Annotated in this window: 112 protein-coding genes and 1 riboswitch (2 of these 113 only partly in view); of the genes, 51 read left to right on the top strand and 61 right to left on the bottom strand. The window is 69.1% G+C overall.

The features are described from left to right. On the bottom strand, positions 1 to 611 hold the 5' portion of the coding sequence (locus Q0747_RS05090; RefSeq protein ID WP_298252223.1) for an IclR family transcriptional regulator. The gene continues 124 nt to the left of window position 1, outside the view; the window shows 611 of its 735 coding nt (coding positions 1-611); its start codon is at positions 609 to 611; its stop codon lies off the left edge, out of view. Then, complete coding sequence (locus tag Q0747_RS05085; protein ID WP_298252221.1) at positions 611 to 2,506, bottom strand: FAD-binding monooxygenase; 1,896 nt, start codon at positions 2,504 to 2,506, stop codon at positions 611 to 613. The genes Q0747_RS05090 and Q0747_RS05085 overlap by 1 nt, the downstream gene beginning before the upstream one ends. 279 nt (positions 2,507 to 2,785) lie before the next feature. On the opposite strand from Q0747_RS05085, the gene Q0747_RS05080 reads away from it, so the two are divergent. The 6 genes from Q0747_RS05080 to Q0747_RS05055 are packed head-to-tail and all read left to right on the top strand — an operon-like array spanning position 2,786 to position 9,296. Then, positions 2,786 to 4,276: a fumarylacetoacetate hydrolase family protein gene (locus Q0747_RS05080; RefSeq protein WP_298252219.1), complete on the top strand. Its 1,491-nt coding sequence runs from the start codon at positions 2,786 to 2,788 to the stop codon at positions 4,274 to 4,276. After that, positions 4,233 to 4,976, top strand: a complete 744-nt coding sequence (locus tag Q0747_RS05075) for a GntR family transcriptional regulator (protein ID WP_298252217.1) — start codon at positions 4,233 to 4,235, stop codon at positions 4,974 to 4,976. The genes Q0747_RS05080 and Q0747_RS05075 overlap by 44 nt, the downstream gene beginning before the upstream one ends. After that, a complete protein-coding gene (gene hpaE, locus Q0747_RS05070) occupies positions 4,973 to 6,505 on the top strand; it encodes a 5-carboxymethyl-2-hydroxymuconate semialdehyde dehydrogenase (protein WP_298252215.1) in 1,533 nt (510 codons plus the stop codon). Before Q0747_RS05075 ends, hpaE begins: the two co-directional genes overlap by 4 nt. 59 nt (positions 6,506 to 6,564) lie before the next feature. Next, entirely contained in the window at positions 6,565 to 7,644 is a 1,080-nt protein-coding gene (gene hpaD / locus Q0747_RS05065; RefSeq protein WP_298252213.1) for a 3,4-dihydroxyphenylacetate 2,3-dioxygenase, read from the top strand. Positions 7,645 to 7,677: 33 nt separating this feature from the next. Next, positions 7,678 to 8,463, top strand: coding sequence for a 2-oxo-hept-4-ene-1,7-dioate hydratase (hpaH, locus tag Q0747_RS05060; protein ID WP_298252211.1), 786 nt, complete (start codon positions 7,678 to 7,680; stop codon positions 8,461 to 8,463). Next, entirely contained in the window at positions 8,448 to 9,296 is an 849-nt protein-coding gene (locus tag Q0747_RS05055) for an HpcH/HpaI aldolase/citrate lyase family protein (RefSeq protein ID WP_298252209.1), read from the top strand. The genes hpaH and Q0747_RS05055 overlap by 16 nt, the downstream gene beginning before the upstream one ends. 27 nt (positions 9,297 to 9,323) lie before the next feature. Here Q0747_RS05055 and fmdA read toward each other — a convergent pair whose 3' ends face one another. Together fmdA and Q0747_RS05045 are read right to left on the bottom strand one after the other, a co-directional pair. Continuing rightward, on the bottom strand, positions 9,324 to 10,580 hold the full coding sequence (fmdA, locus tag Q0747_RS05050; protein WP_298252207.1) for a formamidase: 1,257 nt from the start codon (positions 10,578 to 10,580) through the stop codon (positions 9,324 to 9,326). Between the two features lie 48 nt (positions 10,581 to 10,628). Then, a complete protein-coding gene (locus Q0747_RS05045; RefSeq protein ID WP_298252205.1) occupies positions 10,629 to 10,913 on the bottom strand; it encodes a zinc ribbon domain-containing protein in 285 nt (94 codons plus the stop codon). Between the two features lie 123 nt (positions 10,914 to 11,036). On the opposite strand from Q0747_RS05045, the gene Q0747_RS05040 reads away from it, so the two are divergent. The 4 genes from Q0747_RS05040 to Q0747_RS05025 all read left to right on the top strand — a co-directional run bounded on the left by Q0747_RS05040 (position 11,037) and on the right by Q0747_RS05025 (position 13,451). Beyond that, positions 11,037 to 11,687, top strand: coding sequence for a uracil-DNA glycosylase family protein (locus Q0747_RS05040; RefSeq protein ID WP_298252204.1), 651 nt, complete (start codon positions 11,037 to 11,039; stop codon positions 11,685 to 11,687). Positions 11,688 to 11,889: 202 nt separating this feature from the next. Further along, positions 11,890 to 12,387, top strand: a complete 498-nt coding sequence (locus tag Q0747_RS05035) for a hypothetical protein (protein ID WP_298252202.1) — start codon at positions 11,890 to 11,892, stop codon at positions 12,385 to 12,387. A 68-nt stretch (positions 12,388 to 12,455) separates the two neighbouring features. Next, positions 12,456 to 12,830 carry a helix-turn-helix domain-containing protein gene (locus Q0747_RS05030; protein WP_298252200.1) on the top strand — a complete coding sequence of 125 codons (375 nt, stop codon included), beginning with the start codon at positions 12,456 to 12,458 and terminating at the stop codon, positions 12,828 to 12,830. Positions 12,831 to 12,899: 69 nt separating this feature from the next. Beyond that, complete coding sequence (locus tag Q0747_RS05025) at positions 12,900 to 13,451, top strand: DUF488 family protein (protein ID WP_298252198.1); 552 nt, start codon at positions 12,900 to 12,902, stop codon at positions 13,449 to 13,451. Here the strand turns inward: Q0747_RS05025 and Q0747_RS05020 are convergent. Continuing rightward, positions 13,440 to 13,823, bottom strand: a complete 384-nt coding sequence (locus Q0747_RS05020; protein WP_298252196.1) for a DUF2256 and DUF3253 domain-containing protein — start codon at positions 13,821 to 13,823, stop codon at positions 13,440 to 13,442. The genes Q0747_RS05025 and Q0747_RS05020 overlap by 12 nt on opposite strands. Positions 13,824 to 13,949: 126 nt before the next feature. Between Q0747_RS05020 and Q0747_RS05015 the strand changes: the two genes are divergently transcribed. Continuing rightward, positions 13,950 to 15,707: an HNH endonuclease signature motif containing protein gene (locus Q0747_RS05015; protein ID WP_298252194.1), complete on the top strand. Its 1,758-nt coding sequence runs from the start codon at positions 13,950 to 13,952 to the stop codon at positions 15,705 to 15,707. Here Q0747_RS05015 and Q0747_RS05010 read toward each other — a convergent pair. Then, positions 15,658 to 16,896: a CdaR family transcriptional regulator gene (locus Q0747_RS05010; protein ID WP_298252192.1), complete on the bottom strand. Its 1,239-nt coding sequence runs from the start codon at positions 16,894 to 16,896 to the stop codon at positions 15,658 to 15,660. The genes Q0747_RS05015 and Q0747_RS05010 overlap by 50 nt on opposite strands. Positions 16,897 to 17,160: 264 nt before the next feature. On the opposite strand from Q0747_RS05010, the gene ald reads away from it, so the two are divergent. Both ald and Q0747_RS05000 read left to right on the top strand, forming a co-directional pair. Further along, entirely contained in the window at positions 17,161 to 18,273 is a 1,113-nt protein-coding gene (gene ald / locus Q0747_RS05005) for an alanine dehydrogenase (RefSeq protein ID WP_298252190.1), read from the top strand. 117 nt (positions 18,274 to 18,390) lie between these two features. After that, positions 18,391 to 18,933 (top strand): hypothetical protein, encoded by a 543-nt coding sequence (locus Q0747_RS05000; protein ID WP_367277665.1) that lies wholly within the window; start codon positions 18,391 to 18,393, stop codon positions 18,931 to 18,933. A gap of 58 nt (positions 18,934 to 18,991) precedes the next feature. Here the strand turns inward: Q0747_RS05000 and Q0747_RS04995 are convergent, their stop codons facing one another. From Q0747_RS04995 to Q0747_RS04985, 3 genes are all read right to left on the bottom strand, one after another. Then, entirely contained in the window at positions 18,992 to 19,183 is a 192-nt protein-coding gene (locus tag Q0747_RS04995) for a hypothetical protein (RefSeq protein WP_298252188.1), read from the bottom strand. After that, on the bottom strand, positions 19,183 to 20,190 hold the full coding sequence (locus Q0747_RS04990; protein ID WP_298252186.1) for a lantibiotic dehydratase C-terminal domain-containing protein: 1,008 nt from the start codon (positions 20,188 to 20,190) through the stop codon (positions 19,183 to 19,185). The genes Q0747_RS04995 and Q0747_RS04990 overlap by 1 nt, the downstream gene beginning before the upstream one ends. Positions 20,191 to 20,272: 82 nt before the next feature. Then, positions 20,273 to 20,446: a hypothetical protein gene (locus tag Q0747_RS04985; RefSeq protein ID WP_298252184.1), complete on the bottom strand. Its 174-nt coding sequence runs from the start codon at positions 20,444 to 20,446 to the stop codon at positions 20,273 to 20,275. Positions 20,447 to 20,815: 369 nt separating this feature from the next. On the opposite strand from Q0747_RS04985, the gene Q0747_RS04980 reads away from it, so the two are divergent. Both Q0747_RS04980 and Q0747_RS04975 read left to right on the top strand, forming a co-directional pair. Then, the gene (locus Q0747_RS04980; protein ID WP_298252182.1) at positions 20,816 to 21,784 is read left to right on the top strand and encodes a LuxR C-terminal-related transcriptional regulator; all 969 of its coding nucleotides are present in this window, start codon (positions 20,816 to 20,818) and stop codon (positions 21,782 to 21,784) included. A gap of 64 nt (positions 21,785 to 21,848) precedes the next feature. Continuing rightward, positions 21,849 to 23,144 (top strand): PLP-dependent aminotransferase family protein, encoded by a 1,296-nt coding sequence (locus Q0747_RS04975; protein WP_298252180.1) that lies wholly within the window; start codon positions 21,849 to 21,851, stop codon positions 23,142 to 23,144. A 269-nt stretch (positions 23,145 to 23,413) separates the two neighbouring features. Here the strand turns inward: Q0747_RS04975 and Q0747_RS04970 are convergent, their stop codons facing one another. From Q0747_RS04970 to Q0747_RS04940, 7 genes are all read right to left on the bottom strand, one after another. Next, a complete protein-coding gene (locus tag Q0747_RS04970; RefSeq protein ID WP_298252178.1) occupies positions 23,414 to 23,635 on the bottom strand; it encodes a hypothetical protein in 222 nt (73 codons plus the stop codon). 9 nt (positions 23,636 to 23,644) lie between these two features. Continuing rightward, positions 23,645 to 25,243 (bottom strand): 2-oxo acid dehydrogenase subunit E2, encoded by a 1,599-nt coding sequence (locus Q0747_RS04965; RefSeq protein WP_298252176.1) that lies wholly within the window; start codon positions 25,241 to 25,243, stop codon positions 23,645 to 23,647. A 9-nt stretch (positions 25,244 to 25,252) separates the two neighbouring features. Further along, the gene (locus tag Q0747_RS04960) at positions 25,253 to 26,227 is read right to left on the bottom strand and encodes an alpha-ketoacid dehydrogenase subunit beta (RefSeq protein ID WP_298252174.1); all 975 of its coding nucleotides are present in this window, start codon (positions 26,225 to 26,227) and stop codon (positions 25,253 to 25,255) included. Continuing rightward, entirely contained in the window at positions 26,227 to 27,447 is a 1,221-nt protein-coding gene (pdhA, locus tag Q0747_RS04955) for a pyruvate dehydrogenase (acetyl-transferring) E1 component subunit alpha (RefSeq protein ID WP_298252172.1), read from the bottom strand. The genes Q0747_RS04960 and pdhA overlap by 1 nt, the downstream gene beginning before the upstream one ends. A 142-nt stretch (positions 27,448 to 27,589) precedes the next feature. Next, the gene (locus tag Q0747_RS04950; protein WP_298252170.1) at positions 27,590 to 28,741 is read right to left on the bottom strand and encodes a histidinol-phosphate transaminase; all 1,152 of its coding nucleotides are present in this window, start codon (positions 28,739 to 28,741) and stop codon (positions 27,590 to 27,592) included. A 26-nt stretch (positions 28,742 to 28,767) separates the two neighbouring features. Further along, positions 28,768 to 30,027 carry a hypothetical protein gene (locus Q0747_RS04945; RefSeq protein WP_298252168.1) on the bottom strand — a complete coding sequence of 420 codons (1,260 nt, stop codon included), beginning with the start codon at positions 30,025 to 30,027 and terminating at the stop codon, positions 28,768 to 28,770. Beyond that, complete coding sequence (locus tag Q0747_RS04940) at positions 30,024 to 30,332, bottom strand: hypothetical protein (protein WP_298252166.1); 309 nt, start codon at positions 30,330 to 30,332, stop codon at positions 30,024 to 30,026. The genes Q0747_RS04945 and Q0747_RS04940 overlap by 4 nt, the downstream gene beginning before the upstream one ends. 117 nt (positions 30,333 to 30,449) lie before the next feature. On the opposite strand from Q0747_RS04940, the gene purB reads away from it, so the two are divergent. Continuing rightward, entirely contained in the window at positions 30,450 to 31,880 is a 1,431-nt protein-coding gene (gene purB / locus Q0747_RS04935) for an adenylosuccinate lyase (protein WP_298252165.1), read from the top strand. A 20-nt stretch (positions 31,881 to 31,900) separates the two neighbouring features. Continuing rightward, entirely contained in the window at positions 31,901 to 32,809 is a 909-nt protein-coding gene (locus Q0747_RS04930; protein ID WP_298252163.1) for an endonuclease/exonuclease/phosphatase family protein, read from the top strand. Here Q0747_RS04930 and Q0747_RS04925 read toward each other — a convergent pair. The 6 genes from Q0747_RS04925 to Q0747_RS04900 form a co-directional block, all read right to left on the bottom strand. Next, positions 32,806 to 33,339 carry a 2'-5' RNA ligase family protein gene (locus Q0747_RS04925; protein ID WP_298252161.1) on the bottom strand — a complete coding sequence of 178 codons (534 nt, stop codon included), beginning with the start codon at positions 33,337 to 33,339 and terminating at the stop codon, positions 32,806 to 32,808. The two genes, Q0747_RS04930 and Q0747_RS04925, sit on opposite strands and share 4 nt — an antisense overlap. A 39-nt stretch (positions 33,340 to 33,378) precedes the next feature. Beyond that, positions 33,379 to 34,296 (bottom strand): FHA domain-containing protein, encoded by a 918-nt coding sequence (locus tag Q0747_RS04920; protein WP_298252159.1) that lies wholly within the window; start codon positions 34,294 to 34,296, stop codon positions 33,379 to 33,381. Positions 34,297 to 34,311: 15 nt separating this feature from the next. Continuing rightward, positions 34,312 to 34,566 (bottom strand): hypothetical protein, encoded by a 255-nt coding sequence (locus Q0747_RS04915; RefSeq protein ID WP_187393237.1) that lies wholly within the window; start codon positions 34,564 to 34,566, stop codon positions 34,312 to 34,314. A 118-nt stretch (positions 34,567 to 34,684) separates the two neighbouring features. Continuing rightward, positions 34,685 to 36,148, bottom strand: coding sequence for a cryptochrome/photolyase family protein (locus Q0747_RS04910; RefSeq protein WP_298252155.1), 1,464 nt, complete (start codon positions 36,146 to 36,148; stop codon positions 34,685 to 34,687). Between the two features lie 107 nt (positions 36,149 to 36,255). Next, the gene (gene mscL, locus Q0747_RS04905) at positions 36,256 to 36,672 is read right to left on the bottom strand and encodes a large conductance mechanosensitive channel protein MscL (RefSeq protein WP_298252153.1); all 417 of its coding nucleotides are present in this window, start codon (positions 36,670 to 36,672) and stop codon (positions 36,256 to 36,258) included. A gap of 100 nt (positions 36,673 to 36,772) precedes the next feature. Next, entirely contained in the window at positions 36,773 to 37,312 is a 540-nt protein-coding gene (locus Q0747_RS04900) for a TetR family transcriptional regulator (RefSeq protein ID WP_298252151.1), read from the bottom strand. Positions 37,313 to 37,382: 70 nt separating this feature from the next. On the opposite strand from Q0747_RS04900, the gene Q0747_RS04895 reads away from it, so the two are divergent. The 3 genes from Q0747_RS04895 to Q0747_RS04885 all read left to right on the top strand — a co-directional run bounded on the left by Q0747_RS04895 (position 37,383) and on the right by Q0747_RS04885 (position 41,693). Continuing rightward, positions 37,383 to 38,957 carry an MFS transporter gene (locus tag Q0747_RS04895; protein ID WP_298252295.1) on the top strand — a complete coding sequence of 525 codons (1,575 nt, stop codon included), beginning with the start codon at positions 37,383 to 37,385 and terminating at the stop codon, positions 38,955 to 38,957. A 107-nt stretch (positions 38,958 to 39,064) separates the two neighbouring features. Continuing rightward, positions 39,065 to 40,330, top strand: coding sequence for an AI-2E family transporter (locus Q0747_RS04890; RefSeq protein ID WP_298252149.1), 1,266 nt, complete (start codon positions 39,065 to 39,067; stop codon positions 40,328 to 40,330). A 316-nt stretch (positions 40,331 to 40,646) separates the two neighbouring features. After that, positions 40,647 to 41,693 carry an acyl-CoA desaturase gene (locus Q0747_RS04885; protein WP_298252147.1) on the top strand — a complete coding sequence of 349 codons (1,047 nt, stop codon included), beginning with the start codon at positions 40,647 to 40,649 and terminating at the stop codon, positions 41,691 to 41,693. 55 nt (positions 41,694 to 41,748) lie between these two features. On the opposite strand, the gene Q0747_RS04880 is transcribed toward Q0747_RS04885, so the two are convergent. Both Q0747_RS04880 and Q0747_RS04875 read right to left on the bottom strand, forming a co-directional pair. Further along, a complete protein-coding gene (locus tag Q0747_RS04880; protein ID WP_298252145.1) occupies positions 41,749 to 42,462 on the bottom strand; it encodes a GAF and ANTAR domain-containing protein in 714 nt (237 codons plus the stop codon). A 63-nt stretch (positions 42,463 to 42,525) separates the two neighbouring features. Next, positions 42,526 to 43,197 (bottom strand): GAF domain-containing protein, encoded by a 672-nt coding sequence (locus Q0747_RS04875; RefSeq protein WP_298252143.1) that lies wholly within the window; start codon positions 43,195 to 43,197, stop codon positions 42,526 to 42,528. Between the two features lie 313 nt (positions 43,198 to 43,510). Here Q0747_RS04875 and Q0747_RS04870 point away from each other — a divergent pair, with 313 nt between their 5' ends. Beyond that, positions 43,511 to 44,227, top strand: coding sequence for an ANTAR domain-containing protein (locus Q0747_RS04870; RefSeq protein ID WP_298252141.1), 717 nt, complete (start codon positions 43,511 to 43,513; stop codon positions 44,225 to 44,227). Between the two features lie 37 nt (positions 44,228 to 44,264). Further along, entirely contained in the window at positions 44,265 to 45,878 is a 1,614-nt protein-coding gene (locus Q0747_RS04865; RefSeq protein WP_298252139.1) for a peptide chain release factor 3, read from the top strand. A gap of 82 nt (positions 45,879 to 45,960) precedes the next feature. Here Q0747_RS04865 and Q0747_RS04860 read toward each other — a convergent pair whose 3' ends face one another. From Q0747_RS04860 to Q0747_RS04850, 3 genes are all read right to left on the bottom strand, one after another. After that, positions 45,961 to 47,091, bottom strand: a complete 1,131-nt coding sequence (locus Q0747_RS04860; RefSeq protein WP_298252137.1) for an alanine racemase — start codon at positions 47,089 to 47,091, stop codon at positions 45,961 to 45,963. 3 nt (positions 47,092 to 47,094) lie between these two features. Next, positions 47,095 to 47,751, bottom strand: a complete 657-nt coding sequence (locus Q0747_RS04855; protein ID WP_298252135.1) for a DUF3105 domain-containing protein — start codon at positions 47,749 to 47,751, stop codon at positions 47,095 to 47,097. A gap of 135 nt (positions 47,752 to 47,886) precedes the next feature. Continuing rightward, entirely contained in the window at positions 47,887 to 48,543 is a 657-nt protein-coding gene (locus Q0747_RS04850) for a DUF305 domain-containing protein (protein WP_298252133.1), read from the bottom strand. 152 nt (positions 48,544 to 48,695) lie between these two features. Here Q0747_RS04850 and Q0747_RS04845 point away from each other — a divergent pair, with 152 nt between their 5' ends. The 4 genes from Q0747_RS04845 to Q0747_RS04830 all read left to right on the top strand — a co-directional run bounded on the left by Q0747_RS04845 (position 48,696) and on the right by Q0747_RS04830 (position 52,395). Continuing rightward, positions 48,696 to 49,016, top strand: coding sequence for a metal-sensitive transcriptional regulator (locus Q0747_RS04845; protein WP_298252131.1), 321 nt, complete (start codon positions 48,696 to 48,698; stop codon positions 49,014 to 49,016). 43 nt (positions 49,017 to 49,059) lie between these two features. Then, positions 49,060 to 49,284 (top strand): heavy-metal-associated domain-containing protein, encoded by a 225-nt coding sequence (locus tag Q0747_RS04840; protein ID WP_298252130.1) that lies wholly within the window; start codon positions 49,060 to 49,062, stop codon positions 49,282 to 49,284. 1 nt (position 49,285) lies between these two features. Further along, a complete protein-coding gene (locus Q0747_RS04835) occupies positions 49,286 to 51,526 on the top strand; it encodes a cation-translocating P-type ATPase (protein WP_298252128.1) in 2,241 nt (746 codons plus the stop codon). 113 nt (positions 51,527 to 51,639) lie between these two features. Beyond that, positions 51,640 to 52,395 (top strand): GAF and ANTAR domain-containing protein, encoded by a 756-nt coding sequence (locus Q0747_RS04830; protein WP_298252126.1) that lies wholly within the window; start codon positions 51,640 to 51,642, stop codon positions 52,393 to 52,395. On the opposite strand, the gene Q0747_RS04825 is transcribed toward Q0747_RS04830, so the two are convergent. Genes Q0747_RS04825 through Q0747_RS04815 form a run of 3 tightly spaced genes read right to left on the bottom strand, consistent with a single transcriptional unit; the run spans position 52,385 to position 54,106 of the window. Next, positions 52,385 to 52,825, bottom strand: a complete 441-nt coding sequence (locus Q0747_RS04825; RefSeq protein WP_298252123.1) for a hypothetical protein — start codon at positions 52,823 to 52,825, stop codon at positions 52,385 to 52,387. The genes Q0747_RS04830 and Q0747_RS04825 overlap by 11 nt on opposite strands. Then, entirely contained in the window at positions 52,818 to 53,426 is a 609-nt protein-coding gene (locus Q0747_RS04820) for an Asp23/Gls24 family envelope stress response protein (RefSeq protein WP_298252121.1), read from the bottom strand. Before Q0747_RS04820 ends, Q0747_RS04825 begins: the two co-directional genes overlap by 8 nt. Continuing rightward, positions 53,417 to 54,106 (bottom strand): RNA polymerase sigma factor, encoded by a 690-nt coding sequence (locus tag Q0747_RS04815; protein ID WP_298252119.1) that lies wholly within the window; start codon positions 54,104 to 54,106, stop codon positions 53,417 to 53,419. The genes Q0747_RS04820 and Q0747_RS04815 overlap by 10 nt, the downstream gene beginning before the upstream one ends. A gap of 234 nt (positions 54,107 to 54,340) precedes the next feature. Between Q0747_RS04815 and Q0747_RS04810 the strand changes: the two genes are divergently transcribed. The 6 genes from Q0747_RS04810 to Q0747_RS04785 all read left to right on the top strand — a co-directional run bounded on the left by Q0747_RS04810 (position 54,341) and on the right by Q0747_RS04785 (position 57,654). Further along, positions 54,341 to 54,862, top strand: a complete 522-nt coding sequence (locus Q0747_RS04810) for an Asp23/Gls24 family envelope stress response protein (RefSeq protein WP_298252117.1) — start codon at positions 54,341 to 54,343, stop codon at positions 54,860 to 54,862. Between the two features lie 142 nt (positions 54,863 to 55,004). Continuing rightward, positions 55,005 to 55,187, top strand: a complete 183-nt coding sequence (locus Q0747_RS04805) for a hypothetical protein (RefSeq protein WP_298252115.1) — start codon at positions 55,005 to 55,007, stop codon at positions 55,185 to 55,187. Then, the gene (locus Q0747_RS04800) at positions 55,184 to 55,570 is read left to right on the top strand and encodes an Asp23/Gls24 family envelope stress response protein (RefSeq protein WP_298252113.1); all 387 of its coding nucleotides are present in this window, start codon (positions 55,184 to 55,186) and stop codon (positions 55,568 to 55,570) included. The genes Q0747_RS04805 and Q0747_RS04800 overlap by 4 nt, the downstream gene beginning before the upstream one ends. Next, complete coding sequence (locus Q0747_RS04795) at positions 55,567 to 56,133, top strand: DUF6286 domain-containing protein (RefSeq protein ID WP_298252111.1); 567 nt, start codon at positions 55,567 to 55,569, stop codon at positions 56,131 to 56,133. Before Q0747_RS04800 ends, Q0747_RS04795 begins: the two co-directional genes overlap by 4 nt. 55 nt (positions 56,134 to 56,188) lie before the next feature. Beyond that, positions 56,189 to 56,809 (top strand): hypothetical protein, encoded by a 621-nt coding sequence (locus Q0747_RS04790; RefSeq protein WP_298252109.1) that lies wholly within the window; start codon positions 56,189 to 56,191, stop codon positions 56,807 to 56,809. A gap of 212 nt (positions 56,810 to 57,021) precedes the next feature. Then, a complete protein-coding gene (locus Q0747_RS04785) occupies positions 57,022 to 57,654 on the top strand; it encodes a hypothetical protein (RefSeq protein WP_298252107.1) in 633 nt (210 codons plus the stop codon). Between the two features lie 56 nt (positions 57,655 to 57,710). Here the strand turns inward: Q0747_RS04785 and Q0747_RS04780 are convergent, their stop codons facing one another. Continuing rightward, positions 57,711 to 58,688, bottom strand: a complete 978-nt coding sequence (locus Q0747_RS04780) for a DMT family transporter (RefSeq protein ID WP_298252105.1) — start codon at positions 58,686 to 58,688, stop codon at positions 57,711 to 57,713. A 105-nt stretch (positions 58,689 to 58,793) separates the two neighbouring features. Here Q0747_RS04780 and Q0747_RS04775 point away from each other — a divergent pair, with 105 nt between their 5' ends. Beyond that, the gene (locus tag Q0747_RS04775) at positions 58,794 to 59,339 is read left to right on the top strand and encodes a CGNR zinc finger domain-containing protein (protein WP_298252103.1); all 546 of its coding nucleotides are present in this window, start codon (positions 58,794 to 58,796) and stop codon (positions 59,337 to 59,339) included. Positions 59,340 to 59,511: 172 nt separating this feature from the next. Here the strand turns inward: Q0747_RS04775 and Q0747_RS04770 are convergent, their stop codons facing one another. The 4 genes from Q0747_RS04770 to Q0747_RS04755 all read right to left on the bottom strand — a co-directional run bounded on the left by Q0747_RS04770 (position 59,512) and on the right by Q0747_RS04755 (position 63,845). After that, positions 59,512 to 61,098, bottom strand: coding sequence for an AAA family ATPase (locus Q0747_RS04770; RefSeq protein WP_298252101.1), 1,587 nt, complete (start codon positions 61,096 to 61,098; stop codon positions 59,512 to 59,514). Between the two features lie 253 nt (positions 61,099 to 61,351). Continuing rightward, a complete protein-coding gene (locus Q0747_RS04765) occupies positions 61,352 to 61,735 on the bottom strand; it encodes a hypothetical protein (RefSeq protein ID WP_298252099.1) in 384 nt (127 codons plus the stop codon). Positions 61,736 to 61,779: 44 nt separating this feature from the next. Continuing rightward, on the bottom strand, positions 61,780 to 62,385 hold the full coding sequence (locus Q0747_RS04760) for a DUF308 domain-containing protein (RefSeq protein ID WP_298252097.1): 606 nt from the start codon (positions 62,383 to 62,385) through the stop codon (positions 61,780 to 61,782). A 95-nt stretch (positions 62,386 to 62,480) separates the two neighbouring features. Then, positions 62,481 to 63,845, bottom strand: a complete 1,365-nt coding sequence (locus Q0747_RS04755; protein WP_298252095.1) for an MATE family efflux transporter — start codon at positions 63,843 to 63,845, stop codon at positions 62,481 to 62,483. A 76-nt stretch (positions 63,846 to 63,921) separates the two neighbouring features. Here Q0747_RS04755 and Q0747_RS04750 point away from each other — a divergent pair, with 76 nt between their 5' ends. After that, a complete protein-coding gene (locus Q0747_RS04750; protein ID WP_298252093.1) occupies positions 63,922 to 64,272 on the top strand; it encodes a hypothetical protein in 351 nt (116 codons plus the stop codon). A 146-nt stretch (positions 64,273 to 64,418) separates the two neighbouring features. Here Q0747_RS04750 and Q0747_RS04745 read toward each other — a convergent pair whose 3' ends face one another. From Q0747_RS04745 to Q0747_RS04735, 3 genes are all read right to left on the bottom strand, one after another. After that, positions 64,419 to 65,162, bottom strand: coding sequence for a GAF and ANTAR domain-containing protein (locus Q0747_RS04745; RefSeq protein WP_298252091.1), 744 nt, complete (start codon positions 65,160 to 65,162; stop codon positions 64,419 to 64,421). A gap of 157 nt (positions 65,163 to 65,319) precedes the next feature. Continuing rightward, the gene (locus Q0747_RS04740; protein WP_298252089.1) at positions 65,320 to 66,138 is read right to left on the bottom strand and encodes a metallophosphoesterase; all 819 of its coding nucleotides are present in this window, start codon (positions 66,136 to 66,138) and stop codon (positions 65,320 to 65,322) included. Positions 66,139 to 66,206: 68 nt separating this feature from the next. Then, complete coding sequence (locus tag Q0747_RS04735) at positions 66,207 to 67,103, bottom strand: DUF4031 domain-containing protein (protein ID WP_298252087.1); 897 nt, start codon at positions 67,101 to 67,103, stop codon at positions 66,207 to 66,209. Positions 67,104 to 67,224: 121 nt separating this feature from the next. Here Q0747_RS04735 and Q0747_RS04730 point away from each other — a divergent pair, with 121 nt between their 5' ends. Then, entirely contained in the window at positions 67,225 to 68,316 is a 1,092-nt protein-coding gene (locus Q0747_RS04730; RefSeq protein ID WP_298252086.1) for an exo-alpha-sialidase, read from the top strand. A gap of 13 nt (positions 68,317 to 68,329) precedes the next feature. Then, positions 68,330 to 68,617 carry a MoaD/ThiS family protein gene (locus tag Q0747_RS04725; RefSeq protein WP_298252085.1) on the top strand — a complete coding sequence of 96 codons (288 nt, stop codon included), beginning with the start codon at positions 68,330 to 68,332 and terminating at the stop codon, positions 68,615 to 68,617. Between the two features lie 18 nt (positions 68,618 to 68,635). Here the strand turns inward: Q0747_RS04725 and Q0747_RS04720 are convergent, their stop codons facing one another. After that, on the bottom strand, positions 68,636 to 70,444 hold the full coding sequence (locus Q0747_RS04720; RefSeq protein ID WP_298252084.1) for a hypothetical protein: 1,809 nt from the start codon (positions 70,442 to 70,444) through the stop codon (positions 68,636 to 68,638). 270 nt (positions 70,445 to 70,714) lie between these two features. Between Q0747_RS04720 and Q0747_RS04715 the strand changes: the two genes are divergently transcribed. From Q0747_RS04715 to Q0747_RS04695, 5 genes are all read left to right on the top strand, one after another. Further along, positions 70,715 to 71,569: a hypothetical protein gene (locus Q0747_RS04715; protein ID WP_298252083.1), complete on the top strand. Its 855-nt coding sequence runs from the start codon at positions 70,715 to 70,717 to the stop codon at positions 71,567 to 71,569. After that, the gene (locus Q0747_RS04710; protein ID WP_298252082.1) at positions 71,569 to 72,018 is read left to right on the top strand and encodes a phage holin family protein; all 450 of its coding nucleotides are present in this window, start codon (positions 71,569 to 71,571) and stop codon (positions 72,016 to 72,018) included. The genes Q0747_RS04715 and Q0747_RS04710 overlap by 1 nt, the downstream gene beginning before the upstream one ends. Next, on the top strand, positions 72,015 to 72,647 hold the full coding sequence (locus Q0747_RS04705; RefSeq protein ID WP_298252081.1) for a DUF3618 domain-containing protein: 633 nt from the start codon (positions 72,015 to 72,017) through the stop codon (positions 72,645 to 72,647). Before Q0747_RS04710 ends, Q0747_RS04705 begins: the two co-directional genes overlap by 4 nt. Before the next feature lie 163 nt (positions 72,648 to 72,810). Next, positions 72,811 to 73,704 carry a PRC and DUF2382 domain-containing protein gene (locus Q0747_RS04700; RefSeq protein WP_298252080.1) on the top strand — a complete coding sequence of 298 codons (894 nt, stop codon included), beginning with the start codon at positions 72,811 to 72,813 and terminating at the stop codon, positions 73,702 to 73,704. Positions 73,705 to 73,789: 85 nt separating this feature from the next. Continuing rightward, the gene (locus Q0747_RS04695; RefSeq protein WP_298252079.1) at positions 73,790 to 74,212 is read left to right on the top strand and encodes a MarR family winged helix-turn-helix transcriptional regulator; all 423 of its coding nucleotides are present in this window, start codon (positions 73,790 to 73,792) and stop codon (positions 74,210 to 74,212) included. Here Q0747_RS04695 and dnaB read toward each other — a convergent pair. From dnaB to Q0747_RS04665, 6 genes are all read right to left on the bottom strand, one after another. Next, positions 74,209 to 75,585 (bottom strand): replicative DNA helicase, encoded by a 1,377-nt coding sequence (dnaB, locus tag Q0747_RS04690; protein ID WP_148599798.1) that lies wholly within the window; start codon positions 75,583 to 75,585, stop codon positions 74,209 to 74,211. The two genes, Q0747_RS04695 and dnaB, sit on opposite strands and share 4 nt — an antisense overlap. 500 nt (positions 75,586 to 76,085) lie before the next feature. Beyond that, positions 76,086 to 76,535, bottom strand: coding sequence for a 50S ribosomal protein L9 (rplI, locus tag Q0747_RS04685; RefSeq protein ID WP_298252078.1), 450 nt, complete (start codon positions 76,533 to 76,535; stop codon positions 76,086 to 76,088). A gap of 15 nt (positions 76,536 to 76,550) precedes the next feature. Then, positions 76,551 to 76,790 carry a 30S ribosomal protein S18 gene (rpsR, locus tag Q0747_RS04680; protein ID WP_005273147.1) on the bottom strand — a complete coding sequence of 80 codons (240 nt, stop codon included), beginning with the start codon at positions 76,788 to 76,790 and terminating at the stop codon, positions 76,551 to 76,553. A gap of 105 nt (positions 76,791 to 76,895) precedes the next feature. Next, positions 76,896 to 77,462 carry a single-stranded DNA-binding protein gene (locus Q0747_RS04675; RefSeq protein ID WP_298252077.1) on the bottom strand — a complete coding sequence of 189 codons (567 nt, stop codon included), beginning with the start codon at positions 77,460 to 77,462 and terminating at the stop codon, positions 76,896 to 76,898. A 60-nt stretch (positions 77,463 to 77,522) separates the two neighbouring features. Then, on the bottom strand, positions 77,523 to 77,828 hold the full coding sequence (rpsF, locus tag Q0747_RS04670; RefSeq protein ID WP_148599801.1) for a 30S ribosomal protein S6: 306 nt from the start codon (positions 77,826 to 77,828) through the stop codon (positions 77,523 to 77,525). 161 nt (positions 77,829 to 77,989) lie between these two features. Then, complete coding sequence (locus Q0747_RS04665; RefSeq protein WP_298252076.1) at positions 77,990 to 79,273, bottom strand: M18 family aminopeptidase; 1,284 nt, start codon at positions 79,271 to 79,273, stop codon at positions 77,990 to 77,992. 232 nt (positions 79,274 to 79,505) lie between these two features. Here Q0747_RS04665 and Q0747_RS04660 point away from each other — a divergent pair, with 232 nt between their 5' ends. Beyond that, entirely contained in the window at positions 79,506 to 80,141 is a 636-nt protein-coding gene (locus tag Q0747_RS04660; protein WP_298252075.1) for a TasA family protein, read from the top strand. A gap of 78 nt (positions 80,142 to 80,219) precedes the next feature. Further along, positions 80,220 to 80,663 (top strand): hypothetical protein, encoded by a 444-nt coding sequence (locus Q0747_RS04655; RefSeq protein ID WP_298252074.1) that lies wholly within the window; start codon positions 80,220 to 80,222, stop codon positions 80,661 to 80,663. Between the two features lie 52 nt (positions 80,664 to 80,715). Here Q0747_RS04655 and Q0747_RS04650 read toward each other — a convergent pair whose 3' ends face one another. The 8 genes from Q0747_RS04650 to Q0747_RS04615 all read right to left on the bottom strand — a co-directional run bounded on the left by Q0747_RS04650 (position 80,716) and on the right by Q0747_RS04615 (position 89,671). After that, entirely contained in the window at positions 80,716 to 81,423 is a 708-nt protein-coding gene (locus Q0747_RS04650; protein WP_298252073.1) for a response regulator transcription factor, read from the bottom strand. After that, the gene (locus Q0747_RS04645; protein WP_298252072.1) at positions 81,362 to 82,681 is read right to left on the bottom strand and encodes a sensor histidine kinase; all 1,320 of its coding nucleotides are present in this window, start codon (positions 82,679 to 82,681) and stop codon (positions 81,362 to 81,364) included. The genes Q0747_RS04650 and Q0747_RS04645 overlap by 62 nt, the downstream gene beginning before the upstream one ends. 23 nt (positions 82,682 to 82,704) lie before the next feature. After that, entirely contained in the window at positions 82,705 to 83,592 is an 888-nt protein-coding gene (locus tag Q0747_RS04640; RefSeq protein WP_298252071.1) for an ABC transporter permease subunit, read from the bottom strand. A gap of 2 nt (positions 83,593 to 83,594) precedes the next feature. Beyond that, a complete protein-coding gene (locus Q0747_RS04635) occupies positions 83,595 to 84,569 on the bottom strand; it encodes an ABC transporter ATP-binding protein (protein ID WP_298252070.1) in 975 nt (324 codons plus the stop codon). A gap of 146 nt (positions 84,570 to 84,715) precedes the next feature. Next, positions 84,716 to 85,588, bottom strand: coding sequence for an ABC transporter permease (locus Q0747_RS04630; RefSeq protein ID WP_298252069.1), 873 nt, complete (start codon positions 85,586 to 85,588; stop codon positions 84,716 to 84,718). Next, complete coding sequence (locus Q0747_RS04625; RefSeq protein ID WP_298252068.1) at positions 85,585 to 86,628, bottom strand: ATP-binding cassette domain-containing protein; 1,044 nt, start codon at positions 86,626 to 86,628, stop codon at positions 85,585 to 85,587. The genes Q0747_RS04630 and Q0747_RS04625 overlap by 4 nt, the downstream gene beginning before the upstream one ends. A 33-nt stretch (positions 86,629 to 86,661) precedes the next feature. Next, positions 86,662 to 87,882, bottom strand: a complete 1,221-nt coding sequence (locus Q0747_RS04620) for an MFS transporter (protein ID WP_298252067.1) — start codon at positions 87,880 to 87,882, stop codon at positions 86,662 to 86,664. A 106-nt stretch (positions 87,883 to 87,988) separates the two neighbouring features. After that, positions 87,989 to 89,671, bottom strand: a complete 1,683-nt coding sequence (locus Q0747_RS04615; protein WP_298252066.1) for an ABC-F family ATP-binding cassette domain-containing protein — start codon at positions 89,669 to 89,671, stop codon at positions 87,989 to 87,991. Positions 89,672 to 89,888: 217 nt separating this feature from the next. On the opposite strand from Q0747_RS04615, the gene Q0747_RS04610 reads away from it, so the two are divergent. After that, positions 89,889 to 90,335 (top strand): MarR family winged helix-turn-helix transcriptional regulator, encoded by a 447-nt coding sequence (locus Q0747_RS04610; RefSeq protein WP_298252065.1) that lies wholly within the window; start codon positions 89,889 to 89,891, stop codon positions 90,333 to 90,335. Between the two features lie 77 nt (positions 90,336 to 90,412). On the opposite strand, the gene Q0747_RS04605 is transcribed toward Q0747_RS04610, so the two are convergent. Genes Q0747_RS04605 through gcvP form a run of 4 tightly spaced genes read right to left on the bottom strand, consistent with a single transcriptional unit; the run spans position 90,413 to position 96,650 of the window. Beyond that, positions 90,413 to 91,219 (bottom strand): methylenetetrahydrofolate reductase, encoded by an 807-nt coding sequence (locus Q0747_RS04605; protein ID WP_298252064.1) that lies wholly within the window; start codon positions 91,217 to 91,219, stop codon positions 90,413 to 90,415. Positions 91,220 to 91,226: 7 nt separating this feature from the next. Continuing rightward, positions 91,227 to 92,600 (bottom strand): L-serine ammonia-lyase, encoded by a 1,374-nt coding sequence (locus Q0747_RS04600; RefSeq protein ID WP_298252063.1) that lies wholly within the window; start codon positions 92,598 to 92,600, stop codon positions 91,227 to 91,229. Then, positions 92,597 to 93,727 (bottom strand): glycine cleavage system aminomethyltransferase GcvT, encoded by a 1,131-nt coding sequence (gene gcvT, locus Q0747_RS04595; protein ID WP_298252062.1) that lies wholly within the window; start codon positions 93,725 to 93,727, stop codon positions 92,597 to 92,599. Before gcvT ends, Q0747_RS04600 begins: the two co-directional genes overlap by 4 nt. 7 nt (positions 93,728 to 93,734) lie before the next feature. After that, positions 93,735 to 96,650, bottom strand: coding sequence for an aminomethyl-transferring glycine dehydrogenase (gene gcvP / locus Q0747_RS04590; RefSeq protein ID WP_298252061.1), 2,916 nt, complete (start codon positions 96,648 to 96,650; stop codon positions 93,735 to 93,737). A 151-nt stretch (positions 96,651 to 96,801) separates the two neighbouring features. Then, positions 96,802 to 96,903: riboswitch (glycine riboswitch) on the bottom strand. Positions 96,904 to 97,036: 133 nt separating this feature from the next. On the opposite strand from gcvP, the gene Q0747_RS04585 reads away from it, so the two are divergent. The 6 genes from Q0747_RS04585 (at position 97,037) to Q0747_RS04560 (ending at position 105,389) form a co-directional block, all read left to right on the top strand. Beyond that, entirely contained in the window at positions 97,037 to 98,077 is a 1,041-nt protein-coding gene (locus Q0747_RS04585) for an SGNH/GDSL hydrolase family protein (protein WP_298252060.1), read from the top strand. Between the two features lie 451 nt (positions 98,078 to 98,528). Next, positions 98,529 to 99,560, top strand: coding sequence for an LLM class flavin-dependent oxidoreductase (locus Q0747_RS04580; protein ID WP_298252059.1), 1,032 nt, complete (start codon positions 98,529 to 98,531; stop codon positions 99,558 to 99,560). A gap of 540 nt (positions 99,561 to 100,100) precedes the next feature. Then, positions 100,101 to 102,599 (top strand): molybdopterin oxidoreductase family protein, encoded by a 2,499-nt coding sequence (locus tag Q0747_RS04575; protein WP_298252058.1) that lies wholly within the window; start codon positions 100,101 to 100,103, stop codon positions 102,597 to 102,599. Further along, entirely contained in the window at positions 102,596 to 103,057 is a 462-nt protein-coding gene (locus Q0747_RS04570) for a hypothetical protein (protein WP_298252057.1), read from the top strand. The genes Q0747_RS04575 and Q0747_RS04570 overlap by 4 nt, the downstream gene beginning before the upstream one ends. After that, positions 103,054 to 103,590: an HPP family protein gene (locus tag Q0747_RS04565; RefSeq protein ID WP_298252056.1), complete on the top strand. Its 537-nt coding sequence runs from the start codon at positions 103,054 to 103,056 to the stop codon at positions 103,588 to 103,590. The genes Q0747_RS04570 and Q0747_RS04565 overlap by 4 nt, the downstream gene beginning before the upstream one ends. A gap of 776 nt (positions 103,591 to 104,366) precedes the next feature. After that, positions 104,367 to 105,389, top strand: a complete 1,023-nt coding sequence (locus Q0747_RS04560; RefSeq protein ID WP_298252055.1) for a signal peptidase I — start codon at positions 104,367 to 104,369, stop codon at positions 105,387 to 105,389. On the opposite strand, the gene Q0747_RS04555 is transcribed toward Q0747_RS04560, so the two are convergent. The 4 genes from Q0747_RS04555 to Q0747_RS04540 form a co-directional block, all read right to left on the bottom strand. Continuing rightward, positions 105,359 to 106,165 (bottom strand): response regulator transcription factor, encoded by an 807-nt coding sequence (locus tag Q0747_RS04555; protein ID WP_298252054.1) that lies wholly within the window; start codon positions 106,163 to 106,165, stop codon positions 105,359 to 105,361. The two genes, Q0747_RS04560 and Q0747_RS04555, sit on opposite strands and share 31 nt — an antisense overlap. A 121-nt stretch (positions 106,166 to 106,286) precedes the next feature. Next, positions 106,287 to 107,726 carry an NAD(P)/FAD-dependent oxidoreductase gene (locus Q0747_RS04550; protein WP_298252053.1) on the bottom strand — a complete coding sequence of 480 codons (1,440 nt, stop codon included), beginning with the start codon at positions 107,724 to 107,726 and terminating at the stop codon, positions 106,287 to 106,289. Then, complete coding sequence (locus tag Q0747_RS04545; protein ID WP_298252052.1) at positions 107,723 to 108,820, bottom strand: peptidoglycan bridge formation glycyltransferase FemA/FemB family protein; 1,098 nt, start codon at positions 108,818 to 108,820, stop codon at positions 107,723 to 107,725. The genes Q0747_RS04550 and Q0747_RS04545 overlap by 4 nt, the downstream gene beginning before the upstream one ends. 171 nt (positions 108,821 to 108,991) lie before the next feature. After that, positions 108,992 to 110,566: a glycosyltransferase family 87 protein gene (locus tag Q0747_RS04540; RefSeq protein ID WP_298252051.1), complete on the bottom strand. Its 1,575-nt coding sequence runs from the start codon at positions 110,564 to 110,566 to the stop codon at positions 108,992 to 108,994. Between the two features lie 191 nt (positions 110,567 to 110,757). Here Q0747_RS04540 and Q0747_RS04535 point away from each other — a divergent pair, with 191 nt between their 5' ends. Then, positions 110,758 to 111,462 carry the 5' portion of an inositol-3-phosphate synthase gene (locus Q0747_RS04535; protein WP_298252050.1) on the top strand. The gene runs 381 nt beyond the window's last position, so the window shows 705 of its 1,086 coding nt (coding positions 1-705); its start codon is at positions 110,758 to 110,760; its stop codon lies off the right edge, out of view.

Below are 111,462 nucleotides of genomic sequence, written 5' to 3'. Positions count from 1 at the left end.
GGCGCGGCGACCGAGCTGACGCCGGGTATCACCTCGTCGTGGCTCACCGCGTAGCCCGTCGCCGCGGCCGCACGCGCTTCCTCGCGGAACAGCTCACCGGGCGCGAGCTGCCCCCACTGCGCTTCCCCGAGCGCCGCCTGGATGGCGATGCCGGGGGCGCCGGCGTCGAACCTGTGCCGCGATCCGGGCCGCTGCACGATCGTCCCCTCACCGTGCGGCGGTTCTACGGCGACGAGCGTGATGCAGTGCCGGCGGTCCCAGACAGCGATGAAGGCCGTCATCCGCAGCTCCGCGGCGAGTGCCGTGAGCTCCGGCAGGGCGGCCGACTGCAGATCGCGGGAGACCCCTCGCGCCAGCGTCGCCATGCCCGGACCGATCCGGAATCCACCGGCCGAGTCCTTCAGCACCAGGCCGTGATCCTCGAGCGTACGGATGATGCGGTAGGCGATGGAACGGTGCACCCCGAGCGCCCCGGCGAGCTCCGCGATCGTCATGGCGCCGGCGGTGTCCGCCAGGATCTCCAGGACGCGGATGCCCCGCGACAACGTCTGGCTCGGCGGTGCCCCGCCCGTCGTCCGGGGAACCGTCTCCGTGCCGGTCGACCGCTCCATCAGCGGGCCGGGACCGGCGCAAGGACACCGGCGAAGAACTGCCCGAGCTCCGCCGTCGCGCGCAGTGGCAGGACCGCGGCCACGTACTGGTCGGGACGCACGACGACGACGACGCCCGTGCGGTCGATGCCGCGCAGCTCGAAGATGTCGGCTTCCGGATCCGCGGCGTACACCTTCTCGTAGTCCGTGAGACCGAACGGGCCGACGGCCGGCTTGAACTCCCCCGGCACCTGACCGATGTCCACACCGACATGGTCCTGCTGGTAGATCACCTTCACGTCGAACCAGGCATCGCGGTCCAGGCCCTCCGGTGTCGCTGCCAGGGGCGACTCGGCGGCGGAGCCGATCCACTGCGCGAAGTCGGTCACCCCGGATGCCGCTCCGGGCCCGGCCTCGTCGGCGAAGACGTAGATGCGCCACCGCCCGTCCGCCGTCGCGTGGTGCCCGAGGTGGAGGGGAACGCCGTCGCACACGCGCACCACGGGCGCCGACTTGAAGCGCTTGCCGAGCGGGAAGCCCGTCGCGAGACCCTGGTGGGCGTCATCGGCGACGAGCATGGACGGCTCGTACTGCGTCATGAAGCCGGCGGGGAACTCGGCTGTGCGCACGTAGAAGTCCTCGAGCTCGGATGGGTCCTCGAACTCCTCCGGGCGCTTGGCCATGAGCGTGGACCACTGCCTGTCGAAGTCGATGAGATTTTTCGCGACCACCTGGCGTTCCTGCGAGTAGGTCGCCAGGAGCGCCTCGGGGCTGCGCCCCTCGAGCACGTGGCCCAGTTTCCAGCCGATGTTGAAACCGTCCTGCATCGACACGTTCATGCCCTGGCCGGCCTTGGCGCTGTGCGTGTGGCAGGCGTCGCCGGTGATGAAGACGCGCGGGGTGCGCCTGCCGACGTCCTCGGGGCGGACGTCGTCGAACCTGTTCGTCAGCCGGTGCCCCACCTCGTAGACGCTGTGCCAGGCGACGTCGCGCACATCGAGTGTGTACGGGCTCAGGATGGAGTTCGCCTTCGCGATGATCTGGTCGATGCTGGTGGACCTTACCGCTCCACGGTCATCGGCCGGGGTCTCGCCGAGATCCACGTACATGCGGAACAGGTGGCCGCCCTCCCTCGGGATAAGGAGGATGCTGCCGCCGTTGCCGGACTGGATGGCACATTTGCGCCGGATGTCGGGGAAGTCGGTCACGGCCACGATGTCCATCACGCCCCAGGCATGATTGGCGTGGTCGCCCTCCATGGTGCAGCCGATGGCCTGGCGTACGCCGCTCCGCGCGCCGTCGGCGCCCACCACGTACTTGGCACGCACCACACGCTGCTGCCCCTCGCGCTCGCCCCCGGTCGCGGTGAGGGTGACGGACACCGGGTACTCGGTGTCGTCGTCGACCTCCAGACCGGCGAACTCGAAGCCGTAGTCGGGCTCCATGCGGGTGGGCGCGTTCCTCATGTACTCCGCGAAGTAGTCGAGCACGCGGGCCTGGTTGACGATCAGGTGGGGGAACTCGCTGATGCCGGCCGGGTCGTCGACCGGGCGGGCGGTACGGATGATGCGGGAGGAGTCGTCGGGATCGGGCTTCCAGAAGGCCATCTCGACGATGCGGTACGCCTCGTCGGTGATGCGCTGCGCGAAGCCGAAGGCCTGGAAGGTCTCGACGCTGCGGGCCTGGATGCCGTCCGCCTGACCGATGGCCAGGCGCCCCGGCCTGCGCTCGACGATCCGGGTGGTGATGCCGGGGAACTGTGAGAGCTGCGCCGCGGCGATCATGCCGGCCGGGCCGGTCCCGATGATCAGGACGTCGACGACGTCGGGAAGTTCCTGCGGCCGGTCGACGCCGACGCCCGCCACCGGCTGGATCCGGGGATCACCGGAAACATATCCGTGATGGTGGAATTGCATGCGCTGTCCTCACGTCGTCGTGGTCAAGGCTCGGCCTGAATCGTGCGGCCTGAATGGTGCGGATTGGATGGTGCCGCTCGAGCGGTGCGGCCCGCATCGAGTGGCTCGCAGTTCGATAATCGAACGGAGCGTTCTACTATCGCTCCGCAAGCGTAGGTGATCGGGGACACACGGGCAAGGGTGCCTGATGCGGATATGAAGGCAACGCCTGGACCCTTGACGGGATGCGGAATGCTTCCTACACTTCATATACGATTTTGTACTCGATGAGGAGCATGCGTGGAACAGCTGGATCATGCAACCCTGCAGGCGACCCGCAAGGTCATCGCCGTGCACATCAACTACCCGAGCCGCGCCGCCCAGCGCGGCCGCACACCGGCCCAGCCCTCCTACTTCCTCAAGCCACCCTCCTCGCTCGCCCTCTCGGGGGCGACCGTCGAGCGCCCAGTGGGGTGCGAGCTGCTCGGCTTCGAGGGTGAGATCGCCCTGGTGATCGGGACACCGGGCCGGCGGATGGATCCTGCGGACGCCTGGCGGCACGTCGCGTGGGTCACCGCGAGCAACGATCTCGGCGTCTACGACCTCCGGTACGCGGACAAGGGCTCGAACCTGCGCTCGAAGGGCGGCGACGGCTTCACCCCGGTGGGCCCCGGTCTCATCCCCGCGGACTCCGTGGATCCCGCCCGACTCCGCATCCGCACCTGGCACAACGGCGAGGTGGTCCAGGACGACACGACCGAGGATCTGCTCTTCCCCTTCTCCCGGCTGCTCGCGGACCTGTCCCAGCTGCTGACGCTCGAGCAGGGCGACATCATCCTCACCGGGACACCGGCCGGCGCGTCGGTCGCCCGCCCCGGCGACACGATCGAGATCGAGGTCACCGATACCGGCGGTACGGTCTCGACCGGCCGCCTGTCCACCCGCGTGGTCGAGGGCCGGACGCCGCTCGCGGAGTTCGGTGCGCAGCCGAAGGCCGACGACGCCCAGCGCGAGGAAGCCTACGGGTCCCGCGAGGCCGCCGGCCTGCCGGCGTCCACCCGCGGGCTCGGCGCCGAGCTGAAGGCGAAGCTCGAGCAGGTCGCCACCGCCACCCTGTCCTCCCAGCTGCGCAAGCGCGGCCTGAACAACGTCAGCATCGACGGGCTGCAGGCCACCCGGCCCGAGCACCGCGTCGTCGGGATCGCCAGGACCCTCCGCTACGTCCCCAACCGGGAGGACCTGTTCAAGACCCACGGCGGCGGTTTCAACGCGCAGAAGCGCGCCATCGACACCGTGGGCGAGGGCGAGATCCTCGTCATGGAGGCCCGCGGGGAGAAGGGTACCGGGACCATCGGGGACATCCTGGCCCTGCGGGCGCAGGTCCGCGGAGCTGCCGCGATCATCACCGACGGCGGGGTCCGGGACTACGCCGCAGTGGCGGCCATGGAGATCCCCACCTGGTTCGCGAACCCGCACCCGGCCGTCCTCGGCAGGAAGCACGTGCCCTGGGACACCGATCTCACCATCGCGTGCGGCGGGACCACCGTGCAGCCCGGGGACATCATCGTGGCCGACGCCGACGGCATCCTCGTGATCCCCCCGGCACTCGCGGAGAGTGTGGCCGACGACGCCCTCGCCCAGGAACGCGAGGAGGTGTTCATCGCGCAGATGGTCTCCGAGGGGCACGGCGTGGACGGCCTCTACCCGATGAACGCACAGTGGCGGGCCCGGTACGAGGAACGCCAGCATGAGGAACAGCAGAGGCACGACGCCGGGAGGACGGGTGGGTAGCACCGCGACGGGAACCGGCAGCAAATCGGAGCAGGCCTACGCCGCTGTGAAGGCGAGGATCGTCGACGGCAGCTACTCCCCCGGGTACCGCCTGGTCCTCGGGAGGATCGCCGACGACCTGGGGGTGAGCGTGGTCCCCGTCCGCGAGGCCATCAGGCGCCTCGAGGCCGAGGGTCTGGTGAGCTTCGAGCGCAACGTCGGCGCCACGGTCGCCGGCATCGATCCCACCGAGTACCTCTACACGATGCAGACGCTCAGCATCCTCGAGGGCGCGGCGACAGCGCTCTCCTCCCCCCTGATCGGCGCTGCGGACATCGCCCGGGCCCGCGCCGTGAACGAACAGATGCGTGCCTGCCTCGAGGACTTCGACCCGGTGCGGTTCACACGGCTCAACCGGGACTTCCACGGGATCCTGTTCGAGAACTGCCCGAACCCGCACATCCTGGATCTCGTCCACCGGGGCTGGGACCGCCTCGCCTCCCTGCGCGCCTCGACCTTCCGCTTCGTCCCGGGACGGGCCCGAGAGTCCGTCCGGGAACACGACGCGCTGCTCGAACTCATCGCCTCGGGAGCCGCGGCCGACGACGTCGAGCGTGCCGCCCGCCTCCACCGCAGCACCACCCTCGACGCCTATCTCGCCCTCACCGGCACAGATCCCACTGCTGACCACAGTGCAGACCCCAGCAAGGAGACACCATGACCACCTCGCCCGACACCCGCACGCACTACGTCCCCGAGGACCTGCCCACGCATCTCCAGCACTACATCGACGGCGAGTTCGTCGACTCGGTCGGCGGTGCCACGTTCGAGGTCCTCGACCCGGTGTCCAACACCACCTACGCCACCGCGGCCGCGGGCCGGCAGGAGGACATCGACGCCGCCGTCGCCGCAGCGCGCGAGGCGTTCACCAACGGACCCTGGCCCCGCATGAAACCACGTGAGCGGGCGCGCGTGCTGAACCGGATCGCCGACGCCGTCGAGGCCCAGGAGTCCCGCCTCGCCGAACTCGAGACCTTCGACACCGGGCTGCCGATCACCCAGTCCCGCGGCCAGGCGCTCCGCGCGGCCGAGAACTTCCGCTTCTTCGCCGATCTCATCGTGGCCCAGTTCGACGACGCCATGAAGGTTCCCGGAGCACAGATCAACTACGTGAACCGCAAGCCGATCGGCGTGGCCGGGCTCATCACGCCGTGGAACACGCCGTTCATGCTCGAGTCGTGGAAGCTCGCACCGGCGCTCGCCACGGGCAACACCGTGGTCCTCAAGCCCGCCGAGTTCACCCCGCTCTCGGCGTCGCTATGGGCGAGGATCTTCAGGGACGCCGGGCTGCCCCACGGCGTGTTCAACCTGGTCAACGGGCTCGGCGAGGAGGCCGGGGACGCCCTCGTGAAGCACCCGGACGTGCCATTGATCTCCTTCACCGGTGAGACGACCACGGGCCAGACCATCTTCCGGAACGCCGCGGAGAGCCTGAAGGGCCTGTCGATGGAGCTCGGCGGCAAGTCGCCCTGCGTGGTCTTCGCGGACGCCGACCTCGACGCCGCGATCGACTCCGCGCTCTTCGGCGTCTTCTCCCTCAACGGCGAGCGCTGCACGGCAGGCTCCCGCATCCTCGTGGAACGCTCCGTCTACGCCGAGTTCTGCGAGAAGTTCGCGGCGCGGGCCAAGACGATCGTCGTCGGCGACCCGCACGATCCGCTCACCGAGGTGGGCGCCCTGGTCCACCCCGAACACTTCGAGAAGGTGGCCTCCTACGTGGAGATCGGGAAGACCGAGGGGACGCTGCTGGCCGGCGGCGGACGCCCGGACCACCTGCCGCACGGCAACTACATCGCACCCACGGTCTTCGCCGACGTGTCCCCCGACGCACGCATCTTCCAGGAGGAGATCTTCGGCCCCGTCGTCGCCCTCACCCCGTTCGACACCGACGCCGAAGCCCTGGAGCTGGCCAACAACACGAAGTACGGGCTCGCCGCGTACATCTGGACGAACGACCTGACCCGCGCCCACACCTTCGCGCAGAGCGTGGAGGCCGGGATGGTGTGGCTCAACAGCCACAACGTCCGCGATCTGCGCACCCCGTTCGGCGGGGTGAAGGCCTCGGGACTCGGCCACGAGGGCGGCTACCGGTCCATCGACTTCTACACCGACCAGCAGGCCGTGCACATCACGCTCGGTACCGTCCACACCCCGAAGTTCGGTGCCACGGACCCCGCCGCCACCGCCTGACCCATCCGTCCGCTGAACCCGTTCACCTGATCCCGTTCGCTCGACGAGGAGAGAATCCCATGGCCCACCGCATCCCCACGCCCTCCGTCCCCGCACCGGATATCGTCCGCTGCGCCTACATGGAGATCGTGGTCACCGATCTGGCCCGCTCCCGGGCCTTCTACGTGGACGTGCTCGGCCTGCACGTGACGGAGGAGGACGACGAGGCGATCCACCTGCGCTCCCTCGAGGAGTTCATCCACCACAACCTGGTGCTGCGCAAGGGTCCGGTGGCCGCCGTCGCCGCATTCGCCTACCGTGTGCGGTCCCCCGAGGAGGTGGACGCCGCGGAGGCGTACTACCGGGAACTGGGCTGCAGGACCGAGCGCCGGGCGGAGGGCTTCACGAAGGGTGTGGGCGACTCGGTCCGCGTGGAGGACCCGCTGGGCTTCCCGTACGAGTTCTTCTACGACGTGGAGCACGTGGAACGCCTCACCCAGCGCTACGATCTCTACTCCGCCGGGGAACTGGTGCGCCTCGACCACTTCAACCAGGTCACGCCCGACGTACCGCGGGGCCGGGCGTATCTGGAGGACCTGGGTTTCCGCGTGTCGGAGGACATCCAGGACTCCGACGGTGTCACGTACGCGGTCTGGATGCACCGCAAGCAGACGGTCCACGACACCGCCCTGACCGGCGGCGACGGCCCGCGCATGCACCACGTCGCGTTCGCCACCCACGAGAAGCACAACATCATCCAGATCTGCGACAAGATGGGCGCGCTGCGGATCAGCGACCGCATCGAACGTGGGCCGGGGCGCCATGGCGTCTCGAACGCGTTCTACCTGTACATCCTGGATCCGGACGATCACCGCATCGAGATCTACTGCCAGGACTACTACACGGGCGACCCCGACAACCCGACCATCACGTGGGACGTGCACGACAACCAGCGCCGCGACTGGTGGGGCAACCCGGTCGTACCGTCCTGGTACACCGAGGCCTCGCTCGTGCTCGATCTCGACGGCAACCCGCAATCCGTCACCGAACGCGACGAGCGCAGCGAGATGGCGGTCACCGTGGGAGCCGACGGCTTCTCCTACACGAGGAACGACGACGACGGCTCGCCCGAGGGCTTCAAGCTCGGCACCCAGCTCTGACACTCCCCGCCCCGACCGGTCAAGGACACCCCCATGCTCGATCAGCACACCATCAGCCGGATCGCCGACGAACTGCTCGACGCCGCCCGCACGCACACCCCCGTCCCCCTGCTCACCGCCCGCTACCCGGACATGACCGTGGAGGACTCCTACGCCGTCCAGCGCCTCTGGCGCACGCGGAACGAGGAGGCGGGCCGCACGCTCGTGGGTCGGAAGATCGGTCTGACCTCCCGGGCCATGCAGGAGGCCACGGGCATCACCGAGCCCGACTACGGTGCCATCTTCGACGACATGGTCCTCGAGACCGGGGCCTCGGTGGGCTGGCACCGCTACACCCGCCCGCGCGTCGAGGTGGAGCTCGCGTTCGTACTCAGCCGCGACCTCACCGGGCCGGGCTGCACGCTCGTGGACGTCCTCAACGCGACGGATTACGTGATGCCTGCGCTGGAGATCCTCGATTCACGGATCGAGATGGAGGGCCGCACCATCGTGGACACTATCGCCGACAACGCGGCCATGGGCGCGATGGTGCTGGGTGGGCGCCCGGTACGGCCCGACGCCGTCGATCTGCGCTGGATCTCCGCCATCCTGTACAAGAACCAGACGGTGGAGGAGACCGGTGTCGCTGCCGGTGTCCTGGACCACCCGGCGGCCGGCGTGCACTGGCTCGCCAACAAGATCGCCGCCCACGGGGACGGATTGAAAGCCGGCGACACCATCCTCGCCGGGTCCTTCACCCGGCCGCTGTGGGTGGGCCAGGGCGACACCATCCACGCCGACTACGGACCCCTCGGAGCCGTGACATGCCACTTCCACTAGAAGAGAGCTTCCGCGAGGCACTGGGCTCGGCGGACCGGCCGCTCGCCGGCATGTGGGTCTGCTCCGCCAGCCCCCTCGTGGCCGAGATCTGCGCCGGCGCCGGGCTCGACTGGCTGCTCGTCGACGCCGAGCACAGCCCCAACGGTCTCGAGTCGATCCTCGCCCAGCTCCAGGCGGTGCACGGCTACCCGGTGCAGGTCCTCGTGCGGCCGCCGGTCAACGACACGGTCCTCATCAAGCAGTACCTGGACCTGGGCGTGCAGAATCTGCTGGTGCCGATGGTCCACTCCGTGACCGACGCCGAGGCCGCCGTCGCCGCGACCCGCTATCCACCGGCCGGTGTCCGCGGGGTGGGCTCCGCACTGGCCCGGGCTGCCCGGTGGAACAGGGCGCCCGACTATCTCGCCGCCGCCGCCTCCACCATCAGCGTCACGGTGCAGATCGAGTCGACCGAGGCCGTCGCAGCGGTGGAGGACATCCTCGCGGTCGACGGCGTTGACGCGATCTTCGTGGGTCCCTCCGATCTCGCGGCGTCCATGGGCCTGCTGGGACAGCAGGAGCACGACGACGTACGGGCCGCCGTCGTGCACTGCCTCGCGGCCGCGGACCGTGCCGGGAAACCGGCGGGTGTCAATGCCTTCTCCCCTGCCACGGCGAACGGCTATCTCGACGCCGGCGCCCGGTTCATCCTCGTGGGTGCCGACGTCGCACTGCTGGCCCGCGGATCCGAGGCCCTGGCCGCAGCCTTCGTCCCGCCGCCGGGCGATGACCCGTCCGGCAGTGGAACGTCGGACGGCGGCAGGTCGGACAGCAGCACCACGGCGAGTTACTGACCGTCCGGGCATCGGCGCGCCCGTCCGTCAGCCGTTCGCGGCCCGCGGCGCTCCGATCCCCGGGTCGATCTGCACGGGTCCGGCGGCGGAGGGGCGGATGTCGAAGTCGAACATCGCCGTCGGCAGGTACACGGTGGAGCAGGAGTTCGGGATGTCCACCACGCCCGAGAGCCGGCCCTCGATGGGCGCCGCACCCAGCAGCAGATAGGCCTGCTCCGGGGCGTACCCGAACTTGGTGAGGTAGTCGATGGCGTGGAGGCAGGCCCGCTGGTAGGACAGGTGCGAGTCCAGGTAGCGCTGCTCGCCCTCGAGCGTCACGGACGTCCCGGAGAACGCGAGCCACTCGCTGAACTGCGGCTCCACCCGGCCGGGCATGAAGATGGCGTTCTCCGTGACCCCGTACGTCTCCATCCCGCCGGGGATCACGTCCACGGCCAGGTCGATGAATCCGCCCATCTCGATGCCGCCGCAGAAGGTGATCTCGCCGTCGCCCTGGGAGAAGTGCAGATCGCCGACGGAGAAGTTGGCGCCGTCCACGTAGACGGGGTAGAAGATGCGGGTGCCCTTGGACAGATTCTTGATGTCCTGATTCCCGCCGTTCTCGCGCGGTGGGGCGGTGCGGCCGGCCTCCGATCCGACACGCTCCCACTGGTCCCGCGGGAGGCCACCGAGAATGGCGTGCTCCGCCTCGGGAGGCAGGGCCAGCGGCGGTACACGGTGGGGGTCCGTGGCGATGAGGTCACCCTCGCGCTTGTTCCACTTGGCCAGGAGCTCCGCGGACGGAGCGGTCCCCATCAGGCCGGGATGGATGATCCCCTCGAACGCCACACCGGGCACGTGCCGGGAGGTGGCGACCTGCCCCTTGAAGTCCCAGACGGCCTTGTACGCATCGGGGAACTGATCGGTGAGGAAACTTCCGCCGTTGTTCTTCGAGAAGATGCCCGTGTAGCCCCAGCCCTGGCCGGCGAGCGGACCCGAATCCTCCTGCGGGATCGGTCCCACGTCCAGGATGTCGACCACGAGGAGGTCGCCGGGCTTGGCTCCCTCGACGGCGAACGGTCCGCTGAGGGTGTGCACCGTGAGGAGGGGCGCGTCGAGGATGTCCTGCGCGGAGTCGTCGTTGTGGATGGCGCCGTCGAACCACTCCCGGCAGTCCACGCGGAACGAGTCGCCGCGCTTAACCGTCGCGACGGGAGGGATCTCGGGGTGCCAGCGATTGTGGCCGAGCTTCTCCTGGTCCTTGAACGCCTTGGTGGAATCGAGTGAGAAGAGCTGTTCCGGCATGATGTCTCCTTGGCTGTCGACTGCGCGTACGGGTCTGCCCACCCGGCCCTACGGCCGGGGAAGTTTTCGGTGGAGGGGGTTCGACGTCGTGGGTGTGGGCGAGCGCGTACCGGGGTTGGTGGACGCCACCACCTCGGGTTCGTGGGCGCTGCGCTGCGTGGACTCGAGCAGTCCGAACGCCGAGCTGCCCGCGATGGACAGTCGCGGGGACGGTATCCGGCGGCGTGAGGTCTCCCCGCAGACCGGACACGCCACGTGGTCCGGTCGGTCGGCCATCGCGAAGGAGGCCTCGGTCCCGTGCCCCGCGGAGCACCGGAAGTCGTACAGCGGCATCGGTCTTCCTCCGTCGTCGGAGAAGTAGCTGCGGGCGCGTGCCCCGTCGGGAGCAACGTGCCTCAAACCTAGGGAGGCGTTCGGGGAAGGTCAAGGGATGGGCCGTAATCGTAGAATGGGCCGGTGGAATCCAGCAGCGTTCCGGCATCCTCATCAGGGCAGCGCGTAGCTCCGCTGGACACCTTCGACGCCGTCAGATACGCCCTGACCCATGACGAGGCCAATCGACCGATGCGCGAGAAGGGCTGGGAGCCGCTGTACACGGCGTCGGCCGACGCACGGATCGCGGTGATCGGCCAGGCACCCGGGATCAGGGCTCAGTCCAGCGGTATCCCGTGGGACGACGCCAGTGGCAGGACGCTCATCGAGTGGCTCGGCGTGACGGAGGAGCAGTTCCGCTCGCCGAATCTGTTCGCCTTCCTCGGCATGGACTTCTACTACCCGGGGAGGGGCCGGAGCGGTGATCTCCCGCCCCGGAAGGGCTTCGCGGCGACATGGCATCCGCCGCTGCTCGCGCTGATGCCCCGGATAGAGCTCGTCCTCCTGATCGGCCGCTACGCCCAGCTGCACTATCTGCCGGCCGGCCGCCATGGGACGCTGACCGACAATGTGCGAGACCACCGGAAGTTCGCTCCGCCCTGGTTCCCGCTGGTTCACCCGTCGCCGCTGAACTTCCGGTGGCAGACGAGGAATCCGTGGTTCGTGACCGAGGTCCTGCCCGAGCTGAAAGCCCGGGTCGGCACCGCCGTCGGGCACGCCGCCGCGGAGGAGTGAGCACCTCCGGACCGGGCGTTCCCCTCACCCATAGGTGGGGCAGGTAACGGTGTCATCTCGGTTCACCGGACACCATCGAGATCGCGCATGGGTGCTGATTGCTTCGTTGACCTCAGTGGCTTCCGGCAGAAGAACGACTCGTCCAGGGCATGCGCTGATCCAGCGCGGATGATCGACGACCAACGAGCTGAAGGGTGACGACATGCGGCTCGGGCAATCGGCGCTGATCGTGGGAGTAGCTGCAGTCCTGACCGGTGTCGCCGGTTGTAGCAGTGCGTCCGACGACGTCACGGGCCGGGCGCACACGGCTCCGGCACAGGAGCCACCATCCGGAAGCAGTATCGCCGCGTTGACCCGAGAGCCTACTGCGGAGGATCAGCTACCGGGATTCGTCACGGAAATCGCGGTGGGTAACGGCATCGGAGACCTCGACGCCGACTCGGTCCGGAAGGTCGAAGAGCACGACGGCGTGACGTACTACCTGGGAGTGTTGAACGACGGCCGATCGGCCTGTGTCTACTCGATCACGAGCGACAACTTCTTGGGAGGATGCAGCGCCGGCCCGGGCCGGGTGATCACGAACAAACCGGGTGCCGATTCGGGCCTGGTGTCGGTGACCCTGGTGACGGACGGATACTCCACCGACCTGCTGGAGCAGAAAGGCTGGACCAGGATTCATCGGAACATCCTGGTCCACTGAGCCCGAAACGGAAGCGCCCCCAAGTCCTGGGGCGGCGCCGGACCGCGTTCGGCTGGCACAATGTTGACATGACGGCCAGGCCACCTCGCACCGCCGCGGCGCTGCCGCCCGACCAGGCGTCCAGGCTGCGCTCAGCGCTCACCGAGAGCGCCGACGTCACCGTCTTCGTGAACGGCACCGCCCACCGCCTGCCCGACGAAACCCGGGACGCCGTCGTCGACCTCCTCGCACGCCTGGCCGACGGCGACACCGCCGAGGTGTCCTCCGTGGCCGAGCTGCTCACCACCTCCCAGGCCGCCGATCTCGCCGGCATCTCGAACAGTTATCTCCGCAAGCTCACCGACGCCGGCACCCTCGCCGTGGAGTACCGCGGATCCCACCGGCGCATCCGGAGGGTCGACGTCGAACACTGGATCAGCACGCAGATAAGCCGTCGGCAGTAGACCCGTCGACCGGGTCCGGAGGGTCCGCCACCGTCGGCTCCTCCGGATCACGGCGCATAGGGTGGAGCCGTGGAGGACACGGAACACACGCTGATGACGGTGGGGCACGGCACCGCCTCGCAGGAGGCTTTCGCCGACCTGCTGCAGGAGGCCGGGGTGCGGGCGCTGGTCGATGTACGCATCGGCCCCGGCAGCCGCAAATTCCCCCACTTCGGCAAGGACTCCCTGGACCAGTGGCTGCCGGCGGCCGGGATCGCCTACCGCTGGGAGAAGGACCTCGGCGGGTTCCGTAAGCTGCTGCCCGATTCCCCGGACGTGGTGCTGCGCAACGAGTCCTTCCGCGCCTACGCCGGGTACATGAGATCCGGGGAGTTCACAACGGCGTTGGCGGAGCTCCTGGTCCAGGCTAGGGAGACGCGGACGGTGATCATGTGCAGCGAGACCGTCTGGTGGCGCTGCCATCGCCGCCTCATCGCCGACAACGCCGCTCTGCTGCACGGCGTCGCCGTCGAGCACCTCATGCCGGGTGGGAAGCTCTCCCTCCACCCGCCGACGCAGGGCGTCAGGGTTGCCGGGGAGGAACTCGTGTACGACGTGCAGCCGCAGCCCTCAGCGGGGTAGGCGGAGGGACACCGGGCCCCTGGCCGTCGACGGATCGACGACGACTCCGCGCTGGACCATCTCCGCCAGTCCGCGGCTGACGAGCCGGCGCGCAGCATTCCGGGCCGGCTCACGCAGTGCTGACACATCCGCCCCCAGGGCCTGGGCAGCATCTGCCGGGTCCACCGTCCCACCTCGCGGGCTGCTGGTCAGCCGCGCGAGCAGCCACGCCTCCAGCTCGGCGTCGATGGACCGCACCTTCCGCGCGCGGCACGCATCGCTGCAGTAGGCGATCGAATCCCAGTTCCGCTCCCACTTCTTCCGCCACTCGATGCGGCGTCCGCAGGAGCGGCAGTCCTTCGTCCCGTGTGAACCGGAGTCGGTGGAGTGCATCGGTCGAGCATAGCTGCGGTCGGGGCAAGGGGGCTCGACAGAACTGTGGACAAGTTCCTCCCCACTTGTACTCCACAGAGCCCGCGCACAGTCGCCATTAGTACACGTGTTCGATAAAATTGCTTTATGACCATCGAGATGCTGGAGACCCGCACGGAGGACACCTTCCTTCTGCAGGGCCTGCACGCGGCCCTGCTCACCGCCGCACAGCAGTTCGAATCGAGGTACCTCCTGCTGGATCAGCAGGAGGCGGCAGCAACCCTGGTCATGGTCGAACGGTGTTCCCACCTGATCGACCACCTCCAGACGCTGGCTGCCCGCGCTGCCGAGCACCACCAGCTCGCGGCCATGGACGGCCAGGAACACCACGGCAGCACAGCGGAGTACCTGCGGGCGAGCATCGGCATCAGCCGCTCCGAGGCGAACCGTCGGTTGAGGCTGGGGCAGGATCTCCTGCCCGACGCCCCCGGTCCGGGCGCATCGGTTGAGCCCCGCCTGGCTACCCTTGCCGCCGCAGCGAGTACCGGCGAGATCAGCAGTCGGGCTGCCACCGTGATTCGGGATGCCGTGCACCGGGTCGCCACGGTCGCGACCCGCCCGCAGGTGCAGGCCATGGAGGAGCACCTGACACGCCAGGCGGTCGAGTCCGACGAGGACATTCTGCGGGTCCTTGCGCGACGGTGGGAGAGCGTCATCGATCAGGACGGCCGGGAACCGACGGAGAAGACGCTGAGAGCCCGGCAGGGACTCTTCCTCCGCGGGAAGCGACACGGCCTTCACCTCATGGAGATCGGCGCCACCGACGAACAGTTCGAGCACCTTGTCACCGTCATGAATACCGCGACCAACCCCCGTGCCGGCGGCACGACTCCGGCCGTTGCCCGGACGGAGTGCGAAGAGCGATCGAGGGAATCTGCGGACCGGCGTGGGCACGAACCGACGGGCGCCGGGAACGCGCCCCCACCCGAGCGTCCCACCCGTGCTCAGGAACTTCTCGACGGGTTGGTCTCGGCCTGCCGGATCGCGCTCGCCGGCGACGGACTTCCTACGACCGGAGGCCACAGACCCCAGGTGATGGTGACCATCAACTATCGCGACCTCCTCAGCGAGCTGGGCCATGACGGCCACTCCGTCTTCGCGCAGCAAGTGAGCGCCCGAAGCATCCGGCGGATCGCCTGCGACGCCGACATCCTGCCCCTCGTGCTCGGCGGCCAGGGCCGGATCCTCGATGTCGGGCGAGCCCAGCGCCTCTTTCCACCTCACCTGCGGCGGGCGCTCGTCGCACGTGACAGGGGCTGCGCCTTCCCCGACTGCACCATGCCTGCTACCTGGTGCGAAGCCCACCATATCGTTCCCTGGGCGGCAGGCGGGGTCACCAGCATCGACGACGGCGTACTGCTCTGCTCACGGCATCACCACCTGATCCATGACGGACAGTGGTCGGTCGAATCGCTCCGGGGTGTCCCGTGGTTCAGGCCACCGACGTACCTCGACCCTGGCCGGACCCCCAGACGCAACCTCTACTGGCAGGTGGAAGAGGCCGTCCACGAGCAACTCGCACGCTGTGACATCGGTGGTGCTGTGCCATGTGCTGTCGCTCCACCCGGTTCGCCGGCAGGTGCTGTCGGACGCGCTGACGCCCGCAGTAGTCAGGTGTTCATCGGTGGCCGTGTGCGCGCGGGGCGGGACTCAGGGCAGGGCCCGGGACGGGGCCCCGCACTGGAAGGCGCGGGTGCGACGGGACCGGTTGGGCGGGAACCGGACGGGCCATTGGAAGACGAGACACCGGAAGACAAGACGCCGGAAGACAAGACCGGGCCGGACCACACCACCGCTACCCGGGATGGTCCACGTGGGGCCGCGATCGCCATCGCCGGGCCTTGAGCGCCAGGTGCAGTTCGAGCCGGGTGGCACCGCCGAGTGGATCGACGCCGATGATCGCCCGGATCCGCGCCAGCCGGTTGTACACGGTGCTGCGGTGCAGATGCAGCTGCTCCGCGACATCCTGCACCGAGCCGTTCTTGTCGTAGAGCAGCTCGAGGACCGGCACGAGCTCGTCGAGCCGATCGACACGGCACAACTCGGTGAAGCGACCACTGGCCGGCATCGGTGGCGGACCCGTCAGCGCACCGAGGAACTGGTAGACGCCGATCCCCGCATAGGAGACGACACTGCCCAGGCCCGCGTCCACCGCGGCCGCCTGGACGGCGTGCAGTGCCTGCTCGAAGCCGCCGGACAGACCACGTGCAGCAGGGACGGGTTCGCTCAGGCCGAGAACCAGTCGTTCCGGAGGACGTCCGGCACGCTTCCCCACCTCCGAGCGGTAGCGCTCGAGGACCTGCGCCAGCACCCCGCGGGTGATGTCGCCGGCGCACAGCAGTACCGAACAGCTCGGAGCACCGGCGCTGAACAGGACATCGCGCACACCGACCGTCGCGTGCAGTGCGAGTGTGCGCTGCAGGAGAGCCGCCTCGCCCGGATCCTGGGTATCAGGGCGGTCGGGCGGTGTCGCCGGGGCCAGTTCCCTGATCACCGCCACACGCCAGGGCAGGCCGTCGTCGAACTCACGCCAGCCATGCAGGTCGTCGACGGCGGACGAGCGGCCACGGCACGCCCCGAGGAAGACCTCCTCACGCCGCACTCTGCGCTCCGACACCGCCGTGTCCGTCTCGAGGAGGAGTTCGGCGAGACGATCGGTCGTCCGCCTGATCCTCGGCAGTTCCGTGAGGATCCCCGCCGCGGGATCATCGTCCGACTGCTGCTGCACCCACAGGTAGCCGACCCTGAAACCCCGGACGAGCAGCGGCACACAGACACGCTCCCGCATACCGAGTGCCTCGTTGGAGGGGACGACGACGGGCCGGACCGCCTGTGCAATACCGTGCCGGAGCTGCCATTCGGCCACGTCCTCGGGCACCTTCTTGCTGAGCAGGAAGTTCACCCGTACGCGGTCCGCCGAGGACTGATGGCTGCTGTAGGCGAGCAGCACACCATCGGGATCCTCGAGGGACAGGCCCCTCCCGAGCTCCTGCGCGAGAGTCTCCACCACGTCCTCGACCGCCTGGTCCCTCATCCCCTCAGCGTAGATGGGAAGGACTTCGTGGACCACATCTGTTGCGTCTAGGTTCGACATCTGTCGAGGTAGTTCATCGCCGATGTCCGGTGGAGATGCAGCGCATGGCAGCCTGGAGCGCGTTGTGGCGCGGATTACATCCTGGCCTGCCGATCGGCGGAGGGAACAGCCCCGGGAACCCGGTGGATCGGCAGCGCCGTCGTGACCCCGCACTCCCTATCCTTGAGGCATCCCGTCCGCCCGATCACACCCAGGGAGAACCTCATGATCATCGGCGTCCCCAAAGAAGTGAAGAACAACGAGTTCCGTGTCGCGATCACCGCATCCGGCGTGCACGAGTTCAACGCACATGGCCACACCGTCCTGGTGGAACGCGGCGCGGGCGTGGGATCCACCATCTCCGACGCCGAGTACGAGGCCGCGGGAGCGGAACTCGTGGAGACGGCGGAGGAGGTCTGGGAGCGCGCCGACATGGTCATGAAGGTCAAGGAGCCCCTCGCCTCGGAGTACCACCTGTTCCGCGAGGGCCTGATCCTCTTCACGTATCTGCATCTTGCCGCCGAACCGGAGCTGACCCATGCGCTGCTCGAGGCGGGCGTCACGGCCATCGCCTACGAGACCGTGCAGGACGGTCGGGTCCTGCCGCTGCTGGCGCCCATGTCGGAGGTCGCCGGTCGTCTCTCGGTGCAGGTCGGCGCGAATGTCATGTCCGCTCCCGCAGGTGGGCCCGGCCTGCTCCTCGGGGGTGTCGCCGGGGTCCGTCCGGCGAAGGTCGTGGTCCTCGGAGCGGGTGTGGCCGGCACCAACGCGACGGCGATGGCCGTCGGCACCGGCGCCGATGTGACCATCCTCGACATCAACGTCGCACGCCTGCGCGAGCTCGATGCCCTCTACGCGGGGCGTGTGAAGACCGTGGCCTCGAACTCCCTCGAGGTCGAGAAGTCGGTGCTCGAGGCTGATCTCGTGATCGGCTCGGTCCTGATCCCCGGTGCACGCGCACCGAAGCTCGTGACCAATGACATGGTGTCCCGCATGAAGCCGGGCAGCGTGCTCGTGGATATCGCCGTGGACCAGGGCGGATGCTTCGAGGACTCCCATGTCACCACGCACGAGGATCCCACGTTCACCGTGCACCAGTCCCTGTTCTACTGCGTGGGGAACATGCCCGGCGCCGTACCCAACACCTCGACCTACGCGCTGACGAATGTCACCCTCCGCTACGCCGTCGCGCTCGCGGACAAGGGCGTGCACGGGGCCTTCGAGGCCGACGCCGCCCTGGCGCGTGGTCTGAATGTGGCGGCGGGCAAGGTGACGCATCACTCCGTCTCCACCGCGCACGACCTGGAACTGTCGGAGGATTGGACGGCACTCGTCTAGAAGAACGATTGCGCCGCTGCGTCGGGGCCTCCACCGGGTGATCCGCATGAGGCCCGCCCACATGCTGGTGCTACAGGGAGGCCGGACCCTTGCTCGTGGTCCCCGGAGGGAGTCGCCGTGAATCTGGTCCTCGCGATCATCATCGCCTGCGAGATCGGTTTCTGGGTTCTCATCGTCGCCGGACTGATCGTCCGGTACGTCCTCGGCAGACGACGCACAGGACTTGTCCTGCTGGCGCTGACGCCGCTCGTCGACCTCATCCTGCTGGTCGCCACGGTCCTGGATCTTCGCTCCGGGGCCACTGCAGGCACCGCCCACGGACTTGCAGCCGTCTATCTCGGCATCTCGATCGCCTACGGGCGCAAGATGATCGGCTGGGCGGACATCCGCTTCGCCCACCATTTCGCCGACGGCCCGCGGCCGACGCGGCTCTATGGCGTGTCCTACGCGAGGGAGTGCTGGAAGGACGTGGTGCGGACGGTGGCGGCGGCGCTGATCGCCGCAGGGTTCCTCTACCTGCTCATCGCCCTCGTGGACGATCCCGGCGGAACCGCAGCCCTCGCCGGGTTCTATCCGATCCTCGGTCTCATTGTCCTGATCGACCTCGTCTGGGCCATCGGTTACACGCTGTGGCCCCGCCGGCAGCCGTCGCAGGTGTGATCATAACGACGAGAGATGCCCGGGGGCGGGTCTCCGTGCCAGATCTCAGTGCCGGATCTCAGTGCCAGAGCTGGTCGGCCCACGCGGCGTCACGTAGATAGTCCTGCGCCGCGCCGATCTCCCAGAGCTCACCCTGCAACTCGAGGACGCCGTCGTTCCGTAACAGCTCCACCGTCTCCGACGAACATCCCAGGGCTTCGGAGAGTGCCTTCTCGCCGAGGGCGAGGACAACCGTGTTCCTGTCGTTCATCACTCGGCCCTTCGCTCGGCGGTGTCGGAGGAGCGACGCCGGGCGACAGCCGGACCTCGACTCAGCGTCACATGCGGCGTCCAGGATCGTGCGTAGAGGCCGAGGGGCGCCTCCTCAGCGGCGCTGATGCCCAGTCGGTTGAGCATCATGTGGGCCTGGTAGACGGTCAGATGGAGCGCGCTGCGGCTCACGCACACACGGTTGGCCCGGTGCAGGTACGAGTCGAGCGCCTGGTACCAGCGACGCCGCCACCTCTGCACCATGAGCTCGGACGCCTCTGCGTCCATGAGGGAATGGAAGCCCGCGGCTTTCGTGGACACATGTGCGGTCATCGCCGTGCGGACATCCGCAGCGTGCACCCCTGTATCGGCGGTGCACGTCCTCAGATGGCTGTCCCAGTAGTGCTCCCAGGGAATACGACGGTCGACCCAGCGCTCTGCATGTGGTCCGGACGTCATACTCCGGGCGGCATCGAACAGGAGTATCGCGGCGAAGGCGGACCGGCTCTGCGGACGGGGGAATCTCTGTGCGGCCCAGATGGCGAGCTCCGAGCCGAACTCGAAGACCTCCTCGGCAAGGCCCAGACCCTCGACGCCGCCATACCTCACCAGATTCGCCTCCAGTTGGGGATCGGCCATGTGCTGACCTCCCGCGTAGTAGGTGTCGCCGGCCGGCGGCGTGAAGTACTGGCGGGCATTGAGGAGAGCGCGGGCAGGACCAGGACCCGCCCGATGTTCCTGCTGGAAGCTCCGAAGTCGTGCCAGCACCCGCGGGTGTGCCTGGACGCTGAGGACGACGTCGCTGCCGGCGCCCGATGTCATGGCCCTGGAGCGGGTGAAGTACCAGCGTTTCGCTCCGTACTTCTGTGCCTGCGCCACCAGCGGGGTAATCAGCTCTTCAATGATGCCGTCCGCTGCATCGAAGTCGCCCGCGGACAGGGACACATGCCACCACTGAGAGCTGACGACCGTCCGAGAGGCGGTTCGGGCGGCGATCACCTGGCTCATGGCTGCATCCTTCACGGGCTCTGACTACTCCCGCTGGGGCGGGCTCTGGGCGGGAGACCGGGCTCTGTGCCGGTGCTCCCTTTTACTTGGGCCAGTCCCAACTGCTGACCGACCCACTGTCGGAGACGACCTTGCCACCCAGCACGGAGAGGCTCTCGAGCCGATGTTCACGTGGTGAGCCGAAGGTTCCTCCTACCAGCACCACAGCTCCCGCCACGATCAACAGGCCCGCGGTTGCAGCGAGTACCTTCTTCATGACGGCTCCTTCCATCTCTGGCGTCCGGGAGGTTCGAGCTGTGGGTAACGCGTTCCCGCGATACCCCGACCCACCAGGGGTCCTGGTGCATCACCGGTGACCGGCTCCACAAGGATGTCGGTCGGCAGCAGCCGGTGTCCAGCGGTAGAAATGTCCGGTTGCGGACATGACGCGAAACGGACCTTCCGGCCTGATGGTCAGGCGTTCTGCCCTGATTTCCAGAGCCGAAAACAGCGAGAATGCAGCCTTTGCCGCGCAATTCTGCGCGCCCGATTGCCACCGGCCCCGTTCTGTCATTAACTGGACAAGCCCGGGAAATGCACTGCTACCGAAGCCGCTGCAACACCGGCGACGAGAACAGGACCGCCCATGCTGGACGCCATGTCGCTGGAGGTCTACCGCTACGCCGTCGGCCACCCCGGCTGGACACGCTCGGATGCGTCCGAGGCGCTGGGCCTGACACTGCGTCGCATCGACGATGCGATCGGTGAACTCTCGGCCCGCAAGCTGCTCAGCGCCCGGGCCGGTGACTCCGGTGGCCTGATCGCCGTGTCCCCCGATGTTGCGCTCGCTGATCTGGTCGATGCTGACGAACGCGCCCTGCAGGAACTCAAGACCCGCATCAGCGGTCAGCGCCGCGAGATGTCGAGTCTGCTCCCCTCCTTCCTGGAGGCCCGCAAGAGCGTCCTCGCGAGCACCTCGGTCGAGACCCTCGAGGATCCCCACCTCATCCATCGGGTCCTGATCGACTACGGCCGGGATGTCACGGAGAAGGTCTACATAGCGCAGCCGGGCCAGGGATCGACGGCAGACGTCCACGAGGAGAGCGTGCGCAAGGATCTCGAGCTCCTGGAGAACGGGGTACGGCGAAGAACCCTCTATGACACGAGCACCCGCGACCACGTTCCCACCCGCAAGGCCGTCGAGGCCATCGCGGCCGGAGGTGGTGAGTTCGGCGTCCTCCCCTTCATCCCCCTGCGCATCCTCATCTTCGACGAGAAACTGGCCCTGCTCGGTCGGCAGCAGACCCGCAACGACAAAGCGGCCCTGGTGGTGCGTGACCCCAGTCTGATCACCATCTTCATCCATCTCTTCGAGGTCGCGTGGGAGCTCAGCGAGTCCTTCCTCGCACCGGAGCGGGTCGAGTCGCCCCTGAACAGCCTGCAGCGCTCCATCCTCCAGGGGCTGTCCAACGGCCTGTCCGACGAGTCGATCGCCCGCCGCCTGGACATCAATGTGAGGACCTGCCGGCGGCACATCGCCTTCATGCTCGAGACACTCGGCGCGGACAGTCGCTTCCAGGCCGGGCTGAAGGCGAGGGAAGCCGGCTGGGTGTGACACGCACGAGGACCACCGGGCAACACCTGTTGCCCATCGGTGAACCCGCGCCTAGACTCTGGGCGTGACGACCTCCCGCGAATCCTCCACCGACATCCTGCCTGCCGAGACCGAGGCGGCACTCGGCCGTGCCGCGGAGTCTGCCGCCCGACACGACCGGCTCTTCTCGCGGCGGGCGGCCAACATCAAGCAGTCCGCGGTGCGGGACGTCTTCGACATCTCCATCCGGCCCGGACTCGTCTCGCTCGCAGGTGGGAGTCCCTATCTGAGATCGCTCCCCCTCGAGGATCTCGGGCGGACCGCGCAGACGATCATCGCCGAGCACGGCCTCGAGGCGCTGCAGTACGGCGGCGGACAGGGCATGGAGGAGCTGCGCACCCTCGTCTGCGAGGTGATGGCGGCCGAGGGGATCCTGGGCGCCGTCCCCGAGGACATCGTCATCACCACCGGCTCCCAGTCCGCACAGGACGTCGCTGCCAAGGTCTTCTGCGATCCGGGCGACGTGATCCTCTGCGAGGACCCCACCTACGTGGGTGCCCTCAACACCTTCGAGGCGTACGAGGTCGACGTCGTGAGTATCGCGATGGACGAGAACGGTCTGGTTCCCGACGAACTGGAACGAACCATCGGCGAACTGGAGGCGCAGGGGCGCGCCATCAAGCTGCTGTACACGATTCCGAGCTTCAACAACCCCAGCGGCGTCACGCTGGCCGCCGATCGCCGTCAGCGTGTGGTGGACATCTGCCGCGACCACGGCATCCTGGTCCTCGAGGACAATCCTTACGGCATGCTGCGCTTCGACGGCGAGCCGCTCACACCCATGCGCGCCGACAACCCGGACGACGTCATCTACCTCGGCTCCTTCTCGAAGATCTTCGCGCCGGGGGTGCGGCTCGGATGGGCCCTGGTGCCCAAGCACCTGTACCGCCGCTTCTACCTCGCCTGCGAGGCCGTGGTCCTCTGCCCGTCACCCCTGACGCAGATGCTCGTGAGCGCCTATCTGACCGATTACGACTGGCAGGGGCACCTGCGGTCCATGCGGGGGCTGTACCAGGAGCGCTGCGAGGCGATGCTCGGTGCGCTGGCCGAGGAGTTCCCGGACGGTGTCCACTGGACCACCCCGGACGGCGGATTCTTCGTCTGGGTGACCCTCCCGGAGGGCATCGACACCTACCCGCTCCTGTACACCGCGATCGACGCCGGTGTGGTCTTCATCCCGGGCGCAGCCTTCACACCGTCGGACGAGCCGTCCAACAAGCTACGCCTCGCGTTCAGCGCCGTGACGCCGGAGGACATCGTGGAGGGCGTGCGACGCCTGGCGCCGATCCTCCGCGCCGCGATCAGCGAGCTCAAGGCGTAGGCTCAGCGGGCGTCAGGACGCCGGCGCAGGACATCGTGGAGGGCGTGCGACGCCTGGCGCCGATCCTCCGCGCCGCGATCAGCGAGCTCAAGGCGTAGGTCCCGCGGGCGTCAGGACGCCGGCGCGCTGACTGCAGGAGGTCGAGCACACTCCGCGCTCATAGCGGCAGCGTTGGGGTCTCGGCTCGCCGCCGGGTCAGAGCCCGGCAGGAGGATGCCGGTGCGCGGGCTGCAGGAGCTCGAGGACCGGGCCGCCTCCGGCCCCGCGCCTCAGGGCGGCGGCCGTTTCTGCTGGCGCATCGTGACCGCGATCGAGATCAGGGCGGCGATGATGACGAGGATCGACAGTCTCCCGACGACCCCCAGATCGGGGAACACCAGTTGGAGGATGCTGGACGCCACGAACCCGAGGATCACCACGAGCAGGAGCCTGCTCAGCGGGTACCGCCGTCGCGGTGGCCTCCCCCGGTCGCTTCCGTGCTCGTGGTCCATGAGCCCAGACTAATCGAGCAGGAGCGCAGGCTCCTCGAGGACCGAAGCGACATCCGCGATGAATCGAGCACTGAGTTCGCCGTCGACCACCCGGTGATCGAATGATCCTCCCAGCGTCGTGATCCAGCGGGGCACCACCTCGCCCCCGACCACCCAGGGCTTCTGCTTGATGGTCCCGAATGCCACGATCGCCACCTCGCCCGGATTGATGATGGGCGTACCGGTGTCGAGGCCCAGAGCACCGATGTTGGTGACGGTCAACGTACCGCCCTGCATCTGGGCCGGTTGGGTCCTGCCGTCCCGCGCCGTCGCCGCCAGCTCGTTCAGGGCGAGCGCCAGCTCCTTCAGGGAGAGATCCTGGGCGTCCTTGATGTTGGGCACCATGAGACCACGCGGGGTGGCGGCCGCGATCCCGAGATTCATGAAGTGCTTGACCAGGATCTCGTCGTCGCCCCACGTCGCATTCACCGCCGGATTGCGGGCGGCCGCCCAGATGACGGCCCTGGCGACGATCAGGAGGGGCGAGACCCTGATGCCCTCGTAGTCCCGTGAGGCCTTGAGCCGGCGCACGAACTCCATGGTGCGGGATGCATCGACGTCCACGAAGATGCTCGCGTGCGGAGCGGTGAAGGCGCTGCGCACCATCGCTTCCGCCGTCGCCTTCCGGACGCCCTTCACCGGGATCCGCTCGATGCGGTCGCCTGCCGAGGTGCCGCGATCGGTGCCGGGCGAAGCGACGGACGGTGTGATGGACGGGGAGACGGACTGAGGGACGGAGTCGCGACCACCGCCGAGTCGATCCCGGTACTCGAGGAGATCCTGTTTAGTCACCTCCCCCGCCGAGCCCGAGGCGGGGACATCAGCGAGGTCGATCCCGAGGTCCCGCGCGGCCTTCCGCACCGGCGGCTTGGCGAGGACACGACCGCCGGTCCCCTCGGGCGGCGAAGTGCGCTGGTCCGCCGCGGTCGGCGTGCTGCTCGGGTCCGACGGCGAAGCCGGCGTCGCGCGCTGACCGGCCGCGGCCGGCGTGCCGCTCGGGTCCGACGGCGGAGCCGGCGTCGCGCGCTGACCGGCCGACGGCGCGCGTGGAGACATTTCGGCCGACGGCGTACCCGGCCCAGCTGTTGCGGAGGACTTTCGTGGGCGCCGCTTGACGGCGTCGGCCTTCGGACCCGATCCGACGAGCGGCCCGGCGACCTCACCCGGCATGTCCGGCGCCGGGACCGGGGCATCGACGGCGTCGGCAAGCGCTGCCGACGACGGGCCCGTGGATCCCGCCGAACCCTCCGGTGACTGCCGCTCCGAGCCACCCGACCCCACCGGTGACTCCGGTGATTCCTGTGATTCCTGTGATTCCTGTGATTCCTGTGCATCGTCGACGGAGATGATCGGCGTGCCGACCTCGATGGTCTCGCCCGCCAGCACGAGGAGTTCCGATACGGTGCCCTCGTACGGCGAGGAGAGTTCTACCAGCGACTTGGCGGTCTCGATCTCGCAGATGATGTCGTTCACCGCGACCGCCTGCCCCGGAGCGACCCGCCACTCCACGATCTCCGCCTCGGTGAGACCCTCGCCGACGTCGGGCAGATCGAATGTCTTGAGCGTCATGATGGTCCTTCAGTACGCGAAGGCACGGTCGAGTGCCTCGAGGATACGGTCGATGTCCGGCAGGTAGTGCTCTTCCACGCGCGCCACCGGATACGGCATGTGGAATCCACCCACGCGGATCACCGGTGCCTCGAGCGACAGGAACGCCCGCTCCGAGATCCGCGCCGCGATCTCCCCGCCGATCCCGCCGAACGTGGGCGCCTCGTGCGCGACGACGAGCCGGCCCGTCCGCAGGACGGACGCGGTGACGGTGTCGAAGTCGATCGGCGAGATGGACCGCAGATCGATGACCTCGATGCTCCGGCCGTCGGCCTCGGCGGCATTCGCCGCCGCGAGTGCCACCGGTACCAGCGGTCCGTAGGCGACCACCGTGGCATCCGTCCCGGCCCTGAGCGTGTGGGCGGAGAACGGATCGGACACCGGCGTCGAGGTGTCGACCTCACCCTTGAGCCAGTAGCGCCGTTTGGGCTCGAAGACGATGACTGGATCCTGGCTGGTCACGGCCTGCTGGATCATCCAGTAGGCATCCTGTGGATTCGACGGGGTGATGATCCGCAGGCCCGCGGTGTGGGCGAAGAGCGCCTCGGGCGACTCCGAATGGTGCTCGATGCTGCCGATCCCCCCGCCGTAGGGGATGCGGATCACCACGGGTGCACTGAGCATGCCGTCGCTGCGGGTGCGGAGCTTGGCGAGCTGCGTGGTGATCTGGTTGAACCCGGGGAAGACGAAGCCGTCGAACTGGATCTCGCAGACGGGCCGGTACCCGCGCAACGCGAGACCGATCGCCGTCCCGATGATCCCGGACTCCCCCAGGGGGGTGTCCACGACCCGCAGGGCGCCGAAATCCCTCTTGAGGCCCTCGGTCACGCGGTACACGCCACCGAGCTCCCCGATGTCCTCCCCCATGAGCAGGGTGGCGGGGTCGCCGTCCAGGACCGCCCTGAGTCCTTCGTTGAGCGCCTTTGCGATGGTCATCGTGGGCATCAGGACACCTGCCCGTCGTCGGCGAATCCGGCCTGGTACTCGCGGAAGAACGCCAGTTCCTCCTGCACGAGGGGGTGGGGATCGGCGTACACGCTCGCGAACCGGTCCTCGAGATCCGGCACCCGCATCGACAGGACGGCCTCGCGCAGACCGGTGGTCATGGCGCGGGCCCGGGCGTCGAGGTCCTCGAAGAAGGCGTCGTCCGCCTGTCCGGTGGAACGGAGATGGGTGTCCAGCCGGAGCAGGGGATCCCTGGCCCTCCACTGTCGCTCGTCCTCGGAGAGACGGTACTTGGTCGGATCGTCAGCCGTGGTGTGCGCGCTCATGCGGTAGGTGTACGCCTCGATCAGCACGGGGCCCTCGCCGGAGCGGGCGTGCTCGAGGGCCCACCGCGTCACGGCCTCCACGGCGACGACGTCGTTCCCGTCCACCCGGATGCCCGGGAATCCGTAGCCGGCCGCCCGCTGGGCCAGCGGCACCCTCGTCTGCACGGTCGACGGGACGGAGATGGCCCACTGGTTGTTCTGGCAGAAGAACACCACGGGGGCCTTGAAGGATGCGGCGAAGACCATGGACTCGTGGACGTCACCCTCGGAGCTGGCGCCGTCACCGAAGTAGGCGATCGAGGCAGCCGGCGGCAACGAGGGGTCGGCCAGCTGGTCCCGCTGCAGACCCATGGCGTAGCCGACCGCGTGGAGGCACTGGGCCGCGAGGACCAGTGTGTAGAGGTGGAAATTGTGCTCGCGCGGGTCCCAGCCACCGTTCGTGACACCCCGGAAGAGGCGCAGGAGGTCCGCCGGCTCCACTCCACGCGTGAGCGCGACGCCGTGCTCCCGGTAGGTGGGGAAGGCGTAGTCCTGGGGTTGCAGTGCCCTGCCCGACCCGATCTGCGCCCCCTCCTGTCCGGTGAGCGGCACCCAGAGGGCCAACTGCCCCTGGCGCTGCAGCGCCGTCGACTCCTGGTCGAAGCGCCGGATGAGGTACATGTCGCTGTACAGGGAGCGGAGGTGCTCGGCATCGTCGGCCCGGACGTAGGGGGAGAAGTCCACCACCTCGCCCCCGACACGGGCCGTCAGGGTGCTGCCGAGCTCCCCCTGCTCCGAGAGGATGTGCAGTGTGTCGGCGTCGTCGGTCCCGCTGGAGCCGGCCTCGTCGACGTCCGGTCCACGCGCCACGTCCTCGGCCTCGAACTCCGCCGTGGGCAAGCGACTGCCGTTCATCCGTATCCTCACTCGGCCGTATACATCGCTGGTGCGGAATGTATGCCGTTGGTCATGCACCGAAGACCATATGTTCCGGCGACGTCCCGATCAACACTAGTCAGCGGGCCCTCGCAGTGCCATTCAGGATGTCGTCACCACTTCACGGACGATGCGGATAGCCTGCGCACAGGTCGAGGAACCGCGTGTTGGCTGCCTCCTCGCCGATGGAGACACGTACACCCTCGGAGCCGAAGGCCCGCACGGAGAGCGCCTGCTCCCCGGCCTGCGCGGCGAAGTCCTGGGTGTGCTCACCCAGCGCGAGCCAGACGAAGTTGCCCTCCGCCTCCGGGACGGTCCACCCGAGCTCGTGGAGCCGTGCGACGACACGAGTGCGCTCGTCGACGATCGACTGGACCCGGGCCTCCACCTCGTCGATGTGGCGTAGTGACGTGACCGCCGCATGCTCGGCGATCTGGGAGACGGCGAAGGGTACGGCGCTGACCCGCAGGTGTTCCGTCAGGGACTGCTGGGCCACCGAGTAGCCCACGCGGAGGCCGGCCAGGCCGTGGGCCTTGGAGAAGGTCCGCAGGACGATCACGTTCGGGTGGCTCCGGTAGAGCTCCAGGCCGTCCACGGCGTCCGGGCGTCGGACGAACTCCTGGTAGGCCTCGTCGATCACCACCACCACGTCGTCCGGGACCCGGTCGAGGAAACCCACGACGTCGTCGTGCGTGAGGATGGGGCCGGTGGGGTTGTTCGGCGTACAGAGCATCACCACGCGGGTCCGCTCGGTGACGGCAGCAGCCATGGCCTCGAGATCGTGCGTGCCGTCGGCGCGGACCGGCACCTGCACCCCGGACGCTCCGGCGAGACCGACGCTGATCGGATACGCCTCGAAGGAACGCCACGCGTAGACGACCTCGTCCGGCGCGCCGAAGTCGTTCTGACCGGCGAAGGTGGCGAGGATCTGGTTCAGGGCTCCGAGGCTGCCCGCTCCGGTGACGATGTCCGTGGCGGGCACCCCGAGGTGGGCGGCGAGCTCCGCACGCAACGCCGTCGTCATGGGGTCCGGGTACCGGTTGATCGAGGTCTCCGCGGCGATCGCCTCGAGCACGGCGGGCAGGGGTGGCAGCGGATTCTCGTTCGAGGAGAGCTTGAAGCTCTCGAGGCCCTCGACCGTCAGGGGAGGCTTGCCGGCTGCATAGCGCGGGAGCCTGCCGAGCGCATCGCGGGGACGGATGCCGGCTGCCTCGGAGAAGGCCTCGAGTGTCTTTCCGGAGGGAGCTGCGGAGGAGTCGTCGATCGATGTCATGGCCATAGCCTAGACCCGCGTCCCGGCTACCCTCGCGGGCCACGGCGCTCCGGTGCGGCGCCGTCCTCCCGCCGCCGCAGCGCGGTGAAGGAGTAGCGCCGAGCCGTGCCGGACGCGCCGGCGGCGGCCAGGAGTGCGACCGCCGGAGCGAGGGACGGCGCATCGCTCGCGTCGACGAGCCGTGCGCCCTGCAGATAGTTCTCCACCTTGTGGGCCGGCCCGAGTCCCCATGGCTCCGTGGACCCGTCGGCTCTTTCCCCGAGTTCGGGGACGGGGTTCCCGAGCCGCACGGTGGTCCGGTGGCGACCGTCCTCGTTCGGCACGGTGTCCAGCCCGGGAACGGCGTCGGCGCGGTGTTCCAGGTGCAGGTACTCACCGGGTCCCGTCTCGTGCCAGCCGGTGGGGGAGCCGATCGTGACGACGAGTTGCACGTCGAACCGATCACCCAGCGCGTCCGCTCCGGCGAGGTTCACGGCGTGCAGGCCGCCCTGGCTGTACCCGGCGAGCACCACCGGGTCCCCCGCCTCCGCCCCCGCCCGTTCCAGAGCCGTGCCGACGGCCTCCTCCAGGAAACGGCTGTCCTCCGCCAGCGCCTCGGCGATACCACCGACGTCGAACGGATTGGCTCCTTCCCGCCCGTCGACGCGTCCCGACTGCGTCCCCGGCAGGACGACGACGAAGTGCGGCCGGCCGTCCGGCCCCGTCCGCAGCACCTCGAAGGTTCCCGGTTCGTCGTTCTCGACGGCAGCCACCCGGTCGAGCACGCCCTCGACGGTCCCCGTGAACGGCACCTCCGGCGCCGCTGCCCGGCGGCGCAGGTCGACCGGACCGGTGCTGAGCACCCCACGATCGAGGGCCTCGCGCGCAGCCTCCCGTGCCATGAGAGCACTCCCGGCACGGACACCCTCCGTCGCGGCGCGCACCACCCCGTCCGCCAGGCGGTACGCCTGCACACTCGCGCGCAGCCGCACCCCGGTCGACTCCAGCGCACGACCATTCTCCTGCGCCGACGTCGCAGCCACATGGACCTGCTCGAGCGCCGACTGGTACTGCCAGCCCGCGACGGCTCCTGCCGGACCCGCACGCACGACCAGCCACGGCAGTGCGCCGAGATCCCGGTCGAGGAAGGCGAGATCGAGGGCCACCGCTCCGACCTGGGACGCGAGGAGCGTCAGGACCCGGGCGGCCTCGTCGAGCTCCTCCCACTGGAAGCGGATCCCGCCCACGCCGCCGTGGATGAGGAGACCCTCCTCGTGGTCGGTCACCGGCCGCAGTCCGTCGCTCACAGTCCCACCTGTCGCTGCAGCAGTTCCGCCTCCCCCAGGAGGCGGCGGTAGCTGCCCAGCTCCTCCGCCGCAGCGCCGAGCAGCTCCGCCGTTCGTGCCAGTTCGGTGCAGCGTGCCGAGAGATAGGTGCGGAACGAGCGTCCGGCGGGCGATTCCCAGGACAGGAGGGTGACGGACAGTGCCTGCCGCCGGAGATCGTCGAGGACGTCCCTGTGCCGGCGCAACTCCGTCTCGAAGGCCAGCACCTGCACGGCCACGCCACCTCCGGGGTCGTCCCGGGAACCCCACACCGCCCGACCGTCCATGCTGCGCTCTCCTCCTCCGGCTGTGCCGCAATGCTATGGGCGGCGCCGCGTGGGCCGGACGACGCACCCGGATATGTGGACAGGGGCGCGGGGGCCGCTCCGTGGGATGATGGAGCAATGGCTGACTGCGCACCGCCCCGTGTCGAATTCGCTGCACTGGCCCGGGGGGAGGGAACATCCCTGACGCTCGGCCCCCTGGACGGCCGGTATCGCGAAGCCGTCGCCCCGCTCATCGACTTCCTCTCGGAGGCAGCGCTCAATCGCGACCGTGTCCACGTGGAGGTCGAATGGCTGATCCACCTGACCCGCCGGGGCGTACTGCCCGGGACCGGACCGCTGGAAGCCCGGCAGGAGACCGAGCTGCGCAGGATCGTGGAGACCTTCGGACCGGACGAGGTGGCGGAGCTCGCCGGGATCGAGGCGGTCACGGTCCATGACGTGAAGGCCGTCGAGTACTTCATCGGGCGCCGCCTCGACGGTATCGGCGTCGGGCACCTCAGACCGCTGGTGCACTTCGGGTGTACCTCCGAGGACATCAACAATCTCTCCTACGCCCTGGGGATCAAGGCGGCGGTGGAACGCAGCTGGCTCCCTGCCGCCCGGGCGCTCGTCGCCGCGATCGCCGACCGGGCCCGGGCCTCGAGGAACACGCCGATGCTCTCCCGCACGCACGGGCAGCCGGCCACCCCCACCACGCTCGGCAAGGAGTTCGCCGTCGTCGCGCACCGGTTGACGCGCCAGCTCGACCGCATCGCGGCCACGGACTTCCTCGGGAAGATCAACGGGGCAACCGGAACGTACGCAGCGCACTACGCGGCCGTTCCCGATGCGGACTGGCAGGCGGTGTCGCGCTCCTTCGTGGAGGGCCTCGGCCTCACCTGGAACCCGCTGACCACGCAGATCGAGTCGCACGACTGGCAGGCGGAGCTGTACTCGGATCTGGCACGGTTCAACCGGATTCTGCACAACTTCTGCACCGACGTGTGGAGTTACATCTCCATCGGGTACTTCGCGCAGATCCCCGTTCCGGGTGCCACCGGATCCTCGACCATGCCCCACAAGGTCAATCCCATCCGCTTCGAGAACGCCGAAGCCAATCTGGAGATCTCCTCGGGCCTGCTGGACACGCTCGCCTCCACCCTGGTGACCTCGCGGTGGCAACGCGACCTGACGGACTCCTCGAGCCAGCGCAACATCGGTGTGGCGCTGGGGCACTCCCTCCTGGCCATCTCCAACGTGGTCAAGGGGCTCGCCCGCCTCGACGTGGCCGACGACGTCCTGGCAGCGGATCTCGACGCCAACTGGGAGGTGCTCGGCGAAGCGGTGCAGATGGTCATGCGGGCGGAGTCGATCGCCGGGGTGCCGGGACTGGACGACCCCTACGAGCGCCTGAAGGAGCTGACGCGCGGTCAGCGGGTGGACGCGGGGCGCATGAAGGACTTCGTCGGCAGCCTCGAGCTCAGCCCGGGGGCCGAACAGCGGCTCCTGGAACTCACGCCCGCCGATTACACGGGAATCGCGGCTCACCTCGTGGACCATCTGGGGTGAGCGGTCAACGGGACACGGTCATGAGCGGATCCGCCACCGTGGCCGGAACCTCCGAGGAACCCCTGATCGGGGCCAGTCGGACGTTCCTCCATGTCATGAGCTTCAACATCAGGTACGACCGTCCTTCCTCCGGTCCCGGTGACCTCGACTACTGGCCCGACAGGATCGCCCCGCTCCAGGATCTGCTGCGGCGCGAGGTGCCGTCGGTCCTCGGCGTCCAGGAGGCCCTGTACCACCAGCTGGTGGTGATCGAGGCAGCCCTCCCCGCAACGCACCGGATGATCGGGATGGGTCGGGACGGCGGGAGCCGCGGTGAGTACTCCGCCATCTTCTACGACTCCCAGCGCCTGCAGCTCATCGAGTGGGACCAGTTCTGGCTCTCCGACACCCCGAAGCTGATCGGCTCCTCGACCTGGGGCAACGGGGTGCCGCGGATCGTCACGTGGGGTCGTTTCCACGACACCGGCACACATCAGGAGCTCCTGATCGTGAACACGCACTTCGACCACGAGTCCGAGAACGCACGGAGGCGGAGTGCGTCCGCGGTCCTCGACCTGGTGCGCTTCTTCCGGCCCGGTCCGGTCAGCATCGTCATGGGTGACTTCAACTCGGACGCCGACTCCTCCAGTGTCTTCCGGAGCTTCACCACCTCGCACGTCCTCACCGACACCTGGGCCGCTGCGCAGGACCAGCTGACGCCGGACTACGGCACCTACCCCCTCTACGACGAACCGCTCCTCCATGGACCCCGGATCGACTGGATCCTGACGACACCCGAGGTGGTGGTCCGCCAGGCCGGGGTGAACTCGTCGACGTTCGAGGGCAGGCACGCCAGCGACCACGCTCCCATCCAGGTCCTGCTGGACATCGACCCCCCGCAGCCCGGGGAGGACCAGCTCGGTGAGGACCGGACGGGCGGGCACCGCTAGGCCTGTTCCACGCCTCCGAGCAGGATCAGCTGTTTCTCGAGGGCATCCCAGCGCCGCACCGGACCGGTACCGAGCCGCTCGGCAGTGCGCCCGCGCAGCACGTCGAGCGCGTCGGCCAGCTGCTCGGCCGTCAGGGAGTGGGAGAGCGTGAGGTGTGGGGTCCAGACGCCCGCCCGGGTGGTCGGGACGGCGTCGGAGAGTCCGTCCAGGGCGGACCAGATCCGGTGGTGCAGATCCGCCAGCGCCCGGTCCACGACCACCTGCCGGGCGAGGACGAACTTCCGGCGCGTGATGAAGACGACGAAGCCCGCCGTGACGAGACCGAGTGGTGCACCGATCGCGGCGGCGCTGAGATCGGCGTCGTACCGGTCGTCGATGCGCGAGGCGGCGGCGAGGGTGATGTGCGGCGCGTTGCTCGCGGACCCGTGCCGGGACAGATTCGGCAACCCCTCGTGCTCCAGGGCGGCCCAGTCCTCGCGGATGAACAGGTCCGCCGCCGCGTCCAGCAGGAGCTCGACGCTATCGGCCACCGAACGCGCCTCCTCCGCAGGCCGACCTCCCGGGCCGCATCAGCGAGGCGGCCTCCGGAAGTCCCCGATCCCGGTGGAACCGTCCTGCTCCGTGGCCCCGGTGCGGGGATTGCGCTGCGGTCGCTGGTAGGAGAGCTCCCCGCCGCTGCGACCGCCGAAGGGCCGGCCGTGATCCGCGTACTCCTCACGGAAGAAGGCGAGCGCCCAGTCACCGAGCTGGATGCGCGCCCCGGTGCGGAGGATGGACCTCTCCCTGCCGTTGACGCTGCCGGTGATCACTCCGTGCGGGACGAGCACGTACTCGTCCTCGTCGGTGTGGAGGACCTCCGCGTGCAGTGCATCGAGGCCGGCGAGACGGAGCATCGCGTCCTCACTGCTGCCGATCGTGATGCGATCACCCAGGAGTTCGAACTCCCGTGGGATCTGGCCGTTCCAGGTCTCGGAGTTCTGCACGAAGATCAGTCGCGGACGGCCGCTCCCGTGTACGTAGTGCGTGGTCGTGATGGTCCGTCTGATCCGGCGGTTCACGGTCGGCACCAGGGGGAAGGGGGTGGACGGCGGGAGGAGCCGTGGCGCGTCGTCCTTCTCGAGGGCTCGCTTCCCGATGCCGAGCAGCGGAGCGAGCGTGCCCGGAGACCCGAGCCGTATGTGGGGGGACCGCGTGATCAGTCGCTGCGCGAGGGAGGACTGCACGGCGCCGACACTGACCAGCAATCCCTTGGGCCCCGAGATGGACACCTCGAGTCCCTGCTCGGCGAGACCCTTGGCCATGGCGCGCACCTGCCCGAGCCCGGGCACGTTGTTCCCGCGGAACGCTCCCGGATCATCGACGAAGATCTCCACGGTGGTGCCTGCGGCCCTGACGGTCCCGGACAGCCGTGCCTCCGGCTTGCCGTCGAGGGCAGGTTCCCCCAGGGAGAAGTCGATATCGATGTCGAGCCGGAGTGGGGAGGCCATGTCGCTCGTGACGGATCAGCTGGTGTGGTGGTCGGAACCACTGGCGGCGTTGTCACTCGTGGTGATGCGCAGCGTGCCGTTGAACTTCCAGGTGGCACGGGGTGCATCCGGCCCGATGTCGCGGGGCACCTCGATGGTCATGTCCTCGAGGGTGTAGTTGATCGCGGCGCCGCGCCCGGTCAGGTACGACCACATCTCCTCGGCCAGATCGGTCCAGTCGCGGATGGTGTGGGATTCGCCGGTACCAACGCTTGAGGTGTTCTCGGTCATGTCGATTCCTTCGTCGGTGATCTAGCGATGACAGACGTCCTCGTGCTCCGTCTGACGTGATGCAGCCCACACTAGCGGAGGGTGCCGGTCCGTGGAACCCGTGTTCCGCCGTCGTGCCCTACCGGGGAAGCCAGCGGACCGCCTCCTGCCCGAGGTCGGCGCGCCTCGCGGGGTCCATCCTGTCGAGGAGTGCCACGACCATGTTGGAGCGGGGGTTCCTGGCGAACAGGTCACGGTGGTCGTCGACGAAGGCCCAGTAGAGCGCGTCCCAGCTGAAGCGCCAGGGTCCGTCCCGGAAGTCGCTCATCTTCTTGACGTAGTTGCTGCCGCTGACATAGGGCTTGGTGGTGATCATGGTGCCGGCGGCGTACTGGCTCATCGCGTAGACGTTGGGCACCATCACCCAGTCGTAGGCGTCGATGAACATCTCCATGAACCACTCGTAGACGGCGTCCGGGCGCGCCCGCATCAGGAGCGCCGCGTTGCCGAGGATCATGAGCCGTTCGATGTGGTGGGCGTAGGCGGTGTCGAGGACGCGGGTGATCACGGAATCCACGGGCGCCAGACCGGTGTCGCCGGTCCACCACCGGGGATCGAGATCCGCCGTGAGCCCGAGCGTGTTGCCGGTGCGCATCTCGCCGCCCCGCAGCACGTAGGAGGCGCGGATGTACTCACGCCACCCGATGACCTGCCGGATGAACCCCTCCACACTGGCGATGGGGGTCTCGTGCCTGCCGGCGAAGTCGAGGGCGAGATCCACGACCTCCGCGGGGTCGAGGAGTCCGCAGTTCAGGCTCGAGCTCAGCGCCGAGTGGAACAGATAGGTCTGCCCCTCGGCGATCGCGTCCTCGTAGGGGCCGAAGAGCTCGAACCGCTCGCTCAGGAAGGCCTCCAGGGCGTCGGACGCCTGCTGGTGGGTCACGGGCCAGGAGAAGGCCTCGGCGTTCCCGGGGTTGTCCGGGAACGCCGCCTGCACCCAGGTGATCGCCTCCTCCACCTCGGGCGGCCTCTGGAACCTCGGCAGGTCCGGCACGGTGATCTTCCGGGGGAGCTTCTTGCGGTTCTCGGTGTCGAAGCTCCACTTCCCGCCCTCGGGCGAGCCGTCCGTGCCCACCATGATGCCGAGTCGCTTGCGCTGCCACTCGTAGAAGGTCTGCATCCGCCAGGAGTGTGAGGAGAAATAGGTGGCGACGACGTCGCGCGACGTGAGGAACTGGGGGGTCTCGAGCACGCGGGCCTCGACGCCGGCGTCCGCGAGCGTGGTGCCGAGCCGTCGCTCGAGCCACTCGTCGACGACGTCGTAGTAGGTCACCCGCGTGGCCTCGAGCTCGTGCAGCACAGCGGCGAGTCCCTGCTGGCTCGCGATGTCCGCGGAGGTCTCCACATAGTGCACGGCGTAGCCCGCCCCGGCCAGCCGTCGGGAGAAGATCGTCATGGCCGCCCGGTGCAGGACGAGCTTCTGCTGGTGGAACCGGAGGCTGCGGAACATGAGGTCGTCCTCGAGGAGAACGAAAGCCGTGTCCGGCGAGGCCTCGAGATGCTCCTCGAAGAGCTGGTGCGGCAGGACGAGTTGAACGTGCACGGAGGCTGCCTTCCTGGCGGGACGATGCTCGGTTGTCACCCTAGCGGCCATGACCGACAGCGCCGGGGCACCGGCAGCACCGGGCAGGAACCTGAGGGCCTCAGGTCCTATCGGGTGTCCCGCGCCGCCAGGTCCTTGAGCAGATCACGCATCTCGGTGAGCAGGGCGGTGTCCACGGGTGTGGGTTCCTCCTCGGAGTCCCCGGCCGAGGTCAGGGCCCGGAGCCGCTCCTTGGCCCGGTTCATGGGGAGCACGAAGACGAAGTACACCACGGCAGCCGTGATGAGGAAGGTGATGACCGCCGTCAGGACGGCCCCGAAGTCCACGAAGGTGGCCTCGTTGCCCGGCCTGATGGGGAAGCCGACCCCGGCGGCGTCGACACCACCGGCGGATGCGATCACCGGATTGACGATGTTCTCGGTGAACGCGCCGACGAGGGCCGTGAACGCGCCGCCGATCACCACGGCGATCGCCAGCTCGATGACGTTGCCCCGCATGATGAAATCCCTGAATCCCTTGAACACTGTTTCCTTCCGGATGCTTCGGCTGCCACCTGGTACAGGCTCACCCTAACCAGCCGACGCACCATGTGTCCGTGATCGGCAGCCCCGACCACGCGCGGGATCAGGGACCGGCGTGGACGATCAGGTCGACGACGTCGAGCAGCGCCGCGATCTCGCCGGCGCTCGTACGGCCGGACCCGGCGGAGGCGAAGAAGGCTGCGTCGTAGTACAGGCCGTCGCCGAGGAGCTTGACGGCGAGCGCCGTGGTGCGGTTGCCGAGTTGGGACTCCAGGGCATCGAGCCACCGGTCCTGGATCTCCGCCAGGGAGGCCTTCGCCGTGGGGTGCCCCTGCTGGGCCAACCGCGCCATGGAGACCAGCGAGCGGTCGAGGGCGCTGTCTTCGAAGATCGAGGTCCGCACGTAGTAGCGGGCCGCCCCCTCGGGGTCCGACCGCATGGCCTCGCGGTCCACCTCCGCCAGCGAGCGGAGGCGCTCGGCCAGGCCGTCCACGAGTGCCTCCTTGGACGGGAAGTGGTAGAGGAGTCCGCCCTTGGACACGTCGGCCGCAGCGGCGACGGCGTCCATCGTCGCCGCCCGCTCACCCGCACGGATCAGGGCGCTCTCGAAGCTGTCGAGGATGCGTTCGCGGGAACTGGACACGCCCCGATGATACCCGTCACTTTTGTTGTACTGTACCGGCTGGACGGTTTACCTTTGTGGGATGACCACCATGAATGTCCCCGCCACCGCTGTGCCCGGGGTGACTCCGGATACTGCACCTGCTCCCCTCGCCGGTCGGCGCGAATGGTTCGCCCTCGCGGTCCTGATGCTTCCCGTGCTCCTGGTCTCGGTCGACAACACGGTGCTGAGCTTCGCGCTGCCGGAGATCTCGCGCTACTTCGAGACGAGCGGCACCATGCTGCTGTGGATCGTGGACAGCTATCCCCTGGTCCTCGCCGGATTCCTGGTGGTCATGGGGAGCCTCGGGGACCGCTTCGGCCGTCGTCGCCTGCTCATGATCGGCGCGGCCGGATTCGCCCTCTTCTCGGTCGCGGCAGCGTTCGCCCCTACGGCGGCATTCCTCCTGGCGTCGCGGGTGGGTCTGGGCGTCTTCGGTGCCATGCTCATGCCCTCGACCCTGTCGCTGATCCGCAACATCTTCGCCGACCGCAACCAGCGACGCATCGCCATCGCCGTCTGGGCCGCCGGTTTCTCGTCCGGAGCCGCCCTGGGACCCCTCCTCGGAGGGGTGCTGCTCGAGAACTTCTGGTGGGGCTCGGTCTTCCTTCTGGCCGTCCCGGTGCTGGTGCTCATGCTCGTCCTGACGCCGATCCTGGTGCCCGAGTCGAAGGACCCGGCTCCCGGTCGTATCGATGTCGTGAGTATCGTGCTCTCGATCGCGACCATGCTCCCGATCGTGTACGGCATCAAGAATCTCGCCACCGAGGGCCCCCTGCTCGTCTCGGCGACGGCGGCCTTCATCGGCCTCGCGTCGGGCGTCGCCTTCGTCACACGCCAGCTCCACCGTCCCGACCCGATGCTGGATGTGCGCCTGTTCACCGTGCGGGCCTTCTCCGGCGCCGTCCTGGTCAATCTGCTGGCGCTCTTCTCACTCGTCGGATTCCTCTTCTTCGTCTCGCAGCACCTGCAGCTCGTGCTCGGGCTCAGTCCCCTCGACGCCGGGCTCGTCCTGCTTCCCGGGCTCCTGGTGACCATCGTGGCGGGTCTCGCCGTCGTGCCGGTGGTACGGCACCTGCCCCCGCACGCCGTGGTCTCGGTCTCGCTGCTCTTCTCGGCGGTCGCCTACGCGATGATCGCACTGCTCGACGACGGCGGCTCGGCCGGCCTGCTGATGCTCGCCTTCGTGGTCCTGGGGCTCGGCGTCGGGGCGTCCGAGACGATCTCGAACGACCTCATCCTCTCCACCGTGCCGGCCGCGAAGGCCGGAGCGGCGTCGGCCATCTCGGAGACCGCCTACGAGGTGGGCTCCGTCCTCGGCACCGCGGTGCTCGGCAGCATCCTGCTCGCGACCTACCAGCGGAATCTCGTGCTTCCCGGCGGACTCACCGATGCCCAGGTGGGATCCTCCACCGAGACCCTCGGCGGCGCCGTCGAGGTCGCGTCGCAACTGTCGCCCGCCGGCGCCTCCCTCCTGCGCGAGTCGGCATTCCACGCGTTCGACAGCGGGGTGACCATCACCTCGGGTATCGCCGCCCTCCTCATGGTCGGCGCATCCGTCCTGGCGGCGTGGAGCCTGCGCGGAAGCGCGAAGACCGAGCAGGTGGCCCCGGCACGGTCCGCATGACGGACCGGCAGGACACCGGTTGCAGGAGCAGCTGACACTACTGTTGATCCCGGTGGCCCCTGCAGCGGGACGGTTCCGCCACGGATGATCCCGATCGAAGGACGAGCATGACCGATCAGCAGGACGAGCGCAGCAGTACGGGCGAGGGTGGAATCAGCGGCAGCGACCGACGCAACAACAATGACGACAACGACGACGCCGGCAACGGCGGCAGGAGGACGTCGGGCGCCACGACGGCGGGCGCGATGATGCAGCGCATCCGCCGCGGAGCGCCGCTCGCGGCCCTCACCACGACCACGGCCATCGTGGGCCGGATCCTCGTCATCGCCGTCGCGCTCATCGGGCTGTACTATCTCCTGTCCGCGCTCTGGGTCGTGGTCCTCCCGGTGATCCTGGCCCTCCTCCTGTCCTCGGTCCTCTGGCCCGTCAACGCCCTCCTGCGCCGGATCCTCCCTCAGGCACTGGCCGCGACCATCACGATCGTCGGGTTCCTCGCCGTCGTCGTCGGGGTGGGATGGCTCACGGTGATACTTTCCGTCGACGGCGTGCGGGAGCTCTCCACCAAGGCCGTGGAGAACATCCGGAACATCGGGGAGTTCGCGGAGTCGCTGCCGTTCACCATCCCCAACGTGGACGTGGACGAACTGCTGACGTCGGCGCTCACCTGGATCCAGGGGAACGTGGCGCTGATCCTGTCACGTGTGACGGCCGGCGTCGGCACCCTGGGCTCCGTCACCGTCACGATCCTGCTGGCGCTGGTCCTCACCTTCTTCAGTCTCAAGGACGGCGACCGGCTGGCCGGCTGGCTGCTGCGGTGGACCACCGGTACGGTCTTCGTGCATGCCGGCGAGGTCTTCTCGAGAGGCTGGAAGACACTCTCCGCCTACGTCCTCTCGCAGGCTGCCGTCGCGCTCGTGGACGCCGTCTTCATCGGACTCGGGCTGTGGATCCTCGATGTTCCGCTGGCCCTGCCGCTCGCGATCCTCGTCTTCTTCGGCGGTTTCCTCCCCGTCATCGGAGCAGTCGCCACCGGCCTCCTCGCCACCCTGGTCGCGCTCCTGGCCGAGGGCTGGGTCGACGCCCTGATCGTCCTCGGGATCGTCCTGCTCGTCCAGCAGCTCGAGAGCAATGTCCTGCAACCGATCCTGGTGGGCAAGTCGCTCAAGATCCATCCGGCCGTGGTCCTCACGGGCGTGACGGCGGGAGGCACCCTGTTCGGCATCGTGGGGGCCTTCCTGGCGACGCCGATCGTCGCCGTGGTGATGGTCGCCCTGCAGTACGCCCGGGAGCAGATGCTCGAGCCCGCGGCAGCACCCCATCTGGACACCGGTGAGGAACTCATCAGGAGCGAGACGGAGGCCGGTGGTTCCTGACCGGGGGCAGTCGGGTCCGACGTAGGAAATCGTGCTTCCATCGGGTGCCGACCGGCTCTATGCTCAGAGTGCTGCCCCAGACCCTGTCAGTGCCACGATCGACGACCAGCGTCCGATCGAATGCCGGATCAGGGGACGGACCATGACCACAGATATCAGCAGCACCGTTGTCGGCGCTACGGAAATCAGCAGTACCGAAGTCAGCAGCACCATATTGCTGGCCTTGCCGGACTCCGGCGCCGGACCTGCGGCTGGTCCCGCCGTCGCCGGATCGAATCCCCCGTCCGCTGCGCCAACGCGTCCGCGTAAGGTCGTGGTGGAGCGGACGAACCGGGTGATCGCCTCCTACTCCGTCCTGCTGAAGCAGGTACGGGCAGAGGGCCTCCTGGTGCGGCGCCGACGCTTCTACGCCGGAGTGGTCCTCGTCCTCGGTCTGGGCCTGGCTGCGGCGTCGACGGGGTTCGTGCTGCTCGGGGACTCCTGGTTCCAGCTCGTCGTCGCCGGGATCCTGGGCATCATCCTCACCCAGTTCGCCTTCCTCGGCCACGAGGCCTCCCACCGTCAGATCTTCGCCTCCCGCCGCACCAACGACCGGGCGGGACGATTCCTCGCCGCCGGGGTGGCCGGCATCAGCTACGCCTGGTGGATGGACAAGCACACCCGACACCACAACGACCCCAATACGGTGGGCAAGGATCCCGACATCGCGATGGGCACACTGTCCTTCAGGGAGGAGGACGCCGCCCCCCGCACCGGCGTCCACGCCTGGTTCACCCGGCGGCAGGGGCACTTCTTCTTCCCGCTGCTGAGCCTCGAGGGCATCAATCTCCATGTGCAGTCGCTCAGGACTCTGCTCCACCGTGGATCGGTGCCGGGCCGCTGGGTGGAGCTGGCCCTCATCGGCTCGCGCTTCGGGCTGTACCTGGGTGTGCTGTTCTGGTTCCTGCCGGCCGGTCTGGCGGCGGCGTTCCTCGGGGTCCAGCTGGCGATCTTCGGCACGTACATGGGCGCCTCGTTCGCCCCCAACCACAAGGGGATGCCGATCCTCCCCGCCGGCAGCACCGCCGACTTCCTCCGCCGGCAGGTGGTCACCGCCCGCAACATCCGGGGAGGGTCGTTCGTGAACAATGCCTTCGGAGGGCTGAACTTCCAGATCGAGCACCACCTCTTCCCGGACATGCCGCGCCCCCATCTGCGCCGGGCCGCCGTCATCGTCCGCGAGCACTGCGCGCGTCTCGGCATCCCCTACACGGAGGTGGGCGTGCTGCAGTCCTACTCCGCGGTCATCACCCATCTGAACCGGGTGGGGCTCGCTGCACGGGATCCCTTCGACTGCCCGCTGACCCAGCGCTACCGCCGATAACGGAGCCCGGGGCGCCCCGCGACGGTACTCCCGTCGCTGCGGCGCGGAGGCGGGGTCAGAGGCTCAGGGATCGATCCAGCACGGCCCGAGCCGTGTCGCGGAGAGTGGCATTGTGCGACCGGGCGTGGGCGCGCAGGCGCTGGAATGCTTCAGCGGTGTCAATGTCCGCCGTGTAGGCGAGCATGCCCTTCGCCTGCTCGATGAGGATCCTGCTGTCGAGGGCGCGTTGCAGCTGCTCGTTGACGACGGCGGACTCGCGGATGGTGCGCTCCTGCAGGATGCTGATCGTGGACACATCGGCCAGCGCCTGCCCGATGGCGATGTCCTCGGCGTTCAGCTCGCCGGTCCCGACCCGGAACAGGTTCATCGCTCCGATACTCCTGCCGCGGACCCGCAACGGGAAGGCGTGCACGGAGCGGAAACCCTGGGCTACCGCCGCATCCCGGAACGCGGGCCAGCGATCCCGGGTTCCGTCGATGTCGCGGACCGTCACTGGCGCGCCCGTGCTGTAGCAGTCGATGCACGGCCCGATGCCGGTCTCCTGCTGCAGCACCTCGACCAGGCGGACCTCCTCGCTGGTGGACGCCAGAACCTGCAGGACCCCGTTCGGATCGGCGATCATCAGTCCCGCAGCGGCGGCATCGAGCAGCTCGACACTCTGTTCGACGAGCGTCTGCACCAGATCCAGCGAATCGTATTCATCGACCAGCGTGTCCGCGATCTTCACGAAGGCGGCGCTGACGCGGCTGGCACGGGTGATGCTTTCCATACACCGAGTGTAGGGTCACCGTCCCTGTTCCTTAAGCGACTTCCTTTGGCGACCGGTGACCTCTCACGTAGTGGGTGGCGTGAAATCCAGGCGCCGCCCGAGGACGTCCTCGGAGGTCTCCCGCACGCTCCGTCCGTTCGCGAACGCGTGAGCGCGTAGCAGCAGGAGCGCCTCCGCGGCCGTACCCCCGGTCTGCGCGAGGACCATTCCCGTAGCCTGATGGATCTCCCTGCGCGACGGAGCCAGACCTGCCTGCGGGTCATCTCCGGACTCCGGCACGAGAATCTGGCGCAGCAGCCTCCAGGCCGCCCGGTCCGCAAGAGATCGCGCGGTGGCCCGGTCCGATTCAGTCAGTTCGCCGGGCGTGGTGCTGTACAGTTCCACGACCCCGATGTCCATGGCGCCGACCAGCAGGGGGAAGACGAACAGGGCTTGGACATCGGTGCCGGAGAGCGCCATCCCGAAGACCGGCCATCTGTCGTGGGTCATGGAGCGCGCGTACGGCAGGAGCACCGGCGATCGTGTGCTCGCCGCTTCCCAGCGTGGGCCTTCTCCCAGATCGAACTGCAGCTCGTCCAGGCGGGCCGCCAGCGCATCGCTGGCACACAGGGTCGTTTCCCGATCCGAACCGCTGAACGCGGAGAGTGCGACCCCCGACACGGGAAGTGCCTCGATGAACGAGGCACACAGGATCGAGCACAGGGCGTCCAGATCGGGTGGCTCCGGCTCGCTCACCTGCTCACCCCCGCAGCTGGTGCACCAGGTGAGAACGACCGAACCAGCATGCCTTCCTCTCCGACCCCGGACTTCTTGTGTATCGCCGCGTAGTGCAGTAGCCACTGCGTGGAACCGAGCTTAGCCGCAGACCGGAGGAGGAGCTGAAGTTCCCGGCAGTGACGCTCGGCCGATCGGCCTCCGGGCCCTCCCTGACGGACGGGCGCCGATACCTTGACGTATCCGCGCTGGTACAGCACTGTGGTGATTGCTGCCCCGGACCCTGGCATCCACGATCTCCGCCGTGATCGCGACCGCCCCCCTCAGGAGTCCGATGATGCAGACCACAGACGCCACAACCGCGCGCCCCCGGCGCGTGCCGCCTCCGGGTACGCACCACGCCCGCGAGGCGCAGACCCTGGACGATCGTCAGGCGGTGATCATCGCCATGGCATCGACCGGCCGCAGCTGCCGGGAGATGGCCGACGAATTGTCACTCCCACTGAGGGCGATCCAGGGCCACCTCTATCGCGCGCTGGAGATTCTCGGGATCAAGCGTCTGGAGGACCTCACACCGGAGGCAGTCACGTCGCAGGTCGGCGACCCTCGGCTGCCTGATCGAACCTCCCGGAACTGCCCCGTCGGCCCCGTGTCGACACCGGACGTCGGAGAGATCCTCGGCCCGGGGGGCGACGACGAGCATGTGAGCGTCCTGGTGCTCCTCGACAGAGCCGAAGCCGCGGCAAGCGGGAGTAGAGCTCCACGGGTTCCCCTTCACGGCGGTGATGAACTGACAGCGATCCGTGCACTGCTCGACCAGCAGGGCAGAACCATCCTCCAGCTTCATCGGGCCGTCGCGAGCCGCGACCTCATCGGGCAGGCCAAGGGCATCCTCATGGAACGCCACAAGATCAGCGCCGACGCCGCTTTCGCCCGGCTGCAGAGTGAGAGTTGCCGTACGAATCGCAGACTCGTGAGCGTCGCCGAATCGCTCATCTATACGGGCCAGGAAGCGGACACCGGCATGAAGAACGGGGGTGCGCCGGGCTGAGACTGATCCGCCCGCCCGGATCAGGGACAATGGAGGCGTGGCCCTGCTGACCGATTCCCCTGTTCTCGACACCGACGCCGTCCGACGCGAGGCCGGACGCCGTCGGACGTTCGCCGTGATCTCCCACCCCGACGCAGGCAAATCGACCCTGACGGAGGCGCTCGCGCTCCTCGCCCGCGCCATCCAGGACGCGGGAGTGACACACGGTAAGTCGAGTCGCCACGCCACGGTCTCGGACTGGATGGGTATCGAGCAGGACCGCGGTATCTCGATCAGTTCGGCAGCCCTGCAGCTCACCTACCGCGACACCATCCTCAATGTCGTCGACACCCCCGGTCACGCCGACTTCTCGGAGGACACCTACCGCGTGCTCGCCGCCGTGGACTCCGCCGTCATGCTGATCGACGCGGCCAAGGGCTTCGAGCCGCAGACGGTCAAGCTGCTCGCCGTCTGCAAGGCCCGGAACATCCCCATCATCACCGTCATCAACAAGTGGGACAGACCCGGCCTCGACGCCCTCGGCCTGATCGACGACGTCGGCGAGCGCACCGGGATGACGCCGGTCCCCCTCACCTGGCCCGTCGGGATCGCCGGGGAGTTCCAGGGACTGATCGACCTGCGGGCCGAGCGCGCCATCGCCCTCGCGGCCGTCGGTGCAGGGGCACAGGCCGCCGAGGAGACCGATGTCGACATCGACGCCCTCGCTCCGCACGAGGCGGGTGCCTGGCTCGAGGCGCGTGAGGAATCAGGCCTCGTCGAATCCTCGAACGGCTCGTTCGACCGCGAGGAGTTCGAAGCCGCCCGGCAGACGCCCGTGCTCTTCGCCGCGGCCGCCAAGAACTTCGGCGTGTCCCAGCTGCTCGACATCCTCGTGGACGTGGCACCGTCCCCGTCCCCGCGCCCGTCGAAGGATGCCGGGCCCCGGGCCATCGAGGCGCCGATGTCGGGCTTCGTGTTCAAGGTGCAGGCCGGCCAGGACAGCTCCCACCGCGACCACATCGCCTATCTGCGCATCTGCTCCGGGACCTTCGAGCGCGGCATGGTCATCACCAACCAGCGCACCGGCAAGCCCTTCGCCACGAAGTACGCGCACCGCGTGCTCGGCCGCAGCCGCGAGGTGGTGGACACCGCCTGGCCCGGCGACGTCGTCGGCCTCGTCAATGCGACGAGCCTGCGGGTGGGCGACAGCCTGTTCTCCGAGGAGCCCGTCCAGTTCCCCGATATCCCACGCTTCTCCCCCGAACTCTTCGCCGTGGCCCGCGCCAAGGACCCCGGACGCTACAAGCAGTTCCGGCGGGGCATCGACCAGCTCGAGCACGAGGGCGTGGTGCAGGTATTGCGCTCCGATCTGCGTGGTGACCAGGCGCCCGTGCTGGCGGCCGTCGGCGCCCTGCAGTTCGAGGTCGCCGCGGAGCGGCTCGGCACGGAGTTCAACGCCCCCACGTCCCTGGACAACCTCTCCTACACTCTCGCGATGCGCGTGGGTGCGGAGAGCCAGGGTGTGCCCGAGACCTTCCGCGGCGGGGAGATCCTCTTCCGCTCTGACGGCGAGGCCGTCGCGGTCTTCGGCGACAAGTGGAAGATCGGCCACTTCACGAAGGACCATCCCGGCGTCGTCCTCGAGCCGATCGGTGCCGCCGTCGAGCCGTAGTCCGGCAGCTGTCGGGCATTAGTCCGGCAGCAGTCGGGCATTAGTCCGGCAGTAGCGGACCCCGGTGCTACCCGACGCGGTCCTAGCTGTTCCTGCCGCGGGCTGCGACCGCCCAGCTGCCCTGGTGGACACCGACGCGAACCACCTGCACCTCGTCCACGAGATTGGGGGTGAGGCAGACGTGGTTCGGCACCACGCGTAGCCGCGTGCCCAGGGGCGGCAGGGATGCGTCCGAGGGCCACTCCACGGTGGCGTGGTGCTCGGAGAGCGCCGTGATCCGGGCGGCCGGATGATCGAGGAGCCTGCCGTACCCGGTGGCCCACGCGGCGCGATCGCTCCCGAGGACCTTGCTGCCGGCGTCGAGGATCAGCCGCGCGGGCGACCCCGGGTCGCGTCGGTGGCTCACCACCGTGGATTCGACCGTCAGTGCGATGTCCTCCGGTCGGCAGTGGCCGAGCTCCCACTGCTGCGCGTCGCCGAAGACGTAGACGCCCGGACGCAGCTCCGTCAGGGTGGCGCCTGAGGAGAGCGCCGCGGACGGCGTCGACCCTCCGCTGGCCTCGACGTCGCCGAAGCCCGCGGCTTCGAGGGCTGCCACTCCCGCGGCCAGCGCCGCCTGCTCGTCCGCGACGGCGGCGTCCGCCATGCCCGGACCGTAGCTGTGGCCGGGGAAGGTGAACACGCCCGTGACGACCAGACCTGCCGAACGGGCCGCCTCCGCGACGGCACGCGCGTCCCGGGGCTGCACCCCGCTGCGGTGGTGTCCACTGTCCAGTTCGACGCGGACGGCGATCCGCCCGACGTCGTCGCCGAGGGCACGGGCCAGCTGCTCGGCACCCCGCGCGGAGTCGACCCCGACACGGAGACGGGCCCGATCCGCGACGGCGAGGAGGCGGCGGGCCGCGCGCTCCTCGACCCAGAGCGGATAGGCGATGAAGAGGTCATCGACGCCAGCGGCCGCGAAGACCTCGGCCTCTCCGATCGTCGCGACCGTGAGTCCCACGGCGCCGGCCGCCAGCTGCAGTCGGGCGATCTCGGGGATCTTGTGGGTCTTGGCATGGGGACGCAGTCGCAGCCCGCGCCGACGGGCGGAAGCTGCCATGACCGCGATGTTGCGCTCCAGGATCTCCACATCGACCACCACCGCCGGAGTGGCGGTGTCCGCTGCTCCGCGGGTCCCGGGAGACTGCGTCTGCGGCCGGAGGTCGCTCATGGGTCAGGAACCCACCAGGCCCGGGGGCGTGATGCCGCCGGAGCAGGCTGCACCCGGCTCGCGGGTCTGCTCGCCCTGCACGTACTTGTCCAGGAAGGTCGTCAGGCGCGGGTCGTCGGCGGAGTCGACGGTCAGCTGCAGACCCCAGGCGCTGGCGGCGATCGGGGTCTCGAGCCCCTCGTACGGGCTGAGCAGCACGTAGGACCGCGAGCCGACGAGCTCGGTCAGCTTGTCGATCTCCGCCTGGTCGAGATCCGGCTGGTAGGTGATCCAGACCGCACCGTGCTCCATGGAGTGGACGGAGTTCTCGTTCGGGACCTCCTCGGTATAGACGCCGCAGTTGGTCCAGATGGGATCGTGGTCACCGCCGACCGGAGGGGACTGCTCGTAGTCCACCGGACCGTCCACGTGCTCGAACGTCACGTCGTCGAAGGTCCGCACGCCGTCGATCGGCTGCGCGGCCTCGGCCTCCCGGCTCTCGTTCACGCGCACCTGCTGCACGATCACCAGGGTCACCGCGATGATGATCACCAGGATCACGGCACCGATCCCGCCGAAGATCAGGGCGGCGCGCTTGCGCTCACCGGCCCGCTGCTTCGACTGGATCGCCGCCAGGCGCGCCTGACGGTCCTGGTTCTCCTGTGACCGCTTCTTGTTCAACGGGATGTCCTCCGGTGCTGGGGTGGCTGCGGGCGGTGCCGCGGCAGGGATGGTGTGGCGCCGGTGACCAATGTACCGGTGGCGCCCGGGAGTACGGGACAGGTCGTGCGGTGGAGCCGCAGCGGCTGCAGCGGTTCACAGGTCATCGAGCATGCCCTGCATGAGGGTGATTTCGGCCTGCTGCCCGGCCTCGATCTTCCGGGCTAGCTCGCGGACCTGGTCCGTGGCGGCGAGTTCGGCCCCCGCTGCGGCCATGTCCACGCCGGCCTCGTGGTGGACGATCATGAGCTCCAGGAACTGCCGCGCCGCGTCGTCGCCGGTGGCGCTCCTGAGCTCGTCGAGCTGCTCGTCGGTGGCCATGCCGGGCATGAGCCCGTTGGGCAGGAGCATGGATCCGTCGCCGGAGCCCATCTCCATCCCGGCGTGGTCGCCGGAGGCCTCGGTCATCCACTCCATGCGCGGCTGGGAACTGCTCTGGGACAGCCCCCACTCCTCGAGCCACGCGTACATCTGTCCGGCCTGCTGCTGCTGCGTGGTGACGATGTCGTAGGCCACGGCCCTCAGGGTCTCGTCGTCGACCTCGTCGCGCACGATCAGCGACATCTCCACCGCCTGGTGGTGGTGCACCTGCATGTCGCGTGCGAAACCGGCATCGGCGCTGCTGCCGTCCGGGTACGACGGCGAGGCACTCACGCGACCGGCGGTGAAGGCGAGCGCGAAGAGCGCGACGACGGCGAGGCCTGCCAGGACCAGCAGGATCCGCTTCTGCCAGCCGGTGAACGAGAGGGTCATGAAGGTCCTTGGGTCGGCGACGTTCCCGTACGAACGTACGACATCGTGAACGTACGACATCCAGCTGGGGGTTCCCTCGGAGGGAATAGGGGGATAGCCTTGGTCGTTATACCCCCTGAGGGTATCTTGAACGACCAGCAGGGAGCTAGCTCATGACCGGGAACGCCGGGACCGCCGTCGTCCACGGCTACACCGCGGACAAGGACGCCTATCTCAAGCGGCTCCGCCGGGTGGAGGGACAGGTCCGTGGGATAGCCCGCATGGTCGAGGAGGACAAGTACTGCATCGACATCCTGACCCAGGTCGCAGCCGTCAACAAGGCCCTCCACGCGGTCTCCATGGGGCTGCTGGAGGAACATATCGCCCACTGCGTGGTCGGGGCCGCGCAGGAGTCGCAGGTCTCGGGCACCACGGATGTGGTCCAGGAGAAGGTCGCGGAGGCAACGGCCGCCATCGGCCGGCTCCTGCGCTGATCCGTCATCAAGGCCGACCCCACCCACCACCGAGGAGAACAGCATGACCACCACCACGATCAACATCACCGGCATGACCTGCGGCCACTGCGTCAGCGCCGTCAGGAGCGAGCTCTCGGAGCTCCCCGGTGTCGGATCGGTCGACGTCGACCTCGTCAACGGTGGCACGTCCACCGCCACCATCTCCTCCGAGGGCCAGCTCGATCCCGCCTCGATCGACGACGCCGTCACCGAGGCCGGCTACACCGTGGTCCCTGCCGGATCCTGACATGGCCACACGGCAGCTCCCCGCGCAGCACGCGGGCCAGGACCAGCGCGTCGTCGAACTCTCCATCCAGGGGATGACGTGCGCCTCCTGCGTGGGCCGCGTGGAACGCAAGCTCGGCAAGCTCGACGGCGTCGAGGCGAGCGTCAATCTGCCGCTGGAGAGCGCCGTGGTCCGGGTTCCGGCGTCCGTCACCGACCAGCAGCTGATCGACACCGTCGAGGCCACCGGCTACGGCGCGCGGGTCGTGGACCCGGACCGGACCGACGGGAGCGCCGTCGAGCAGGCCCCCTCGCGCCTCGGAGCACGCCTGGTCCTCGCGGCCGTCCTGTCCCTGCCGGTGCTGCTGATCTCCATGGTGCCCGGACTGCAGTTCGCCCACTGGGGCTGGGTGGTCCTCGCGCTGACCCTCCCGGTGGTGACGTGGTCGGCCTGGCCGTTCCACCGCGCCGCGGCTGTCAACGCACGCCACCTGTCCTCCACCATGGACACGCTCGTCTCGATCGGCGTCACGGCCGCCTTCCTCTTCTCCACCTGGCAGCTCGTCGCCGACCCGGCGATGACGCAGCACACGGGCATGGGCATGAGCGAGCACTCCCTCTACTTCGAGGTGGCCGCCGTGGTGGTCACCTTCCTGCTCCTGGGCCGTTTCCTGGAGGCCTCAGCGAAGCAGCGGGCCGGGGACGCCCTGACATCCCTGCTGAGCCTCGGCGCGAAGGAGGCCCACGTGCTCCGCATGGTCGACGGCGACCGCGTGGAGGTCACGCTGCCCGCCGACACCCTGATCCCGGGCGACGAGTTCGTGGTTCGCCCGGGCGAGAAGATCGCCACCGACGGCGTGGTGGTCGAGGGCCACAGCGCCGTGGACACGGCCCTCCTCACCGGTGAGAGCGTGCCGGTCGAGGTGGGCCGCGACAGCGCCGTCACCGGCGCCACCATCAACACCTCCGGCCGGCTCGTGGTGCGGGCCACGCGCGTGGGCTCCGACACCGTGCTCTCCCACATGGGCCGCCTCGTCAGCCAGGCCCAGAGCGGCAAGGCCCGGATAGCCCGGCTCGCGGACCGCATCAGCGCGGTCTTCGTGCCGGTGGTGCTCGTGATCGCCGTCGTCACCTTCGTCCTCTGGCTCGTCCTCACCGGCGACCTCGATGCGGCCTTCACGGCGTCCGTGACGGTGCTCGTGATCGCCTGCCCGTGCGCGCTCGGACTGGCGACGCCGACGGCGCTGCTGACCGGTACGGGCCGTGGTGCACAGCTCGGGATCCTCATCCGTGGGCCCCAGGTCCTCGAGGACACCCGGACCGTGGACACCATCGTGCTGGACAAGACCGGGACAGTCACCACCGGGACCATGGCGGTCCACGACGTCGTCGCCCTCGGGCACCGGACCGCCCAGGAGCTCCTCCGCCTCGCGGGAGCCGTCGAGGCGGCGAGCGAGCACCCGATCGCCCGGGCCATCGCCGATCACGCGGCCGGAGCAGGCCAACTCGCCCAGGCCATGGACTTCTCGAGCGCACCAGGCGGAGGCGTACGGGGCACTGTGGACGCCCTCACCGTCACCGCGGGGCGGACCAGCTGGCTCCGCCGCAACGGGATCAGCCCCTCCCCCGAGCAGGAGGCGGCGTTCGGCGCTGCCGAGGACGCCGGGACCACGGCGGTCTGGGTGGCGGTCGACGACGCGGTGGCGGGCTTCATCACCCTGTCCGACACCGTCAAGGAGAGCTCGAGCGCTGCGATCGGGCGCCTGCGCACCCTCGGACTGCGCCCGATCCTGCTCACGGGGGACAACCGGGCGGTGGCCCTCCAGGTCGCGGCGTCCGTGGGTATCGATGCCGCTGACGTCCACGCGGGCATCACGCCGGAGGGCAAGGTGGACGTGGTCCGCGCACTCCAGGCGTCGGGCGCCACGGTCGCGATGGCCGGGGACGGGGTCAACGACGCCGCAGCCCTGGCGCAGGCCGATCTCGGCATCGCGATGGGCTCGGGGACCGATGTGGCCATCGAGGCGGCCGATCTCACGGTGATGGGCAACAGCCTGGAGCAGGTGGCCCAGGCCATCGAACTCTCGAGGCGCACGCTCTCCACGATCAAGGGCAATCTGTTCTGGGCGTTCTTCTACAACGCCGTCGGCATCCCGGTCGCCGCCCTCGGTCTGCTGAACCCGATGCTCGCCGGAGGCGCGATGGCCGCGAGCTCGGTGCTCGTCGTCGCCAATTCCCTGAGACTGCGCGGCTTCGGGAGGTGACAGGGGTCCGGCACACGCCGCCCGTGCACGCACCGTATGCTCTGGGGTGTCCCGGTGCGCGTCCGGTCCCCTACCATCCGGTGTAGTGCCGTCATCCGAAGGAGTTGCCCACGATGCCCGACGAACACGAACTCGCCCAGGAGTCCCTCGAGGACCCGGTCACGGCGATGCTGCAGGACGTGGTGCTCGACAGCGGCGACGTCCAGGAGTTCCTGACCGGACTGGCCGATGTGGCGGCGACCGTCTTCTCGGGAACCTACGGGGAAGTGTTCTGCGGCGTCACCCTGCTCCGCCCGCGGTCGATGATCACCGTCGCGAGCAGCGGTGAGCGGGCGCGCCAGGTGGACGAGATCCAGTACAACTTCGATGACGGGCCCTGCCTGCGGGCAGCACGGGAGGGCTACACCGTGCACATCCGCGACTTCCTGACGGAGACCCGCTTCCCCGAGTACCGCGCGGCCATCGCGTCCTTCGGCGTCCGCTCCGCTCTGGGGATCCCCGTGCAGCTCGACGAGGGCGCGAGTGCCGGCCTCGACTTCTACTCGACGGAGCCGAACGCCTTCGACGCCGAGGGCGTCGCCGCCGCCGAGGGCATCGCCCGGAACGCCTCGAGCAGTCTGCGCCTGGCGGTCAAGATCGGACGGCTCACCGAGGACGCCAGGAATCTGGAAGCAGCGCTGTCGTCGAGAACCACGATCGACATGGCCGTCGGTGCCATCATGGCCCAGAATCGGTGCGGGCAGGACGAGGCCATCGCGATCCTCCGCCGCGCGTCGTCCGCCCGCAACATCAAACTGCGCGACGTCGCCGCGAGCATCCTGGCCTCGGTCGGCCAGTCACAGGCGACCACCACCCACTTCAACCGCTGACGCGCGGCCGCTTCTCCGGGGCCGGCCGCTCCGCGGGTGCCGAGCCGCCCTCGATCGACAGGATGGTGACGGCCACGGAGCCGACCGTGAAACCGCTGCGTTCGATGGTGCGTGCCGCCAGGGTCTGGGCCGTCTCCGCAAGGGTGAGGGCCGAGTGCCCGATGTCGGTGGCGATGTCGATCTGCACGGTCAGGAGCCCGTCCGCGAGGGAGAGGGCGAGGCCGTCGCTGGAGGCGTGCTGGGGTCCGTCGTCCTCGGACCTGAGACGGCGCTGGACGGAATCCACGGCCGACGCCCGCAACCGGGTGAGAGTACTGTGCACCGTCGGTTCCAGCCGGAGGATGCCCGGCTGCTCCAGCAGCGCCGTGCGGAGGGTACGGGTCACCGACGCGAGATCGACGACGGTGGCTTCTGCGGGTTCGTCAGACATCGTAAAGATCCTCCACGACCACATCGATCTGCGCCATGGTGATGGAGGTCTGCGCCTGCACGACCGTCCCCACCCTCTCTCTCAGGGCCACCATGGCGGCCGGGATGCCGACGCTCGACGCGACCGCCACCCTCAGGGTGATGCGGATGTCGCCGACGTCGACGGCCTCCCCGGCCACCGGCCTGCGGCGTCCCTCGTCCGAGGTGCCGATGGTGCAGCGGCGGGCACGCACACCCGGAAGGGTGTCGGCGGCAAAACGGATCAGCGCGGTCAGGGCCTGCTCGCTGATGTCGATCGTGCCGAGCTCCGTGGTGCGCAGCGGCGCCCGACGTCCCCGACGCACCTCCGCACGGGCCACCATCATGATGGCGTTCCGGACCCTGTCACCGGGTTCGAGCCCCGGATCCTGCGGGTCCGCCTCGCGCATGGCCTGGGTGACCGACGCGAGGTGGTGCAGGGCCGCCCGCGCATGCCGGCAGTCCGGGCATGACTGCTCGTGCGGCGTCGGCGGGTGGTCGATCGAGGCCCACAGGTCGTCGAGTTCCCGGCCGCAGCCCAGGCGCGGTCGCTCCTCCTGGAAGCGATCATCGTTCAGCGCCACGGTGACATCCCTTCTGCGAGGACCCGCTTCGCCCGCGCGATCCGGCCTCGAACGGTGCTTTCGGGAAGCTGCACGATGGCTGCGATCTCATGATAGGAGAATCCGTGCACCTCACGCAGCAGCCAGCACGCCCTGGGGCCCGGCGGGACGGTCTGCAGCAATCTGGCCAGGGCGCGCATCTGCTCCCGCGTCTCGACCTGCTCGGCCGGGTCGGGGGACACACCGTTGGAGAGTGATACCGCTCCGCGGGAGGACAGGAGTGGCGACGTCCTCGGGTCCTCCGCGGACGAGGGGGCGTCCCAGGCCCCCGTCGAGGGCCCGTCGAGCTCGGCGGTGGGATCGACCGGACGGCGCTTGCGCTGCCGCAGCTGGTCCAGGCACTTGTTGGTGGCGGTGCGGTAGAGCCAGGGTACGAAGGCCTGGGTCGTCGCGAGATGCGGCAGTCCCCGCCAGGCTGCGATGAAGGTCTCCTGCACGATGTCCTCGGCATGCCCCCGGTCGTCCAGCATCCGGAAGCAGAGCCGGTACACGCCACCCTGATGGACGGTGATCAGCCGTTCGAAGGCCTTCGGATCGCCGTCCTGGGCCCTCGCCACGACCGTCGACTCGTCCAGATCTGCCAGCGGAACAGAGGTCAGGGAGGCGGGTGATGCCCGGGAGGGCGATCCCGTCCGGATCATGGGGACCCCTTTCCGCGATCCTGCGTCATCGCCGCCTCGTCGTCACGCGGACGACGGTCGTTGGCGGTTCGTTCCGGACCAGCATATGCTCAGCATGCTTCCTATCCATATGTGACACCGGATAGGTGACGCGGATCCGACACGAAGAAGTTTCGACTTCAGGCGTGAGGAATCCCGCGGCACGGCGTCTTTACCTGTGTACGCACCACCATCGTTCGAAGGAGTCAGTACCCCATGGCAAACAACCAGAACCCCGCCTCCCACTCGGCAGCAGTCCCGGCGACCGGCGAGGAGCAGAAGCGTCAGTCGGAGCAGCAGTCCAAGGACGTGGAGAAGAGCCGCAACGTCGGCCCGCTGCAGACCGAGCAGGGCAACACCACGATCAACGAGACCGTCGTGCAGAAGCTCGCAGGCATCGCCACCCGTGAGATCCCCGGCGTCTACGCCATGGGCAGCGCGAGCCGTCGGGCCTTCAGCAGCCTCTCCGAGCGCATCCCGGGCTCACAGACCAACGTCAGCGGCGGCGTCAGCGTCGAGAAGGGCGAGCGCCAGGCCGCCATCGACCTGAGCATCGTCGTGGAGCACGGCGCCTCCATCGTCGACGTCAGCAAGATGATCCGCCGCAACGTCATCGAGACCGTCGAGGAGTCCACCGGCCTCGAGGTCCTCGAAGTGAACATCAACGTCACCGATGTGCACCTCCCCGAGGACGACCAGAAGGACGACGACAAGTCGGATCGCCAGGAACTCCAGTAACACCCGCGTCGTCGTCCTCCCCCGCTCCGGAGGGAGGACGACGACGGTCCCGCCCACCCGGTTCCGCCCGGATCGGCTGCCTGCATCACCGGGTGCACCCGCGGCGCATCCGCCATCGTTCTCTCACTGAAAGATACTGACTATGAGTACAACAGCTATGGGCCTCCTGGCCGGTCTCGTCCTGGGATGGGCGGCCGCTTTCGGGGGCTTCGAGGAATTCCTCATCGTGGCCGTCTTCGGCGCTCTCGGACTCCTGATCGCCCGCGTCATCGACGGCAAACTCGATCTGGGCGCCCTGACCGGACGTTCAAGTACCCGCCGATGACGGCCTCACCGGATGCAGTCGACACCGGTGACCGCGGCACGCTGACCATCTCCGAGAAGGCCATCGAGAAGATCGCGGGGCAGATCGCCATGGAGACCCCGCACATCCTCGGCGCCACGGGAGGCTTCCTCGGTATCGGGGGGCATCACGACGAGGATTCCCGCCCGAAGGTCAAGGTCCGTCTGCACGGGCAGATGGCCTCGATCGAGGTCAGCGCCGGCGTGCGGTACCCGACACCGCTGCGGACGACGACGGACGATCTTCGCGAGCGCATCCGCTCCGGCGTGAGCTCCCGTACCGGCGTCGACGTCAGGCACGTCGACATCGACATCACCTCGCTGGTCGGTCGGTCGGCCTCCACCGATCGGAGGGAGCTCGAATGAGCAAGAATTCCCGCTCGCAACGCTTGCGCCGCCGGTCCAGCCGCTCGGTTCCCGCCACGATCACCGCGCTGGTCCTCCTTGCGCTCGCGGTCGCCCTCGCCTGGCTGGGCATCAGCCGCTTGGTGACGGGATCCTGGCCCGGCTTCATGTCCTCGATCGGGGATTCACTGGCAGGGCTCACGTGGAACAGTCCGGCTGTCTGGGGTGCCTCGGTGGTCCTCGCCCTCATCGGGCTGATCCTGCTCCTGGCAGCCATCCTGCCCGGCAAGCACACCGCCATCCAGCTCGCGGGTCCCTCCGGCGCCGACGCCCGGTCGGTCGAGACGGTGATCAGCCGTCGCGGCCTCTCGAGACTCGCGTCCTGGCACCTGGATCACGCGGACGGCGTGGAGTCGACGTCGGTCAGCTCCACCGCACGCAAGGTCACGGCGACCGTACGGACCCCGCTGCGCACCACCAACGAGCTCTCCAGGACCTTGACCGAATCGCTCGAGCGGAAGTTCGACGAGATCGGCGTCGACCCCGCACCCCGCGTCGTCGTACGGGTCAGGAGTACCGGATGAGGCGCGCGCTACCGGTCGGGCCGTCGTCGGCCCCGGACAACGGAAGGAACCACCGATGAGAGAAACCGCAGGCAAGCTCAACCGGGGATGGCTGACGATCATCGGCATCCTGGCCCTGCTCCTCGGTGTGGTGGGGATCCTGCTGGCCTCCGGAGCCGCTGCCGGGATCGCCTCGGCGACCGGGACGGGCTTCGAGCCCGCCGGACCGGGCGAGACGGCGCTTCCGGAGAATGCCCAGAGCATCTTCGCGCCACCCGTGGCCGCCGTGATCCTGAGTGTCGTCGCCGTCGTCGTCGGTCTGCTGGCCCTCGCGTGGCTGCTGGCGCAGCTTCCGAAGCTGCACCAGGCGGGGACGTTCCGCCTCAATTCCGGGGACAATGCGGACGGGATGACGTCCTGCGAGCCGGATGTCCTCTCCGACGCCGTCGAGGCGGACGTCGAGCAGCTGGACGGCGTCCAGGCAGCGTCCGCGCTGCTGCGGGGCAGCGCCTCGCAGCCCGATCTCACCCTCGATGTCGGCATCGACCCCCGGGCCGATGTGCGTGCCGTCATCGAACAGATCCACTCGAGCGTCGTCCCCGACTTCGAGACCGCCGTCGGAGTACCGCTGAGCAGGAACGCCGTGCTCATCAACGTCTCCAACCGGCCGGCCAGGGACAAGGCCGCGGTCGTCTGAATCGCGCTCATCCGTGAGCCCCCTGCCTCCTCCGGCAGGGGGCTCACCGCGTCCGGAGGCCCCACGACCGGTCTTCGCTCTTTCTTCGGACTTCCTTCGGCGCAGGACCGGCTCCGGCCCCGGGTGGGCCGGGCACAGTGGTACCCGGCAGGACCACCACCCGTGGCCGAGATGTTCCCTGCCGGCATCCGGCATCGCCCCTGGAGTACACCGTGGCACGCCCGTCCCGCATCCTGCGATCCACCACCGGCAAGGTCCTCGCCTCCGTCGCGCTGCTCGGCGTCGCCGCATCCGTTGCTGGCCTCGGCACCTACGGCTCCTTCACCTCCACCACCTCCGCCAGCGAGACGGTCAGCGCCGGCAGGGTCGCCATCCAGCTCGGCACGCCGGGAACAGCAGCGAATCGCTTCAATCTCTCCGGCAGTTCCCTCGTACCGGGGGACACGCTGCAGCGCGTGGCGACCATCTCGAACACCGGCAACCAGGCCTTCGGCGGCGTGACCCTGAGCACCATCCCGGTCGGTTCGCCGTCGAAGCTCACCACCGACGCCGTCAACGGCCTCCAGCTCGCCGTCGACTCCTGCAGTGTGCCCTGGACCGAGGGAGGCATCGCCCCCGCCTACACCTACACCTGCGCCGGGACCATCGCGAGTGTCCTGCCGAGCCGCGCGATCATCGGCTCCAACGCGGCCTTCTCCGGCCTCGCATCCATCACCCCGGGCAGGACCGACCACCTGCGCTTCACGGCGACGCTCCCGGTCGCCGCCGACAACACGTTCCAGGGCCTCACGAGCACGGTGAACTTCGCCTTCACCGCTACACAGCGCGCCGCCACCAGCCGCTGACGCGGGCAGCGCCCGACATGGACGCAGACCCGGGCGTGGGCAGCGCCCGACGCGGATCAGGGACGTGGGACCGGCTCCACCGGATTGGGCTGGTCGAAGGCCTCCGGCGCCACGGTGTCGCCGGCGGTGGTGCGGAGCTCGTCCATCCGCACCCACACCACACCGGCAACGATCAGCACTCCGCCGAACAGTTGCATCAGGCCCGGCAGCTCGCCGAGGACGAGCCATGCGGCGAGGACCGCGAACATCACCTCGGTCAGCGCCACGAAGCTCGCCACCTTCGAGCCGAGCCGCTGCGCCGCCAGGATGCCCGTCACGTAGGCCGCCACCGTGGCGACGAGCACCAGGACCGCCACCGGGGCGAGCCAGCTGTACGTGGCCCCGGCCAGGGTCACGTCGGCGAGGACCACGCGGATGGGCATGAGGTTCGTGAGCCCCAGGAGCCCGATGGTCAGCGCGGCCACCACCATTCCCCCGCCGGCCATGACGAGTGGAGGAAGGGTGTCGTCGATCCGCGCGGACATCAGGAAGAACACCATGAGGCAGACCGCCGCGGCCAGCCCGAAGAGGACCCCCACGGGATCCAGCCGGGTGTCACCGGTCAGATCGAGGACCAGGAGCAGTCCGAGGATCGCCGTCACGGACCCGAGGATCGTGGGGATCGTCGGCGGTTTCCGTGACCGCACCCAGAGGAAACCGACGATCAGCACGGGGGCGAGATACTCCAGCAGCAGGGAGACGCCGATCGACATGCGCGCCACGGCATTGAAGTAGAACAGCTGGCACAGGGCGATCGCCGTCATGCCGTAGATGGTGATGGTCAGCGAGTGCCGGCGCAGGATCGACCAGCGGCCCCGCAGCGCGAGGAGGGCCGGGACGAGGAGGACGGCGGCGGCACCCCCGATCCGCACGCCGACGGCGGCGCCGGGGCTCCAGCCGATCTCGATCAGTGATTTGGCGAACGGCCCGGAGACGCCGAAGGTCGCCGCCGAGACGAGTGCTATCCAGAGGCCGGCGGCAGGATGCTGCGTCACGTCGCTTCCCTTCGGGTGGTGTCGAGATCGGCCGCACGGCTTTGCTGTCAGCAGTGAAGCTCGTTATGGTCGTGACACTAGGGGTTGGCAATGTCAGGAGTCAAGATGTCGTTCACCTATGACACCCAGGTTGCCCTCGCCACGGCCGCAGCGCTGATCAACACCGCACGCGACGACGTGGACGTGCTCGACACCATGGAGGGGCTGGACGCGTTCCTCGAGGAGCAGCGGTTCACCGGCTCGCGGACTCGGGCGGAGTCCGAGCTGCAGGCCGTGCGTGCCCTCCGGAAGGAACTGGAGGTGCTGTGGTTCGCGGGGGAGGACGACGTCGTCGAGCAGGTGAATGCGATCCTGCGGCGCACCAGTGCGCTCCCGCAGCTGGTGCGCCATGACGAGTGGGACTGGCATCTCCACGCCACCACCCCGGAGGCGCCACTGGCCGACCGCATGGCCACGGAGGCGGCGATGGCCCTCGCGGACGTGGTCCGAGGGCATGAACTCGACCGCCTCGGTGCCTGCGCCGCACCCGACTGCGACGGCGTGGTGCTCGACCTCAGCCGGAACCGGTCCAAACGCTTCTGCGACACGGGGAACTGCGCGAATCGCACCCATGTGAAGGCGTACCGGGCGCGCAGGGCCGGCAGCGGCTGACCGGCCGGGGTACGGCGGGTCTACCTGTGCTGGGTCCGGGGACTTCGGCGCTCAGAACGGCGTGGCACGGCGTGGCACGGCGCGACACGCCGTCGTCAAAGGGGTATCTGCCCTCGAAGTCCCCGATTGGGTACGTACGTGACAGCGTGACTGATCATCAGGACCATGCAGTTCAGCGCCCGACGTCGTCCTCCTCCGCCGACGGGGCTGCGACGCCCTCGACGCCGTCGCCGGTGAAACCGTCCTCCGAGTATCCGTCGGCGGCGAAGCCCGGTTGTGCAGGGCCGTCGAACGACAGGGTGAGGGAGGAGCTGTAGGCGGACCCGTGCCCGCCGCCGTAGCCGACTCCCGGGTCCGGTCCGAAGGGCCCTCCGGCCTCCTCGGGTACCGGGCCATTGCTGCCGAGCAGGCTCCTGGTCAGTGACGCGCTGTCCGCCATGAGCTCGCCCACGGCTGCGATCAGGTGGGCATCGGCCGTCGGTACGCCCTCGAGCGCGGCTGCGAGCACTGCGCGACGCACCAGCTCGCGCGCGAAGGACGCCGTCGTGCCGTCGGTGCGGCCTGCGGCGGTCCCGATCGCCTCGGCACCAAAGGGCAGCCCACCGGCGTAGAGGCGCAACAGCGCAGCCCGCTCGTGCTCGGCGGGCAGCGGCACCTCGACCGCCAGATCCACGCGGCCCGGACGCTGGGCGAGCGCACGCTCGAGCATGTCCACGCGGTTGGTGGTCAGGACGAAGGTGACGTCGGCGTCGGCGTCGAGGCCGTCCATGGCGTCGAGCACCTCGAACAGGAGGGGCTGCGGGCCGTGCCCGAAGCTGCGGTCCTCGGCGATCAGGTCACAGTCCTCGAGGACCACGATGGAGGGCTGCAGCGCACGCGCCGTCCTGGCCGCCTCCCCCACATGGGCGAGCGTGCTGCCGGAGAGGAGGATCGCCGTCGTGCCCTTACTCGCGCTGAGCAGGAAGCGGACGGTGTGGGTCTTGCCCGTTCCCGGCGGACCGTAGAGGAGGATGCCGCGTTTGAGGTGCTGTCCGGCCTTCAGGAGTGCCTCACGATGGGCGCCGATGCCGAGCGCATGCTCCCTCACCCGGCCCAGCAGACCGTCGGGGAGAGTGACGTCGTCGGCCGAAAGGGTGGGCCGCTCGTGGAAGGTGACGCCCGCATCACCGGAACCGAAGTTGTCGGTGGTGAACGAGAGCACCTGCCCCTTGAGGACGCTCTCACTGCGCATGCGCTGCCGGAACTCGGCGAGGAAGGCCTTCGTCACCGCCGGGTCCTCGCACAGGACCTCGAGCGAGGCCGACGCGCGTCCGTAGCGTGGCTCGGCGCTGCGCTGCAGGAGGGCCACGGGAACGCCATCGAAGCGGAAGAGCCGGAGTCCGAGGGCAACGGTCTGTCGCTGCTCGGCAGGACCGATCGGCAGGTTCACGTAGTCCGGCTGCGCCAGGGGGAAGTTCGGGTACAGCGCCGACTGCTGGAGCATGTCGCTCAGGGACGAGTGGTGGCGCTGATCTCCGCCGCCGATCCCGACCAGTCGGGCATCGGACCCCACGACGTCCGTCAGCACGATGTCGGCATCGACGAAGCGGTGCGCGGCGATCTCCTCGACGACGACGGCGACACCGCCCGCCGGCGTCCCGAGGTGCGCGCTGATCGTGTCGGTGACTTCCCTGCCCTGTGGCGACGTCGGTAGCGCGTCCTGGGCCAGGCGAACCATCGTCCCGAAATCCCTCATGAAACCAGCGACGTCATCGTCCATGAGGGGAGGGTAGCAGGACGACTGCCCTCCGGGCGGTTCCGGCGTCGTCCCCGGGGGCGTCCGTCCCGGATCCGGGGACATCACCGCCGTCCGTACCGTGTCGAGCGGCGACACGCCGCTGCGGAAGGCCGCTCGTCAGCCGAAGTCCCCGATCTGCAGCGTCCGTGTCCGAACCATCCCCCGAATCATGCGACCGGCTCACGCGACCGGCCACCCAACTCACCCGACCGATCACAGGGTGTCGTGGCGGCCGTCAGCCGTCCTGGTTCGGCAGGCGCTCTCCGTACCGGGGTGCGTCACCGGACTCCGGGTCGGCAGCCTGTGCTGTCTCCTGCGGCTTGGCCTGGGCATCCGGCCGGGCGGACGACCGGTTGACCCCGGAGCCCTGGCTGAGGTGCTCGGCATTGGGCGTCTCCGCCATCATCAGCATGGCGCAGATGACGAGCGAGACGATGAACGCGATCCCGGCTGCTGTGAGGCCGAGGTCCACACGCAGTACCTGGGATCCACCGCCGGTGGCGAAGATCGCCGTCGCCACCCCCGCGACCACCGCGAGCGCCGCGGAGAACACCAGCGGAGCTTTGATGCCGTAGCGGAACCGTCCCTGTGTGGGCTTCCCCGGCTGACGCTTGGCCACGGGCACTCCTTCCGGTGATGAATTTTCTACGAGTTGTAGAGCTTCTAGTTTACGGGGTCCGGTCCGTCCTGGGCCCCCTGGACTGATGATGCGCTCACGGCTGAATCATGCCGATAGCTGAGCGCTGCGATCCCGAGCACGACGGCGGTCAGCAGCGCCCCACCGCCACTGACGCCCAGCAGCGCCTGCGGACCGAGCTGCTCCACGAACAGCAGGATGGCGCCGGTGCCGAGGCCGATGACCCCCACGAGGACCAGATCCCGTGCTTCGGGCCGGGGCCGCTCGGCGAGACCCCGGACCAGCTCCACGACGCCGGCCACCGCGAGGGCCGCAGCCCCCGCGACGGCGAATGTGCGGGTGTCCACGACGACGAGGCACACCAGCCCCGCCCCGAGGAGCAGCCCGCCACCGACGCTGGTCAGCGGCGTGATGCGTACACCCGGGCCCAGGGTCCGGTGCGTCCACAGATACCCGGCGCCCCCCAGCAGGAGATACGACCCGCCCGCGACGGCGAGCACCGGCGTGGTGGGCTCACGCCAGAAGATCGTGACGAGACCGAAGACCGCGCTCACCACGGCGCGCGCCATGAAGGGTCTCCAGACCGGGGACCCGGCCGGGTCGGCGCCCGGAGCGCGTGCTGCAGTAGCCATCGGTGTCTTTCTCACGTGGTGCGGTGGGTCGGTCTTCTCGGCACGACCAGTTTAGGGGCCACTCCGGTCCGGCCTCCTCCTGGCGGCGGGCTGCCTCACGACGCGCCGCGCATCACTGTCCCGCGCGTGGGGCCGGTGACCATCCAGCGGTCGTCCCGGATGCGCCAGCCCAGGGTCACGGATCGGGCCAGCATGTACCCGACGCCGAATGCCAGCCACAGCCACACGATGCCCTCGCTCCCCGACAGTCCCGCCCGGTCCACGAGGACCAGCAGCGGCAGGTAGAGCACCAGGTTCACGACGCCGGCGAGCGCCAGGTACCGCGCGTCCCCCGCACCGATGAGCACGCCGTCGAGCACGAAGACGAACCCGCACACCGGCTGCGCAGCCGCGAGGACCCAGAGCCCGGCGGCGAAAGCGGCCTGCACCGCCGGATCGGTGGTGAAGATCCATCCCAGGAAGGGGGCGGCCGCGGCGAGGACGGCGCCGGTGACGACCCCGAACCCGACACCCCAGGCGACCATGCGTCGCGTGAGCGCGCCTGCCAGGACCCTGTTCCCGGACCCCAGCTCCTTCCCGATCAGCGCCTGGGCGGCGATGGCGAGGGCATCGAGCGCGAAGGCGAGGAAGGTGAAGACCGTCATGACCAGCTGGTGCGACGCGAGGCCGAGGGCGCCCTGGCCGGTGGCGACGAGGACCGTGGCCAGCACGGCGACCCGCAGCGACAGGGTCCGCAGCATGAGCCATGAGCCCACGCGGGCGGTGCCCCGGATCCCGTGCAGGGACGGACGGAGGGACACACCGTCCCGCCGCGAGGAGCGCACGATCATGAGGAGGTACACCCCGGCCATCCCCCACTGCGCAATGCTGGTTCCCAGGGCCGACCCCGCCACCGACATCCCCGCCACGTACACCAGCACATAGTTGAGGACGATGTTGACGCCGAAACCGGCACCCGCCACCACGAGCGGGGTCCGGGTGTCCTGCAGTCCGCGGAGCATGCCGGTGGCGGCGAGGACCACCAGCATGGCGGTCAGGCCCGGCATGGACCAGCGTAGATAGTCCACCGCGTAGACCCCCACGGCGCCCTCGGCTCCCAGGAGGGACACGAGGGCGGGAGCGGCGAGCCATCCGGCGGTGGAGAGCAGGAGACCGAGCACGACGGCGAGGCCCACGCCGTCCCGCCCTGCAGCGAGCGCTTCGGGCCGCCGTCCGGCACCGAGCAGGCGCGCGACGGCAGGCGTGGTGGAGTAGGCGAGGAAGACCATGAGCCCGACGGCGGTCTGGAGCACCGTGGAGGCCAGTCCCACACCCGCGAGCTCGGCGACGCCCAGGTGCCCGACGATCGCCGAGTCCGCGAGCAGGAACAGGGGTTCGGCGATGAGCGCGCCCAGGGCAGGGACGGCGAGCCGCAGGATACTGCGGCTGAGCAGGCGGTTGTCGGGCGGTCTCTCGTGCACCCGACCAGCCTAGGGTGTCGGCGCCCAGGCCTAAGCTGGAGCTGATCGTCCATTCCGTACGGGAACCAGGGGAACCATGAAACTCGGCATCAAGCAGTACCTGGCCGGCCTGATCCTCTTCTTCGTCAGCACCCTCTTCCTGCCCGGGGCCGTGTCCGACTTCGCACGGGCCGAGTCGACCGGCACCCCCGTGCCCTCCACGGCCCTGCCGTACCTGCTCATCGGACTCGCCCTCATCCTCGCCTCCGCCGCGTGCCTCGGCTGGGGGTACTGGCTCACGCGTCGCAACCGGGATCCGCGCCGCCCGCATCGCGAGGACGACCCGGACGAACCCCTGCTCCGACCGGGATATGGTCCGCCGCCGGGGCAGGAGACATGGCGCGAGCATCCGCTGCGCCGACCCGACCAGGGCAACCAGCGCCCCTGAGACCCTAAGCCCCTGAGCCCGGGCTCGGGCTCGGGTCTCAGGGCGATGCACCCGGGGGCGACGACGTCCTGGTCTGGATGCCGCACCCTCGCGAAAGCTGCCCTGGCGACGCCGTCCCCCGGGCGAGCACGTGCCGCCCTACACCGCTAGTCGAAGTGCGTCCTCCCCGGCCCCTGGCCGAGCGACTGCAGGACCGATGCCGCGACGTCGCGCACCTTGAGATTCCTCGCACTCGAGGCGGCCTTCAGGATCGACATCGCCTCCTCCTGCGAGCAGCGGTTCTGCCCCATGATCACCCCGACGGCGAGGTCGATCGTGGTCCGGCTCTCCATCGCCGCCCGCATGTCGGCGCTGGACTCGGTGAGTCGGGCGATACGCACCGCGAGCCGGAGGGACACCGAGACCTCCTCGGCGAACCGCTGTGCCGCCGCGATGTCACTCTCCCCGAACGCGTCGGCGCGGGGTGAGTAGAAGTTGAGCGCCGCCGTCGCCTCGCCCTCGAGCGGGACGGGGACACCGAGCGCGGAGACGATCCCGTGACCGGCGATCGCCCGGCTGTACTCGGGGAAGCGCTCCTCGACCGCGAAGTCGGGAACGTAGTGCACGGAGCCCTCGCGCGCTGCGCGAAGGCACGGCCCGTCGTCGAACTCGTACTGGACCTCGTCCATCTTCTGGGCCAGCGCGCCGTTGCTGGCCACCGTCGTCTTGGCGCGGTCCCTCAGGAGGGTGACACCGCAGAGGACCTCGTCGGAGCCGGTGGACATCCGATGGCCGGCCGCGACCACCAGCTTCGTCAGGAACTGCTCGACGTCCTCGCTGTCGAGCACCATGTCCTGGATCGAGCCCGCGTCGACCGCACGCACTGTGTTTCCGTTTTCTTGATCAGACAATCGGTGAGCCTTTGCATCACTTCCCGTGCGGCCGGCACGCGCCGGCGTCGGGAAAGGATTGCCGCTTGCTGCTAAACGACGAGATGAACATTACCGAATCCCGGGGTGCCATGATGTCGGCCCCACGAGCGGGCGGCAGGGCCCGGCAGATCCCCCCTCAGGCCGACTCCTCCGCGGGCTCGGTCGTGCCGGACACGGAGACGCCGACCAGCCCGAGATCCTCATGGCGCCCGCGGTAGACCGCGGTACGCAACTCGATCGCGTAGGCCTCGAGTGCCGGCATCCCGACCGCGGCGGCGACGGCGATCTCCGCCTCGATGTCGTAGGGCACCCGCACGAACTGGATGCCGAAGGCAGCCCCGCGATCGCCTCCCGGGTCGCCCTCGAGGATCACGTAGCTCGCCCGCGGTTCGTCGAGGGGGTTCCCCACACTGCCCACGTTCACGAGGGTGCGGCTGCGCACCGTCGAGACGAAGGCATCGTGGATGTCTCCGTAGCACACCACGTCCGGTGCCGGTCCGGTACCGGTCAGCCCGGTCGATGCGAACATGCCCTCGAAGTCCTCGTCGGTGTGCCGGGCGTGCACGCGGTGGTACACGCTCCTGGCCGAGGCGTGGAACAGGCGCACGTTCCGGCCGCCCACGCGGAGATCGTGACAGAGCGGAAGGGTCCCCAGCCACCGGCGGTCCTCCGGGGTCAGCTCCCTGTGCCACCACCATCCGGCCTCGTCCCTCCACTCGGGAGTGTCCGTGGGGAGGAAGTCGTCCCAGTTGCCGCGGACGGTGACGGCGCAGTGGAGGCGGCTGAGGCGCACGCACTCCGAGCCGCGGGGCCCCTTCCCCGCCACGTCGCCGAGATTGTAGACGGTGGTGATCCCGCGCCGGCGAAGATCGGCCAGCACCGCCTCGAAGGCCGTGACATTCCCGTGGAGATCCGAGATCACCGCGCAGCGTTCCATGCGCACTCCGTGTTCCATGCGCACACAGTACAGCGGCACCCGTACGCAGGGCCGCCGGCGTGGAACCCGTCACCGCCGTCCGGGGATCATGACGCCGGGGCCGCGCCGAGGGACCGGAGCTCCGCCGCCAGATTCTGACGTGCCGTTCCGGCCCAGCGCTCCCGGGCACGCGCGGTCCGGAACAGGGGCTCGAGCGCGAGCAGCTGCTCCAGCACACTCGAGCGGCCCTGCCTGAATGCCTCGTCGGGAATATGGGCGTATTCCAGCCTCACGGCCGTGCGATACCGCTCGTACTCCGGGGCAGACCCACCCAGGACGGCGAGATCCGCGTCGCAGAGCAGCTCACCGGCACGATCGCCGGGCACCGGGTCGTGGTCGCGGGTGAGGAGGATCAGCCGCCCGATCTCCTCCACCTCGTGCTCGGGGAGCCGCTCCCGGAGCCGGTCGTGGGCCAGGGCTGCCGACGCCTGCTCGTCCTCCCCGGGCACTCCCCGATAGACGGCGTCGTGGAACCATGCCGCCATGAGAATGTTCCGACGGTGGACGGTGTCGGAGTCGTCCAGCAGCTGATCGAGCGCCTCGAGGACCGCCAGGAGGTGCGACGGGGTGTGATACCTGCGGTGAGCCTCCTCCCAGCGGCCGAGGAGTTCCTGCCCGAGCGTGGGATCGGCGGGCAGGAGAGCGCTCCAGCGCGAGGTGAGGACGGCGCGGAGCTTCGCCGGCCGTCGTCGTGCGGGAATCCGGAGCCCGCTGGCGATGAGCGCCCGGACCAGGCCGGCCCCGCTGACCGGCACGGCCCCGCGATCGACGAGGTCGCTGTACCGCCGGGCGGGCACGTCGTAGTGGTCACCGTCGAACGCCCGGAGCGGGATCCCCGCGGCGGCGGCGAACCGGTGGAGCTCCTCGAGGGAGGACGTGGAGACCAGATGCGAGAACACCGTTCCGTGCGCGGGCCAGGAGGGCGGATCGATGAGGACGGCCATGATGAGCAGTGTAGGCTTCGCGCTCCGCACCCTGTACAAAGACCTCGGACGGTGGCATCCTGCGAGGTGATCCACATCACCGTGCGGTCCGGTGGCCGCTCCGAAACCCGAGGGAGCCGTCATGACAGCCGCAGGAACCACCCTCCTCGCCATCGGCACGAAGAAGGGGCTGTGGCTCGCGTCGAGTTCCGACCGCGAGAACTGGACCCTCAGCGAACCGAAGTTCCTCATGGAGGAGATCCCGAGCATCGGCATCGACACCCGCGGATCCCGCACGCGGTTGTTCGTGGGCCGGATGTCGTGGCACTTCGGACCCTGCATCGCACACTCCGACGACCTCGGTGAGACCTGGGCCGAGCCGCAGGAGGGCGGTATCCGGTTCGGCGCCGACGACGGCGAGGCGCTGGAACGGATCTGGCAGATCCAGCCCGACTCGGAGGACCGGCCCGGCGTCGTCTGGGCCGGATGCCAGCCGATCTCCGTGTGGAAGTCGGTCGACCACGGCGAGACCTTCGAGCTCAACCGGGGACTCTGGGACCACCCGCACCGCAGCCGCTGGGGAGCGGGGTTCGGTGGAGCCGCAGCCCACACCGTCCTGCCGAGCCCGGCGGACGAGACCATCCATGTCGCGATGAGCACCGGAGGCGTCTACCGCTCCGATGACGGCGGGACGTCGTGGCAGCCGCGCAACAGCGGGATCAGCGCCTACTTCATGCCGGATCCGAACCCCGAATTCGGTCAGTGCGTGCACCGGGTGGCACGCGACGTGGACCCCGACCACCTCTTCGCGCAGAACCACCACGGCGTGTACCGATCCATGGACCGTGGGGACTCCTGGCAGTCCATCGCCGCCGGACTACCGGCCGATTTCGGCTTCGTGATGCTCTCCCACCCGCACAGGAGCGGGACCGCCTGGGTGATCCCCCTCAAGGCCGACGGCGAGCGGATCCCGCCCGACGGCCGACTCATGGTGCACCGGACGGAGGACAGCGGCACCACCTGGGAGGCGACCGCCGCCGGACTCCCGGCGGCCGACTACAACGCCGTGCTTCGCGACGCCGCCTGCGTGGACACCGCACTGATCCCGGGTGTCTATTTCGGGACCCGGGGCGGCACGGTCTACGCCAGCGCGGACGAGGGGCGTTCCTTCCGCGAGGTGGCGAGCCACCTGCCGGACGTCCTATCGGTCCGGGCCGCCGTCGTGCCCGCCTGATCGGTGGTCCGGGATGTACTCCGTCACCGTCCTGATCCCCACCCTCCTCCGCCCCTATCTGGACGGACGGAGCGAGATCGGCGTCGAACCGCCACCGCGGGGCGATCTCTCGTCCGTCCTGGACGCCCTGTGCGAGGGACGCCCGCTGCTCGGGCAGCGCATCCGCGAGGAGACGGGCGCCCTGCGGCGCTATGTGAACATCTTCGTGGACGGCGAGGACGTCCGTCGCCTGGACGGCCTGGGCACCGAGGTGCCCCCCGGGGCGACGGTCATGATCGTCCAGTCGGTGGCCGGAGGCTGAGCACCGGCCGGACGGGACCTACTGGTAGGTCACGAGCCAGGGCTTGGGCGTGACGGTCGTGTAGGTCTGCTCGGGGCTGAGGGTCGGTTTGTCCTCGTCGTAGAAGTTCTTCCACGAGGGCCAGACCCCCTCCGGCATCTCGGCCTGCAGGACCGACCACGTGTTCAGCTTCTCCTCCGGCGTCCCGTGCCCGTCCGCGTGGAGCGTGAAGGCCAGCTCGCTGCGCGAGGTGTCGAGCTTCTCGCGCCCGTCGATCATGTCCAATCGGAACTGGTGGACCATCATGACCTTCTGCGGGAGGTCGTTCTCGCGCGTGAGGTCCGCCAGCCACGCCGCCGTGGTGTTGATCTCCTCCGCATCGACGGACCCGATCTGCTGGAGCGGGAGCTGCCCCGGCGCGAGTCGCCATTCGGGGTCGAGCGCCAACCCCACCGTGGGGCGCTCGAGGAGTTCCTCGTAGCGCTTCATCTGGGAGAGGAAGTCCGAGCGGCCGGACTGGAAGTCGAGCACCACGTAGACCCCTGCCTTCTCGGCGGCATCGACCCAGGGGATCAAGTCCTCGATCGCCGTCTCGCTGGAGTAGTCGCCGTCCTCCCCTGCATCCGCACTGGCCACGGTGGTGATCAGATCGATGGCCGGGACCACGGGCTCGTCGCTGAACGGTTGGTACTGCGCGGCCAGCTCCTTGACCCTGACCATAGCGGCTGCGCTGTCCTGCTCTCCCAGGGCTCCGAGGTAAGGACCGTCGGGGTGGCCGTAGAGCGCCACCATGCGCCTGCCAGGGAAGACGGTCTGGCCGCCGCCGGGCAGTTCGACGCCGGTCGCCGCCACGCCTGCGCGGGCCGCGAACTCGGTCTCGCTGCCGAACTCGTCACCGACGGCGAAGACCGCCGTGTCGGCGTGCTCGACGACGGCGTCGACCGACGCCGATGTGGCGCGGGGGTCGGCCTCGGCCAAGACGCGCACGTCCGCTCCGGCCGCTCGCGCCGTCGCCAAGGACGCGGGATCCGAGGCCCCGGTGGCCAGGACGAGTGCGGCGGCGTCCTCCTCGGGCGCATCGAAATCGGGCAGGTCCTCGGCGGTCGCCTGCTCCGCGAGGTCGGGGCCGGCGGACGACGACTCGGAGGTCGACCCGGTCGGCGCGGGGCCGGTCGGCGCGGGGCCGGACGGCGCCGGAGCGGTCGATGCGGCTCCGGACGGAGCGCTCTCCGGGGGCGGCGGAGGCGTGAGCTCCAGCAGCTGCAGGTCCTCGCTCCCCAGCCCGGTGACGGTACGGACGAGATCGGAGGCCTTCACCGCGGTGGGCTCGACCGTCAGGCCGATCACGGACGAGAAGTCCTTGGCGGTCCCGGGCCCTGCGAGCAGGTCACGTGCCTGCCCCAGCGCGGTCCAGTCGGCAGCGGGATCGCCGTACCCGACGATGCTGTCCACACCGAGTCGGTCCAGCTCCGCGGTGACGTCGGCGGTCCCCGAACCTCCCGGCCCGACGACCAGCAATGGCACCCGGAGGCCCACGGCGGCACTCGCGGCGGGTCCGAGATCCGTGTCCGTCAGCGAGGCGTCGGCGTCCTCGGCCAGGACGACCGCCACCGGACTGCGGTCGAAGAGTGCACGGCTCGTCGCGAGTGAGAGCTCACCGGAGGAGCCACGGAGCACGAGGCGCTGGGACGCATCATCGGCGGCGAGGACTACATCGGCGTCCTGCTGCTCCTCGGTCTCGACGGCGTCCGGCGCGGGCTGCTCGGAATCCGAGCATCCGGAGACCGCCACGAGTCCGACGAGAGTGAGTCCGGCGAGGGTTCGCCTGCTGCGGGAGAAAATGGTCATCGCCTGCTTTCGTGAGGGGGATCTGTCATCGAGGGTACGCGGATGCTCGCCGCGACCGGGGCCCGAGCCCCGGTCGCGGGCGGACCAGGTGCCGATAGGACGGTCGTCGTCCGCTGGATACTCGGGAGGACACACCCGTCCTCGTGGTTGCGTCGGAGAACCTAAGCATGCTTAGGTTTGAGGACACGTTCCGGTCACGGGCCACGCCCACGCACCGGAAACCACGATTGAGCGTCCGTTCGATGGGCAATGTCAAGGTTAGGAATGAACATGACTACGCAGAATTGGCCGCAGGACCCCCTGGTCCCCTCCACCACCGGGAACGAGTCCTCCACCTCGGATCTCGCCACCACGCAGCTGGGCACCGGGGACCCGACCTCCGGTTCCGACGCGTCGCGGACAGATGCTGCGAAGGATCAGGCGAAGAAGGTGGGCGAGGACGGCAAGCACGCCGCCAAGAACGTCGCGGGAACAGCCGCGTCGGAGGCGAAGGGCGTGGCAGCCGAAGCCGGCGCGCAGGCCAAGGACCTCCTCGGGACCGTGACCTCCGAGGTCAAGAGCCAGGCCGGCGCCCAGCAGCAGAACATCTCGAAGGGCCTGCGGTCGGCCTCGGAGGAGCTGAAGTCGATGGCCGACGGGTCGGACAACCAGACGGTGTCCAACCTGGTGCACCAGGCCTCCGAGCGTGCGGACTCCGCGGCCAGCTGGCTCGAGGGCCGCGACGCCTCCGAACTCCTCGAGGACGTGAAGTCCTACGCACGCCGCAAGCCGGGCATGTTCCTCCTCCTCGCCGGAGGTGCGGGTGTCCTCGTGGGGCGCCTCACCCGGGGCGTCACGGGCAATCGCGACTCGGACACGACATCCTCTGCGCAGGGCCAGGCACGGACCACCGCACCCCGCACGTCGTCGGACACCTCGACGACCGATGGGTACGCGGGCTACACCGAGGTGGACGCCGACTCCTACAGCGGCACGCCCGCTACGGCGGGCCTGGACGACCGGAGGCAGGAGCGCTCCGAGCGCGATCCGAGCCCTGCGTTCGTGGACCCCGCCGACGAGTACCCGACGATCCCGCCGGGAACGCCGCCCGTGGGTACCCGTCCGACTGACGGAGGCCTGCGCTGATGACTGAGACATCCGTCGGAGGTGCCCACCAGGCCTCCGCCCGTCCGGGCCCGGACACGGCCACCGGAGGAGCCGACCGCTCTCTCGGGGACATCCTCGGAGAAGTCACGAAGGATCTGTCCACGCTGATGCGGCAGGAGGTGGCTCTGGCGAAGGCCGAAGCGACCGAGTCGGCGAAGAATGCAGGAAAAAGCGCTGGCATGTTCGCCGGTGCCGCCGTGGGCGGTCACTTCCTCCTCCTGTTCCTCTCCCTCGCCGCGATGTGGGGCCTCGGAGAGCTCATGGCACTCGGGTGGGCCGCCCTGATCGTCGCCGCGGTCTGGGCGATCATCGCCGCGATACTGGCCCTGACGGGCAAGAAGGAAATGAAGAAGGTCAAGGGTCTGCCGCAGACAGCGGAGACCATCAAGGAAATTCCGCCGACACTGAAACCAGGTGAGACACGATGAGCCAGTCCCCCGATGAGATCCGTGCCGAGATCGAGCGCACCCGACAGGCACTCGGCTCGGACGTCGACGAGATGGCCGACCGCGTGAACCCCACGAACATCGCGCACCGCCAGACCGAGAAGGTGAAGCACAGCTTGAGCAATGTGAAGGAGACGGTGATGGGCAAGGCGGAGGACGTCAAGGATTCCGTGCTGGGCAAGGCGGAGGACGTCAAGGACTCGGCCCGGGATCGCGCCGGTCAGGCCAGGAACACGATGAGCGGCGGGGGCGGGACCTCCCGTTCCACCGCGGACTCCGCGAAGGAGAAGGCTGCCGGCAATCCGCTGGCCGCCGGTCTGATCGCCTTCGGCGCAGGCCTCCTCGTCGCCTCCCTCATCCCTGCCAGCCAGAAGGAGCAGGACGTCGCGTCGCAGCTCAAGGAGCAGGCAGCTCCCCTGAAGGAGAAGGTCACCGACGCCGCCAAGCAGATCGGCGAAGAGGTCAAGGAGCCCGCCCAGGAGGCCGTCCAGTCCGTCAAGGAATCAGCGACGGATTCGGCACGGACCGTCAAGGACGAGGGACAGCAGGCCGCGGGTGACGTGAAGGGCAGTGCGCAGGACGCCCAGTCACGCGTGCAGCAGCAGAAGTAGCGCACCGCGACCTCGGTGGAAGGGAAGCGAATACTAAGCGTGCTTTCAATTCACTGCTAAGTGTGCTTACTCTAGAGGTCGGGTGGTTCGCCGGAGCAGGATCCCGACGCAGCCTGGAACCGGCAGTACCACACTCATACAGGCTCAACAGAAGGAGAACGACATGATCAGCCAGGAAAACATCGATACCCTGCTCAGCAACGGCGGCGACGTCCTCGGGTCCGACGGGGACAAGATCGGATCGGTCGGTCAGATCTACCTCGACGACCAGACCGGCGATCCCAGCTGGGTCACCGCGAAGACGGGCCTCTTCGGCACGTCCGAGTCCTTCGTCCCGCTGCAGGGCGCCAACGTGGAAGGCAACGACGTCCGTGTGCCCTACACCAAGGCCCAGGTCAAGGATGCACCCCGCGTGGAGTCCGACGGCAACCTCAGCCCGGAGGAAGAGGATCGTCTCTACCGCCACTACGAGATCGGCGGCGGTGTCACGGGCAATCGCACCGACACGACCACCGGCATGGTGGACAACGAGCGTGACCTCGACGCGAACGCCGGCCGCCACGCCGGTACCACGGACGCCGGCATGACCGGTCGTACCGACGACCGCGATGCTGCGGGCTTCGACTCCGGACGCGAGACCGTGGGACACGACACGTCCGGCCCCACCACCGACGACGCCATGACGCGGTCGGAGGAGCAGCTCCACGTGGGCACCGAGCGTACCGAGGCGGGTCGTGCACGGATGCGCAAGTACGTCGTCACGGAGAACGTCAGCAAGACCGTGCCGGTGAGCCACGAGGAGGTTCGTGTGGTCAGCGAGCCCATCACGGACGCCAATCGCGGGAACGCACACGATGGCCCGTCCATCAGCGAGGAGGAGCACGAAGTGACCCTCCACTCCGAGCGCGTCGTCGCCGACAAGGAGACCGTCCCCGTGGAGCGGGTCCGCCTCGACAAGGAGACCGTCACCGAGAACGAGACGGTCAGCGACGAGGTCCGCAAGGAGAAGATCGAGGTCGAGGGCGCCGACGAGAGGCGCACCGACAACAACCGCTGAGCAACCGTTCAGCAGGGGAGGGCTCGGGGCGTTGCTCCGGGCCCTCCCTCATTTCCAGGGTCATCAAGGGTAAGGACACGCAATCGTGCCGGAGTTGAACGAATGGTCGACCAGCCGCCTGCTCACCACCGCGGCCCGTATCGTCGAGCACTCATGGAACGAGAAGCTCCTGAGCATCGGCATCACCCACGCGGGGCTCACCACGCTGGGTGTCCTCGAGCGGGAGGGCACGGTGACGGGCGTGCGCCTGGCCCAGCTCGTCCACGTCCAGGCCCAGACGGTCGGACGGACACTCGACCGCCTCGAGAAGCGGGGCCTCGTCACGCGGCTGCGGAACAGTGCTGACCGCCGCAGCCAGCGCATCACCATCACCGCAGCAGGTATCAGCGCGATCGAACAGGCCAAGAACATCGAACACGAGCTCATGGCCGACGACGGCCTGGCCTCCCAGGAACTTCGCGACGGGCTGGCGACCGTCATCAACGAGCTCGGTCCGAAGAAGGACTAGTACCCGCTGTTGTCGGCGGCCATGTTGTTGAAGCGGGAGTAGTGGCCCTGGAACCCGACCACGATGGTCTTCGTGGGCCCGTTGCGGTGCTTGGCCACGATCACGTCCGCCTCCCCCGCCCGGGCTGATTCCTTGTCGTACACGTCGTCGCGGTGCAGCAGGATCACCATGTCGGCGTCCTGCTCGATGGATCCCGACTCGCGCAGGTCCGACACCTGCGGGCGCTTGTCGGTGCGCTGCTCCGACCCACGATTGAGCTGCGACAGGGCGACCACGGGGACATTCAGTTCCTTGGCGAGCAGCTTCAGCGCCCGGGAGAACTCCGACACCTCCTGCTGGCGGGACTCGACGCGCTTGCCCGAGGACATGAGCTGGAGATAGTCCAGCACCACGAGCTTCAGGTCGTGTCGCTGCTTCAGGCGCCGGCACTTGGCCCTGATCTCCATGAGGGACATGTTGGGGCTGTCGTCGATGAAGAGCGGAGCATCGTTCATGCGCCCCATGGTGGTGGCGATCTTGCCCCACTGCTCGTCCTTGATGGTGCCCTTCCGGAGATCCTGCAGGCCGATCGTGGCCTCGGCCGACAGGAGCCGCATCGCGATCTCGTTGCGGCCCATCTCGAGCGAGAAGAAGACGGTGGCCATGTTGTGCTTGATGGCCGCGGACCGCGCCCAGTCCAGGGCGAAGGTCGACTTGCCCATCGCAGGGCGGGCAGCGACGACGATCATCTGGCCCCCGTGCAGTCCCTGCGTCAGCTCGTCGAGTTCGTAGAACCCGGTGGGAACACCTGTCATGCCCTCCCCGCGATGCCCCGCGGACTCGATCTCGTCGACCGTGCCCTCGATGATGTCCTTCAGGGCCACGTAGTCCTCGGCCGTGCGGCGCTCGGCGACGGCATACACCTCGGCCTGGGCCGCATTGACCAGATCGTCCACCTCGCCGTCGTTCGAGTAGCCCAGCTGGACGATCTTCGTGCCGGCGTCGACGAGGCGGCGCAGCACGGCCCGCTCACGGACGATCTCGGCGTAGAAGCCCGCATTGGCGGCCGTCGGGACGGACTGGATGAGGGTGTGCAGATAGGCGGGCCCGCCGATCCGCGAGATCTCCCCGCGCTTGGTGAGCTCGTCGGAGACGGTCACGGCGTCCGCCGGCTCCCCACGACCGTAGAGGTCGATGATCGCCTCGTAGATGCTCTCGTGCGCGGGACGATAGAAGTCGAGCCCCCTGAGCACCTCCACGCAATCCGCGATGGCGTCCTTCGACAGCATCATGCCGCCGAGGACCGACTGCTCCGCGACGAGATCCTGTGGCGGCGTCCGGGAGAACTCCGGATGCCGGGTGTCCGTCGATGAATCTGCATGTGCCAGGGACACTGAAGGGCCTTCCTCGTACTGTAGAAACGCTGTCCACCTCGGCGGACGCCGGACCACCGGCCCGGGCCTGATAGGAGAACTCCTATCACCCGTCACCCTCACTATCGGGAGTCTTCGGCCACCGTAACCCCACCGGGACGCTGGCCGAAATGCTGGGCCAACAGGGGGTGTGGGTAAGAGTGAATAAGCTGTGGATTGCGCGGCGTGTCTTGTGCACAGGATGGGGACAACGCTGTGGACAACTATTGCCGCCACAGCTCAAACCAACTCTGACGTGGGAAAACTTTATACAGACCCTGTGGAGGGAAAGTATTTTCCCGGCTCTCCATCCACAGAGACCATGTTGACAAAGGCACCGGGATAGCCGCGGTCCAGGGTCGGAACGGACCGATGGCGGCGCCCGTGCGGCGCCGGACCGCCCTGCCGGGAACAGTCCCGACGAACGACGGAAGCCCCCACCGAAGTGGGGGCTTCCTGGACCTGCTGAGGGGTGGTGCGAGCTAGCCGGCGACGACGTCCAGATCGATCACTGCAGCGACGTCCTCGTGCAGCCGGACATTCGCCTGGTAGGAGCCGACCGACTTGATGTGCGCGGGGAGCTCCACCTTGCGCTTGTCGATCTTGCCCAGACCGGCGGCCTCGACGGCCTTCGCGACGTCGTCGGTCTTGACCGTCCCGAACAGGCGGCCGGAGCCACCGGCCTTGACGGTGAGGGTGACGGGCTTCGCCGACAGGGCGGCAGCCTGGCGCTGGGCATCCTCGAGTGAGGCGTGCTCGCGCGCGGAGCGCGCCGCCTTGATCGAGTCGACCTGCTTCTCGCCACCCTTGCTCCATGTGAGGGCGAAGCCGCGGGGCAGAAGATAGTTACGTGCATAACCGTTCTTCACCTCGACGACGTCGCCTGCAGCACCGAGCCCGGTGACTTCCTGGGTCAGAATGAGTTTCGACATGATGTGTCCCTTTCCCTAGCCGCGACCGGCGCCGGAGTACGGCAGCAGTGCGACCTCGCGGGCGTTCTTGATTGCCTGGGCGATCTTGCGCTGCTCCTGCACGGTCACGCCGGTGACGCGACGTGCGCGGATCTTTCCGCGATCGGAGATGAACTTGCGCAGCAGCGCTACGTCCTTGTAGTCGATGACGGTGACGTCAGCGGCCTTGAGGGGATTGGACTTTGGTTTGGGCTTACGGAGTTCAGCCTTGGCCATCGTGGTGCTCCTTCTTCTGTTGGAGCCCGCAGAACGATTCTGCGGGATGGGAAGTACAAGTCACGCGAGTGACTGCGGTGTCGGTCCCGGGATCGGGACCGTCACCTAGAAGGGTGGCTCGGAGTCTGGGCCGTTGCCCCAGCCCTGCGAATTGCCACCCGGGTTTCCGCCCGAGGGAGCGCCCCAGGGGTCGTCCGCCGGCTGCTGGGACTGCTGTCCGCCGCCCCAGCCGGAACCCGACTGGGTGTTCGATCCACCGTTGCCGCCGGAGTTGCCCCCGAAGCCCCCGCTGTTGCCACCGCCGGAGCGCTGGGCGCGGGTGACCTTGGCGGACGCGTAGCGCAGGGACGGACCGATCTCGTCCACCTCGAGTTCCATCACCGTGCGCTTCTCGCCCTCCTTCGTGTCGAAGGACCGCGACTTCAGTCGACCCTGGGCAACCACGCGGGTTCCCTTGGTCAGGGTCTCGGCGACGTTCTCCGCGGCCTCACGCCACACCGAGGCACGGAGGAACAGCGTTTCGCCGTCCTTCCAGTCGCTCGTCTGACGATCGAAGGTGCGGGGGGTGGACGCGATGGTGAAGTTGGCCACCGCCGAACCCGACGGCGTGAACCGCAGTTCCGGGTCGTTGGTCAGGTTGCCGACCACCGTGATGACTGTCTCGCCTGCCATGGTGCCTCCTTGGGTCACGTCCCGCCGGAGCGGGCTGGATGGAGAAGGGCTCTGCCGAAACTACTCGGCGGAGACCTTCTGCTCCTCGGGGCGGATGATCTTGGTCCGCATGATCGTCTCGTTGAGACTCAGCTGGCGGTCCAGTTCCGACGCCACGGCCGGGGTGGCGGTGAAGTTGACGACGGCGTAGATGCCCTCGGTCTTCTTCTGGATCTCGTAGGCGAAACGCCGACGCCCCCAGATGTCCACCTTGTCCACCGTGCCGCCGCCATTGCGGACCACGTTCAGGAACTTCTCGAGTGTCGGGTCGATGGAACGTTCCTCGACATCGGGGTCGATGATGACCATCAATTCATATGCACGCATGTGTGAACCCACCTCCTCTGGGCTGAGCGGTCACGGTCTTTCCGCAACAGGAGGTTCTCTAGCGTTGGTCCGGCCGCTGCCGACGACAGGTATCGCCGGCAGTCCGTCGCACGGACGAATCAATGATACCGGACTAATGGTCGGGCCCCGACCCGCGGGCGCTATCGCCCGTCCCGGAAGAAGCGGGACGTGACCGCTGCAAGATACCCGGGATCGTGCACCCCGCAGAGTTCGCGGGCGGAATGCATCGACAGCAGGGGGGTCCCGACGTCGACGGTCCGGATACCCAGCCGCGTGGCCGTCAGCGGCCCGATGGTGGAGCCGCACGGCATCACGTTGTTGGAGACGAACTCCTGGTAGGGAACATCGGCCGCGCGGCAGAGATCCGCCCAGTAGGCGGCACCCGCCGCGTCCGTGGTGTAGCGCTGGTTGGCGTTGATCTTCAGGAGCGGACCCCCGTTGAGCACGGGCAGGTTCACCGGGTCGTGGCGCTCGGCGTAGTTGGGGTGCACGGCGTGGCCGGCGTCGGCGGAGACGCAGAACGACGACGCCATGGCCCGGAGCCGCTCCTCGGCTCCGGCTCCCAGCCCGAGCGAGATCCGGTGCAGGACGTCCTCGAGCAGCGGCCCGCTGGCACCCGAGCGGGAGGCGCTGCCGACCTCCTCGTGGTCGAAGGCCGCCAGCACGGCGATCGGTCCCTCCGAGGGCCCCGTCGTGGCGGTCTCGATGATCGCGGTGAGGCCGGCGTGGACCGAGGAGAGATTGTCGAGCCGGCCCGAGGCGAAGAATGCGCCGTCGGCCCCGAAGACGCGCGGCTCCTGGGTGTCGGCGACCACGACGTCGAATCCGCCCACCTCCAGCGGGTCCACTCCTGCCCCTTCGGCGAGGAGACCGAGCAGATCGGCGTCCAGCGGATCTCCCAGACCCCACACCGGATTCATGTGACGCTGCTTGTCGAGCGTGAGCCCGTCGTTCACCGCCCGGTCGAGGTGGACGGCGAGCTGCGGGAAGCGCAGCAGCGGCCCGGTGTGCACGAGGTGCTCCGCGCCGTCGAGCAGTGTCAGGCGGCCGGCGAGCGCGAGTTCGCGATCCAGCCAGGAGTTCAGCAGCGGACCCCCGTACACCTCGACGCCGGCCTGCAGCCAGCCGTACTTCCCGGTGGTGGGCTTCGGCTTGAGCTTGAACGACGGCGAATCGGTATGTGCCCCGAGGATGTGGAACGCCGTCGTGGGCCCTGCGCCCGGCGGGACCACCCAGGCGATGAGGGCCCCGTCGCGGATGACGAAGTAGCTGCCGGCACCGCCCTGCCAGGCCTCGCGCTCCTCCAGCCGCACGAACCCCTTCGCCGCGAGGCGGCGTCCGGCCTCCGCCGCGGCGTGGTAGCTCGATGGTGACGCCGCTACATAGGCGCCGAGATCCTGGATGTGGGCTGCGGTGGGGCTCATCCTCCGATTCAACCAGATGGCCTTCGTGACCACCCGGTCGTACAAAGGCGCTTCTTCGGCCTGTCTTCACCTGTTCTTCGGTTTGGACCTCCTCTTCGGTGTTCCTTCGCGCATGGTTCGCGGGTACGGCGGGTCCGGGTTGAGCTTCGGTGCCGATATTTGACACCAGAAGCACCGGATCCCGCTGGGGGAACCGGGCCCCACCGATCGATCCTCACGAAAAGGTCTCACCATGGCTCGCATGTCCCGCATCTCGATGAAGTCCACCTCCGGCAAGGTTCTCGCCTCCGTCGCGCTGCTCGGCGTCGCCGCGTCCGTCGCGGGCCTGGGCACGTACGGCTCCTTCACCTCCACCACCTCCGCCAGCGAGACGGTCAGCGCCGGCACGGTCGACATCCAGCTCGGTGCTGCAGGAACGGCGGCCAACCGCCTCACCGTCGCTGCCGTCAACATCGTGCCCGGCGACAGCGTCCAGCGCGTGGCGGCCATCACCAACACGGGCAGCCAGGCCTTCGGCGGTATCACCCTGAGCACCGCAGCGGTCGGCTCGCCGTCGAAGCTCTCCACCGACGCCGTCAACGGCCTCCAGCTCACGGTCGACTCCTGCAGCGTCCCCTGGACCGAGACCGGCACCGCGCCCGCCTACACCTACACCTGCGCCGGGACCGTCACGAGCATCCTGCCGAGCCGCGCGATCATCGGCACCGATGTCGCACTCCCCGGCCTCGCCTCCATGGCCCCGGGCAAGGCGGACAACCTGCGCTTCACGTCCACCCTCCCGGTCGCCGCCGACAACACCTTCCAGGGCCTCACGAGCACGGTGAACTTCACGTTCACCGCAACGCAGCGCGCCGCCACCAGCCGCTAGTCCAGGCCCCGGGCGCCCTCGGCCGAGGGCGCCCGCTGCCCGCTGCCGCATCCGAGTGACCACCGAGGGAATCCGACCATGAGCCGACACCGTGCAGGCGGAACCACCCGCCTCCCGCGCCGACTGCGGTTCCTCGCGAAGCTGCTGCTCGCCGTCGTCGTCCTCACCTGGGCACCCACGGTCGCGCAGGCGGCGTTCTCCGACCGGGACACGGCGGCTCTGTCCGTGGGCACCTACGACATCCCCGCACCCGCCGGCGTCACCGGCACCATCGACTGCTCGCTCCTGAAGATGTTCGTGACCGTGGCGATCACCGATTTTGGCGTGGTCCCTCGTGCCACCGAGTACACCGTGACCCTGACGGGCCCGGCGGGTGTCGTGACCACCCACACCGTCAGTCCGACCAAGCGGGCCACCACGATCACCCGGATGTCCATGCTGAACGGCACCTACACCCTCAGGATCTGGGCGAGTGTGGGGACGTGGACCGGCGATCCGGCGGTCTACCCGATCAAGTGCTGACCCATGCGGGTCGGATCCGCGTCGACGCCCTGATCGGACGGTACAGGCACTCTCAGGTCCCGGGACCCGGTACGACGATCCCGTTCTCGTAGGCGAACACCACGGCCTGCACGCGGTCCCGCAGGCCGAGCTTCGTGAGGATCCGTCGCACATGCGTCTTGATGGTGGCCTCGGACAGGAAGAAGGTCGCAGCGAGTTCGGCGTTGGAGAGGCCTCCGGCAACGGCCTGCAGCACCTCGTTCTCACGCGGCGTCAGTTCGGCGAGCCGCGGATCCCGCACCGTCGCGGTGGCCGGTGGAAGCGAGCGGACGTAGGTCTCGAGCAGTCGCTGGGTGACACGGGGCGCCACGACGGCGTCACCGCTCGCGACGACCCGCACCGCCTGGACCAGTTCCTGCGGCGCCACGTCCTTCAGCAGGAACGCCGATGCCCCGGCCTGCAGGCCGGCGAAGGCGTACTCGTCCAGATCGAACGTGGTCAGGATGATGATGCGCGAGCACGAGCCCGACGCCGTGATCTGACGGGTGGCCTCGATCCCGTCACCACGCGGCATCCGTACATCCATGAGGACGACGTCGGGGCGGAGCTGGGCCGAGAGCCTCACCGCCTCGTCACCGGTGCACGCCTCACCGGCGATCTCCAGGTCCGACTCACCCTCGAGGATGAGTCGGAAGCCCATCCTCAGCAGGGGCTGGTCGTCAGCGAGCAGAACCCTGATCGGCGTATCCGGGCCGGACCGCATGGTCTGCTGCGTGGTCATCCTTCTCGTTCCCCCGTTGGTTCCCCGACTCGCCGTCGGGGATCGTCAGCTGCACGTCCACCACCCAGCCGCCGGAGGGCCTGCGACCGCACTCCACGGAGCCCGCGTAGATCGCTGCGCGCTCGCGCATGCCCTCGAGACCCTGGCCGGAGCCGAGCGAGGCGAGAGGCTCCATGGGGCTTCCGCCGTCGTCCGCGACGCGCAGCGTGACCGTCCGTCCGGTCCTCGTGATCCGGATGTCCACCAGCGTAACGCCCTTGCCGTAGCGCAGGACGTTGGTGAGCGACTCCTGCAGGATCCGGTACATGGTGAGCTGGAAGGCAGGATCCTCGGGCAGGAGCGGGCCGCTGGTGGTCACCCGCAGCGGTAGACCTGCCGCCCTGAAGCCGTCGAGGAGCTGGGTCACGGAACTCGATGCCGGCAGGGGTGCCGGAGCGCCGCCGTCCGCCCGGAGCAGACCGAGCACGCGGCGCATGTCCGCGAGCGCGGTCCGCCCGGCGGCGGAGAGCTCCCCCAGCACGGCCTCGGCTCGTGCGGGATCGCGCTTCATGACGACGGCCGCGCCGTCCGAGAGGGCCACCATGACCGTGAGTGAGTGGGCGACGACGTCGTGCATCTCCCGGGCGATCCGCGTGCGCTCCCCGGCGGATGCCAGCTCCGCGTTGCGTGCCGCCCAGTCGCGCAACTCCCGCTCGTGCTCGCGGTCGCGCCGCACGGTGATGCCGATCCCGGCGGCCGCAGCGAGGATCATCACCACGAAACCGGCCACCAGCCAGACCACCCAGGGTGCCTCGGCGAACGCGGTGGAGGGCAGGAGCAGGACGGCAGCGACGGACAGTGCCGCGGCGGCAACCGAGGCGGTGAACGCACGGCGCAGCGGATGGGCCGCGGCCACCGAGTACAGGGCGAAGGCCGTGGCCGCACCACTGCTCCCCACGCCCTCGGTGAGGAAGCTCAGCGGCAGATCGAGGACGGCGACGAACGCCAGCACCGCCAGGGGCCTCGACCGGCGGAACACCAGGGCGCTCCCGGCCAGGACGACGCCCGCCAGAGCCCACCAGGCCCCCTCGCCGGCCGCCATGATCACGGCGTCGGGCAGGGTCAGGACCAGGAAGGCGAGGACGACGACGGCGTCCATGGCGCGGGGTCGGGTGCGGAAGTACCGCCGCACGGGTCCCAGCCGGCGCGCATTGAGCTCGGTGAAGGAGACCGCGCCGCTTCGCCCGGCCGCCTCCGTCACCGGGGGTCTGGTGCTCATGGACGGGACCGGCTCACGAACGCCTAGACGTCCCGCTTCTTCGCGACGAGCAGCGCCACGACCAGGAGGATCAGGGCCCACGCCCCCATGACGAGACCGCCCTCCCACTGCGTGAGGTCGCCCTCCAGGGTTGTGATGCTCACCATCTGGTTCCCTGCGTCGCCGGGGAGGAAGCGCGCCGCATCCGGGATCCAGTCGGCCAGGCCCGAGAGCAGCTGGACGATCAGCGGCAGCACGAAGAAGAGGCCGACGGCCGTGACGACACCACCTGCCGTGTTCCGGAGCAGGATCCCGATGGCCATGGAGATGATGGCCACGAGCGCCAGGAAGGTGCCGGTGTTGATGATGCTCGCCAGGACGCCGTCCTTCGTGATCGCGAAGTCGATGTCCTCACCGCGCAGGATCGGCTGGGCGACGAGATAGGAGAGCAGCGCGCTGCCGAGACCCACCGCGAAGGCCACGACGGCGACCACGAGGGTCTTCGCGAGGAGTGCCGGCGTGCGCCTGGGCACGGCCACCATGGTGGAGCGGATCATGCCGGTGGTCCACTCCGACGCGATCAGCACCACCGCCAGTGCGGCGATGAGCAGCTGGCCGAAGATCAGGCCCGACGAGGGTGCCATGAGCGCATCGAAACCCGGGCTGCCGGGCCCCTCGGCGGGGGCCTGGAACTCCGCCGGGAAGTCCGGATCGCTCAGTGCCTCCGCGGTGAGGGACATGCTCCAGGCGAAGAGCGCCGCGAGCCCCACCATCACCACGACCGTCGAGATGATGAGGATGACGGTCGACGGGACCGTGGTGACCTTGATCCACTCCGACTTCAGCACCCGGCCGAAGGTGACGCCCGGCCCTGAGGTGCGTGGGCGGTGCGAGCCTCGCTCGGCGTGGGCGGGCTGGGTCGATGTCGCCATGGTCAGCGTCCTTTCTCTACGGATGTAGCGATCGATGCGGGTTCCTCGGCACCGGAGTCCGGGGTCGCAGCCGGGTCACCGGAGTGGTACTCGACCTCACCCTGGGTGAGCTGCATGTAGGCGTCCTCGAGGGAGACCTGCAGGGGTGTCAGTTCGTAGACCAGGACCCTCTCACGCAGGGCGATCTCCGCGATACGGCGCGGCTCCACCCCGGTGATCTCGATCAGTTCGGGTTCGAGGACCTGCGAGGTCACACCGTCTCCAGCAAGGCTGCCGAGCAGATCCTGCGGACGATCGGCGCGGACCCGGACGCGCGCCCTGCCCTGGCCGTCGATGATCGACTGGATGGGGGCGTCGGCGATGATGCGTCCGCGACCGATGACGATCAGGTGATCCGCCGTCTGCGCCATCTCCGACATGAGGTGCGAGGACAGGAAGACCGTGCGGCCCTCCGACGCGAGACCCTTGGCGAGGTGCCGGACCCACTGCACGCCCTCGGGATCGAGCCCGTTGACCGGCTCGTCAAGGATCACGGTGTGGGGATCTCCCAGGAGCGCCGCGGCGATGCCCAGGCGCTGGCCCATGCCGAGGGAGAAACCACCCACGCGCTTCTTCGCCACAGGACCCAGGCCCGTGAGATCGATGACCTCCTTGACGCGGCTGTTCGGGATGCCGTGCGTGGCGGCCATGGCACGGAGGTGGTTGTAGGCCGAGCGCTTCGTGTGGACGGCCTTGGCGTCCAGCAGCGCTCCCACCTCGCGCAACGGCGCCCGGTGCGTCGCATAGCGCGCTCCGTTCACCGTGACGTGGCCGCCGCTGGGACTGTCGAGGCCGACGATCATGCGCATGGTCGTGGACTTGCCCGCACCGTTCGGACCGAGGAACCCGGTCACCTTCCCGGGCTGCACGGTGAACGAGACGGCGTCCACGGCTGTTTTCGCGCCGTACCGCTTGGACAGGGCCTGGGCCTCGATCATGGGACGTTCCTTCGGGTCGGCGGCTCGCGGGGTCTCCCGCTGATACATGTACTCCGTCCACAGTAGGCCCGGAGCTGCCGGCGGTAACCGGCCCCGGGGATGATCTCCGCGCGCTGCGGCGTACCTCTTTCGGAGGACGGCGGACGTCATCTCGAGCTGATCGAGGCGAACTTCCGGATGCACAGGGGGACGAAGACCACCAGCAGCAGGACGATGCCCACCAGGACCATCGGCAGGGCGTTCTGCATGGGCCAGGCGTCGGGCACCGGCACGGAGCCCGTGTTGCCGAACAGCTCGCGTACCGCCTGGACGAGCGCCGAGACCGGATTCCAGTTGGCGAAGGTCTCCAGGGGGCCCGGCAGGTTCTGCGGCTGCACGAACGCGTTCGAGATGAACGTCAGCGGGAACAGGATCATGAAGGACGCGTTGTTGATGACCTCCGGCGACTTCACCGACATGCCCAGCAGCGCCATGACCCAGCTGAAGGCGTAGGAGAACAGCAGCAGGAGCCCGACGCCGGCGAGCGCGCTTCCCGCGTCGGTGGTGACGCGCCACCCCACCAGGAACCCTGTGCCCATCATGATGACCACCGAGAGCGTGTTGAGGACCAGATCGCTGTTGGTGCGCCCGATCAGGACCGCCGAGGAGCTCATGGGCAGCGTCCTGAAGCGGTCGATGATGCCGTCCTTGAGATCCTGGGCCATCGCCGACCCCGAGAACGTCGAGCCGAAGATCACGGTCTGCGCGAAGATCCCCGCCATGAGGTACTGCGTGTAGTCGCTGCCCTCCACCTCGATGGACCCGCCGTAGATCTGGCTGAAGAGCAGCACGAACATGATCGGCTGGAGCACCGCGAAGACCAGCATGTCGGGCGAGCGTTTCAGCTTCGTGAGATTGCGCCGGGTGACGATCCACCCGTCGGAGAACCACAGCGCCAGGGGTGCCTCGGTGGTCGCGTCCTCCGGCACGCCGGTCCGCCCGGGCCGTGGTCGCCGGTCCTTCGGGGTCACGACACTCATGCCGCGGTCTCCTTCCCTGCAGTGCCGTCGGTGCTGTCCGAGCTGGTGGTGCTGGTGGTGCTGGCTGTGCTGGCTGTGCTGGTGGTGCTGTCCTCGGCGCGCCGGCCCGTGAGTGTCAGGAAGACGTCGTCGAGGCTCGGGCGCCGCATGCCGGCGTCGTGCAGTGCGACACCGGCCTCCTCCAGCTCGGCCAGGATGAGCTGCAGGGCCAGTGGTCCGTCGCTGACCGCGACCTCGATGCTGCGGCCGTCGTCCCCCGTCACGGGCTCGCCGTCGCCGTGGCGACCGAGCACGGCGCGGGCCGTGGGGGCGTCCGCCTGCTCCAGGAGCGACACCGAGGCGCGGTGCCCGCCGATCTGCGCCTTGAGTTCGTCCGAGGTGCCCTCGGCGATGGCCCTGCCGCCGTCGATCACCACGATGTCGTCGGAGAGCTGGTCGGCCTCCTCCAGGTACTGCGTGGTCAGGAGCAGTGTGGTCCCGTCGCGGACGAGGTCCTTGATGATGCCCCAGAGGGAGATCCGGCTCCTCGGGTCGAGTCCCGTGGTCGGCTCGTCCAGGAAGAGGATCTTCGGCCGGATGACGAGCGCACCCGCCAGGTCGATGCGCCGCCGCATGCCTCCCGAGAAGCCCTTCACCGGCCGGTTGCCGGCCTCCGTGAGCTCGAACTGGTCGATCAGCTCCTGCGCCCTGCGCCTGGAGGCGCTCGCCCCGAGGTGGTAGAGGCGTCCCACCATGTCGAGATTCTCGAAGCCGGTCAGATTCTCGTCCACGGCCGAGTACTGGCCGGAGACGCCGATGATCCGGCGGACCGCCTTCGGGTGGCGCAGCACGTCGAGGCCGTCCACCCGGGCGCTTCCGGCCGTCGGCTGGATGAGGGTGGTGAGGATCTTCACCACGGTGGTCTTGCCCGCCCCGTTGGGACCCAGCAGCGCCTTGACCGTGCCCTCGGGCACGGAGAGATCCATGCCGGCGAGGGCATGAACGGGGCCGGTCTTGCTGGAATAGGTCTTCTCCAGACCCGCTGCCTCGATGATTGCCATGTGTCAAGGGTAGAACTGCAGGGCGTACCGGACCTAGGGATTACGGTCGGGAATCCCGGGCAGCGGATCGACGGACCGGGGCGGGCGCTCGCGGGCCGCCGGGGCCACGACGAAGGATGCGAGGACCGCGACGCCGACCGCCAGGAGCGCCGTACGGATGCCCACGAGGTCGCCGAGGAAGCCGAGGAGCGGCGGGCCGGCGAGGAACGCGGTGTAGCCGACCGTGGAGACCACCGAGACGCGTGCGGCGGCCCGCTCGGGGTCGTCGGCGGCTGCCGACATGCCCATGGGGAAGCCGAGTGCCGCACCCGCACCCCACAGGATCGCACCGACGGCGGCCAGGGGGACGGTGGGCGCGACGACGAACAGGACGAGTCCCACGAGGGAGGAGCCGAGACTCGCCTGGAGGACCCGGACCCGGCCGAAGTGGTCGATCACGGCACCGCCCACGAAGCGCACCAGGGTCATCGAGGCGACGAAGACGGCGAACATGATGGCGCCGGCACTCTCCGTGGTGCCCAGTCCGTCCACGCTCGCCTTCGCCACCCAGTCGTTGGCCGCCCCCTCCGTGAGGGCGGCACCCAGCACCACGAGGCCCAGCAGCAGCGTGCGGGATTCTCCCCACGCACCCAGGCCGCCGGGACGGCGACCGGTGGCCTCCGGCGTCGAGGAGGGACGGTCCGTGGGCCGCTCGGGCAGGAAGGACCGCGGGACCCAGAGCGAGACGGTGACGCTGAGGGCGGCGACGACGACCAGGTGCGCGGAGAAGGAGATGTCCAGCGCCGACAGGCCGGCTCCCACCAGCGCCCCCGCGAAGGCGCCGCCGCTGAAGGCGGCGTGGAACCGCGGCATGATGGTCCTGTTCAGCGCCCGCTCCACCGCCGCCCCCTCGATGTTCTGTCCCACGTCCCACAGGGCGACCCCGCAGCCGAACAGGAACAGCCCCGCCGCGGCCACCGGCACGGAGACGAGCGCGAGGCCCAGGGCCACCGCGCATGCACCGAGTGCCGCCGCAGTGCCTCCGATGCGCACGGTGTCGGCAGTACCGAAGCGGGCCGCGATGAGCCCCGCGAGGGGCAGGGAGATGACCGAGCCGATTGCCGCCACCAGGAGCAGACCGCCGGTCTGGCCGGAACTCAGCCCCAGGGTTCCCGACGCCGCGGGGATCCGTGACGCCCAGCTCGCGAAGACCAGTCCGTTGAGGCCGAAGATGACATAGGTGGCGATCGTGGCGGCATGGACGGCTGGTTTCACTCCTCAACCGTAGGCTGGCGGCGTCGCGGCCCCCAATCGGCGCCGTTCCGGGCCGAGTTGTCCACCGATTGGGGATAACCCTGTGGACAGGGTGTGGACGGCCGGGTCAGCGCGCCCGCTCGACCCTGCTCTCGTCCCAGACCGGCTCCTGGGTCTCGTAGACCACGCCGTCGGATCCGAAGACGAGGAACCGCTCGAAACTCCGGGCGAACCACCGGTCATGGGTCACGGCGAGCACGGTCCCCTCGAAGGCGTCGATCGCGTGCTCGAGCGCCTCGGCGGAGTGCAGGTCGAGATTGTCCGTCGGTTCGTCGAGCAGCAGGAGGGTGGCACCGGAGAGCTCGAGCAGCAGGATCTGCAGTCTGGCCTGCTGACCGCCGGAGAGGGAGTCGTAGGGCTGCTCCGCCTGGGAGGCGAGTCCGTACCGGTCGAGCACGGCGGAGGCACCCTCGCGGCCCAGCCCCGACCGGTGCTCGTCCCCGCGGTGCAGGATGTCCACGAGGGGGCGTCCGAGGAGATCCGGCCGCGCATGGGTCTGCGCGAAGAAGCCGGGTCGGATCCGCGCGCCGAGCTTCACGGACCCCTCGTGCGGTACCGCGGCGATCTCGACGTCGGACACCGGCAGGTGCTCCGCCTCCGGATCCGAGCCGCCACCGGCGAGCAGCCGGAGGAAGTGCGATTTGCCGGAGCCGTTGGAGCCGAGCACGCCCACGCGGTCACCGAACCAGATCTCGGTGCTGAACGGCTTCAACAGCCCGGTCAGCTCGAGCTTCCGGGCCACGACGGCGCGTTTGGCCGTGCGCCCGCCGGCCAGGCGCATCGAGACGTTCTGCTCCACGGGGATCGCTTCCGGCGGGCCGGCCTCGAGGAACCGGGCGAGGCGTGTCTGGGCTGCGTGGTACCGGTTGGCCATGTCGGACCGGAAGGCCGCCTTGTTCTTGTACATGGTGACGAGTTCCTTGAGCTTGAGGTGTTCCTCGTCCCAGCGCTTCCGGAGTTCCTCGAAGCGCAGGTTCCGGTCCTGGCGCGCCCTCAGATAGGTGCCGAACCCGCCGCCGTGGGTCCACGACGACGCCCCGAGGGCCCCGGGCTCGAGCGTCACGATGCGGGTGGCGGCGTTCGCGAGCAGCTCGCGGTCGTGGCTGACGAACAGGACGGATTTCTTCGACTCCCCGAGCTTCGCCTCCAGCCAGCGCTTGCCCGGGACATCGAGGTAGTTGTCCGGCTCGTCGAGGAGGAGCATGTCGTCGGGTCCGGAGAAGAGCGCCTCCAGGACCAGCCGCTTCTGCTCACCTCCCGAGAGGGTTGCAGCGGCCCTGTGCTGGGCGCGGTCGAACGGGATGCCGAGGGCCGACATGGTGACCTCGTCCCACATGGTCTCGAGCTCGTAGCCGCCCGCGTCCCCCCAGTCGGCGATCGCCTGCGCATATCTCATCTGGGTGGGTTCGTCCTCGGTCTCCATCATGGCGAGTTCGGCGTCGTCGACCCGCTGCGCCGCCGCGGCGAGCGCCGGCGGTGCCGCCGAGACCAGCAGATCCCGCACGCTCGTGCCGTCGCGCACCTGACCGACGAACTGCCGCATGATGCCCAGCTGCCCCGAGCGCGTGACCGCCCCCTCGTCCGCGGTGAGCTCCCCCGAGATGATCCGCAGGAGGGTGGTCTTGCCGGTGCCGTTCGGTCCGATCAGCGCCGTCTTGTGACCCTCCCCCACCCTGAAGGACACCGAATTGAGCAGCTGCCTGCCGTCGGAGAGGAAGTAGTCGATACCGGAGATCTCGAGATGGGCCACGCGACCAGTGTCCCATCCGGGCAGGATCGCCCGCTGCCGTGGCCGGGGTGCTGTGATCTTCGGCATTCCGATACCAGAATCTTGAGGATCGAAGGGGATAATGGATGGAGTGCCGTCGGCGCCGTGGCTCGCCCGGCCGGAGGATGGCACGGACATGACACCCGGCGGGTACCGTCCAGCGCCGCCCGGGTGTCCCACCTGCCCCGGAGGAAGCCCAATGTCAGAACTGGAAGAGTGGTCAACCAGCCGCCTGCTCACCACGGCGGCGCGCCTGGTGGATCATGCATGGAACGAGCGGCTGCTCGATATCGGGATCACGCACGCCGGCTACACCACGCTCGGCGTCCTGTCCCGGCAGGGCACCATGACGGGAGCCAAACTGGCCCTTGCCATGCATGTCCAGGCGCAGACCATCGGCAAGACCATCGAGAAGCTCGAACGGGAGAACTTCATCTCGAAGATCCGCGACAGCATCGACCGCCGGAGCCAGCGCATCACCATCACCCCTGCCGGCATCGACGCCCTCGCCCGGGCGGAGGACATCGAGCGCACGCTGATGGTGGGAGCGGGGCTCGAGTCGTTCGATCTGCGCAAGCTGTTGCACGGGATCATCGGGGAGCTCGCACCCCAACGGCAGAAGTCGGCGACCGCCACGGCTGTCTGATCCGACGTGCGAGCCTCAGCAGGAGCCACCTCAGGGCCGCCCCGCGGGGCGGCCCTGACGTCGTGACGGGGTCGGTGTCAGCCGATCCGTCCTGCCAGGCCGGAGCCGGCCAGTCCCGCGAGATCGTTGAAGCTGTAGAGGTGGACCCCCGCGTAGCCCGCGCCGTCGAGTGCCTCCAGCAGCGGGGAGGGGTCGTACGACGCCGAGGAGAGCAGCTGCCGGACCACGGATCCGGTGTTCGACCCGCCGGCGGAGCGCTTGAGGAACCCGACCGACTGGCCCACCCCGATCGTCCCGGCCAGTCTCACCAGCCGGCTCACGCGGACGGGGCCGGGGATGCCTGCCCAGACCGGCAGCGTCACGCCGTCCGCACGGAGCCGGTCGGGGAAGGCCGCGAGAATCGCGGGGGAGAAGCAGAGCTGGGTCACGCACCAGGACGCCTGGTCCTGCTTGGCCCGCAGGGTCCGTAGAAGTTCGTCCCCGGGCATGCCGGCGTGGCCCTCCGGGTACACGGCGATCCCCATCCGCAGCGTGCCCCCGGCCAGATCCGCGAGATCCTCCATGAGCGCACCGCTCCAGGCGTACGGGCCGGCGGGCCGGTTCGCATCTCCCCCGATCACGAACACGTCGGTGACACCTGCATCCTGCAGGCGACGCACGTGGTCGGCGAGTTCCGTCCGGCTCCCCACCGACCGGGCCGCGAGATGGGGGATCACGGTGTAGCCGGCGGCGGCCAGCCGGACGGCCGTGTCCACCGCCTGGAGCGGCCCGTGATGCGGCAGGCACGTCACCGAGACGACGGCGGGGGCGGGCACGTGGTCGAGGAGCCGTCCGAGCAGCGCCTCCCCCGGGACCACCTCGACGCGGGTATCGAGCTCCGTCACCCCCTGGTCAGCACTCCACCACGTTCAGGGCGAGGCCGCCGCGCGCCGTCTCCTTGTACTTGTCCATCATGTCCGCCCCGGTGTCGCGCATGGTCTTGATCGCGATGTCGAGCGAGACGTGGTGCTGACCGTCCCCGCGCACCGCCATGCGAGCCGCCGTGATCGCCTTCATGGCCCCGACGGCATTCCGCTCGATGCACGGGATCTGGACGAGTCCGCCAACCGGGTCGCAGGTCAGCCCGAGATTGTGCTCGATCCCGATCTCCGCTGCGTTCTCGACCTGCTCCGGTGTTCCCCCGAGAACCTCGGCGAGCGCCCCGGCCGCCATGGCGCAGGCCGAGCCGACCTCGCCCTGGCATCCCACCTCCGCTCCCGAGATGGAGGCGTTCTTCTTGAACAGGGCACCGACGGCGGTGGCGGCGAGGAGGAACCGCACCACGCCGTCCTCGTCGGCTCCCGGGACGAAGTCGACGTAGTACTTCAGCACCGCGGGGATGATGCCCGCGGCGCCGTTCGTGGGCGCCGTGACCACGCGCCCGCCCGCCGCGTTCTCCTCGTTCACCGCGAGCGCGAAGAGCGTGACCCACTCCATGGTGCCCAGCCGGTCCGTCGGGTCATCGGCCTTCTCGAGCAGTTCACGCTGCCGCTCGGCGCGCCGCCGGACGCTCAGTCCGCCCGGAAGGATCCCCCCGGTGGTGGTCCCGCGCCGGATGGTGTCCTGCATGACGGACCAGATCTCCAGCAGGCCGGACCGCACCTCCTCCTCGGAGCGCCAGGAGAGCTCGTTGGCCAGGACCACATCGGAGAAGGACAGACCGGTGGTCCTGCAGATCTCCAGCAGCTGGTCCGCCGTGTCGAAGGGATGGGGCATGGGGATCTGCGGCAGATCCACCGTCTCCGACCCGATCTGATCCTCGTCCAGTACGAAGCCGCCACCCACGGAGAAGTATTCCCTGGTTCGCATGACATCTCCGGTCGAGGAATATGCCGAGAAGCGCATGCCATTGGTGTGGTAGTCGAGCCGCTGGCCCCGGTGCAGCAGCACATCGGTCTCCGGGTCGAACGTGATGTCCCGCTCCCCCGCCAGCTTCAGCGTGTGCTGCTCGCCGATGGAGGCCACGCGGGCATCGGCCGACGTCGGATCCACCAGGTGGGGCTGCTCCCCTTCCAGTCCGAGCAGTAAGGCCTTGACGGTCCCGTGACCGTGACCCGTCACGCCGAGTGAGCCGAAGAGATCGACCTGGACCCGCTGCACCTCGGGGAGCAGCGCGTCGGTCCGCAGGAGTTCGGTGAACAGATAGGCCGCGGTCATCGGCCCGCCGGTGTGGGAGCTGGAGGGACCGATGCCGATCTTGAAGAGATCGAAGGCGCTGATGGTCATACTGGACTCCCCGCCGGCTCGCGCCGGTAGAACGGCGTCGGGACCACGGTGAACGGTTCCCCGCGGCCCCGCAGGTCGACGTGCACCTCGGTGCCGATGGCGGCGTGTGCCGCGTCGACATAGGCGAGGGCCACGGGGTAGCCGAGGGTGGGACTCGGCAGTCCCGAGGTGACGGTACCCACGGGGGCGCCGTCGACGACGACGTCGTACCCGGCCCGGGCCGCACGGCGTCCGGCGGCCCTCAGGCCCACGAGGCGACGGGCGGGCTCCACGTCCTTGAGTGGTTCGAGGGCTGCGCGTCCCACGAAGTCGTCGGGCTTCTTCGTGCTGACGACCGGTCCCAGACCGGCCTCGAACGGATTGGTGGTGGGACCGAGCTCGTTGCCGTAGAGGGGCATCCCGGCTTCGAGGCGCAGGGAGTCGCGCGAGGCCAGACCGCAGGGGAGCAACCCGTGGGCCTTCCCCGCCTCGAGTGCCGCGTCCCAGAGGCGCACCGCCATGTTGTTGCCGATGTAGATCTCGAAGCCGTCCTCACCCGTGTACCCCGTGCGGGCGAGCAGGGCCGGGACACCCGCCAGCTCCACCTCGAGGACCGCGTAGTACTTCATGGACCGGATCGCGTCGGCGTCCCCGAAGCGGGCGAGGCCGAGGACCACGGACTCCGCCGTCGGGCCCTGCACCGCCAGGAGCGAGGTGGCCTCGGACTGGTCCTCCACCGCGACGTCGAAGCCGTCGGCCCGGCGGCGCAGTTCCTCGGCGACCACGGGCGCATTGGAGGCGTTGGGCACCACGAGGAAGGAGTCCTCGGAGAGCCGGTACGTGATCAGGTCGTCGATCACGCCGCCGTCCGCGGTGCAGAGCAGCGAGTACTTCGCCCTGCCCACGGCGATGACCGCCAGATTGCTGACGAGCGCGTAGTTGAGGAAAGCTCCGGCCTGGGGTCCGCTGACGAGGATCTCGCCCATGTGGGACAGGTCGAAGAGGCCGGCGGCCTTCCGCACGGTGTGGTGTTCCTCGAGCTCGCTGCGGTACTTCAGCGGCATCTGCCAGCCGCCGAAGTCGGTGAAGGAGGCACCGTGGGCCTCGTGCTGCGTGTAGAGGGGTGTTCGTTTGCCGTGCTCACTCATGGAGGGCCTACTCCTCGTCGTCGAATGCTTCGATGGGCGGGCAGGAACAGATCAGGTTGCGGTCGCCGTGGGCGCCGTCGATCCTGCGCACCGGGGGGAAGTACTTGTCGTGCCGCAGCGAGCGCAGCGGGTACGCGGCCCGCTCACGCGAGTACGCCTGGGTCCACTCGTCGCCGACGAGCAGCTGGGCGGTGTGCGGGGCCTGGCGCAGCGGGCTCTCCTCGAGGGTGAACTCACCGGAGGCCACGCAGTCGATCTCCGCCTTGATCGCGATCATCGCGTCGATGAAGCGGTCCAGCTCCGCGAGGTCCTCCGACTCGGTCGGCTCCACCATCAGCGTGCCGGCGACGGGGAAGGACAGCGTGGGTGCGTGGAAGCCGTAGTCGATGAGCCGCTTGGCGACATCCTCGGCCGTGACCCCCGTGGCGGCCGTGAGCGGGCGCAGATCCAGGATGCACTCGTGTGCCACGAGACCCTGCACCCCGGTGTACAGCACGGGGAAGTGGTCGGTGAGCCGGGAGGCCACGTAGTTGGCGGTCAGCAGCGCATGCGCCGTCGCACTGGTGAGACCGTCCGCGCCCATGAGCGCGACGTACGCCCAGGAGATCGGCAGGACACCGGCCGAGCCGTACATGGACCCCGAGACGGGGGTGCCGCCCTCGGCGTCCGGTCCGCCGTCGTCGGCGATGTCGCGGTTCGCGTCCCCCGGCAGGAACGGGGACAGGTGTGCGGCGACGGCCACGGGCCCGACGCCGGGTCCGCCACCGCCGTGGGGGATGCAGAACGTCTTGTGCAGATTCAGGTGGGAGACGTCGCCGCCGAACTCACCGGGCTGCGCGAGACCCACGAGGGCGTTGAGGTTGGCTCCGTCGATGTAGACCTGGCCGCCGGCGTCGTGCACCTTCTCGCAGACCCAGCGGACGTCCTCCTCGAACACGCCGTGCGTGGACGGGTAGGTGATCATGATGGCCGAGAGATTCTCGGCGTGCTGCTCGATCTTCGCCAGCAGGTCGTCGTGGTCGATGTTGCCGTTGTCCGCGGTCTTGACCACCACCACCTTCATGCCGGCGAGCACGGCGGAGGCGGCATTAGTGCCGTGCGCCGAGGACGGGATGAGGCAGACGGTGCGGTTCTCGTCGCCGCGGGAGCGGTGGTACCCGCGGATGGCCAGCAGGCCCGCGAGCTCGCCCTGCGAGCCGGCGTTCGGCTGCAGCGAGACGCGGTCGTAGCCGGTGATCTCCGCGAGGCGCTCCTCGAGATCGGTGATCAGCTCACGCCAGCCCTCGGTCTGCGCCTCGGGCGCATACGGGTGGATCGAGGCGAACTCCGGCCAGGAGATGGGCTCCATCTCCACCGTCGCGTTGAGCTTCATGGTGCAGGAACCCAGTGGGATCATGGTGCGGTCCAGCGCGAGGTCCTTGTCGGAGAGGCGGCGCAGGTAGCGCAGCATCGCCGTCTCGGAGCGGTACATCGAGAACACCGGGTGCGTCATGAACTCCGACGTGCGGTGCAGGCCCTCCGGGATGCGCTCCCCCGTCGACCGGCCCGTCTCGGACCCACTTGCCTTGGACCCACCTGCCTCCGAGGTGGCGTCGGATCCCCCGAAGACGGCGGCGACGGCCGCGACGTGCTCCGGCGTGGTGGTCTCGTCGCACGAGATGCCGAGGTGGTCGGCATCGATCCGGCGGAGGTTGTAGCCCGCGGCCTCGGCCTGGTCCGCGTACTCCGCGGCCCGGCCCGGCACCCGGACCAGGAGGGTGTCGAAGAACGCCCCGTGCACGACGGCGGCCTCCGTGTCCTCGAGTGCGCTCGCGAGCTCGACGGCGCGCCGGTGCGTGGTGCGGGCGATCTCCTTCAGCCCCTCGGGGCCGTGGTAGACGGCGTACATGGAGGCCACGATCGCCAGCAGCGCCTGGGCCGTGCAGATGTTGCTCGTGGCCTTCTCGCGGCGGATGTGCTGCTCACGGGTCTGCAGGGCGAGCCGGTAGCCGGGAGCGCCGTCGGCGTCCTTCGAGACGCCGACGAGCCGTCCGGGCAGCATGCGCTCGAGGCCCTTGCGGACGGCCATGTACGCGGCGTGCGGGCCGCCGAAGAACAGCGGGACGCCGAAGCGCTGGGCGGAGCCGACGGCGATGTCGGCGCCCTGCTCGCCGGGCGCGGTGATGAGGGTGAGGGACAGCAGATCGGCGGCGACCGTGACGAGTGCCCCGCGCTCCTTCGCGGTCGCGATGACCGCGGCGTGGTCGCGGAGTGCGCCCGAGGCGCCGGGCTGCTGGAGGACGACGCCGTTGATGTCGCCGTCGGGCAGGCCTGCCGAGAGATCCGCGATCTCCACCTCGAAGCCGAGGGCCTCGGCGCGGCCACGGACGACGGCGACCGTCTGCGGGAGGGTGTCGGCGTCGATGACCGTGCGGCCCTTGTTCTTGCCCGAGCGCCGCATGAGGAGCACGGCCTCGGCGACCGCGGAGGCCTCGTCGAGCAGGGACGCGTTGGCGATGTCGAGCGCCGTGAGGTCCTGCACCATGGTCTGGAAGTTCAGGAGCGCCTCGAGGCGACCCTGCGAGATCTCCGGCTGGTAGGGCGTGTAGGCCGTGTACCAGGCGGGGGATTCGAGCACGTTGCGGCGGATGACCGGCGGCGTGAACGTGTCGAAGTAGCCCTGCCCGATCATCTGCACGGCCGTCCGGTTGCGGCCCGCCATGCGGCGGAGCTCCGCGAGCACCTGGGTCTCGCTCAGTGCCCCGGGCAGATTCAGCGACCGGTCGAGGCGGATGCTGGCGGGGACCGCCAGGTCCACGAGCTTGTCGAGGCTCGGGTAGCCGAGCACCTCGAGCATGTGGTCGGCCTCCGAGGAGCGCGGGCCGATATGGCGATCGGCGAAGGTCGAGGCGGGGCCGGATACCTGATGGGGCAGGGCAGTCATGGGAACTCCGTAGGTCGATGAGCGGGCGCGGTAGCGCATGCCTGGTCGGGTTCCTCCCCGCTCTGTAGGGAACCTGAGAGTTTTCGCAGGACATCCTGCTTGCACCGTCGGTGGGTGGGGGACCACGTCCGCCACCGCTTTCCAGAGTTGCCTATCCGCGACGGTACTGGGCCTGAGAGATTCCTGGGGAGGAGTTGCTCCTACGGCGCCTGCCGGTCTGTGGTCGACAGCAGAACTCTCCCGCTGCGGATCGAAGGCGTATTCAGTTGAGGGATCGCTGGATGTGATCCTGACTACAGCGTACCGCGCGGTGCCGGGGAGAGGCAAAGCCCCGACGGCGGCCTGCGGCTAGCGTGGACCCATCATCCCGACCAGCTGGAGTACCGATGACGGCTTCCCGCTCCCGGACGGCCCGTGCCGCGCTCGTCCTGCCGGCCGCCGTCGGGCTTCCCGCGCCACCCGACGTCGCGGGGGCGTCCTACGTGGCCCTCGGCGACTCCTACTCCGCGGGTACCGGCACGCGCACCTACCTTCCCGACGGGACGGACTGCCGGCGCTCCGCCTACGCCTTCCCCTCCCTGATCGCGCGCGCGACGGGGCTCGCCCTGAATCTCCGGGCCTGTTCGGGAGCCACGGTCGCGGATGTCGCCGCGCTCCAGCTCGACGCCCTCACGCCCGCCACCTCGTACGTCTCCCTGAGTGTCGGCGGGAACGATGTCGCATTCGTGTCGGTCCTGAGCGAATGTGCCCAGCCGGCGTGGCTGGGCAACTGCTCCGCGGCGATCGACCGCACGCGGGCCCTGATCAGGGGCGCGCTCCCTGGTCGCCTCGACTCGCTCTACGGACAGGTGCGCGTCCGGGCACCGCAGGCGGCGGTCGCGATCGTCGGCTACCCGCGCCTCTTCAACGGTGAGGACTGCAACGCCGGCACCTGGTTCTCCCCCCGGGACCAGGCGGGCCTGAACGCGACGGTGGACCTGGTCAACCGGACGACGGCGGCGGCGGCTGCGCGGGCCGGCTTCGTCTTCGTCGATCCGACGGTGGTCTTCACCGGCCATGCCGTGTGCGACGACGTCGAATGGCTGAACGGGCTCTCCCACCCGGTCTCGGACTCGTACCACCCCAACCGGGCCGGACACGCCCTGGGGTACATGCCGCTGGTGTCCGCCGCGCTGACGGGGAGCCGCGTGGCGGTCACCGAGGAGATGCTGTGGTCGACGGAACAGTTCGTACCGATGCTGTCCGAGCAGCAGGCGGCCTACGCCGACGTCGACCGGCGGATCCGGGCCGAGGAGTTCGTCCCGCCGGATCTGTCGAGCCCTGCAGCCCGCGCAGCGGCGGTGAGGGCCGGCGTCGATCTCTCGGACCCGGCGAGCATCGCTCGCGCCGACCGCGCCGCGGAGGCCGAGCAGATCAGGGGCCGGTGACTCCGGGCCGGTTGCTCCGGGTGCCGGGTGGCTCGGGGGTTCGTGGCTCCGGGAGCCGGGGGACTCGGGGGCCGGGTGGCTCGTGGGTTCGTGGCTCGGGGTTCGTGGCTCGTGGGTTCGTGGCTCGGGGTTCGTGGCTCGGCGCGCACGCTTCCCCCGCGCACAGGACGACCGAGTTCGCGAGGGACGTCGATTCCATTGCATCCCTGCACCGGTGTGCGCCGGACCTGGTACGGACAGGTGTCTGATCCGATGCTGCGGTTGACCGACGAGCCGTGGCGCGCCGTGCACGAGCACTCGTTCGCACCACCCGACCACGCGGCCACGACGGCGGGTTCGAGGGCGAAGCCACCTGCGAACTCCATACGTATGCATGGAATAACGGTGCGACGAAGGCCGTTCTCCCACCAGGACCGGGAATACGCCGGACGCAACGCGAAGGAGCACCATCATGGCAAACGAAGTGGAGTTCGGACTCGACACCTTCGGGGATGTCACGCGAGGGGAGGACGGCGCCCCCGTCCCCTACCCGCAGGTCATCCGCAACGTCGTCGCCGAGGCCGTGCTCGCCGATCAGGTCGGCATCGACTTCATCGGACTCGGCGAACACCACCGCGACGATTTCGCGATCTCGGCACCCGAGACCGTGCTCGCGGCGATCGCCGGACAGACGTCGCGCATCCGCCTCGGCTCGGCCGTGACGGTGCTCAGCTCCGATGATCCGGTGCGGGTCTACCAGCGCTTCGCCACGCTCGACGCCGTCTCCGACGGTCGCGCGGAGGTCATCCTCGGACGCGGTTCCTTCACGGAGTCCTTCCCCCTCTTCGGCTACGAACTCTCCGACTACGAGCGGCTCTTCGAGGAGAAGCTGGATCTCTTCTCCGAGCTCCTCAAGGAGGGCCCCGTCACCTGGTCCGGCAGCACCAGGCCGGGTCTGAACGCCCACGAGGTGTACCCGAAGACGGAGAGCGGCCGCATCAAGACCTGGATCGGCGTCGGCGGGAGTCCCGAGTCCGTGGTCCGCGCCGCACGCTACGGCATGCCGCTGATGCTCGCGATCATCGGCGGGGATCCTGCCCGCTTCGCCCCCTACGTGGACCTGTACCACCGGGCACTCACACAGTTGGAACAGCCCACGCTGCCGATCGGCGTCCACTCGCCCGGCTACATCGCAGACACCGACGAGCAGGCGCGCGAGGAGCTGTGGCCGGACAACCGGATCATGCGCGATCGCCTCGGTCGCGAGCGCGGCTGGGGTCCCACGAGTCGTACCGAGTTCGAGCAGGAGGCCGACAGCGGGTCGCTCTACGTCGGTTCACCGGAGACCGTGGCGACGAAGATCGCCTCGACGGTCAGGACCCTCGGGATCGACCGCTTCGACATGAAGTACAGCGCCGGCCCCCTGCCGCACGAGAAGCTCATGCGCAGCATCGAGCTCTACGGCACGAAGGTCATCCCCCTGGTCCGGGACATGCTCGCCTAGTTCCGGACGCCCGGTCCCACCCCGGACGTCCTCCGGTGCGGGGCGTTGGGCCGAGCATCCCGGTCGGACGGTGATTCGCTCTCCATCCCACTGCTCGACCGCCATCCGTGGGATCGACCACTCATTCCCACCGATCGCCGTCCGGCACTGGGGACGACGACGGCGACCAAGGGGCACGGTCCTCGATCCCACCAATCGCCGTCGGCCACTGGGAACGACGACAGGAACCAAGGGGCACGGTCCTCGATCCCACCGATCGCCGTCGGCCACTGGGAATGACGACAGAATCGGCGTTCCGGACCGCTCCATCCCACTGGTCAACGGCGGTGAGTGGGATCGACCGCTCGTTCCCACCGCTCTCCGTCGGCCAGTGGGAACGACGACGGGGAGCAAGGGGCCGGACCGCTCGCTCCCAGCGATCGTCGTCGGGGACTAGCAGCGGGATCGAGCAGAAGAGCCCGAGACAAAATCGTGGCGGAGCTCCCCGAGCGCTAGTAGCGTCGATCCGGTAGTCACAGACCGACACGACCGGGAGGCACCGTGGTTGACCGCATCGCTGATATCTGGGGTACACGTGCCCCGTACGCCCAGGGAGAGCACTGGCCCGTCCGTGTGGACCAGGCACTCGAGGACGGCGTTTCGGAGAACGACGTCGACCGCTGGGTCCAGTCCGCCTGCGTACTGTGCAGCAATGGCTGCGGGTGCGACATCGCCGTCAAGGACAGTCGCATGGTCGGGATCCGGGGGCGTGCCTCCGACGTCGTGAATCACGGCCGCCTCGGCCCGAAAGGTCTCTTCGCCAGCTGGCAGGGAGTAAACCACCGCGACCGATTGACCCGCCCGCTCATCCGGGTTGACGGCCGATTGGTCGAGACGGACTGGGACACGGCGATGACCCGGATCGTCGAGCGCAGCAGGACACTCCTGGCGGAGAAGGGTCCACTCAGTCACGGCTTCTACACCTCGGGCCAGTTGTTCCTGGAGGAGTACTACGCGCTCGGCATCATCGGCAAGGCGGGCATCGGCACACCTCACATGGACGGCAATACGCGTCTGTGCACGGCGACCGCGGCTGCAGCGATGAAGGAGAGCTTCGGGTCCGACGGCCAGCCGGGTAGTTACTCCGATATCGACGAGTGCGACGCCATGTTCCTCTTCGGCCACAACATGGCCGAGACGCAGACCGTGCTGTGGATGCGCGTCCTGGACCGGTTGGCAGGACCCAATCCGCCGCGTCTGGTCTGCGTCGACCCACGCGAGACCGAGGTGGCACTGGCCGCCGAGGTACACCTCCCGGTACGACCGGGGACGAACCTCGCCCTGCTGAACGGACTGGTCCGTGAACTGCTCCACCACGGGTGGATCGACGAGCAGTACATCACCGATCACACGATGAACATCGAACAGCTGCGCTCCACAGTGGAGGAATGGACCCCCGACGCCGTTGCGGAGACCTGTGGTGTCGACGCCGGGGACGTACGGCGCGCCGCGGAGATCTTCGGAACCAGCGACCGTGTCCTCTCGACGGTGCTCCAGGGGTTCTACCAGTCCGCCCAAGCAACGGCCTCCGCCTGCCAGGTGAACAATCTCCACCTGCTGCGCGGTCTGCTGGGCTCGCCCGGCAGCGGGATCCTCCAGATGAACGGTCAACCGACCGCGCAGAACAACCGCGAGTGCGGGGCCGACGGCGATCTTCCCGGCTTCCGGAACTGGGAGAATCCCCAGCACGTGCAGCAGCTGGCAGACCTGTGGGACGTGCCCACCGACACCATTCCGCACTGGGCACCGCCGACGCACGCGATGCAACTCTTCAGGTACGTCGAGCAGGGGTCCATCGAGTTCTTCTGGATCTCCGCCACGAATCCGGCGGTCTCCATGCCGCAACTCGATCGGATTCGGAGCATCCTCGATCGCGAGGAGCTCTTCCTCGTGGTGCAGGATCTGTATCTGACCGAGACCGCCCAGTACGCCGACGTCGTCCTTCCGTGCGCCGCGTGGGGTGAAAAGACCGGGACGTTCACGAACGTGGACCGGACGGTGCACCTCTCGGACAAGGCCGTCGAGCCGCCGGGCGAGGCTCGCAGCGATCTCGACGTCTTTCTCGACTACTCCCGCCGCATGGATTTCCGTACGCGCAGGGGTACACCCCTGCTCACCTGGGACGGCCCGGAGGACGGCTTTCGGGCCTGGCAGGAGGCGTCCCGGGGTAGGCCGTGCGACTACACCGGTCTCAGCTACGACCGCCTGCGCGGCGGGAGCGGGATCCCCTGGCCGTGCACCGACGAACACCCCGATGGCACGGCGAGGCTCTACACGGACGGGGTCTTCCGGACCGACCCGGACGACTGCGAGTCCTACGGACATGATCTGCTGACGGGCGGCACCACCGGCCCTGTCCTGTACCGGGCGACAGTGGAGCCGGGCAAGGCCTGGCTCAAGAGCGAGCCCTACCGTCCGCCGCACGAGGAGCCCAGCGACGAGTACCCCCTGCGGTACACCACGGGGAGGACCGTCTATCAGTTCCATACCCGGACCAAGACCGGACGCAGCAAACCGCTGGATGATGCGGCTCGGGGAGCGTGGATCGAGGTGTCCGTACCCGATGCCGAGCGCCTGGGACTCTCCGAGGGCGACATCGCCTCCGTCCGGTCTCCACGGGGGTATCTCGAGGTCCCCGTGCGGGTCGGCGACGTGCGTGAGGGAACCGTTTTCGCTCCCTTCCACTACGGATCCTGGAACCACGGCGCAGGTGAGGGAGCGGACGACGGCGCACGCTTCGCGCCGTCGCACGAGGCCGCCAATGAACTCACCCTGACCGAGTGGGATCCCGTCTCCAAGCAGCCGATCTTCAAGAACGCTGCCGCGCGGGTCGAAAAGCTGCGCAGCGGGACAGGTCCCTCCCCTGCGCCGACCACCACCGCTTCCCGACCGGCGCGCGCCTCCGTCCCGGCCACAGTCGGGGGCAGCGCCGGGGAGTCCACCGAGTCCTTCCCCGAGAGCACCCCACCAGCGCGTGCGACGCGAGAGGAGCCGTCATGAAGCTACCCGTCTACCTCGGACTGCTGAGGGAAGGAGAGGAGATTCTGGCCCGGTCCTTCCGCACCGTCGCCGAGGGACACGCGGACGAACCCGACGTCCACACCATCCTCGATACCCTGGCCGGGCAGTGCGATCGGCATCTCGAGGTGCTGCACCCTGTCATCGAACGCTTCGGCGCGGAGGTGGAGGGCGAGGAGGAACATCGCGTGACGGCGGACGGCGTCCGGGAGGTGCGCTCCGGGCCTCTCGGACTGCTGCTCGATCTGCAGGATCTCTATGTGCTCGTCCAGCACATCGACATCATGTGGACCCTCGTGGGCCAGGCGGCTGCCGGCAGCAGGGACACCGAGCTGGGCGGTATCGTCTCGAGCTGCGCCCCGGATACCGAGCTCCAGGCTCGGTGGATCCGGACACGGACCAAGCAGGCCGCCCCCCAGGCCCTGCTCGTGGCACGGTGACCTCCGGGACGCCCGTCCTCGATCGGCTGCGCAACGCCTTCGGAACCATGGGCGCCGGCGTGTATGCGGCTGCCCTGAGCCTGCTCACGCTGTCCGCAGTCGGGCTCATCGGGCTGCTCACCCACATGCCGTGGCTCTTTCCGAGCCTCGGACCCACGCTCATGCTGTTCTTCGAATCCCCCGACCAGCCGTCGTCCCGACCGCTCAACACCCTCGTGGGACATGGCGTCGGTCTGGCGGCCGGTATCGCCTGCTTCTATGCGTTCGGCATCGACGGTCTGCAGGCGGCGCCGGTCGGAGGGCTCACGGCGGCCCACGTCCTGGCGGGGGCGGTATCCGTGGCCGCCACCACCCTGGCGCTCACGATGCTCCGCCTTCCGCACCCACCGGCGGGAGCGACGACGCTGATCGTGAGTCTCGGTATTCTGCACACCCCGGTCCACTTCCTCACCATGGCCGCTGCCGTCGTCGCCATGACAGCCCTGGCCTGGGGTGCGAACATCCTTCTCGGCACAAAGCCTGCCGCACAGTAGAACGGACGACCGCAGGCAGCAGCGGGGCCCTCGTTCTCGACGGTCGCTGGCACCGAGTCCTCGATCCCAGTGATCGCCATCGTGCAGTGGGGACGAACGCGACGGCCAGCGCGGGCAGGGTCCTTGCTCCCAGTGATCGCCGTCGGGCACTGGGAAGGAACGCCAGAATCGGCGTGCCGGACCGCTCCCTCCCACTGGTCAACGGCGGTGAGTGGGATCGACCGCTCGTTCCCACCGATCGCCGTCGGGCACTGGGACCGACGACGGCGACCAAGGGGCCCGACCGCTCGCTCCCACTGGCTGCCGTCGGCCACTGGGAACGAACGCAACGGCCCAGGGGATTCAGTACTCTTCCGCGCCGCGACCCGCCCTGAGCGCCTACTCGGCGTCGAGAAGAGGCATCGGGCCTTCTTCCGGCGTCGGCCCTTGCTCCATCCCACTGGTCAACGACGGCGACCAAGGGGCCGGACCGCTCGCTCCCACCCATCGCCGTCGGGCGGTGGGAACAACGACGGGGGACCAACGGGCCCGACCGCTCGATCCCACCGATGACCGTCGGGCACTGGGGACGAAGCCCCCCGCGAACTCACTCTTCGCTCTTTCTTCGGTTTTCTTTCGCCCTTCCGGCACGCTGCCTTTAGTCCCGAGCAGCACAGTGGATACCAGGAGTCCAGCACTCCCGAGGTTGCCCACCCGTTCCGGTCCGTCCACCGGGCAGGCGGGCAACCTCGACCGGTCACCGACCGGATCCGGGGAACCACCAGAAGGAGCCACGCGTGACGACGATCGACCTCCCGTCCATCAGCCCCGCATCACGGGCCACGCTCCGGCCCGCCGGACGCCGGATCGCACCGGCGGAGACTGTCGTCGCCACCGACCGGCCGTCCCTCGGCCAGCGCCTCGCGAGCCTGCTGGGAACGCTGCTCATGATCACGGCGATCGCCGCCGTCCTGTTCTTCGCCATCGGCCCCCGCTTCCTCGGCTACCAGACCGCCACGATGCTCACCGGGAGCATGGCCCCGGAGATCATGCCCGGCGACGTCGTCGTCACCACCCTGCAGCCCGTGAGCGGCATCGCGGTGGGCGATGTCATCAGCTACCACATCCCCGTGGAGGACCACCGGGTCGAGACACACCGGGTGGTCGAGGTCATCAGGGGGACGGACGGCACCACCGCCGTCCGCACCAAGGGTGACGCCAACGACTCCGTCGACCCCTGGACCGCCACCCTCGAGGGGGACCACGTGTATGAGGCCAGAGCGGTCATCCCCGAGGTCGGCTCCATCATCCGGGCCCTCCGTACGCCCGTTGTCAGCCAGCTCCTCGTCTACGGGGTCCCTGCCGTCCTCGTCGGAGGTCTACTGCTCATGATCTGGTCCCGGCCCAAGGACGACGCCGACGACGCCGCCGGCGCGACCGGCACCCCCGCCCCGGGCGCCCACACCGCCGAGGACATCTCGCTGCTCCCCGTGCTCGACCGGCAGACGCTCGACGATCTCGGGGCGGAACTGTCGAACCAGGCCGGAGCACTGCAGTTCGCCGGGATGTTCGTGGACATGCTCCCGCAGCGGATCGACGCCATCGACGCGGCGTTCGGCGCACGGGACGGCGACGCCGCCGTGGTGGCCCTGCTCAGCCTCAATGTCAGCGCCTCGATGGTGGGCGCCCGCCGGCTCGAGGAGGCCTCCTCCTCGGCCCTGGAACTCGTCGGCGAGCCGGACCGGCACGAGGCCCTGATCGACCGGCTGCGGATCCTCGGCTCCGAGTATCAGGCGGCGCTCGGCGGGATCATCCGGTAACCGACGCCCCGCACCGTGCGGATGAACCGGGGCGCCTTGGTGTCCTCGTTCAGCTTCTTGCGCAGGTTGCGGATGTGGACCTCCACCAGGTGCTGGTCGTTCACCCATCCGTCGCCCCAGATCCTCGCCAGCAGCGTCTCGCGCTGCCAGACCCTCCGCGGGCCAGAGACGAGCGTGGCCAGCAGATCGAACTCGATGCGCGTCAGCGGAAGCTCGGCCCCGTCGAGCATGGCGATCCGGCCCTCCGTGTCGATCTCGATCGGCCCGTGGACCAGCAGTCCCTCGACGGACTCCGACGCCGGGGTCGCCCCGACCTCCGGGCTCCCGGCCGGTGCGGCATCCGACCCGGCCGGTGCGGTGTCCGATCCGGCCCGCTGCGGCTCGGCACTGCCCGCATTCCTCGGTCGCCGGAACATCGCGTTCACGCGGGCGCCCACCTCGCGCGGGCTGAAGGGCTTCACCACGAAGTCGTCGGCGCCGATCTCGAGGCCGATCAGGCGGTCGATCTCGTCCTGGCGTGCCGTGATCATGATGATGTACGCATCGGTCAGCGGACGGATCTGGCGGCACACCTCCACGCCGTCGATGTCCGGCAGGTTCAGGTCGAGGGTCACGAGATCCGGGCGGCGTTCACGGACGAGGGCAACGCCCTCCCGCCCGCTCCCGGCCTCGATCGTGGTGAAACCGTTCATGCCCAGGGTCATGACGAGGAGCTGGCGCACATCGGCGTCGTCTTCGATGATGAGTGCAACACGCGCGGCTGGTTCGGAGGTCATGGTTTACACATTGCCAGATGTCGGCGCGCCCACGGATCGCATCGCCGCACTTCGCCCCGCGTGTTCCCGGAGGTCCCCGGAGCAGCGCCCGACGGCGGCGTGCGGCGGGGGCGTGCGCGAGCTAGAGACCCAGCGCGGGCACCGGCAGTCCGAACTCGCGTCGCAGGGCGAGGCGTGCGGCGTTGAGGCCCGCCATGCCGTGCACACCGGGACCCGGGGGCGTGGACTGCGAGCAGAGATAGACACCCTCGAGCGGAGTGGCCCAGGGCTGCAGGGACGGCACGGGCCGGGCGACGATCTGCCGCAGATTGACCGCTCCGCTGCTGAAGTCCCCGCCCACGTAATTGGCGTTGTACGCCTCCAGCTCGGTCGCCGTCGTCGTCCGGGTGCGCACGACGACGTCACGGAAGCCGGGAGCGAAGCGCTCAATCTGCGCGGTCACGGCCTCCGCCATGTCCCGGGTGGAGCCGCGCGGCACATGGCAGTAGGTCCACAGGGTGTGGCGTCCCTCGGGCGCGCGGGTCGGGTCGAAGGTGGAGGGTTGGGAGAGCAGCACGTAGGGGCTCTCCGGGTGCTCACCCCGGTTGACCTGCTGCTCGCCGGCGGCGATCTCCTCGCGCGTACCGCCCAGGTGCGCCGTCCCGGCCCGGTGCAGCTCGGGGTGCGTCCACGGCACGGGACCGGAGAGGACGAAGTCCACCTTGCACGCCGCGTTCCCGTACCTGAACGCCGAGAGTGCCTTCTCGTAGGTCGCGGGCAGTCGTCCGCGGGACATGGCGCTGAAGGTCCTGGGTGCGACGTCGAGGAGGACCGCGCGGGCGTCCGAGACCTCGGCGAGGGTACTGATGCGGCTGTCGGTGACGATCTGCCCGCCGTGCTGCCGGAGGTCGAGCGCCAGGGCGTCCACGATGGACTGCGAGCCTCCGACCGGGATCGGCCAGCCCGTGGTGTGCGCAAGGAGATTCAGCACCAGGCCGGCGCCCGCCCCGGCCAACGAGGGGAGTGTCCCGACGGGGTGGGCCATCACCCCTGTGACGAGCGCCGCGGCCTCGTCGGTGGTGAACCGCCTGTTCCACCAGGGCAGACCCTGATCGAGCACGGCGAGCCCGAACCGCACCACCGCCCCGGGGTGGCGAGGGACGCGCACCACGTGGTCGAGGGTGAAGCCGAGGATCTCCGCGGCCCGATCACTCAGGGGCTCGAGGAGGCGGCGGTAGGCCTCGCCGTCGACGCCGAGCCCTGCCACGGTGCGGTCCATGCTGCGGTGGGCGACGCCGGCCCGGCCACCGTCTAGCGGGTGCGCGAAGGAGACCTCCGGGATGGCGAACCCGATACGACGCGAGATCTCGAAGTCCTGGAAGAAGGGCGACGCGAGCGCCATGGGGTGGACCGCGGAACAGACATCGTGCAGGTGGCCCTGCTCCATCAGTTCGACCGACCGCGACCCCCCGCCGATCGTCGGAGCAGCCTCGTGCACCCGCACGCTCAACCCTGCGCGGGCCATCACCACGGCCGCGGCGAGACCGTTCGGGCCGGCACCGACCACCTCTACATCCATCACGTCCCACCCTCGGGTCCGCGTCCGTGCCGGAGCCGGCCCACCACGGAGGAGGCGCGCCGTCGCGCCGATCCCGCCAGTGCCGTGCCCGCGCGGCGGGCCTGCAGGAGCGATGCCACGGCCGTGTAGCGTGCCCGGTCCAGCGGGATGTCGTACGTGGTGGGGACCACCACCACGTTCCGGGAGAAGTTGCGCTTGAACGTGGTCACGTTGGCCAGTCCCGGGTAGTTCTCGCTGACGATACCCGTCAGTCCGCACGCGGTGTTGCCTGCGGACCGGAGCACCCGGAACGCTTCCCAGAGCAGCAGGTACGGGGCGAAGACGCGGCGCGCCTCCCGGGTGCTGCCGGCGAAGTAGTAGACCGCGTACCCGCGGTACTCCGTGGTGATGAGCCAGCTGAGCGGCTGTCCGTCACGGTAGGCGACGAGCATCCGCAGTCGATCACCGAGGACCGTCAGGAGCGTCTCGTAGTAGGAGGAGTCGAAGGACTGGAAGCCGTCACGCTCAGCGGTCTCCCGCATGATCGGGAAGAGCTCCGAGGTGAACACGGAGACCCATTCCTCCCGCGGTATATGCCGCACCTCGACTCCGTCGCGCTGCGCCCGGCGGATGCTGTTGCGTGCATTGGGACGGAAGCTCTTCAGGAGCGCCGCCTCGGACATCGTGAGGTCGACCACGATCTCCCGTTCGTACCAGCCGTGCTCGATGGGCCCCGTCGCGGGAGGTTGGAGCGTGGCGACCTGCATGCGCACGTAGAGGGGATCGACGGAGGGATCCTCGCGGAACTGCAGGCGGACCGTCTCCAAAAGTGCGCGTTCCGCCGCGGGCGTCCGCTCGCCGAACCAGACGGGCCCGTTGACCACCACGACCGAGTCGCGGAGCCGCCGCGTCACCCGGACGAAGCTCGCGGTCGCGACCACGGAACCATCGGCGTCCGCATACACCCAGATCCCGAGCGCGGCGCGTCCGAGTGCCTGCTCGAACTCCACCCAGTCGGGAGTCTGCTCGATGGGGATCACCACCTCGGGGTGGGCCGCGGCGATGGCCTCGAAGCCGGCCCTGTCGAGCACGCTGTGGGTCAGGTGCGCTGCACTCACTGATCCTCTTCCACTGGTCGTAGACACTGGTCACCGCGCTGCCCGCTGCCCGCTCCGGGACGCTGACCGGTGCGGTCGCGGGACGCCGTGGAAGGTCCGACGGTGCGCCTTCCACGCGCTCCGTCCAGCCTAGCCTTTGCGATCGGGCGGCCCTGCCCTCCGGCCCCCGCCTCACCCGCTCGAGACGCCTGACTTGCCGGACCCGCCTGGTTCGCCTGACTTGCCGGACCCGCCTGATTCGACTGGTTCGACTGATTCGCCTGATTCGCCTGCAGCAGGCCCCGCCGATGCCGGACCACGACGACGCCGGAGACGGGCCGCTCGCAGGACCAGGGCTACCGGCCGGTCAGGGCTCTGATCGAACGGGCCGCCCTGCGGGTCGTCGCGGCCGTCCTGCCGCACGGGGTCCTGCCCGGGCTCGAGGATGTCGCGGACCACCAGGAGCATGACCCACACCGTGGCCAGGATGTGCGCCAGCACGGCCCACGCGTACGTCCCGAGGCCGAGGTTGTGCTCGGGGGGCCCACCACTGACCTGCCCGCCCAGGTACAGCCAGACGGCACCCCAGTGCAGGAGCTCGACCAACTGCCACCCGAGGACCACGCGCCAGCGCGGAACGGCCAGGGCGATGAGGGGGATCAGCCAGAGCGCGTACTGGGGGGAGTAGACCTTGTTGCACAGGATGAAGGCGCCCACGATCAGCAGCGCGAGCTGCGCGAGGCGGGGGCGCCGGTGCGACCTCAGCGCGAGCACGGCGATCCCGGCGCACGACAGGGCGAAGAGCACCGCCGCCGCCGTGTTGACGGTGCCCGACGACAGTGTGGGCGCGCCCGCCTGCCGCGCCAGCGCGTTGTAGACGTACCAGCCCGAGGAGAACCCGGCGTCGCGCGTCTCGGAGAAGGTCAGGAAGTACGACCACCCCTCGGGATCACGCAGCAGGAACGGCACGTTCACCGCGAGCCAGGCCGCCGTCGTGCCGGCGAGCGCTCCGAGGAACGCGCGGTACCGTCCGCTCCGGATCGCCAGCACGAGGACCGCTCCGAGCAGCAGGACGGGGTAGAGCTTGACGGCCGCACCGAGTCCCCACAGCACCCCGGCCAGGACCGGGTGCCTGCGCGCGAAGGCGAGCATCCCCGCCGTCGCCAGCAGGACGGCCCACAGATCCCAGTTGATGGTGCCGGAGACGATGATGACGGGAGCGCTCGCCACGATCATCGCGTCCCACGGTCTCCGCCCGGACAGCCGGAGGGTCGCCAGCACCGTCAGGATCCAGACCACCGTCAGCAGGACGGCGTTGACGTCGAAGTAGAGGAGCGTCTTCTCCTCCAGCGGCGCTCCCCCTGCCATGACGTCCACGACGACGGCCGTCGCGGAGGCGAGCAGACCCAGCAGCACCGGGTACTCGAACAGGGCCCCCTCGGTGAGGAAGGGAAGCGTGCCCTCGCCCAGTCCGCGGCTCCGGAACAGCTCGGTCCAGTCGGAGTAGCACGCACGGTAGAAGTAGTCGGGCGAGGACCAGCCCATGATCCGGCAGGGGCTCTTCACCACGACGGCGAGGACGGCGGCGCAGACCGTCACGACGATGAGCACGCGCTCCACCGTGAACCAGCCCGGGGAGGTCGATCCGGGGGCGCTGTGGTGACCCAGCGGACCACCGGCTCCTTCGACGAGGGGCCGGAGGACGGGGTCGGAACGGCTCGGAACATCGATGCGGTGCGGCCCGCGTGAGCCTGGACCCATGACCATGGATCGAGCCTAACCCGCTGCGCCGCTGACGACGGGGCCGCGGGGCCTCGGGGGAGAGCGGTTCGGCACGTACGCGGGAATGGGCGTGCTGCCATCCGTGTTGCGAACTGAACGTAGACTGGCACTTCCTGCCGACCCCATTCCCGGACGATGCCGGCGGGGGCATACTCAACTGGCTTTCGAGGAGAACTGTGGGACAGAACCCCATTCGCGTGGCAATCATTGGAGTCGGCAACTGCGCCGCGTCGCTGGTGCAGGGCGTGCACTACTACCGTGACGCGGACCCGACCGGCACCATCCCCGGACTGATGCATGTGGAGTTCGGCAAGTACCACGTGAATGACGTGCAGTTCGTCGCGGCGTTCGACGTCGACGGCAAGAAGGTGGGCCACGATCTGGCGGAAGCCATCGGCGCCAGCGAGAACAACACCATCAAGATCGCGGACGTCCCACCCACCGGCGTGATCGTCCAGCGCGGCCACACCCTCGACGGCCTCGGCAAGTACTACCGCGAGACCATCGTCGAGTCCGACGAGGAGCCCGTGGACATCGTCGCCCAGCTCAAGGACTCCCGCGCCGACGTCCTGGTCTGCTATCTGCCGGTCGGTTCGGAGCACGCGGCGAAGTACTACGCGCAGTGCGCCATCGACGCCGGCGTCGCCTTCGTCAACGCCCTTCCCGTCTTCATCGCCGGCACGAAGGAGTGGGCGGACAAGTTCACCGAGGCCGGCGTGCCGATCGTCGGTGACGACATCAAGAGCCAGATCGGCGCGACGATCACCCACCGCGTCATGGCGAAGCTGTTCGAGGACCGCGGGGTGACCCTGGACCGCACGTACCAGCTCAACGTCGGCGGCAACATGGACTTCAAGAACATGCTCGAGCGCGACCGCCTC

This window comes from uncultured Arthrobacter sp., assembly GCF_947493765.1.
GTDB lineage: Bacteria > Actinomycetota > Actinomycetes > Actinomycetales > Micrococcaceae > Arthrobacter_D.
The sequence above is the reverse complement of the archived record's forward strand: the minus strand, read 5'-3'. Positions and strand labels throughout refer to the sequence as shown.

What these genes read in the sequence shown, in the direction of transcription:
- Q0747_RS05085 (WP_298252221.1), bottom strand. Translation starts at nt 2,506, where the DNA reads ATGCAATTCCACCATCACGGATATGTTTCCGGTGATCCCCGGATCCAG.
- Q0747_RS05075 (WP_298252217.1), top strand. Translation starts at nt 4,233, where the DNA reads ATGAGGAACAGCAGAGGCACGACGCCGGGAGGACGGGTGGGTAGCACC.
- hpaE (WP_298252215.1), top strand. Translation starts at nt 4,973, where the DNA reads ATGACCACCTCGCCCGACACCCGCACGCACTACGTCCCCGAGGACCTG.
- hpaD (WP_298252213.1), top strand. Translation starts at nt 6,565, where the DNA reads ATGGCCCACCGCATCCCCACGCCCTCCGTCCCCGCACCGGATATCGTC.
- hpaH (WP_298252211.1), top strand. Translation starts at nt 7,678, where the DNA reads ATGCTCGATCAGCACACCATCAGCCGGATCGCCGACGAACTGCTCGAC.
- Q0747_RS05055 (WP_298252209.1), top strand. Translation starts at nt 8,448, where the DNA reads ATGCCACTTCCACTAGAAGAGAGCTTCCGCGAGGCACTGGGCTCGGCG.
- fmdA (WP_298252207.1), bottom strand. Translation starts at nt 10,580, where the DNA reads ATGCCGGAACAGCTCTTCTCACTCGATTCCACCAAGGCGTTCAAGGAC.
- Q0747_RS05045 (WP_298252205.1), bottom strand. Translation starts at nt 10,913, where the DNA reads ATGCCGCTGTACGACTTCCGGTGCTCCGCGGGGCACGGGACCGAGGCC.
- Q0747_RS05035 (WP_298252202.1), top strand. Translation starts at nt 11,890, where the DNA reads ATGCGGCTCGGGCAATCGGCGCTGATCGTGGGAGTAGCTGCAGTCCTG.
- Q0747_RS05030 (WP_298252200.1), top strand. Translation starts at nt 12,456, where the DNA reads ATGACGGCCAGGCCACCTCGCACCGCCGCGGCGCTGCCGCCCGACCAG.
- Q0747_RS05020 (WP_298252196.1), bottom strand. Translation starts at nt 13,823, where the DNA reads ATGCACTCCACCGACTCCGGTTCACACGGGACGAAGGACTGCCGCTCC.
- Q0747_RS05015 (WP_298252194.1), top strand. Translation starts at nt 13,950, where the DNA reads ATGACCATCGAGATGCTGGAGACCCGCACGGAGGACACCTTCCTTCTG.
- Q0747_RS05010 (WP_298252192.1), bottom strand. Translation starts at nt 16,896, where the DNA reads ATGAGGGACCAGGCGGTCGAGGACGTGGTGGAGACTCTCGCGCAGGAG.
- ald (WP_298252190.1), top strand. Translation starts at nt 17,161, where the DNA reads ATGATCATCGGCGTCCCCAAAGAAGTGAAGAACAACGAGTTCCGTGTC.
- Q0747_RS04995 (WP_298252188.1), bottom strand. Translation starts at nt 19,183, where the DNA reads ATGAACGACAGGAACACGGTTGTCCTCGCCCTCGGCGAGAAGGCACTC.
- Q0747_RS04990 (WP_298252186.1), bottom strand. Translation starts at nt 20,190, where the DNA reads ATGAGCCAGGTGATCGCCGCCCGAACCGCCTCTCGGACGGTCGTCAGC.
- Q0747_RS04985 (WP_298252184.1), bottom strand. Translation starts at nt 20,446, where the DNA reads ATGAAGAAGGTACTCGCTGCAACCGCGGGCCTGTTGATCGTGGCGGGA.
- Q0747_RS04980 (WP_298252182.1), top strand. Translation starts at nt 20,816, where the DNA reads ATGCTGGACGCCATGTCGCTGGAGGTCTACCGCTACGCCGTCGGCCAC.
- Q0747_RS04970 (WP_298252178.1), bottom strand. Translation starts at nt 23,635, where the DNA reads ATGGACCACGAGCACGGAAGCGACCGGGGGAGGCCACCGCGACGGCGG.
- Q0747_RS04965 (WP_298252176.1), bottom strand. Translation starts at nt 25,243, where the DNA reads ATGACGCTCAAGACATTCGATCTGCCCGACGTCGGCGAGGGTCTCACC.
- Q0747_RS04960 (WP_298252174.1), bottom strand. Translation starts at nt 26,227, where the DNA reads ATGCCCACGATGACCATCGCAAAGGCGCTCAACGAAGGACTCAGGGCG.
- pdhA (WP_298252172.1), bottom strand. Translation starts at nt 27,447, where the DNA reads ATGAACGGCAGTCGCTTGCCCACGGCGGAGTTCGAGGCCGAGGACGTG.
- Q0747_RS04950 (WP_298252170.1), bottom strand. Translation starts at nt 28,741, where the DNA reads ATGACATCGATCGACGACTCCTCCGCAGCTCCCTCCGGAAAGACACTC.
- Q0747_RS04940 (WP_298252166.1), bottom strand. Translation starts at nt 30,332, where the DNA reads ATGGACGGTCGGGCGGTGTGGGGTTCCCGGGACGACCCCGGAGGTGGC.
- purB (WP_298252165.1), top strand. Translation starts at nt 30,450, where the DNA reads ATGGCTGACTGCGCACCGCCCCGTGTCGAATTCGCTGCACTGGCCCGG.
- Q0747_RS04930 (WP_298252163.1), top strand. Translation starts at nt 31,901, where the DNA reads ATGAGCGGATCCGCCACCGTGGCCGGAACCTCCGAGGAACCCCTGATC.
- Q0747_RS04920 (WP_298252159.1), bottom strand. Translation starts at nt 34,296, where the DNA reads ATGGCCTCCCCACTCCGGCTCGACATCGATATCGACTTCTCCCTGGGG.
- Q0747_RS04915 (WP_187393237.1), bottom strand. Translation starts at nt 34,566, where the DNA reads ATGACCGAGAACACCTCAAGCGTTGGTACCGGCGAATCCCACACCATC.
- Q0747_RS04895 (WP_298252295.1), top strand. Translation starts at nt 37,383, where the DNA reads ATGAATGTCCCCGCCACCGCTGTGCCCGGGGTGACTCCGGATACTGCA.
- Q0747_RS04890 (WP_298252149.1), top strand. Translation starts at nt 39,065, where the DNA reads ATGACCGATCAGCAGGACGAGCGCAGCAGTACGGGCGAGGGTGGAATC.
- Q0747_RS04880 (WP_298252145.1), bottom strand. Translation starts at nt 42,462, where the DNA reads ATGGAAAGCATCACCCGTGCCAGCCGCGTCAGCGCCGCCTTCGTGAAG.
- Q0747_RS04870 (WP_298252141.1), top strand. Translation starts at nt 43,511, where the DNA reads ATGATGCAGACCACAGACGCCACAACCGCGCGCCCCCGGCGCGTGCCG.
- Q0747_RS04860 (WP_298252137.1), bottom strand. Translation starts at nt 47,091, where the DNA reads ATGAGCGACCTCCGGCCGCAGACGCAGTCTCCCGGGACCCGCGGAGCA.
- Q0747_RS04850 (WP_298252133.1), bottom strand. Translation starts at nt 48,543, where the DNA reads ATGACCCTCTCGTTCACCGGCTGGCAGAAGCGGATCCTGCTGGTCCTG.
- Q0747_RS04845 (WP_298252131.1), top strand. Translation starts at nt 48,696, where the DNA reads ATGACCGGGAACGCCGGGACCGCCGTCGTCCACGGCTACACCGCGGAC.
- Q0747_RS04840 (WP_298252130.1), top strand. Translation starts at nt 49,060, where the DNA reads ATGACCACCACCACGATCAACATCACCGGCATGACCTGCGGCCACTGC.
- Q0747_RS04835 (WP_298252128.1), top strand. Translation starts at nt 49,286, where the DNA reads ATGGCCACACGGCAGCTCCCCGCGCAGCACGCGGGCCAGGACCAGCGC.
- Q0747_RS04830 (WP_298252126.1), top strand. Translation starts at nt 51,640, where the DNA reads ATGCCCGACGAACACGAACTCGCCCAGGAGTCCCTCGAGGACCCGGTC.
- Q0747_RS04825 (WP_298252123.1), bottom strand. Translation starts at nt 52,825, where the DNA reads ATGTCTGACGAACCCGCAGAAGCCACCGTCGTCGATCTCGCGTCGGTG.
- Q0747_RS04815 (WP_298252119.1), bottom strand. Translation starts at nt 54,106, where the DNA reads ATGATCCGGACGGGATCGCCCTCCCGGGCATCACCCGCCTCCCTGACC.
- Q0747_RS04810 (WP_298252117.1), top strand. Translation starts at nt 54,341, where the DNA reads ATGGCAAACAACCAGAACCCCGCCTCCCACTCGGCAGCAGTCCCGGCG.
- Q0747_RS04805 (WP_298252115.1), top strand. Translation starts at nt 55,005, where the DNA reads ATGAGTACAACAGCTATGGGCCTCCTGGCCGGTCTCGTCCTGGGATGG.
- Q0747_RS04800 (WP_298252113.1), top strand. Translation starts at nt 55,184, where the DNA reads ATGACGGCCTCACCGGATGCAGTCGACACCGGTGACCGCGGCACGCTG.
- Q0747_RS04795 (WP_298252111.1), top strand. Translation starts at nt 55,567, where the DNA reads ATGAGCAAGAATTCCCGCTCGCAACGCTTGCGCCGCCGGTCCAGCCGC.
- Q0747_RS04790 (WP_298252109.1), top strand. Translation starts at nt 56,189, where the DNA reads ATGAGAGAAACCGCAGGCAAGCTCAACCGGGGATGGCTGACGATCATC.
- Q0747_RS04775 (WP_298252103.1), top strand. Translation starts at nt 58,794, where the DNA reads ATGTCGTTCACCTATGACACCCAGGTTGCCCTCGCCACGGCCGCAGCG.
- Q0747_RS04770 (WP_298252101.1), bottom strand. Translation starts at nt 61,098, where the DNA reads ATGGACGATGACGTCGCTGGTTTCATGAGGGATTTCGGGACGATGGTT.
- Q0747_RS04760 (WP_298252097.1), bottom strand. Translation starts at nt 62,385, where the DNA reads ATGGCTACTGCAGCACGCGCTCCGGGCGCCGACCCGGCCGGGTCCCCG.
- Q0747_RS04750 (WP_298252093.1), top strand. Translation starts at nt 63,922, where the DNA reads ATGAAACTCGGCATCAAGCAGTACCTGGCCGGCCTGATCCTCTTCTTC.
- Q0747_RS04740 (WP_298252089.1), bottom strand. Translation starts at nt 66,138, where the DNA reads ATGGAACACGGAGTGCGCATGGAACGCTGCGCGGTGATCTCGGATCTC.
- Q0747_RS04735 (WP_298252087.1), bottom strand. Translation starts at nt 67,103, where the DNA reads ATGGCCGTCCTCATCGATCCGCCCTCCTGGCCCGCGCACGGAACGGTG.
- Q0747_RS04730 (WP_298252086.1), top strand. Translation starts at nt 67,225, where the DNA reads ATGACAGCCGCAGGAACCACCCTCCTCGCCATCGGCACGAAGAAGGGG.
- Q0747_RS04725 (WP_298252085.1), top strand. Translation starts at nt 68,330, where the DNA reads ATGTACTCCGTCACCGTCCTGATCCCCACCCTCCTCCGCCCCTATCTG.
- Q0747_RS04720 (WP_298252084.1), bottom strand. Translation starts at nt 70,444, where the DNA reads ATGACCATTTTCTCCCGCAGCAGGCGAACCCTCGCCGGACTCACTCTC.
- Q0747_RS04715 (WP_298252083.1), top strand. Translation starts at nt 70,715, where the DNA reads ATGACTACGCAGAATTGGCCGCAGGACCCCCTGGTCCCCTCCACCACC.
- Q0747_RS04710 (WP_298252082.1), top strand. Translation starts at nt 71,569, where the DNA reads ATGACTGAGACATCCGTCGGAGGTGCCCACCAGGCCTCCGCCCGTCCG.
- Q0747_RS04705 (WP_298252081.1), top strand. Translation starts at nt 72,015, where the DNA reads ATGAGCCAGTCCCCCGATGAGATCCGTGCCGAGATCGAGCGCACCCGA.
- Q0747_RS04700 (WP_298252080.1), top strand. Translation starts at nt 72,811, where the DNA reads ATGATCAGCCAGGAAAACATCGATACCCTGCTCAGCAACGGCGGCGAC.
- rplI (WP_298252078.1), bottom strand. Translation starts at nt 76,535, where the DNA reads ATGTCGAAACTCATTCTGACCCAGGAAGTCACCGGGCTCGGTGCTGCA.
- rpsR (WP_005273147.1), bottom strand. Translation starts at nt 76,790, where the DNA reads ATGGCCAAGGCTGAACTCCGTAAGCCCAAACCAAAGTCCAATCCCCTC.
- Q0747_RS04675 (WP_298252077.1), bottom strand. Translation starts at nt 77,462, where the DNA reads ATGGCAGGCGAGACAGTCATCACGGTGGTCGGCAACCTGACCAACGAC.
- rpsF (WP_148599801.1), bottom strand. Translation starts at nt 77,828, where the DNA reads ATGCGTGCATATGAATTGATGGTCATCATCGACCCCGATGTCGAGGAA.
- Q0747_RS04665 (WP_298252076.1), bottom strand. Translation starts at nt 79,273, where the DNA reads ATGAGCCCCACCGCAGCCCACATCCAGGATCTCGGCGCCTATGTAGCG.
- Q0747_RS04660 (WP_298252075.1), top strand. Translation starts at nt 79,506, where the DNA reads ATGGCTCGCATGTCCCGCATCTCGATGAAGTCCACCTCCGGCAAGGTT.
- Q0747_RS04655 (WP_298252074.1), top strand. Translation starts at nt 80,220, where the DNA reads ATGAGCCGACACCGTGCAGGCGGAACCACCCGCCTCCCGCGCCGACTG.
- Q0747_RS04650 (WP_298252073.1), bottom strand. Translation starts at nt 81,423, where the DNA reads ATGACCACGCAGCAGACCATGCGGTCCGGCCCGGATACGCCGATCAGG.
- Q0747_RS04645 (WP_298252072.1), bottom strand. Translation starts at nt 82,681, where the DNA reads ATGAGCACCAGACCCCCGGTGACGGAGGCGGCCGGGCGAAGCGGCGCG.
- Q0747_RS04640 (WP_298252071.1), bottom strand. Translation starts at nt 83,592, where the DNA reads ATGGCGACATCGACCCAGCCCGCCCACGCCGAGCGAGGCTCGCACCGC.
- Q0747_RS04635 (WP_298252070.1), bottom strand. Translation starts at nt 84,569, where the DNA reads ATGATCGAGGCCCAGGCCCTGTCCAAGCGGTACGGCGCGAAAACAGCC.
- Q0747_RS04630 (WP_298252069.1), bottom strand. Translation starts at nt 85,588, where the DNA reads ATGAGTGTCGTGACCCCGAAGGACCGGCGACCACGGCCCGGGCGGACC.
- Q0747_RS04625 (WP_298252068.1), bottom strand. Translation starts at nt 86,628, where the DNA reads ATGGCAATCATCGAGGCAGCGGGTCTGGAGAAGACCTATTCCAGCAAG.
- Q0747_RS04610 (WP_298252065.1), top strand. Translation starts at nt 89,889, where the DNA reads ATGTCAGAACTGGAAGAGTGGTCAACCAGCCGCCTGCTCACCACGGCG.
- Q0747_RS04600 (WP_298252063.1), bottom strand. Translation starts at nt 92,600, where the DNA reads ATGACCATCAGCGCCTTCGATCTCTTCAAGATCGGCATCGGTCCCTCC.
- gcvT (WP_298252062.1), bottom strand. Translation starts at nt 93,727, where the DNA reads ATGAGTGAGCACGGCAAACGAACACCCCTCTACACGCAGCACGAGGCC.
- gcvP (WP_298252061.1), bottom strand. Translation starts at nt 96,650, where the DNA reads ATGACTGCCCTGCCCCATCAGGTATCCGGCCCCGCCTCGACCTTCGCC.
- Q0747_RS04585 (WP_298252060.1), top strand. Translation starts at nt 97,037, where the DNA reads ATGACGGCTTCCCGCTCCCGGACGGCCCGTGCCGCGCTCGTCCTGCCG.
- Q0747_RS04580 (WP_298252059.1), top strand. Translation starts at nt 98,529, where the DNA reads ATGGCAAACGAAGTGGAGTTCGGACTCGACACCTTCGGGGATGTCACG.
- Q0747_RS04570 (WP_298252057.1), top strand. Translation starts at nt 102,596, where the DNA reads ATGAAGCTACCCGTCTACCTCGGACTGCTGAGGGAAGGAGAGGAGATT.
- Q0747_RS04555 (WP_298252054.1), bottom strand. Translation starts at nt 106,165, where the DNA reads ATGACCTCCGAACCAGCCGCGCGTGTTGCACTCATCATCGAAGACGAC.
- Q0747_RS04540 (WP_298252051.1), bottom strand. Translation starts at nt 110,566, where the DNA reads ATGGTCATGGGTCCAGGCTCACGCGGGCCGCACCGCATCGATGTTCCG.